This window comes from Arthrobacter sp. Soil764 (genome assembly GCF_001428075.1).
In the GTDB taxonomy this organism is placed as follows: Bacteria; Actinomycetota; Actinomycetes; order Actinomycetales; family Micrococcaceae; genus Arthrobacter.
In genome coordinates, this window is sequence record NZ_LMSI01000020.1 from 505,929 (window position 1) to 621,271 (window position 115,343).

Annotated in this window: 97 protein-coding genes, 4 tRNA genes, 1 pseudogene and 1 riboswitch (2 of these 103 cut by a window edge); of the genes and pseudogenes, 69 read left to right on the top strand and 33 right to left on the bottom strand. The window is 66.9% G+C overall.

All coding sequences use genetic code 11. The features are described 5' to 3' along the window. A protein-coding gene (locus ASG86_RS13705; RefSeq protein ID WP_056335164.1) for a DUF4395 domain-containing protein crosses the window boundary here: on the top strand, positions 1–417 show its 3' portion. Its footprint begins 63 nt before the window's first position; the window shows 417 of its 480 coding nt (coding positions 64–480); the start codon falls outside the window, past its left edge; its stop codon occupies positions 415–417. Here ASG86_RS13705 and ASG86_RS13710 read toward each other — a convergent pair. Further along, positions 398–1,483, bottom strand: coding sequence for an ADP-ribosylglycohydrolase family protein (locus tag ASG86_RS13710; protein WP_056335167.1), 1,086 nt, complete (start codon positions 1,481–1,483; stop codon positions 398–400). The genes ASG86_RS13705 and ASG86_RS13710 overlap by 20 nt on opposite strands. 232 nt (positions 1,484–1,715) lie before the next feature. On the opposite strand from ASG86_RS13710, the gene ASG86_RS13715 reads away from it, so the two are divergent. The 4 genes from ASG86_RS13715 (at position 1,716) to ASG86_RS13730 (ending at position 8,390) form a co-directional block, all read left to right on the top strand. Beyond that, positions 1,716–2,648 carry an aquaporin gene (locus ASG86_RS13715; RefSeq protein ID WP_056335170.1) on the top strand — a complete coding sequence of 311 codons (933 nt, stop codon included), beginning with the start codon at positions 1,716–1,718 and terminating at the stop codon, positions 2,646–2,648. A 57-nt stretch (positions 2,649–2,705) separates the two neighbouring features. Then, entirely contained in the window at positions 2,706–3,884 is a 1,179-nt protein-coding gene (locus ASG86_RS13720) for an exonuclease SbcCD subunit D (RefSeq protein WP_056335173.1), read from the top strand. Next, on the top strand, positions 3,881–6,970 hold the full coding sequence (locus tag ASG86_RS13725) for an AAA family ATPase (RefSeq protein ID WP_056335177.1): 3,090 nt from the start codon (positions 3,881–3,883) through the stop codon (positions 6,968–6,970). The genes ASG86_RS13720 and ASG86_RS13725 overlap by 4 nt, the downstream gene beginning before the upstream one ends. 85 nt (positions 6,971–7,055) lie before the next feature. Beyond that, entirely contained in the window at positions 7,056–8,390 is a 1,335-nt protein-coding gene (locus ASG86_RS13730) for an MFS transporter (RefSeq protein WP_082566788.1), read from the top strand. Positions 8,391–8,426: 36 nt separating this feature from the next. Here ASG86_RS13730 and ASG86_RS13735 read toward each other — a convergent pair whose 3' ends face one another. After that, on the bottom strand, positions 8,427–9,158 hold the full coding sequence (locus ASG86_RS13735) for an IclR family transcriptional regulator (protein WP_056335184.1): 732 nt from the start codon (positions 9,156–9,158) through the stop codon (positions 8,427–8,429). A gap of 255 nt (positions 9,159–9,413) precedes the next feature. Between ASG86_RS13735 and ASG86_RS13740 the strand changes: the two genes are divergently transcribed. Beyond that, on the top strand, positions 9,414–10,748 hold the full coding sequence (locus ASG86_RS13740; RefSeq protein WP_056335186.1) for an MFS transporter: 1,335 nt from the start codon (positions 9,414–9,416) through the stop codon (positions 10,746–10,748). Between the two features lie 126 nt (positions 10,749–10,874). On the opposite strand, the gene ASG86_RS13745 is transcribed toward ASG86_RS13740, so the two are convergent. The 3 genes from ASG86_RS13745 to ASG86_RS13755 form a co-directional block, all read right to left on the bottom strand. Continuing rightward, complete coding sequence (locus ASG86_RS13745) at positions 10,875–11,522, bottom strand: phosphoribosyltransferase (protein WP_056335187.1); 648 nt, start codon at positions 11,520–11,522, stop codon at positions 10,875–10,877. 183 nt (positions 11,523–11,705) lie between these two features. After that, positions 11,706–12,533, bottom strand: coding sequence for an alpha/beta fold hydrolase (locus tag ASG86_RS13750; protein WP_056335191.1), 828 nt, complete (start codon positions 12,531–12,533; stop codon positions 11,706–11,708). Between the two features lie 81 nt (positions 12,534–12,614). Further along, a complete protein-coding gene (locus ASG86_RS13755) occupies positions 12,615–14,012 on the bottom strand; it encodes an amino acid permease (RefSeq protein WP_056335194.1) in 1,398 nt (465 codons plus the stop codon). Positions 14,013–14,315: 303 nt separating this feature from the next. Here ASG86_RS13755 and ASG86_RS13760 point away from each other — a divergent pair, with 303 nt between their 5' ends. The 5 genes from ASG86_RS13760 to ASG86_RS13780 are packed head-to-tail and all read left to right on the top strand — an operon-like array spanning position 14,316 to position 20,171. Continuing rightward, a complete protein-coding gene (locus ASG86_RS13760; RefSeq protein WP_056335555.1) occupies positions 14,316–15,026 on the top strand; it encodes an NUDIX hydrolase in 711 nt (236 codons plus the stop codon). Then, positions 15,023–16,327, top strand: a complete 1,305-nt coding sequence (gene nadA / locus ASG86_RS13765; protein ID WP_056335196.1) for a quinolinate synthase NadA — start codon at positions 15,023–15,025, stop codon at positions 16,325–16,327. Before ASG86_RS13760 ends, nadA begins: the two co-directional genes overlap by 4 nt. After that, on the top strand, positions 16,327–18,087 hold the full coding sequence (nadB, locus tag ASG86_RS13770; protein WP_056335199.1) for an L-aspartate oxidase: 1,761 nt from the start codon (positions 16,327–16,329) through the stop codon (positions 18,085–18,087). The genes nadA and nadB overlap by 1 nt, the downstream gene beginning before the upstream one ends. Then, complete coding sequence (gene nadC, locus ASG86_RS13775) at positions 18,080–18,997, top strand: carboxylating nicotinate-nucleotide diphosphorylase (RefSeq protein WP_056335202.1); 918 nt, start codon at positions 18,080–18,082, stop codon at positions 18,995–18,997. The genes nadB and nadC overlap by 8 nt, the downstream gene beginning before the upstream one ends. Positions 18,998–19,004: 7 nt before the next feature. Continuing rightward, a complete protein-coding gene (locus tag ASG86_RS13780) occupies positions 19,005–20,171 on the top strand; it encodes a cysteine desulfurase family protein (protein WP_056335205.1) in 1,167 nt (388 codons plus the stop codon). Positions 20,172–20,188: 17 nt separating this feature from the next. Here ASG86_RS13780 and ASG86_RS13785 read toward each other — a convergent pair whose 3' ends face one another. Together ASG86_RS13785 and ASG86_RS13790 are read right to left on the bottom strand one after the other, a co-directional pair. Next, positions 20,189–20,677 (bottom strand): GtrA family protein, encoded by a 489-nt coding sequence (locus ASG86_RS13785; RefSeq protein WP_056335207.1) that lies wholly within the window; start codon positions 20,675–20,677, stop codon positions 20,189–20,191. 86 nt (positions 20,678–20,763) lie between these two features. Further along, positions 20,764–21,426, bottom strand: a complete 663-nt coding sequence (locus tag ASG86_RS13790) for a DUF1684 domain-containing protein (RefSeq protein ID WP_056335210.1) — start codon at positions 21,424–21,426, stop codon at positions 20,764–20,766. Positions 21,427–21,620: 194 nt separating this feature from the next. Between ASG86_RS13790 and ASG86_RS13795 the strand changes: the two genes are divergently transcribed. Together ASG86_RS13795 and ASG86_RS13800 are read left to right on the top strand one after the other, a co-directional pair. After that, positions 21,621–22,439: a hypothetical protein gene (locus ASG86_RS13795; protein ID WP_056335213.1), complete on the top strand. Its 819-nt coding sequence runs from the start codon at positions 21,621–21,623 to the stop codon at positions 22,437–22,439. 69 nt (positions 22,440–22,508) lie between these two features. Further along, positions 22,509–23,315 (top strand): transglutaminase-like domain-containing protein, encoded by an 807-nt coding sequence (locus ASG86_RS13800; protein ID WP_056335219.1) that lies wholly within the window; start codon positions 22,509–22,511, stop codon positions 23,313–23,315. Positions 23,316–23,359: 44 nt separating this feature from the next. Here ASG86_RS13800 and ASG86_RS13805 read toward each other — a convergent pair whose 3' ends face one another. From ASG86_RS13805 to bcp, 8 genes are all read right to left on the bottom strand, one after another. Further along, positions 23,360–23,827, bottom strand: a complete 468-nt coding sequence (locus tag ASG86_RS13805) for a MarR family winged helix-turn-helix transcriptional regulator (RefSeq protein ID WP_056335223.1) — start codon at positions 23,825–23,827, stop codon at positions 23,360–23,362. Then, the gene (locus ASG86_RS13810; RefSeq protein ID WP_056335226.1) at positions 23,827–24,936 is read right to left on the bottom strand and encodes an LLM class flavin-dependent oxidoreductase; all 1,110 of its coding nucleotides are present in this window, start codon (positions 24,934–24,936) and stop codon (positions 23,827–23,829) included. Before ASG86_RS13810 ends, ASG86_RS13805 begins: the two co-directional genes overlap by 1 nt. 105 nt (positions 24,937–25,041) lie before the next feature. Next, complete coding sequence (locus tag ASG86_RS13815; RefSeq protein ID WP_056335229.1) at positions 25,042–28,272, bottom strand: efflux RND transporter permease subunit; 3,231 nt, start codon at positions 28,270–28,272, stop codon at positions 25,042–25,044. A 69-nt stretch (positions 28,273–28,341) separates the two neighbouring features. Continuing rightward, positions 28,342–29,844: a malate:quinone oxidoreductase gene (locus ASG86_RS13820; protein WP_056335231.1), complete on the bottom strand. Its 1,503-nt coding sequence runs from the start codon at positions 29,842–29,844 to the stop codon at positions 28,342–28,344. A 79-nt stretch (positions 29,845–29,923) separates the two neighbouring features. Then, a complete protein-coding gene (locus ASG86_RS13825) occupies positions 29,924–31,591 on the bottom strand; it encodes an ABC transporter substrate-binding protein (protein WP_235565179.1) in 1,668 nt (555 codons plus the stop codon). Between the two features lie 161 nt (positions 31,592–31,752). Continuing rightward, a complete protein-coding gene (locus tag ASG86_RS13830) occupies positions 31,753–32,445 on the bottom strand; it encodes a fasciclin domain-containing protein (RefSeq protein ID WP_056335234.1) in 693 nt (230 codons plus the stop codon). A 229-nt stretch (positions 32,446–32,674) separates the two neighbouring features. Further along, positions 32,675–32,756 (bottom strand) — tRNA-Leu (locus ASG86_RS13835). A gap of 119 nt (positions 32,757–32,875) precedes the next feature. Then, on the bottom strand, positions 32,876–33,349 hold the full coding sequence (gene bcp / locus ASG86_RS13840) for a thioredoxin-dependent thiol peroxidase (RefSeq protein WP_056335237.1): 474 nt from the start codon (positions 33,347–33,349) through the stop codon (positions 32,876–32,878). A 96-nt stretch (positions 33,350–33,445) separates the two neighbouring features. On the opposite strand from bcp, the gene ASG86_RS13845 reads away from it, so the two are divergent. Beyond that, the gene (locus tag ASG86_RS13845; RefSeq protein ID WP_056335240.1) at positions 33,446–33,904 is read left to right on the top strand and encodes a MarR family winged helix-turn-helix transcriptional regulator; all 459 of its coding nucleotides are present in this window, start codon (positions 33,446–33,448) and stop codon (positions 33,902–33,904) included. A 241-nt stretch (positions 33,905–34,145) separates the two neighbouring features. On the opposite strand, the gene ASG86_RS13850 is transcribed toward ASG86_RS13845, so the two are convergent. The 3 genes from ASG86_RS13850 to ASG86_RS13860 all read right to left on the bottom strand — a co-directional run bounded on the left by ASG86_RS13850 (position 34,146) and on the right by ASG86_RS13860 (position 36,619). Beyond that, a tRNA-Lys gene (locus tag ASG86_RS13850) sits at positions 34,146–34,221 on the bottom strand. Between the two features lie 114 nt (positions 34,222–34,335). Next, positions 34,336–35,556 carry a PQQ-dependent sugar dehydrogenase gene (locus ASG86_RS13855; protein WP_082566789.1) on the bottom strand — a complete coding sequence of 407 codons (1,221 nt, stop codon included), beginning with the start codon at positions 35,554–35,556 and terminating at the stop codon, positions 34,336–34,338. Continuing rightward, positions 35,510–36,619, bottom strand: a complete 1,110-nt coding sequence (locus ASG86_RS13860) for a sunset domain-containing protein (RefSeq protein ID WP_056335242.1) — start codon at positions 36,617–36,619, stop codon at positions 35,510–35,512. The genes ASG86_RS13855 and ASG86_RS13860 overlap by 47 nt, the downstream gene beginning before the upstream one ends. Before the next feature lie 260 nt (positions 36,620–36,879). On the opposite strand from ASG86_RS13860, the gene ilvD reads away from it, so the two are divergent. The 10 genes from ilvD (at position 36,880) to ASG86_RS13910 (ending at position 51,936) form a co-directional block, all read left to right on the top strand. Further along, on the top strand, positions 36,880–38,601 hold the full coding sequence (gene ilvD / locus ASG86_RS13865; RefSeq protein ID WP_056335245.1) for a dihydroxy-acid dehydratase: 1,722 nt from the start codon (positions 36,880–36,882) through the stop codon (positions 38,599–38,601). A gap of 371 nt (positions 38,602–38,972) precedes the next feature. Next, the gene (locus ASG86_RS13870) at positions 38,973–40,880 is read left to right on the top strand and encodes an acetolactate synthase large subunit (protein ID WP_056335248.1); all 1,908 of its coding nucleotides are present in this window, start codon (positions 38,973–38,975) and stop codon (positions 40,878–40,880) included. 2 nt (positions 40,881–40,882) lie between these two features. Then, positions 40,883–41,395 carry an acetolactate synthase small subunit gene (gene ilvN, locus ASG86_RS13875; protein ID WP_056335251.1) on the top strand — a complete coding sequence of 171 codons (513 nt, stop codon included), beginning with the start codon at positions 40,883–40,885 and terminating at the stop codon, positions 41,393–41,395. 83 nt (positions 41,396–41,478) lie between these two features. Next, positions 41,479–42,504: a ketol-acid reductoisomerase gene (gene ilvC / locus ASG86_RS13880; protein WP_056335254.1), complete on the top strand. Its 1,026-nt coding sequence runs from the start codon at positions 41,479–41,481 to the stop codon at positions 42,502–42,504. A 125-nt stretch (positions 42,505–42,629) separates the two neighbouring features. Beyond that, complete coding sequence (gene serA, locus ASG86_RS13885; protein ID WP_056335256.1) at positions 42,630–44,219, top strand: phosphoglycerate dehydrogenase; 1,590 nt, start codon at positions 42,630–42,632, stop codon at positions 44,217–44,219. A 215-nt stretch (positions 44,220–44,434) separates the two neighbouring features. Then, positions 44,435–47,233, top strand: coding sequence for an ABC transporter permease (locus tag ASG86_RS13890; protein WP_056335259.1), 2,799 nt, complete (start codon positions 44,435–44,437; stop codon positions 47,231–47,233). After that, positions 47,230–47,985, top strand: a complete 756-nt coding sequence (locus ASG86_RS13895; protein WP_056335262.1) for an ABC transporter ATP-binding protein — start codon at positions 47,230–47,232, stop codon at positions 47,983–47,985. The genes ASG86_RS13890 and ASG86_RS13895 overlap by 4 nt, the downstream gene beginning before the upstream one ends. 34 nt (positions 47,986–48,019) lie before the next feature. Next, positions 48,020–49,576: a methionine--tRNA ligase gene (metG, locus tag ASG86_RS13900; protein ID WP_056335265.1), complete on the top strand. Its 1,557-nt coding sequence runs from the start codon at positions 48,020–48,022 to the stop codon at positions 49,574–49,576. Between the two features lie 91 nt (positions 49,577–49,667). Further along, complete coding sequence (locus tag ASG86_RS13905; protein WP_056335268.1) at positions 49,668–50,720, top strand: 3-isopropylmalate dehydrogenase; 1,053 nt, start codon at positions 49,668–49,670, stop codon at positions 50,718–50,720. Between the two features lie 103 nt (positions 50,721–50,823). Then, entirely contained in the window at positions 50,824–51,936 is a 1,113-nt protein-coding gene (locus ASG86_RS13910; protein ID WP_056335271.1) for a branched-chain amino acid aminotransferase, read from the top strand. 84 nt (positions 51,937–52,020) lie between these two features. Here ASG86_RS13910 and ASG86_RS13915 read toward each other — a convergent pair whose 3' ends face one another. Continuing rightward, the gene (locus ASG86_RS13915; protein ID WP_056335275.1) at positions 52,021–52,614 is read right to left on the bottom strand and encodes a hypothetical protein; all 594 of its coding nucleotides are present in this window, start codon (positions 52,612–52,614) and stop codon (positions 52,021–52,023) included. A 141-nt stretch (positions 52,615–52,755) separates the two neighbouring features. Here ASG86_RS13915 and ASG86_RS13920 point away from each other — a divergent pair, with 141 nt between their 5' ends. Genes ASG86_RS13920 through ASG86_RS13935 form a run of 4 tightly spaced genes read left to right on the top strand, consistent with a single transcriptional unit; the run spans position 52,756 to position 56,676 of the window. Then, a complete protein-coding gene (locus tag ASG86_RS13920) occupies positions 52,756–53,583 on the top strand; it encodes an MBL fold metallo-hydrolase (RefSeq protein WP_056335564.1) in 828 nt (275 codons plus the stop codon). A gap of 5 nt (positions 53,584–53,588) precedes the next feature. Further along, complete coding sequence (locus ASG86_RS13925; RefSeq protein ID WP_056335278.1) at positions 53,589–54,365, top strand: fumarylacetoacetate hydrolase family protein; 777 nt, start codon at positions 53,589–53,591, stop codon at positions 54,363–54,365. Positions 54,366–54,421: 56 nt separating this feature from the next. Continuing rightward, a complete protein-coding gene (gene gltX, locus ASG86_RS13930) occupies positions 54,422–55,936 on the top strand; it encodes a glutamate--tRNA ligase (RefSeq protein ID WP_056335282.1) in 1,515 nt (504 codons plus the stop codon). Continuing rightward, positions 55,936–56,676: an HAD family hydrolase gene (locus ASG86_RS13935; RefSeq protein WP_056335285.1), complete on the top strand. Its 741-nt coding sequence runs from the start codon at positions 55,936–55,938 to the stop codon at positions 56,674–56,676. The genes gltX and ASG86_RS13935 overlap by 1 nt, the downstream gene beginning before the upstream one ends. Positions 56,677–56,741: 65 nt before the next feature. On the opposite strand, the gene ASG86_RS13940 is transcribed toward ASG86_RS13935, so the two are convergent. Continuing rightward, complete coding sequence (locus ASG86_RS13940; protein WP_056335288.1) at positions 56,742–58,343, bottom strand: hypothetical protein; 1,602 nt, start codon at positions 58,341–58,343, stop codon at positions 56,742–56,744. A gap of 308 nt (positions 58,344–58,651) precedes the next feature. Here ASG86_RS13940 and ASG86_RS13945 point away from each other — a divergent pair. The 5 genes from ASG86_RS13945 (at position 58,652) to ASG86_RS13960 (ending at position 63,486) form a co-directional block, all read left to right on the top strand. Beyond that, positions 58,652–58,723, top strand: a tRNA-Gln gene (locus ASG86_RS13945). Positions 58,724–58,852: 129 nt separating this feature from the next. Then, positions 58,853–58,928 (top strand) — tRNA-Glu (locus tag ASG86_RS13950). A 106-nt stretch (positions 58,929–59,034) separates the two neighbouring features. Further along, entirely contained in the window at positions 59,035–60,099 is a 1,065-nt protein-coding gene (locus ASG86_RS20240) for an acyltransferase family protein (RefSeq protein ID WP_156386187.1), read from the top strand. 7 nt (positions 60,100–60,106) lie between these two features. Then, a complete protein-coding gene (locus ASG86_RS13955) occupies positions 60,107–61,873 on the top strand; it encodes a dynamin family protein (RefSeq protein ID WP_056335292.1) in 1,767 nt (588 codons plus the stop codon). After that, positions 61,870–63,486 carry a GTPase gene (locus ASG86_RS13960; RefSeq protein ID WP_056335295.1) on the top strand — a complete coding sequence of 539 codons (1,617 nt, stop codon included), beginning with the start codon at positions 61,870–61,872 and terminating at the stop codon, positions 63,484–63,486. The genes ASG86_RS13955 and ASG86_RS13960 overlap by 4 nt, the downstream gene beginning before the upstream one ends. A gap of 25 nt (positions 63,487–63,511) precedes the next feature. Here ASG86_RS13960 and ASG86_RS13965 read toward each other — a convergent pair whose 3' ends face one another. Together ASG86_RS13965 and ASG86_RS13970 are read right to left on the bottom strand one after the other, a co-directional pair. Next, the gene (locus tag ASG86_RS13965) at positions 63,512–64,057 is read right to left on the bottom strand and encodes a DUF1697 domain-containing protein (protein WP_056335298.1); all 546 of its coding nucleotides are present in this window, start codon (positions 64,055–64,057) and stop codon (positions 63,512–63,514) included. Between the two features lie 61 nt (positions 64,058–64,118). Further along, entirely contained in the window at positions 64,119–64,838 is a 720-nt protein-coding gene (locus tag ASG86_RS13970; RefSeq protein WP_009356552.1) for an IclR family transcriptional regulator, read from the bottom strand. A 113-nt stretch (positions 64,839–64,951) separates the two neighbouring features. Here ASG86_RS13970 and leuC point away from each other — a divergent pair, with 113 nt between their 5' ends. The 6 genes from leuC to ASG86_RS14000 all read left to right on the top strand — a co-directional run bounded on the left by leuC (position 64,952) and on the right by ASG86_RS14000 (position 71,463). Next, positions 64,952–66,406, top strand: a complete 1,455-nt coding sequence (leuC, locus tag ASG86_RS13975; RefSeq protein WP_056335566.1) for a 3-isopropylmalate dehydratase large subunit — start codon at positions 64,952–64,954, stop codon at positions 66,404–66,406. Between the two features lie 9 nt (positions 66,407–66,415). Further along, positions 66,416–67,018: a 3-isopropylmalate dehydratase small subunit gene (leuD, locus tag ASG86_RS13980; RefSeq protein ID WP_056335302.1), complete on the top strand. Its 603-nt coding sequence runs from the start codon at positions 66,416–66,418 to the stop codon at positions 67,016–67,018. Between the two features lie 141 nt (positions 67,019–67,159). Then, positions 67,160–68,485, top strand: a complete 1,326-nt coding sequence (gene murA / locus ASG86_RS13985) for a UDP-N-acetylglucosamine 1-carboxyvinyltransferase (protein ID WP_056335305.1) — start codon at positions 67,160–67,162, stop codon at positions 68,483–68,485. Positions 68,486–68,494: 9 nt separating this feature from the next. After that, entirely contained in the window at positions 68,495–69,265 is a 771-nt protein-coding gene (locus tag ASG86_RS13990) for a lysophospholipid acyltransferase family protein (protein ID WP_056335308.1), read from the top strand. After that, positions 69,262–70,311 carry an NAD(P)H-dependent glycerol-3-phosphate dehydrogenase gene (locus ASG86_RS13995; protein WP_056335311.1) on the top strand — a complete coding sequence of 350 codons (1,050 nt, stop codon included), beginning with the start codon at positions 69,262–69,264 and terminating at the stop codon, positions 70,309–70,311. Before ASG86_RS13990 ends, ASG86_RS13995 begins: the two co-directional genes overlap by 4 nt. Before the next feature lie 3 nt (positions 70,312–70,314). After that, a complete protein-coding gene (locus ASG86_RS14000; RefSeq protein WP_056335314.1) occupies positions 70,315–71,463 on the top strand; it encodes a D-alanine--D-alanine ligase family protein in 1,149 nt (382 codons plus the stop codon). 73 nt (positions 71,464–71,536) lie between these two features. Here ASG86_RS14000 and ASG86_RS14005 read toward each other — a convergent pair whose 3' ends face one another. Then, positions 71,537–72,040: a DUF3515 domain-containing protein gene (locus ASG86_RS14005; protein WP_056335317.1), complete on the bottom strand. Its 504-nt coding sequence runs from the start codon at positions 72,038–72,040 to the stop codon at positions 71,537–71,539. 69 nt (positions 72,041–72,109) lie between these two features. On the opposite strand from ASG86_RS14005, the gene thiL reads away from it, so the two are divergent. From thiL to rsmD, 4 genes are read left to right on the top strand one after another with little or no spacing between them, the layout of a single operon-like run. Continuing rightward, on the top strand, positions 72,110–73,156 hold the full coding sequence (gene thiL / locus ASG86_RS14010) for a thiamine-phosphate kinase (protein WP_056335319.1): 1,047 nt from the start codon (positions 72,110–72,112) through the stop codon (positions 73,154–73,156). 22 nt (positions 73,157–73,178) lie between these two features. After that, entirely contained in the window at positions 73,179–74,165 is a 987-nt protein-coding gene (locus ASG86_RS14015) for a DAK2 domain-containing protein (protein WP_056335322.1), read from the top strand. Continuing rightward, positions 74,155–76,425 (top strand): ATP-dependent DNA helicase RecG, encoded by a 2,271-nt coding sequence (locus ASG86_RS14020; RefSeq protein WP_056335325.1) that lies wholly within the window; start codon positions 74,155–74,157, stop codon positions 76,423–76,425. The genes ASG86_RS14015 and ASG86_RS14020 overlap by 11 nt, the downstream gene beginning before the upstream one ends. A 57-nt stretch (positions 76,426–76,482) precedes the next feature. After that, positions 76,483–77,127, top strand: a complete 645-nt coding sequence (rsmD, locus tag ASG86_RS14025) for a 16S rRNA (guanine(966)-N(2))-methyltransferase RsmD (protein ID WP_056335569.1) — start codon at positions 76,483–76,485, stop codon at positions 77,125–77,127. Here the strand turns inward: rsmD and ASG86_RS14030 are convergent. Next, the gene (locus tag ASG86_RS14030) at positions 77,124–77,912 is read right to left on the bottom strand and encodes a spermidine synthase (protein WP_056335329.1); all 789 of its coding nucleotides are present in this window, start codon (positions 77,910–77,912) and stop codon (positions 77,124–77,126) included. The two genes, rsmD and ASG86_RS14030, sit on opposite strands and share 4 nt — an antisense overlap. After that, on the bottom strand, positions 77,912–79,141 hold the full coding sequence (locus ASG86_RS14035; protein WP_200946261.1) for an aminotransferase class I/II-fold pyridoxal phosphate-dependent enzyme: 1,230 nt from the start codon (positions 79,139–79,141) through the stop codon (positions 77,912–77,914). Before ASG86_RS14035 ends, ASG86_RS14030 begins: the two co-directional genes overlap by 1 nt. 43 nt (positions 79,142–79,184) lie before the next feature. Here ASG86_RS14035 and coaD point away from each other — a divergent pair, with 43 nt between their 5' ends. The 5 genes from coaD to mutM all read left to right on the top strand — a co-directional run bounded on the left by coaD (position 79,185) and on the right by mutM (position 82,296). Next, positions 79,185–79,685, top strand: a complete 501-nt coding sequence (coaD, locus tag ASG86_RS14040; protein ID WP_056335335.1) for a pantetheine-phosphate adenylyltransferase — start codon at positions 79,185–79,187, stop codon at positions 79,683–79,685. A 122-nt stretch (positions 79,686–79,807) separates the two neighbouring features. Continuing rightward, positions 79,808–80,332, top strand: a complete 525-nt coding sequence (locus tag ASG86_RS20245; RefSeq protein ID WP_082566791.1) for a YceD family protein — start codon at positions 79,808–79,810, stop codon at positions 80,330–80,332. 36 nt (positions 80,333–80,368) lie between these two features. Continuing rightward, entirely contained in the window at positions 80,369–80,572 is a 204-nt protein-coding gene (gene rpmF, locus ASG86_RS14055) for a 50S ribosomal protein L32 (protein ID WP_009356569.1), read from the top strand. Between the two features lie 20 nt (positions 80,573–80,592). Next, a complete protein-coding gene (rnc, locus tag ASG86_RS14060) occupies positions 80,593–81,321 on the top strand; it encodes a ribonuclease III (RefSeq protein ID WP_056335344.1) in 729 nt (242 codons plus the stop codon). A 6-nt stretch (positions 81,322–81,327) separates the two neighbouring features. Continuing rightward, entirely contained in the window at positions 81,328–82,296 is a 969-nt protein-coding gene (gene mutM, locus ASG86_RS14065) for a bifunctional DNA-formamidopyrimidine glycosylase/DNA-(apurinic or apyrimidinic site) lyase (protein WP_056335347.1), read from the top strand. A gap of 30 nt (positions 82,297–82,326) precedes the next feature. Here mutM and ASG86_RS14070 read toward each other — a convergent pair whose 3' ends face one another. Genes ASG86_RS14070 through ASG86_RS14080 form a run of 3 tightly spaced genes read right to left on the bottom strand, consistent with a single transcriptional unit; the run spans position 82,327 to position 86,989 of the window. Next, positions 82,327–83,298, bottom strand: coding sequence for an NAD-dependent epimerase/dehydratase family protein (locus tag ASG86_RS14070; protein ID WP_056335350.1), 972 nt, complete (start codon positions 83,296–83,298; stop codon positions 82,327–82,329). Continuing rightward, positions 83,295–85,973, bottom strand: a complete 2,679-nt coding sequence (locus ASG86_RS14075) for an alpha/beta fold hydrolase (RefSeq protein WP_056335353.1) — start codon at positions 85,971–85,973, stop codon at positions 83,295–83,297. The genes ASG86_RS14070 and ASG86_RS14075 overlap by 4 nt, the downstream gene beginning before the upstream one ends. Next, positions 85,967–86,989: a 3-oxoacyl-ACP synthase III gene (locus ASG86_RS14080; RefSeq protein ID WP_200946270.1), complete on the bottom strand. Its 1,023-nt coding sequence runs from the start codon at positions 86,987–86,989 to the stop codon at positions 85,967–85,969. Before ASG86_RS14080 ends, ASG86_RS14075 begins: the two co-directional genes overlap by 7 nt. Positions 86,990–87,216: 227 nt before the next feature. On the opposite strand from ASG86_RS14080, the gene smc reads away from it, so the two are divergent. Then, positions 87,217–90,804 (top strand): chromosome segregation protein SMC, encoded by a 3,588-nt coding sequence (gene smc / locus ASG86_RS14085; RefSeq protein WP_056335359.1) that lies wholly within the window; start codon positions 87,217–87,219, stop codon positions 90,802–90,804. Between the two features lie 101 nt (positions 90,805–90,905). Beyond that, entirely contained in the window at positions 90,906–92,111 is a 1,206-nt protein-coding gene (gene ftsY / locus ASG86_RS14090; RefSeq protein ID WP_056335362.1) for a signal recognition particle-docking protein FtsY, read from the top strand. A 38-nt stretch (positions 92,112–92,149) separates the two neighbouring features. Here the strand turns inward: ftsY and ASG86_RS14095 are convergent, their stop codons facing one another. Beyond that, positions 92,150–93,391: an MFS transporter gene (locus ASG86_RS14095; protein ID WP_056335364.1), complete on the bottom strand. Its 1,242-nt coding sequence runs from the start codon at positions 93,389–93,391 to the stop codon at positions 92,150–92,152. A 226-nt stretch (positions 93,392–93,617) separates the two neighbouring features. On the opposite strand from ASG86_RS14095, the gene ASG86_RS14100 reads away from it, so the two are divergent. Continuing rightward, a complete protein-coding gene (locus tag ASG86_RS14100; protein ID WP_056335367.1) occupies positions 93,618–94,979 on the top strand; it encodes an ammonium transporter in 1,362 nt (453 codons plus the stop codon). Beyond that, entirely contained in the window at positions 94,976–95,314 is a 339-nt protein-coding gene (locus ASG86_RS14105; protein WP_056335370.1) for a P-II family nitrogen regulator, read from the top strand. The genes ASG86_RS14100 and ASG86_RS14105 overlap by 4 nt, the downstream gene beginning before the upstream one ends. A gap of 106 nt (positions 95,315–95,420) precedes the next feature. Here the strand turns inward: ASG86_RS14105 and ASG86_RS14110 are convergent, their stop codons facing one another. Beyond that, positions 95,421–96,824, bottom strand: coding sequence for a glucose-6-phosphate dehydrogenase (locus ASG86_RS14110; RefSeq protein WP_056335373.1), 1,404 nt, complete (start codon positions 96,822–96,824; stop codon positions 95,421–95,423). A gap of 84 nt (positions 96,825–96,908) precedes the next feature. On the opposite strand from ASG86_RS14110, the gene ffh reads away from it, so the two are divergent. Both ffh and ASG86_RS14120 read left to right on the top strand, forming a co-directional pair. Further along, positions 96,909–98,492 carry a signal recognition particle protein gene (gene ffh / locus ASG86_RS14115; protein ID WP_056335376.1) on the top strand — a complete coding sequence of 528 codons (1,584 nt, stop codon included), beginning with the start codon at positions 96,909–96,911 and terminating at the stop codon, positions 98,490–98,492. A 105-nt stretch (positions 98,493–98,597) separates the two neighbouring features. Beyond that, on the top strand, positions 98,598–99,332 hold the full coding sequence (locus ASG86_RS14120; RefSeq protein WP_056335378.1) for an alpha/beta fold hydrolase: 735 nt from the start codon (positions 98,598–98,600) through the stop codon (positions 99,330–99,332). On the opposite strand, the gene thiC is transcribed toward ASG86_RS14120, so the two are convergent. Then, the gene (thiC, locus tag ASG86_RS14125; RefSeq protein ID WP_156386188.1) at positions 99,329–101,155 is read right to left on the bottom strand and encodes a phosphomethylpyrimidine synthase ThiC; all 1,827 of its coding nucleotides are present in this window, start codon (positions 101,153–101,155) and stop codon (positions 99,329–99,331) included. The genes ASG86_RS14120 and thiC overlap by 4 nt on opposite strands. Continuing rightward, positions 101,151–101,258: riboswitch (TPP riboswitch) on the bottom strand. Its footprint overlaps the gene before it by 5 nt. Before the next feature lie 79 nt (positions 101,259–101,337). On the opposite strand from thiC, the gene ASG86_RS14130 reads away from it, so the two are divergent. From ASG86_RS14130 to ASG86_RS14200, 15 genes and pseudogenes are all read left to right on the top strand, one after another. Continuing rightward, on the top strand, positions 101,338–102,420 hold the full coding sequence (locus tag ASG86_RS14130) for an amidohydrolase family protein (protein ID WP_056335382.1): 1,083 nt from the start codon (positions 101,338–101,340) through the stop codon (positions 102,418–102,420). 99 nt (positions 102,421–102,519) lie between these two features. Next, entirely contained in the window at positions 102,520–103,395 is an 876-nt protein-coding gene (locus ASG86_RS14135; protein WP_056335385.1) for a VOC family protein, read from the top strand. A 119-nt stretch (positions 103,396–103,514) separates the two neighbouring features. Beyond that, positions 103,515–103,970 carry a hypothetical protein gene (locus tag ASG86_RS14140; RefSeq protein WP_056335388.1) on the top strand — a complete coding sequence of 152 codons (456 nt, stop codon included), beginning with the start codon at positions 103,515–103,517 and terminating at the stop codon, positions 103,968–103,970. Positions 103,971–104,204: 234 nt separating this feature from the next. After that, positions 104,205–104,627, top strand: a complete 423-nt coding sequence (rpsP, locus tag ASG86_RS14145; RefSeq protein ID WP_056335390.1) for a 30S ribosomal protein S16 — start codon at positions 104,205–104,207, stop codon at positions 104,625–104,627. Between the two features lies 1 nt (position 104,628). Beyond that, positions 104,629–104,871, top strand: a complete 243-nt coding sequence (locus ASG86_RS14150; RefSeq protein ID WP_018759999.1) for an RNA-binding protein — start codon at positions 104,629–104,631, stop codon at positions 104,869–104,871. A 120-nt stretch (positions 104,872–104,991) separates the two neighbouring features. Beyond that, complete coding sequence (gene rimM, locus ASG86_RS14155; RefSeq protein ID WP_056335572.1) at positions 104,992–105,540, top strand: ribosome maturation factor RimM; 549 nt, start codon at positions 104,992–104,994, stop codon at positions 105,538–105,540. After that, positions 105,541–106,353, top strand: a complete 813-nt coding sequence (trmD, locus tag ASG86_RS14160; RefSeq protein ID WP_056335393.1) for a tRNA (guanosine(37)-N1)-methyltransferase TrmD — start codon at positions 105,541–105,543, stop codon at positions 106,351–106,353. Positions 106,354–106,589: 236 nt separating this feature from the next. Continuing rightward, positions 106,590–106,949 carry a 50S ribosomal protein L19 gene (gene rplS, locus ASG86_RS14165; protein ID WP_018768283.1) on the top strand — a complete coding sequence of 120 codons (360 nt, stop codon included), beginning with the start codon at positions 106,590–106,592 and terminating at the stop codon, positions 106,947–106,949. An 84-nt stretch (positions 106,950–107,033) separates the two neighbouring features. Continuing rightward, positions 107,034–107,711: a signal peptidase I gene (lepB, locus tag ASG86_RS14170; protein WP_056335396.1), complete on the top strand. Its 678-nt coding sequence runs from the start codon at positions 107,034–107,036 to the stop codon at positions 107,709–107,711. Beyond that, complete coding sequence (gene lepB, locus ASG86_RS14175; RefSeq protein WP_056335399.1) at positions 107,712–108,527, top strand: signal peptidase I; 816 nt, start codon at positions 107,712–107,714, stop codon at positions 108,525–108,527. It begins immediately after the preceding gene. 32 nt (positions 108,528–108,559) lie between these two features. Next, on the top strand, positions 108,560–109,333 hold the full coding sequence (locus tag ASG86_RS14180; RefSeq protein WP_442854304.1) for a ribonuclease HII: 774 nt from the start codon (positions 108,560–108,562) through the stop codon (positions 109,331–109,333). Between the two features lie 49 nt (positions 109,334–109,382). Further along, complete coding sequence (locus ASG86_RS14185; protein WP_056335405.1) at positions 109,383–109,709, top strand: DUF2469 domain-containing protein; 327 nt, start codon at positions 109,383–109,385, stop codon at positions 109,707–109,709. A gap of 111 nt (positions 109,710–109,820) precedes the next feature. Beyond that, positions 109,821–110,177, top strand: a complete 357-nt coding sequence (locus ASG86_RS14190) for a YraN family protein (RefSeq protein WP_056335408.1) — start codon at positions 109,821–109,823, stop codon at positions 110,175–110,177. Then, positions 110,177–111,721 carry a YifB family Mg chelatase-like AAA ATPase gene (locus ASG86_RS14195; RefSeq protein WP_056335411.1) on the top strand — a complete coding sequence of 515 codons (1,545 nt, stop codon included), beginning with the start codon at positions 110,177–110,179 and terminating at the stop codon, positions 111,719–111,721. The genes ASG86_RS14190 and ASG86_RS14195 overlap by 1 nt, the downstream gene beginning before the upstream one ends. Before the next feature lie 92 nt (positions 111,722–111,813). Beyond that, positions 111,814–112,551 (top strand): annotated as a pseudogene (locus tag ASG86_RS14200) (DNA-processing protein DprA); the annotation flags it as partial. Positions 112,552–112,851: 300 nt separating this feature from the next. Here the strand turns inward: ASG86_RS14200 and ASG86_RS14205 are convergent. Both ASG86_RS14205 and ASG86_RS21040 read right to left on the bottom strand, forming a co-directional pair. Further along, on the bottom strand, positions 112,852–115,080 hold the full coding sequence (locus ASG86_RS14205) for a tyrosine-type recombinase/integrase (protein WP_056335413.1): 2,229 nt from the start codon (positions 115,078–115,080) through the stop codon (positions 112,852–112,854). 197 nt (positions 115,081–115,277) lie between these two features. Continuing rightward, positions 115,278–115,343: the end of a tyrosine-type recombinase/integrase gene (locus ASG86_RS21040; protein ID WP_235565181.1), read on the bottom strand. It continues 555 nt past the right edge of the window; only the last 66 of its 621 coding nucleotides appear in the window; its start codon lies beyond the right edge, outside the window — the gene reads right to left on this strand; its stop codon occupies positions 115,278–115,280.

Here is a 115,343-nt window from a genome sequence, read left to right on the forward strand (position 1 = left end):
CTGGTGGTGGTGCTCGCCGTCGTCACCGCCGTGACAGGTTCCTGGCTCGGGCTGCTGGCCATCAGCATCGGGTTCTGGCTGCGGCTGCTCTTTGGCCCCAGGATTTCACCCCTGGCCCTGCTCTCGGTCAAGGTCATCACCCCGGCACTGGGAAAGGTGAAGCTGGTGCCCGGGCCGCCCAAGCGCTTTGCCCAGGGGATCGGCGCTGCCGTATCCACCGCCGCCCTGCTGCTGTCCGCCGCAGGTGCAGCCCCCGCAGCCTGGGCCCTCCTGGGGATCCTGGTGGTCGCGGCGTCGCTGGAGGCGTTCGCCGGATTCTGCCTGGGGTGCACCATTTTCGGCTTCCTGCAGCGCCGCGGACTGATCCCTGAAGACGTCTGCGAGGCCTGCAACAACATCAGCCTTCGCCGGTCGTAACCTTCACCAACTGGTCGGCCATGCCGCGGACCACCTCCGGCGCCTCCAGGGCCCCCAGCCACTGCGCCGGCAGGCAGTCCTCCCCGTACAGGGCTCCCAGGATGTTTCCCGCCAGCGAACCAGTGGTGTCGCTGATGCCGCCGTGGTTCACAGCCAGCACCACAGCCTCCCGGAAATGCCGGGACGGCTGCACCTCTGCGCCGTCAGCCGGCAACGTGGCAAGTACTGCATAAAGCGCGACGGCGAGGGCCTCCCCGGCAGTCCAGCCTTCGCCGAGCACCTGGACAAGTTCCTCGGGGGCAACAATGGCTTTGTCGGCGAGGCGGAGGGCGGCCTCAAGCCGGTCAGGGAGCTCCGGTGCCACCTCCGGGAGGGTGGCTGCATGCGCGGTGACTGCGGCAGCGGCATCCCGGAGCGCCTCACCCGACACCAGCTTATGGATCAGGAGGCTGAAGATTCCGGCACTTTGGCGGGCGGAAGGATGTCCGTGCGTGAGGGAGGCGGCGTCGGCACTCAACTTGTAGACGGCGTCGGGCGCGATGTGCGGAACCAGCCCGAACGGCGCTGAGCGCATCACCGTGCCGGCGCCTTTCGCTTCGGGGTTGACGGGCCGGATGGACGTACCCATCTCCCCGGTGGCCAGGCCCGTGATGCAGTCCTGGTCCGGATGCCGGCGCTGCCGGAGCACCCCGTTGCCGTCGATCCAGCGGGGCTGCGGTGCGGGCGCTGCTGGACCGGCGTCCTCGCCCTGGCTGGCCAGCCAGCGCAGGTACGCCAGCCAGAGGCAGGCGTTAACGTCCGCACCCACCCCGGAGTTGGCCCACTCCAACGCCTCCACGAGTCCGTCCACGGTGTACAGGGTCAACTGCGTGTCGTCGGAAAAGGGCCAGGGACCGGACAGGGCATCAAACCCGGTCAGGCCCTCCGCTCCGAACCGCTGCCGGATTGCTTCGATCGAATCAGCCTCCACGGCGTAGCCCAGCGCGTCGCCGAGCGCCCCGCCCATTAGGGCGCCGTGGATCCGGGACTTGAGGGTGGGCTCGGGAGTGCGGTGGTCTGTGCTCATGCAGTAAATTTACCGTCCGGGTACCGGTTGCGGTTCAGCCCTTCCCTCCAGAGCGTCCCTTGCAGCCCGGCAGGCGCCACGGACAGCGGCCGTCCAGCAAACGCACAGCCTGGGCTGGAATACTGCACGGGTTGCCCCGCGCGCACCTGCTGGCCGGTTGAAGCACCGGAACGGGCAGCATCCGGACACCAGGCAACGCAAGCACCAGGCCCCAGGAAGCGAAGGTCCCATCATGAGCACCCCCGTCCCCGCCCGCGACGCACTGCACCCCGGCACGGCTGCCGGGCGGACGGCCCTGCTGCCCCGCCTCGCGGCCGAGGCCTTCGGCAGCCTGTTCCTGGCCGTGGCCGGGCTGGGCGTGCCGCTGTTCAGCATTCCGCAGTCCAGCCCGGTGCCGGCCGCCCTTGCTGCCGGGCTGGCCATCACCGCGGCAATGCTCGCGTTCGGACACATCTCCGGTGGCCATTTCAATCCGGCCATCACCCTGGGGCACCTGCTGGCGGGACGCATCCGCGCCGGCGCCGCAGCAGCATACGCCGCCGCGCAGGTGGTGGGAGCCTTGGTGGGCGCGCTTGCCCTGTTCGGGATCCTGCGCACCCTGCCCGGCATCGCCGACAGCCGCACTGCCTTCGATACCGTGACCGCCGGCTTCGGCGAACACTCCATCATCCAGGCGCCGCTCGCCGCAGCCGTGCTCCTGGAATTACTGGGGGCCGCCATCATCGTGGCTGTCTTCCTCGGCGCCGGCCGCTCCGGCGGCAGCCGTACCGTGGCGCCCGTTGCGGTCGGCCTGTCCTTCGCGGCGCTGCTGCAGCTGGGCCAGTCGGTGGGGAACCTGCCCTACAACCCCGCCCGGGCGGTGGCGTCCGCAGTCTTCAGTTCCGGCTGGGCCGTGGAGCAGCTGTGGGTCTTCCTGGTCGCGCCGCTGGCCGGTGCAGCCATCGCCGGGCTGGTGTTCCGCATCACTGGCATGGAAGCGTCCGCTGCTCCCGTTCAGGACGGCGGGGACGTCGACGCCGCCGAGGCCGCGGTTGACGACGACGCCGAGGACGAGGGCCTGGAAAGTACGGGCCCGGACGCGGCTGCGCCCGCACCGGCTGCCCGCCATGAGAAGGCAGGAAGCGTCAATGAGGCCCAGGAATTCTTCGAGGGCAAACGGTCCTGACCGGCGCCGGCCGCGGCGGTTTCTTTGAGTGTCAGTGGTTGCCGATAGCTTAGGGATATGCGGTTACTTCACACCTCGGACTGGCACCTGGGCCGTTCCTTCCATGGCGTAGGCATGCTGGACGCCCAGCGCGCTTTCGTTGACCAGCTGGTCGCTGCGGTCCAGCGGGACGGCGTGGACGTTGTCCTGATCGCCGGCGATGTCTATGACCGGGCGCTGCCGGGCGTGGACGTGGTCCACCTGCTCGACGACGCACTGGTCCGCCTGACTGCCGCGGGCGCCAGGGTGGTCCTCACCAGCGGGAACCACGACTCCGCCATCCGCCTGGGTTTCGCCTCGCGCCTGCTGGAACGCGGGGGAGTGCACCTGCGCACCCGGGTGGAGGACCTCGCCACCCCGCTCCTCCTGCCGCTGGGCACGGATGCCGCCGAAAAGGAAGCCGTCCTGGCGCTTTACGGCATCCCATGGCTTGAGCCCCGGCTGGTTGCCGAACAATTGGGCGCTGAAACGGTGAGCCATTTCGAGGTCACCAGGGCGGCCACCGGCCTGATCCGCGAGGACATCGCCCGGCGCGCGGTTTCCGCCACCGTCCATTCGGTGGTCCTGGCCCACACCTTCGCCAGCGGCGGCATCAGCTCGGACAGCGAACGGGACCTCAGCATCGGCGGCGTGGGTGCGGTGCCGCTGGACCTGTTCAACGGTTTCAGCTACACGGCACTGGGCCACCTGCACGGCCGGCAGCAACTGTCCGGTTCCGTCCGGTACTCCGGTTCGCCTCTGGCCTATTCCTTCTCCGAATCCGCCCATCAAAAGGGTGCCTGGCTGGTGGACATCGGTGCGGAGGGAATCAGTGCCGTTACGGAGGTGCTGTGGGAGGCCCCGCGTTCTCTGGCCGTACTGCGCGGAACCCTGGAGGATCTCCTGGCGGACCCCGGCCATGCATGGGCTGAAACCGCCTACTGCCAGGTCACGTTGACCGATCCCCAACGTCCCGCCCGTGCCATGGAACGGCTCCGCGCCAGGTTCCCGGACACCCTGGTGCTGGCATTCGACCCGGAGGGTGCGGCTGCCACGCCCCGGACCAGCTACAGCAGCAGGCTTGCGGGCGCGCCGGACGACCTCGCCCTGTGCTGCGGATTCCTGGAACACGTGCGGGGACGCAGCGCTGACCAGGCAGAGAAGAACGCGCTCGCCGCCGCGCTGGAGAACGTCAGGCTGCTGGAGGCGTCACGGTGAGAATCCACCACCTGCGCATCTGCGGCTTCGGTCCCTTCGCCGGGAGCGAGGACATCGACTTTGACCGCCTTGGCGCCCACGGCCTGTTCCTGCTGAACGGGCCCACCGGTGCCGGTAAGACCAGCGTGCTGGATGCCATCTGCTTTGCCCTGTACGGCTCCGTCCCCGGAGCCCGCCAGGACGGCAAGCGGCTGCGCAGCGACCATGCGGAACCTGCCCAGGAACCGGCCGTGACGTGCGAATTCTCGTCGCAGGGCCGCCGTTTCGAGGTGACCCGCTCTCCGGCGTGGGACAAGCCCAGCGCTCGGGGCAAAAACGGCTTTACCGTCCAGCAGGCCAAGACGCTGCTCCGTGAGCGGGTGGACGGCGCATGGGTGGAAAAGTCCGCCCGCAACGACGAAGCAGGCGCGGAAATCACGGCCCTGCTGGGCATGGACCGCGAGCAGTTCACCCGGGTGGTAATGCTGCCGCAGGGTGATTTCGCCGCCTTCCTCCGCTCCAAGGCTGCCGACCGCCTGGACCTGCTGCAGAAGCTTTTTGGCACCCAGCGTTTCGAAGCGCTGGAACAGGAACTGTCGCGGCAGGCTGCCGCTGCCCGGGAAGACGTGGCTGCACTCTCCGGGCAACTCGCCCTTCTCGCCTCGCGTGCCGCCACCGAGGCCGCTCCGCTCCAGCTTCCGGACGCCGGGGCTCCGCCGGAGGAAGACGTCCCCGCCCGCCTCGACTGGCTCAAGGCTTCCGTTGCCGGCCGGCTGACGGAACTCAGCGGGCATGCCGCCGCTGCCGCGGCCGCCAGCCAGGACCGCCGCAGCGCTGTGGACCGGGAAGCCGCGCGGCATGAACGGCACCGGAAACTGCAGGCGGCCACGGCGCGGCGAAACGCCGTGGAGGAAGGCGCCGCACGTCAGGAAGAGCTCTCTACCCGCCTCGCCCGGCACCGCCAGGCCGAGGTCCTCCAGGGGCAACTGCAGGCCGTGGACGCGGCGGCCGCCAAGGTCCGCAGTGCGGAGGCCGCTGCCGAATCTGCCATGACGTTGCTCCGCATGGCGGCCGGAGACGACGGCGAGCTGGCCCAGCTGCGCCTGGAAACACGTGCATGGGAAACAGGTGGCCTGGATCCGGAAACGGGGGCCACCCGTGGAAGCCTGTCCGGGGCAGCGGACGAACTTAGCCGCCTGCGGTCATTGCTGGCCGTCGTCGAAGCGCGGCTGCCGGACGAGGACAGGCTCCAGGACCTTCAGGCCCGGCACCGCAGCCTGGCGGGCCGGGAGGAAGAGCTCCGGCTGGCCATCGGGACCCTGGGCAGCCGGGCGGCCCAGCTACAGGAGCAGCGGGCAACGCTGGCCGAGGGCATGGACCAGCTGGAATCCCGTTCCATCGAGGCGGCCCTGCGCCGCAAGGAAGCTGCAGCGGCGGCCGAGCTGCTGGACGTCGTCCGGAGTTATGAAAAAGCGGCCCATCACAGGGACCTGGCCAGGATCCGACATGACGATTCGCGGGAGACACTGCTGGAGGCCAAACGCCAGTGGCTGGACCTGCGGGAGATGCGTCTGGCCAATGCGGCATCCGAGTTGGCTGCCAAGCTGGTGGGCGGGGAGCCCTGTCCCGTCTGCGGAAGCGGGAAGCATCCCCATCCTGCAGACGGTGGCAATGCGGGCCCGGGCCTTGCGCAGGCCGAGGAGGAGGCCCATGGCGCCTACGAGGCCGCAGAGGCAGCCCACGCCCTGGTTGCCGCTGATCTTGCCGAGGCGGAGCAGGCAGTGGCTGTCCTCGCCGGCCAGGGTGGGACTACTCCGGCGGAGGAGGCACGTTCCGGTGCCGATGCTGCACTGGCTGCTGCGGCTGATGCAGAGCAGGCCGCGGACGAGCTGCAGGACAGGCGGCAACGGCTGGAAGCGCTGGACGCCAACATCGGGCAGGCGCTTGCCACGCTGTCTGAAACGGAGGCAGAGCTGTCGCAGACCGCCGTGTCCCTTGCCGATGTGGGGGAGCAGGCCGCAGCGCTGGACAAGGCACTCGCCGGCCTGCGGGGCCACCACCGCAGCCTGAACCGCCGGCTGCGGGCACTCGAGGAGGCCGCGGCGGTCCTGGACAAGGCCGTTGAAGCGCAGGCGCGGCTGGATGAGGCGCGCCTTCGGTCCGCCGAAGTGCAGGAACATTTGGAGCTGGCACTGCCGGCTGCGGGCTTTGCCACGGCCGGCGATGTCCGGGACCAGCTCCTCGGAGCGGCTGAAGCGGCAGACCTGGAAGCTGCCATCCGTGCAGCCCAGGACGAAGCGGCGCGCGTGGCCGGGCTGTTCGAGTCCGAGGACATCGTGCTCGCCCTCGCGGAGGCCGCCGACGGCTTCCTGGCGGACGAGGAACAGCTGGCGGCGCTGCGCCTCGAGGCCGCCGCTGCCCAGAACGCCGCGAGGCAAGCCGACCTGGCCGCCGGCCTCGCCACCCACTGCCTGGAATCCCTGGAATCCATCACCGCCGAATACCATGACCTGGTCCTTTCGTCCCGGGAGCCGGCGGAGCGGGCACAGATGCTGGCCGGATTGGCGGACGCCGCGGCCGGCCGGGGCGAAAACACGTACCGGATGAGCCTGAACAGCTATGTCCTGGCCGCCCGGCTGGAACAGGTGGCCCTCGCCGCGTCGGAGCGCCTGGTGGCCATGAGTGACGGCCGCTACCTGCTCCAGCACACCGACGCCAAGGCGGCCCGCGGTGCCAAGTCGGGGCTGGGCCTTGAAGTGGTGGACCAGTGGACGGGATTCCGGCGGGACACCTCCACCCTGTCAGGGGGCGAGTCCTTCATGGCATCGCTGTCGTTGGCCCTGGGGCTCGCGGACGTGGTCCAGCAGGAGGCCGGAGGGGTGGAAATCGAGACCCTGTTCGTGGATGAGGGCTTCGGAAGCCTGGACGAACAGTCCCTGGAGCAGGTCATGGACGCCATTGAAGGGCTCCGTGACGGCGGCAGGGTGGTGGGGCTGGTCAGCCATGTTGCAGAGATGAAACAGCGCATCGGCACCCAGTTGCAGGTGCTCAAGAGCCGGAACGGCTCCACCCTGCGGATCTCCGAAAGCCTGGACGCCCTCCTCTGACCGGGCCGATATAATGGAGCCCGTTACCGGGTTGCGCGCATCGGGAGGAGGGACGATGCGCACCTACTGAACGAGCCCGGAATTGATGCCTCAAACTACTCCTTCAACCACCCGCAACACTCCTTCCCCCGCCGCCGGAGAGCAGGAAGGGCCCGGCCCGGCACTGACGGAACGGGCAGCAAGGGGACGATTCTCCCGGCTGCCACAGCTTGCCGGCAGAAGCTTCATCCCGCTTGGACTTTTCGCGAGGCTTCCCCTGGCCATGCTGGCCATGGGCACCCTTACGCTCGTCACCTCGGTCAGCGGCTCGTTTGCCGCCGGTGGCGCCGCAGCGGGGGCCGTGGGCATTGGCTCTGCTCTGGGCGCTCCCGTGCTGGGATCCTTGGCAGACAGGCGGGGGCAGCGCCCCGTCCTGCTGCTGGCGGCGGTGCTCAACACCGTGGCTGTGCTGGCCCTGGTCCTCGCCGCAAACGCCACTGGGTCCGGGGACTTCCCGCCGGTTGTCCTGGCGGCTGCCTTTGCCGCGGGCGCCACCTGCCCCCAGGTGGGCCCCTTGGCCCGGGTCAGATGGATGGCGTTGACAACGGACGCCACAGGCCCCTCGATGCCGCCCGGGGGTGCTGCCCGTGACCTGGATACCGCCCTTTCCTACGAGAGCACGGCCGACGAAGTGACGTTTGTCCTCGGCCCGGCCCTGGTGGGTATCCTGGCCAGCCTTGTGGCGCCCTGGCTTCCGCTGGCATTGGCGGCGGCCCTGACCATTACGCTTGTCCCAGCCTTCGCCATCCACCCCACGCATCACGCCGTGCCTGCCGCTCCGCGCCGGGGCGGCAGGAAGGGGAAGGGTGCTGCGCCTGCCGCCAAGCTGCCGTGGGCAGTGGCCCTGCCGGTTGTTGCCATGGTCTGCATGGGGACATTCTTTGGTTCCACCCAGGCCGCTCTCAGCGCCTTCTCCGCCCGGCTCGCCGGCGCCGAAATAGCCGGCCTGTTGTACGCCGTCATGGGCCTCAGTTCCGCGGCGGCCGCACTCTCGGTTGCCTACTGGCCGCGGCGTGCCGGCCTGGCACTGCGCTGGGTGCTCTGCGCGGTCCTGATGGCGGGGCTGGCAGTCCTGCTGCTGGTGCCGGCATCACTGCCCTCGATGGCGGCAGTCCTGCTGGTCCTGGGGCTCCCCGTGGGTCCGGTCATGGTCACCGTCTTCGCAGTGGGCGGAAAGCTGGCTCCCGCCGGACGGCTGGGCACGGTCATGACGGGACTGGCCAGCGGCATAGTGGCCGGAACCGCCATCGGTTCCTCTGCCGGCGGACAGCTGGCCCAGCATCACGGGCCATCGGCCGCGTTCCTTGTTCCAGTCTGCGCGGCGGCGGCGCTGGCGCTGCTTGGTGCGGGAGCCGCCGTCGTCATCCGGCGCCGGGGCTGACAGTCCACCTCCCCGGCCTGCGGGCATTCAGTGCGGTCAGGCCAGTTGCCGCTCAATCCTGGCCGCGCTTTCGGCGATGGCCGCCCCCACCGCTTCCGGATCATGGGCGGAACGGATATAGACCACCGCGAGTGCTGCCGGACGCCCACCGGGCACCCGGACGGGGGCTGCCAGTGAGGATACCCCGGCGATGACCTCGTCATGGCTGGCCGAGTAGCCCTTCCGCCGCGCTTCTGCCGCCTCCGGCCGGTAAGGAATGCCCGTTTCCAGCCGGTCCCACTCCACTTCGGAAAGGGCCGACTGGATGGCGATGCCGGGCGCGCCGGCGTTAATGGGGTGCCGCGTCCCTGGGTGCTGGGCCACGGTGGCTCCCGAATGCCGCGGTTCGACGGTGACCAGGGTAATGCAGTCATGGTGGTCCCACACCGCCACAAAGGCCGTCATGTCCAACGAGTTTGCCAGCTGGGTGAGCTCGGGGAGGGCTGCGCTTTGGAGGTTTCGTGACACGCCGCGTGCCAGGACTGCCAGGCCGGGGCCGGGCTGGACGCGTCCGGCGTCATCACGCACCAGGAGGGAATGGTCTTCCAGGGTTCGCAGGATCCGGTAGGCCACGGACCGGTGGACGCCCATTGCGTCGGCCAGTTCGGCGATGGTCAGCGGACCCGGGGCAGCTGCCAGGATCTCCAGGGCGCGGATGCCGCGCGAAAGGGTCTGGGACGGCGAAGCCTGCGGCGTCGCTGTCCGGGCTGCGGCTGCTGGGGGTGTCATGAACTCCATCCTAGGTGGCAATCCCGGGCATGCCGTGACCCTTGTCTCATCAGCGGCCGCAGAGTATTGTCCTCTATACGAACTGCTCGTTCAAATAAAGAACATTGGAGTTCTGGGTGATGTTCCCATAAAAATTTCCCCGCCCCCGTGTCCCGCATCACAAATCCGTAGTACCCTACTAACTAACTGACCGTTCTGTCGGTAATTCTGAAGGCGTCCGGGCGGCACTGCTGCCCAATGAACAATGGAGTTTCAATGACCACACCTTCCAAGGTGGATACCCCCGCCGGTCCCAGCAGCCGGCGGGAGGAACGCAAGGTCCTCGCCGGCACCCTCGTCGGAACCACCATCGAGTGGTACGACTTCTTCATCTTTGCCCAGTTGACCGCAACGCTGCTGTCGCCGCTGTTCCTGGCGCCGCTGAACGCGTCCAACCCGGGCCTGGCGCAGATCCTCTCCTTTGCCCTCATCGGCATCAGCTTCCTGTTCCGCCCCCTCGGCGCCGTCATCGCCGGCCACCTGGGCGACCGCCTGGGACGGAAGGCGATGCTCGTCTTCACCCTGGTCATGATGGGCGCCGCGACGGCCCTGATCGGCATGCTCCCCACGTATGCCCAGATCGGCGCCTGGGCTCCGGTGCTCCTGATCCTGCTGCGCGTCATCCAGGGCTTCTCAGCCGGCGGCGAATGGGGCGGTGCCGCCCTGATGGCCGTGGAGCATGCGCCGATCGGCCGCCGTGGCCTGTTCGGTGCCTACCCGCAGATCGGCGTACCGGTGGGCATGATCCTGGCCACCGGCCTGCTGTTCTTCCTCAACACCAGCATGTCCAAGGAAGACTTCGCCGCCTGGGGCTGGCGCGTGCCGTTCCTGCTGTCCATCGTCCTGATCGTGGTGGGCTACCTGATCCGCCGTGCTGTAGCCGAGAGCCCGGTCTTCCAGGAGATGGCCCTGCGGAAGAAGGAGAGCAAGGCGCCGCTGGGTGAGCTGATCCGGAACCACAAGCTGCCCGTCCTGTACTCCACCATGATCTTCATTGGCAACAATGCTGCAGGGTACCTGCTGATCGCATTCTTCATTTCCTACGCGACCAAGACCCTGAAGATGCCCACCCCGCAGATCCTCCTGGCCACCACGCTGGCGTCCTTTGGCTGGCTGATCTTCACCCTGGTGGGTGGCTGGCTCTCGGACCGAATCGGGCGCGTGAAGACCTTCCTGACCGGCTACGCCATCGTCTTCGCCTGGATGATCCCCATGTTCGCGCTCATCGACACCAAGAACATCCTGCTTTACGGCATTGCACTGTTCGTGCTGACCATTGGCCTGGGCCTGTCCTACGGCCCCATGTCGGCCATGTACGCCGAAATGTTCCCTGCAGAAGTCCGCTACTCGGGCATCTCCATCGGATACGCGTTTGGTGCCATCCTGGGCGGGGCCTTCGCCGCCACCATTGCTGAGACCCTGCTGCAGTCGACCAAGTGGACCGGTTCCATTGGCATCTACATCATGGTCCTCTGCGTCATTTCGGCCGTCGGCGTGGTCCTGGCCAAGGAAACCAAGGGCCGCCCGCTCGGAGTCAGCAGCCACCACTGATCCCCACCGTCCCCCTTGCCTCGCTTCGCGTCGGCAAGGGAACCCTGACGGCGTGGGCCCACCCACCCTGTCAACAACAGCAGGCCCGGACTTCAAGGTCCGGGCCTGCTCTTGTTGACGGCTCCCTTAGCGCGCCAGCAGCCTGACCGCGTCGTCGTCGCGCAACTGCCCAAAGTGCCGGTAGTAGCTCCCCACGGCCCGGAACCTTCCCGGCAGGTGCAGGCACACCACGGCATCGCACACCCGCTCCAGCGAGGCTTCGGCGTCGATCGATCCCACGGGCGCTGCCGCCACCACGGCAGCCGCCCCGCCTTCCCGCACGGCTTCGACGGCGGCGCGCATCGTGGCCCCCGTGGCCAGCCCGTCATCCACCAAAAGAACCGTCCTGCCGGCCACGTCGGTGTTGCTTCCGGGGTACAGCTCCACCCGTCGGAGGAGTTCCCCGCGTTCGCGCTTCTCAACACCGTCCAGCCATTCCTGCTGCACGCCGTGTTCTAGGACGCGCTCCAGCAGGGGCTTGTTGATCAAGCGGACGGTGCGCCCGTGCGCCCAGGCCAGCGCCCCGTAGGCAGTTTCGTCGTGCCCCGGAATCCCCAGCTTCCGCACCAGGACGGTGCCCAGGGGCAGGTGGAGGGTATCCGCTGCCGCCGCGGCGACGGGGATGCCCCCACGTGCCAGGCCCAGGACCACAGTGTCCGGATGATCCCGGAACTGGCCAAGCGCAGCGGCCAGGCGTTGACCGGCGTCGGTGCGGTCTTCGAAACGCGTCCCCATGTACCCCTCCCGGCAACTGTGGCCTGACTGCCCCCAGCGTACTGCCGGCTGCCCCGGGCGTTCACGGCAGCGGCCGCCGTTTTTTCCGGAACACCCGGACGGGCGGGTGCCTGGACGGACCCGCCCGGACGGGCGGGTGCCTGGACGGCCAGGCTGTACAGACGCTGTCTGGCGAGTCAGTGCTTATACGGCCAGGAACGAGATGGCGGCCTGTTTGAAGGCCCTGCTGGTGATGGCGTTGGTGTGGTTCCGGCCCGGGAGGACCAGCTGTTCAGGCATGGAACCGGCGCCCCGGGCCAGTTCAGCGAGCTTGGGCAGGATTCCGGCCCGCTCGTCCTTGTCTCCGGCCACCAGCAGCATGGGAACGTGGGGGACTGCTTCGGCGGGATCGTAGGGCTCGGCCTTGATGGCTTCAACCAGGGACAGCAGCGCGAAAATGTTGTTGCTCGGCAGCAGCAATGCCATCTTCAGGAGCTGGGCGGTCGATTCGTCCTGGATCGGCGTGCCGTCCGCCAGGTAATCCTGGGCAGCCCGGAGGTCGAACGCGGCCAGGGGATCGGAATCGTTGGGCCCGCCAAGCACCAGCCGGTGCACCAGTTCGGGCTGGGTTGTGGCGAACTCCCAGGCGAGCCGCGATCCCAGCGAGTAGCCCACCACGTCCAGCCCGCTGGAAGGATCACCTTCCTGCAGGGGGCGTGTGCCGGCGTCGAACGCTGCCTGGAGCAGGTCCGCCCTGATCCGGCTGGGGGAGTAGGAATCCCGGTCCTCCGGCGCGCCGCTGCGGCCGTGGCCGGGAAGGTCCACGGTGATGACCCGGCGGCCGGCGTCAAGCAGGGCGGACACCCAGCCGGTGTCTTCCCAGTTGAGCTTGGACGAGGAGGAAAAGCCGTGCAGCAGCAGGACGGGCCGCAGGCCGGCATCGGTTGCGGGGTCATGGACTGCCACGAACAGCTGGGGATCGGTCCCTTCAACGGTGTGCGCGTGCTGCTGTCCGGTGTGCCTGCCGCTCATGGTGTCAGTTCCCCAATCAGGTACGGCGCCTGGGCGGGCCCGGCGCGTCGGTGCGTCTTCCTTGGAAAGGTACGCACCACTCTACCTGCTGGCGGCCCGGTTCCTGCTGGTGAGGCAGGCCCCGGCGGCACAGGCCAGGGCGATGCCGGCGATCAGTGCGAAGGTACTAAAGAGCTGCACCCGGCTGCTCTCCGCGCTGAAACCGACGGCGAATATCAGGCCCAGGAGGACCAGGCCCAGGATGGTTAGCGCGGGGAAGCCCTTCATCCTCAGGGGCAGCGGGATTCCCTCCCGGTCGGCCCGCCGGCGCAGGATCAACTGGGAGACCAGCGCGCTGCCCCAGACCACCAGGCACGTGGAGCCCACCAACTGGAACAGGGCAGGCAGGATCCGTTCCGGAAACAGCAGTTCCAGGACCGTGGCGATGAAGCCGAAGGCCACCGATACCGCCACGGCCAGCAGCGGAACGGCCGCGCGGTTGAGGCGGGTCAGGACCCGCGGCGCTTCACCCCGCTGCGCCAGGGAGTAGGCCATCCGGGAGGCGCCATAGAGGTTGGCGTTCAGTGCCGAGAGGAGGGCGACGACGGCCACCAGGGTGATGGCGGTGGAGGCGCCGGGGATCCTGGCGGCGTCCAGTACACCGGCGAAGGGTGAGGCAAGGCTTTTGGACGTGGCGGGGAGGACGGCGGCGATGACGAACACTGAGCCGATGTAGAACACGAGGATGCGCCACACCACGGTGCGGATGGCCTTTCCCACGCTGCGTTCCGGATCCTCGGTTTCGGCGGCAGCCACGGAGACGATTTCCGTCCCGCCGAAGGCGAAGATCACCACAAACAGGGCCGACGCAACCCCGCCCAGGCCCTGGGGAGCGAAGTTCCCGGTGAGGTTGCCGGCACCGGGGGAGGCGACGCCGGGCAGGAGGCCAAGAAGCAAAGCGGCACCGACTGCCAGGAAGAGCACGATGACGGCGACCTTGAGGATGGCAAACCAGAACTCGAACTCGCCGAAATTCCGGACACCGGCCAGGTTGATGCCGGTGAACACCACCATGAACAGCAGCGCCAGCGCCCAGACCGGGACCACCGGCCAGACGGAGAACAGCAGTCCGGCGGCACCGAGTGCCTCGGCGGCGATCACGACTACCAGCTGCAGCCACCACAGCCATCCGATGGTGGCGCCGGCGGTACGGCCAAGGGCCCGCTCCGCGTAAACGGAGAAGGCGCCGCTGGCCGGGTTTGCGGCGGCCATCTCGCCCAGCGCCCACATCACCAGGATGATCAGTGTGCCGGCCACCAGGTAGGAGATGAGGACTGCCGGACCGGCTGCCTGGACCCCGGCACCCGATCCCAGGAACAGGCCCGCACCGATGGCACTGCCGAGCCCCATCATGGTGAGCTGGCGCGGTTTCATGCTGTGGACGCCTGTGGTCTTCGGCGGGAGTGTGGCGGACGCGGTCCGGTCAGACTTCATCGTCATGGGGCAGTGCACCTTCTGGGGCTGGTTGTACGGTCCGGTCCGGATGGTCCGGGGATCCTTTTGGGACCTCTTGAATTTACCGCTTCCGGTGGCGGGCCAAAAACGGAAGGGGAGCCCCGGCGACGGGAGTCGGCGCGGCGACAGGAACGGTTGTGTTGGCCGTGTGGTCCCGCAGCCATGAAAAGGCGGCAGAAACATTTCCTTTCCGGCGTTCCGGGCCGTAGAATTAGTTTTGGTCAAGTTGACCATAACTCTGAAGAACCGCCGGGGCGGGCACGATGAGCGCGACGGAAGGCGGTGGATGTGTACTACAGTTCGGCAAATGTTTCCGAGCGGCAGGCCGCGCCGCCGTCGCTCGCCATCTCCACGGTGATCTTCGCCCTGCGGCCAAGTGAAACCTCCGGCCGTCCCACGCTGTGGCTGCCCTTGGTGCGCCGCATCCGCGAGCCTTTCAAAAGGCTGTGGGCATTGCCCGGCGGCCCCCTCAGCCATGAAGAATCCCTCCAGGACGCCGCAGCCCGGAACCTGCGGGAGACCACTGGCCTCGCGCCCCGCTACCTCGAGCAGCTGTACGCCTTCGGTGGCCTGCACCGCTCACCCACCCAGCGCGTGGTCTCGATTGTCTACTGGGCCCTGGTCCAGCCGACGGAAGCCGCCCTGGCGGACGAGTCCGAGAACGTCAGGTGGTTCCGCGCCGACCGGCTCGGCGAACTGGCCTTCGACCACAATGCCATCGTGGACTACGCCCTCTGGCGCCTGCGCAACAAGCTGGCCTACGGCTCGGTGGCGTACCACCTGCTGGGCGAGTACTTCACCCTGGCTCAGGTCCGCGAAGTCTACGAAGCCGTCCTTGACCGCCAACTGGATCCCGCCAACTTCCGCCGGCAACTCAAATCCACCCCGGAAATCGAAGAAACCGGGGAATACCTCCAGGGCGGCAAACACCGTCCGCCACGCCTTTACCGCTACACCGGCCGGCCAGGCCTTGACCCAGACAACAGGAGCACACCATGAGCAGCGTCAACACGGCAATCCAGCTGATTACGCGCGAACAGGCCGCAAAAGGCGCAGCGGCTGAGCGCAGCACCTGCAGCCCGGCACTGGCCAGGGGCCCGTGGGACTACGACCTGGCCGAGGCGCTCGCCGGTGTTCCCGCCTATGGACCGGGCGCGTCAAGCGCCGACCCTGCCCCCGCCACCACGCCGCGCCAGGGCCAGCTCCCGGAGGAGTACAAGCTCGCCGGCGACGCCGAGCTCGGGGAACGGATCAACGCCGCCAAGGCCACGCTGGGCGAACGCGCCGTCATCCTGGGCCACTTCTACCAGCGCGACGAAGTGATCCAGTACGCGGACTTCGTGGGGGACTCCTTCCAGCTCGCCAACGCGGCGCTCACCAGGCCGGAGGCCGAGGCCATCATCTTCTGCGGTGTCCACTTCATGGCCGAGACCGCGGACATCCTTTCCACCCCGGAGCAGGCGGTCGTCCTGCCCAACCTTGCCGCCGGCTGCTCCATGGCAGACATGGCGGACGCGGACTCCGTGGAGGAATGCTGGGACCAGCTGGCGGAGATCTTCGGCACGGAGCCCGACGCTGAGGGCCGGGTTCCGGTCATCCCCGTCACCTACATGAACTCCTCCGCAGCGCTGAAGGCTTTCTGCGGCGAACACGGCGGCATCGTCTGCACCTCCTCCAATGCCAGGACCGTCCTGGAGTGGGCCTTCCAGCGCGGCCAGCGGGTGCTGTTCTTCCCCGACCAGCACCTTGGCCGCAACACGGCCAAGGCCATGGGCGTGCCCCTGGAGCAGATGCCAATGTGGAACCCGCGCAAGGAACTCGGCGGCAACGACGAACAGGCGCTGCTGGATTCCCGCGTCATCCTCTGGCACGGATTCTGCTCCGTGCACAAGCGCTTCAACGTGGCCCAGATCGAGAAGGCCCGCGCGGACTTCACCGGCGTGCAGGTCATCGTGCACCCTGAGTGCCCCATGGAAGTGGTGGACGCCGCTGATTCCGCCGGCTCCACCGACTTCATCAAGAAAGCCATCGCCGCGGCCACCGAGCCCACCACGTTCGCCATCGGGACGGAAATCAACATGGTGAACCGGCTTGCGGCCGAATATCCGCAGCACACCATCTTCTGCCTGGACCCGGTGATCTGCCCGTGCTCCACGATGTACCGCATCCACCCCGGCTACCTGGCCTGGGTCTTGGAGGAACTGGTGGCCGGCCGCATCGTCAACCGCATCACTGTGGACGACGACGTGCAGGCCAATGCCAGGACGGCGCTCGAGCGCATGCTCGCTGCGAGGCCCTGATGAGCCGCCGGCTCGCCGTGGTGGGAAGCGGCATCGCGGGGCTCTACGCGGCACTGCTTGGCGCGGAGGCCGGCGCCGACGTGGTGCTGCTGACCAAGGGCGCCCTGGAGCACAGCAACACCTGGTACGCGCAGGGCGGCATTTCTGCCGTACTCGCCCAGCCCGCCCCGGGGGACACCGTTGCCGCCCACATCGCCGACACCCTCCGGGCCGGGGCGGGGCACTGCAACGAGGCTGCCGTCCGGCTCATGTGCTCGCAGGCGCGGCAGGACATCGCGGGCCTCCAGCGCTACGGGGTGGCCTTTGACGCAGGCCACCGGGACGGGACGCACAACGGCGGCCCTGCCCTTGGGCTCGAAGCAGCGCACAGTGCCGCCCGCATCCTGCACGCAGGAGGGGACGCCACAGGCGCGCGCGTCGCCGGCGCGCTGATCCAGGCTGTCCTGTCCCGGCGGGACGAAGGAAAGCTCACGCTCCTCACGCATGCCCACGCCACAGCCCTCACCACCTCTGAAGGGCGCGTGGTTGGGGTCCAATACCTCCATGACGGCCGCCACGCCAGCCTGGAAGCCGACGCCGTCCTGCTCGCCACCGGGGGAGCAGGCCAGCTGTTCGCCCAGACCACCAACCCCGCGGTGGCCACCGCCGACGGCCTGGCGCTCGCCGTCCGCGCCGGCGCAGTTACCGCAGACCTCGAATTCTTCCAGTTCCACCCCACCTGCCTGGTGAGTTCCGCCACCGCCCACCCGTCCCGGCTGGACGGCCCGCTGCTGATCTCCGAAGCCGTCCGCGGTGAAGGCGCCGTCCTGCTCGACTCCAACGGCCGCCGCTTCATGAAGGCCTACCACCCCGACGCCGAACTGGCACCCCGGGACGTCGTCTCCCGCAGCATCGCCCTCCACCTCGCCAAACTCGGGGACCCCAACGGCCATGTCTACCTCGACGCCCGCGCCATCGAGCAGGCCAGGGGCCACGGCTTCCTGCAGCAAAGGTTCCCCACCCTCACCCGCAAGACCCTCGACGCCGGCATCGACTGGACCCGCGAACTGGTCCCGGTGGCCCCCGCCGCCCACTACTGGATGGGCGGGGTGCGGACCGACACCCACGGACGCACCACCGTCCCCGGCCTCTACGCCGCCGGCGAAGTCGCGTGCACCGGGGTCCAAGGGGCTAACCGGCTGGCCAGCAACTCCCTCCTCGAGGGACTCGTCTTCGGCCGCCGCGCTGTTGAAGCCTTCCTCTCCGGTGACCCTGCTTGGGGGTCGCCTGAAGGCGCCCCTCCGCGTGCTGTCTCGGCCGCGGGCGGCCTCCCCTTGACGCACGCTCCCGGGGCACCTTCAGACGACCGATCGAACGTCCCCCTCCCTGCTGCTTTAGAAGGCGCGCTGGGCGGAATGGACACGACGCGCGGGACCTGGCCGTCCTCCTTCGGTGGGGGAATCAGTGCCGGGGAGCCGTTTTCGCGGGACGCTCTTCGTCGCCTCATGACCTCGCACGCCGGGGTTTTGCGCTCCGGGGAATTGTTGGCCGGGGCCGCCCTGGTCCTGGCCGACTGGGCCGCCGTCGTCCATCCTGATGCTGACCGTTCCTCCGACCCTCTGGTTCTTGAGGACCGGAACCTCCTTTTGGCTGCGCAACTGCTGGTCGCCGGAGCCCTCCGACGGCCTGAATCCCTCGGGGCGCACTACCGCAGCGACGAACCCGTCCACACCGAAACCCCTTACCCTCCGCGCCCGAAAGCGAGCCTGCTCCATGACTGAACCCGCCGTGATCGACCAGGCAGCCACCCTGCGCCCCGCACTGGACTTCACTCTTCCGGCAGCACCGGTCCGGGAGATCCTGGAACGGGCCTTCGCCGAGGATGCCCCCTCCGGCGACATCACCTCCCAGCTGCTCATTCCCGCCCAGGCGCGCGCCACAGCCGTCCTTAATGCCCGCGTCCCGGGCGTGCTCAGCGGCGCAACCGTGTTCCGCGACGCAATGCAGCTGGTGGACCCCGCCACCCGGGTGGAGCTGCTCGTAGCGGACGGGGAAACGTTCGACGCCGGCACGCACCTTGCGAGGGTCAGCGGCAGCGCCCGCTCCGTGCTGATGGCCGAACGCGTGGCCCTCAACCTGGTCCAGCGGATGTCCGCCATCGCCACCAAGACCGCCGAATTCGTCCGGCTGGCGGAAGGAACCAGGGCCCGCATCACCGACACCCGCAAGACCACGCCGGGCCTGCGCATCCTGGAACGTTTCGCGGTACGGTGCGGGGGCGGCTCGAACCACCGGTACAGCCTCTCCGATGCGGTACTGGCCAAGGACAACCACCTGGCCGTGATGACCGGGGGTGACCCTGCGAAGCTCACCGGCCTCCTGCTGGCCGCCAAAGCCCAGCTGGGACACACCACCCATTTTGAGGTCGAGGTGGACAGCATGGACCAGATCGAACCCGTCCTCGCCGCTGGTGTGGACACCATCATGCTGGACAACTTCACCGTGGCGGAGCTGAAGGCCGGCGTGGCCCTCGTGGCCGGACGCGCCCGCGTGGAAGCCAGCGGCAACGTCAATCCCGGCACTGTCGCGGCCATTGCCGGCACAGGCGTGGACGTCATCTCCGTGGGAGCACTGACCCACACCGTGGCCGCGCTGGACCTGGGCCTCGACGTCGAACTGACCGCCGGGTGAGCGTGCCGTGATCTTCCTTGACGCGGCCGCCACCACCCCGGTCCGCCGTGAAGTGCTGGACGCCATGTGGCCCCACCTCACGGGCGCATTCGGAAACCCTTCCAGCCACCACACCCTCGGTGAGGCGGCAGCCGCGGCGCTCGCGGGGGCGCGGGCAGCCGTTGCCGGTGTCCTCGGGTGCCGGCAGGGCGAGGTGGTGTTCACCTCCGGGGGAACGGAAGCGGACAACCTGGCCGTCAAAGGAATTGCCCTGGCCCGGCAGGCCGCCAACCCGGGCTTGAACCGGGTGGTGATCAGCGCCGTCGAACATCCTGCCGTGGAGGAATCCGCGCGCTACCTCGAGCGCTTCCACGGTTTTGTGGTGGATGTGGTGCCGGTGGACGCCACCGGCACGGTGACACCCGACGCCCTGGCCGGCATGCTGCGCCCGGAGACCGCGCTGGTCAGCATCATGTATGCCAACAACGAGGTAGGCACCATCCAGCCCATCGCCGCGCTCGCGGAACTGGCCCACCGCCACGGAATCCCGTTCCATACCGATGCCGTCCAGGCCGCCGGCTGGCTGCCGCTGGATACCAAGGCCTTGGGCGTTGATGCCATGAGCATCTCCGGGCACAAGCTCGGCGCACCCAAGGGCTGCGGCATGCTTTTCGTCCGGAGCCGCACCCGGCTGGAGCCGGTTATCCACGGCGGCGGGCAGGAACGCGGCCGGCGCTCGGGAACGGAAAACGTGGCCGGCGCGGTGGGCCTGGCCACCGCCCTCACGCTGGCCAGGGACCGGCAGCCGGAGCAGCAGGCAAGGGTGGCAGCCCTCCGGGACGGGTTCATCGGTGCGGTGGCGGCCGCGGTGCCGGACGCTGTCCTGACCGGCCACCCCACGGAACGGCTGCCGTCCGTTGCGTCCTTCTGCTTTCCAGGAACCAGCGGCGAGTCCCTGCTCCTGGAACTGGAACGGCAGGGCGTGGTGTGCTCCAGCGGTTCGGCCTGCGCTGCCGGTTCGGATGCCCCGTCGCCGGTGCTCACCGCGCTGGGAATTTCCGCCGAAGTGGCGCAGACCGCCATCCGGTTCAGTTTCGACACGTCAGTAACCGGGGAAGACCTGGACATGGCCGCGGACGCCGTAAGGTCAGCCGTCGCCAGGGTCAGGAGCCTCGGCGCAGGCCAGGCCCGCTGACGGATGGGGCAGCCGGGTCAGCGGTGGCGGGCCCGGCGGAAAATCCAGTGCCGCAGCATGCTGAAGCGGACCGCCGTGGCCAGGAAGCCGGACAAGGTGGTGGCCAGCAGTTCGTCCCCCACGGTGGCGTCCGGATTGAACCAATGCAGCACGCCGAGGCTGCTGCCGGTAATCACCAGCGCCACGGCGATCACCACCAAGCCGTTGAAGTGGTCGCGGGTACGGCGCTGCTGCCCGGCGATCTTGAAGGTCAGCCGCCGGTTCAGCGCGGTGTTCAACAGGGACGTGAGGACCAGCGCCACCGCGTTGGCCAGCTGGGCGCCCAGCCACGGCCGCAGCAGCGCGTAGAGGCCAAGCGATGCCGCGGTGCAGATGACGCCGACCCCGGAGAAGCGGATCAGCTGCCGGATGACCGGAAAGCGCAGGAGACCCCGGTAGTGCCTGGTGGCCGGAAGGCGCCGGGGCATGGTTTCCTGCACAGCGGCTGCGGACGGTCTCTCCGTCATCCCGCGGCACCGGCTGCCCGCTCAGGGCCGCGGGCAGGCAGGAGGAAGGGGATGCGCCCAGGGCGCCCGGGACGAACCGCCATGCGTCAGTACAGCTCGCCCACGGGGATTTCCACTGCCAGCCGGTTGGAGGGCCCGGGCAGCGGGCAGGCCCACGCCTCGTTGTAGGCACAGGAGGGGTTGTAGGCAAAATTGAAATCCAGGACGAACGTCGCGCCGGGGCCTGTGCCGTTGACGCCGTGGAAGGCACCCTTGATGGTGTCCAGCAGGTAGCGGCCGGCCCCATAGGTTCCGCCCGGCTGTCCGGCTGTGGCATCGCGGAACGGAACGAAGATGCCGCCGCCATACCCGTGCAGTTTCCACACCCCGAGCTGGCCCATTTCCGGCAGGTCGAACGTCCCCAGCCGGACAAAGTGGACCACCCCGTCGGTGGCGGTTTCGACGCTCATCTCCCGGCCGGCACCCTCTTTCGTCAGGGGGACGTGGAACCGGTAGATGGGATCGTAATCGGCAGTCTTCAGCCCCGAGAAGCGCGCCTTGTCCGTGGCGGTGAGCGCGGACGCCGGGTGGGTGCCGAACATCAGGTCACGCTGATGGCGCCAGTACGAGTGCGCCTCCGACGGGCTTTCCACCGCGAACCGGCGGACGTTGTCATAGAGCGCAAAGGTCCTCAGCCGCCAGTCGGCGATGTCCAGGGCGGAGATATCCGCCGGGTTGTCTTCGGCTGCGCCGTGCTGCTCTTCCGCCATAACGTCCAGCCTAGTCCCAGGCCGGGGTGGTAAGTGCCCGACGGCGACACGCCGGGCCGGGCGCCCACCGTCAGGGACGGCTGGAGGGCCGGGAGGGGCCGTCCCGGCAGGGCGCAGGAAACCCCGTTCCGGTGCGCATGAAACACCGTTGCGGCAGCCCGGGCAGGCGCCATGGCGCCACTAGGCTGGCTTCCATGACAGGCAAGGCAGCAGTGACCGCCCTTTCCCGGACATCCCTGGCGGCGGCGGTGTTCCTGCTGGCGGGATGCTCTGGATCCCCGGCGGGCCCGGGATGGACGGCACAGCCCGCACCATCGGCGGCGGCAACCTCCGGATCTGCCGCGCCCGGCCCAACGTCGGGATCAGCACCGGATGCTTCGGGCAGTGTCCAGGCCTCCGCCTCCACACCATCCGGGGAACCCGGGGGTGTTGCCACCGCGGCTTCCTGGAAGACGTTCTCCGACCCCGCCAAAACCGTCAGCTTCGACCTGCCGGCGGACTGGATCGCCCAGTCCGTGGCGCCTGAGGACGGCGTGCTTCCCGGCGGACTGAAGGTGGAAGTGAAGAAGCCCGACGGAACTTTCGTTGCCGCACTCCGCACCGGACTGCCGCCGTCGTCCCCCGATTGTCCGGAAAGCGCCCGGCATTCCTACACCGTGATCAGCAGCGTACCCTTTGAGCTTTCCGCCCAGGGCGGGGAGGGGACCATCCCGCCGCACATGGTCTACCGGGTGATCCAGGGCTACCGGTATTTCGGTTCATACGGGATCACCAACCTTGTGGGAGGGACGGATGGGCAGGCGTGCGTGCTGCGCAATGTGGTGCGGGGTCCGGCCTCCAAGGGCGACTACTCGTTCGGGGACCTGGTGAACCTCAAGGCCTTTGCCCCGGATGAGAAAGTGGCGCCGGCGAAGGCTTTCGACACCCTTGGCCAGGCCGCGCAGTACGTCAATGAGAGTCCTGACTTCGCCAACGTGCAGCGGATGCTAATGTCGCTGAAGGTCAAAAACTAGTCCCGCTGCCGGCACTCACAAGTGCGGGGCGTACGACTTGTTTTCCGCCCCCAACACCCCCGGAGAGACATGGAACGCTCTGTTTCCGCACGCCTGGCCTTCAGGACCATCGCCAACACCAAGGTGGCCATGGCCATTGCCGTAGCACGGAACAGCGGCTACTCATCCTTTGATGAGTCCCTCTCCGTCATGGCCGGCGGGGCAGAGGTTCCATTGACCGAGGTTTCGGACCACCACGGCGGCCGGTTCCACTACATGGAGTTCGCCGAACCCACCGACGTCACCGTGGAATACACGGCCACGGTGGCCGGCCGCGCTGTCCCCGAAGACGCGACCCTGGCCGACCGGATCCGCTACGTCCGTCCCAGCCGGTATGCCGAATCAGACCGGCTCCTGCCTACGGCCTACGCAGAGTTCGAAGGGGTCCAGGGCGCGGACCTGGTGCAGGCCGTCCGCAACTGGGTCAACGGTGAGCTGCGGTACATCAGCGGCTCCTCCCGGGGCACAGACGGTGCGGTGGAAACCCTCCTCAGCAGGCGCGGCGTCTGCCGGGACTTTGCGCACCTGGCCATCGCCCTGCTCCGCTCCAAGGACGTCCCGGCGCGTCTGGCGGCTGTCTACGCACCGGGCCTGAGCCCCATGGATTTCCATGCCGTGGCCGAAGCCTACGTGGAGGGAGCCTGGCACATCATCGACCCCACCGGGCTTGCGCCGCGGGAGTCGATGCTGCGCATCACTGCCGGGCGGGACTCCTCTGACACCGCCTTCCTGTCCACGGTGGGTGGAAGCCTGGTGCTGAACCAGCTGCGCGTCACCGCCGTGGTCAACGGGGAGCTCCCGGTCGAGGATCCCGCCCGGCTGGTGGCGCTGGGCTGACTTCCGGGCCCGCCTGGCTCTCCCATCGGCGGGGCAGCCGCCTGCTATTTGGGAAGGGGACCCAGCGAGCTCCGCAGCTTGTCCGTGAGCCGCATCAGTTCCTTCTGCTCCGCGGCCGTCAGGGCAGGACCCACCAGCGCCGAGATGTCCCGGACGTGCTCGCGGCCGATCTCCTTCTGCAGCTCCCGCCCCTCGTCGGTCAGCTTCAGCAGGATGCCGCGGCCGTCCTCGGGGGCCGGCATCCGGGACACGAGCCCGCGCTTTTCGAGCCGCTCCACCAGCCTGCTCAGGCTGGACTGGCTCAACAGCACATTGTCGTTGAGCTCGTTGAGGCGCAACCAGCCGGACGGGCACCGGGAGAGCGTGAACAGGACGTCGTATTCATTCACCGCCAGCTTCCGGAACGCCCGCCCGGACTGCAGCTTGCGCATCACGGCAACCTGGGCCCGGAACAGGGACTCCCAGGTTTCGGCGGCCAGCCGCACCGGCGATTCCGATCCTCCCGCAGCCATCACGCCTCCGCGGCGGCTTTGTCGGCGTCCTGCGATGCAAGCAGGGCGGCCACGCGGCCGGCGTGGGTGGGTGGCTCGGGAACGTGGGCGGGCTTGAGGGCCGCGTACTCCCTGCGGAGGACAGGCAGGACTTCCTCGCCGAACAGGTCCAGCTGCTCCAGGACGGTCTTCAGCGGCAGCCCGGCGTGGTCGATCAGGAACAGCTGGCGCTGGTAGTCGCCGAAGTGCTCACGGAACGTCAGGGTCTTTTCGATGACTTCCTGCGGACTGCCCACGGTCAGCGGGGTCTGGGAGGTGAAGTCCTCCAGGGACGGTCCATGGCCGTACACAGGGGCATTGTCGAAGTACGGGCGGAACTCGTTCACGGCATCCTGGGAGTTCTTCCGCATGAAGAACTGGCCGCCGAGCCCAACGATCGCCTGGTCCGCCTTGCCGTGGCCGTAGTGTTCGTACCGTTCGCGGTAGAGGCCGATCAGCTGCTGGTAGTGCTCCTTGGGCCAGAAGATGTTGTTGGCGAAGAAGCCGTCACCAAAGTACGCGGCCACTTCCGCGATCTGCGGCGTGCGGATGGAGCCGTGCCACACGAACGGAGCCACCCCGTCCAGGGGCCGCGGGGTGGAGGTGAAGTTCTGCAGCGGGGTGCGGAACTTGCCGGACCAGTTGACGGTGTCCTCATCCCACAGCTTGCGCAGGAGGCTGTAGTTTTCGATCGCCAGTTCCACGCCGTCCTGGATGTTCTTGCCGAACCACGGGTACACCGGGGCGGTGTTGCCGCGGCCCAGGACCAGGTCCACGCGCCCGTCAGACAGGTGCTGGAGCATGGCGAAGTCCTCGGCGATCTTCACCGGGTCATTGGTGGTGATCAGCGTGGTGGCCGTGGAGAGGATGATGCGTTCGGTCTGGGCCGCAATGTACGCGAGGGTGGTGGTGGGGGAGGAGGAGAAGAAGGGCCGGTTGTGGTGCTCGCCCAGGGCGTAGACATCCATGCCGATTTCCTCGACCTTTTTGGCGATGGCCACCGATGCCTTGATGCGTTCGTGCTCGGTGGGGGTGCGGCCCGTGGTGGGGTCCGTGGTGATGTCGCTGACGCTGAAAACACCGATCTGCATGGCGTGCCTTTCCGTTGCTGGGCTTGGCTCCAGTATAGGCCAATGTAGATGCATTTGCATCTATCGCCGGATACAACGCTGTACGGCCGGAAATATTCCGTCGTTTTATTCGGCGCCGGGAGCGGCGCGCCGGCCGCTGACTTTTGGCACCTGGCCCGTAGTCCAGTCGCGGAACTCAGCATCCACGTCGGCGGCAGGACCAAACTCCGGGCGGGCCTTGAGGTCACGCAACAGCGCCTTCTTCTCACGCCGCCCCTCCACCAGCCGGTACAGCACCGGAACCAGGACCAGGGTCAACGCGGTGGAGGACACCAGGCCGCCGATCACCACCACGGCCAGCGGCTGTGAGATGAACCCGCCGCCGCCCGTGAGGCCCAGTGCCATGGGAGTCAGGGCAAAGACCGTAGCAAGTGCCGTCATCAGGATGGGCCGGAGCCGCTGGCGCGCACCGTTCGTGATGGCGTCCGCCACATTCATGCCGGGCCGGCCGTCGCGCGGCTGCCGGTACTGGTTGATCAGGTCGATCAGCACGATGGCGTTGGTGACCACGATGCCCACCAGCATCAGCATGCCGATGAGCGATGGCAGGCCCAGGGGCACGCCGGTGAGCAGCAGCAGCGCCACGGCGCCGGTGGCCGCAAACGGAACCGAGACCAACAGGATCAGCGGCTGGATGAGGGACTTGAAGGTGGCCACCATGATCACGTAGACGATGGCGATCGCTGCCAGCAGGGCCAGCCCCAGCTGCCGGAACGATTCCGCCTGCTGCGTGGTGGCGCCGCCGATCTCCGCGGTGACGCCGGCCGGCAGCTGGACGTCAGCCAGGCGTTTTTGGACTTCCGTGTTCACCGCACCCAGGTTGGAGCCCGACGGCGTGATGGACACCTTGGCGGTGCGCTCACCGTTGCTGGCGGTGATGGAGACGGGGACGTCCACCTGCTCGACGGAAGCGATGCTTCCCAGCGTCACCGGCCGGCCACCCGCCGGCAGCGGGATGTTCCGGACGGCGTCGATGCTGGTGAACTTGGTGCCCTGGCCGATGCGGACGGGGAAATCGTCGGTGTCGATCCGTACCGTGCCGGCAGGGATGGGGCTGATGGTGGATGCCAGCACCCCGGCAACCTGTTCCTCGTTCAGGCCCGCGGCGGCGGCTTTGGCCCTGTCCACCCGGACCTGGACCACGGGGTTGCTGGCGGCCAGGTTGCTGGCCACCTCACTTGTGCCGGGGACGCCTGTCATGGCTGCCACCATCGTGTCGCTGGCAGCCTGGAGGTCGGCGCTGTCAGCAGCCTTCAGCGTGATGTCCACGGTGGATGAGGTGCCAAAGCCGCCCTGCTGGGTGCCCACCGATACCTTGCCTGAGCCGGGCACCCTCGCAAGCTCCGAGCGCACGGTCTCCTGCAGGCGTGCCTGGTTGGCCTTTTCGTCCGTCACCACCGTGAAGGTGGAGTTGGAGGAACCGGTGGATGTGAGTGCGGCAAAACCGGCCTGGGCGTTGCCGGAGGTCACCTGGACGTCCTTGATGCCGTCGATCCCACGGAGCACCTCTTCGAGGCGGACGGCGGCGGCGCTGGTGTCGGCCAGGCTGGTGCCGGCCGGCAGTACCTGGCGCACGGTAAGGCTGTTCTGTCCCGAATTGCCCAGGAGGTTTGTGGCCAGCAGCGGTGTCATGGCGCCGGTGGCACCGAGCACCAGCACTGCAGCCACGAGGGTAATGACTGGATGTTTCTGGGTGGAGCGGAGGATGGGCAGGTAGCCGCGCTGCAGGCGGCTGCGCTGTTCGGCGTCGTGGGCCTTCGCTTTTGCCTCATCGGCGATCCGCCGGGCCTCGGCGGAGCCGGCAGCAGCCGTACCCGCCGCGTCCTTGGGATTCCTGAGGAACCAGTAGGCGAGCACCGGGACGATGGTCAGTGACACCAGCAGCGAGGCCAGCAGCGCCATGGTCACCGTCAAGGCGAAGGGCCGGAACAGTTCACCGGCCAGTTCGCCGACGAAGGCGATCGGCAGGAACACAGCCACCGTGGTCAGGGTGGAGGCGGTGATGGCACCGGCCACCTCCCTGATGGCGGTGAGGATCGCCGTCGACTTATCCTCGCCGTAACTCAGGTGCCGCTTGATGTTTTCGATCACGACAATCGAGTCGTCCACCACGCGCCCGATCGCGATGGTGAGCGCGCCGAGCGTCAGGATGTTCAGCGAGTAGCCGGTGGCCGACAGGCCAATGAACGTGATCAGCAGGGACAGCGGAATGGATACCGCCGTGACCAGCGTTGACCGGGCGGACATCAGGAAGAGCAGGATAATGGCGACGGCGAACCCCAGCCCCAGCAGGCCTTCCGTGGTGAGGTCCTTGATGGATTTCTCGATGAACGGTGCCTGGTCGAAGACAGGGGTGAACCTGGCGTTGGACCCCAGTTCGGCTTCCAGGTCCTTCAGGGAGTCCCGCACCGCGTGCGAGATGCCCACCGTGTCGCCTTCGGGTTTCTTGGTGACGGAGATGGCCAGCGTCTCGGCGCCGTTGGTGCGGGTGATCGAGGTGCGTTCATCGTCCTTGAGCGACACATCCGCGACAGTACCGATGGTTGCCCCGTTTTTGGCACCTCCCAGCGGCAGTGCCTTGATGGCGTCCAGGGAGTCCACCGGGCTGCCGATCTGGAGCGACAAGGTCTTGCCCTGGTCCTGCAGGGTGCCTGCCGGGACCAGCGCGCCGTTGTTGGACAGGGCGTCCCGGATGGAGGTCACACTTGTCCCCGCTGCCGTCATGGCGTCGGGCTTTGGAAGGATCTCGATGTGCTGGGAGGCGCCGCCGGTCACGTCGGCGCTGCGAACGCCGTCGATCTTCTGCAGCCTGGGCACGGTCAGGCGCTGCAGGTCGGCGTTCAGCCCGCTCAGCGGCTTGTCGGAGGAGACGGCGAGGAAAACGATGGGGAAGTCGCTGATGCTTCCGGCAATGGCCTGCGGCTGGACATCGCTGGGCAGGGTCCGCTTGGCGTTGGAGATGGCCCGGTCGATCTGGTTGCGGGCCCGGTCCAGGTTGGATCCGTACGTGAACACCATGGTGATCTGGGAGACGCCGGTGCGCGAAGTGGAAGAGGTGGACTCCAGCCCCTCCACGCCGTTCAGCGCCTTTTCGAGCGGGCCACTGACCTGCTTGTCCACCACTTCCGGCGACGCACCCGGCATGGAGCTGAGCACCGTGATCTGCGGGAACTCAATGGAAGGAATGAGCTCCTGCTTCAGCGATGACATCGTGATCACGCCGAAGACCGAGGCGAAGACGGTGATCAGGGCGATCAGGGCCCGGTTCGCCAGGGAAAGGTGCGCCAGCCGGAACATGGGTGGTCTCCTGGGGGTCTGAGTGACTGGTACATGCCCTGGGGGTGCCAGCCGCTGGCCCCGGCAGGGTCAGTGGCTGGCGGAAACGCTCTCCAGCTGGAGGGATTTGGCCGTGGCCCGTTCCAGCTCCGCGGCAAGGTCCGGATTCTCATCCAGCTTCACTCCGTAGCCGGGCATCATGTCCTTGAGCTTGCCCTGCCAGCCCTTGAAGTTCCGGGGGAACGTCTTCTGCAGGAGCTCGATCATGATGGGGACAGCGGTCGAGGCTCCGGGCGAGGCGCCCAGGAGCGCACCGATGGAGCCGTCGCGGCCGGCGATCACTTCGGTTCCGAACTGAAGGATGCCGCCCTTTTGCGGGTCTTTCTTGATGATCTGTACACGCTGGCCGGCCGTAATGAGTTCCCAGTCCCCGCCCTTTGCCTCGGGGTAGTACTCGCGCAGTCCCTCGACCTTCTGGTCGTGCTTCTTCACCACTTCCTTGACCAGGTAGGCGGTGAGGTCCATGTTGTCCTTGGCAACTGCCAGCATGGGAATGATGTTGGACGGCCGGATGGACAGTGGCAGGTCCAGGTAGGAGCCGTTCTTCAGGAAGTTCGTGGAGAATCCGGCGTACGGGCCGAACAGGAGCGAGCGCTTCCCGTTGACGTAGCGGGTGTCCAGGTGCGGAACGGACATGGGCGGAGCGCCCACGGACGCCTGGCCATAGACCTTGGCGCTGTGCTGGGCCGCGATGGCCTCGTCCGTGCAGCGGAAGAACTGGCCGGAGACGGGGAAGCCGCCGTAGCCCTTGCTTTCCGGGATGCCGGAGGCCTGGAGCAGGTGCAGGGCGCCGCCGCCGGCCCCGACAAAGACGAACTTGGCGTGGATCTTGCCGTGTTCCCCGGACTTGGGGTGCTTCAGCGTCAGGTCCCAGCCGCCGTCGGACGCCCGGGAGATTCCGGTGACGTCGTGGTTGTAGTTGATTTCGACGCCGTTGTGCCCCAGGTAGGTGGTCAGCTCGCGGGTGAGTGCCCCGAAGTCGACGTCGGTTCCCTCGGCGGCGCGGGTGGCGGCGATGCGCTGCTGGGGGTCGCGGCCCTTGACGATCAGCGGCGCCCACTTGGCAATCTGGGCGTGGTCCTCGGAGTACTCCATGCTGCGGAACAGGGTGTGCGGCTTCAGTGCCTCATAGCGGGTCTTCAGGAACCGGGCGTGGTCCTCACCGATCACGAAGCTCATGTGCGGGACGGTGTTGATGAAGCCCTTGGGCGAACCGATCAGGTTGTTGTCCACCAGGTGGGACCAGAACTGGCGCGAGAGCTGGAACTGTTCGTTGATGAGCAGTGCCTTGGCGGGGTTGACCGAGCCGTCTTTGGCTGCGGGGGAGTAGTTGAGCTCGCAGAGGGCGGCATGGCCCGTTCCTGCGTTGTTCCAGGGATCTGAGCTTTCGAGGCCCGGCTGGTCCAGCCGTTCGAACAGGGAGATGGTCCAGTCCGGTTCCAGCTGCTTGAGGAATGCCCCCAGCGTGGCGCTCATGATGCCGCCGCCTATCAGGACAACGTCGGCGTGTGGGGTCTTGGAAATGAAGGTCACGATCAGTCTCCGATTGCAGCGGCTCTGGCTGTCACAGAATATCCCCGTGCAGCCCGCATACTGAAATTGGCCCGGGCCGTCAAGGCTTTAGCTGGACCTTCGTGAAAACTTCGTTTAAGACCGGGGAGGCGGGGTAGCTCAGCACGCGGTCTGACAGGGCAAGCGCGGAGATGGGGAAGGCGATGGGAACAGCCGGCACGGTCGCCGCTATCTGGGTGTTGATCGTGTGATAGAGCTCATCGCGTTCCTTGCCGTCGGGCAGCCCCCGTGCCCGGTTGATCTTTGAGAAGACCTGGGGGTCCTGGTAGCCGAACTCCCCGTTCTTCTCGCCGAAGAGCGGGCCCACGAAGTTGTCCGCATCCGAGTAGGAGCCATTCCAGCCGAGGATGTGGAGCGCGTGGTCGCCGGAGGACTGGACCTTCTGCAGGTATCCGTCGGACCAGTCAACCGGGACGGGCCGGATATTGAAGCCCACTGCGGTCAGCTGGCGGCTGAGTTCCGCGTAGACCTTCTCCGGTGTGGGCAGGTAGGGGCGGGTGACGTTCATGGGGTAGTAGAACTTCAGTTCCTCGCCCGCGTAGCCGCCCTCCTTCAGGTAATCCTTGGCCTTCACTGGATCGTGTCCGAGTGCCGGTGCGTCGTTGTTGAAGCCGCTGATCTTGGGCGGAACAAACTGCGTGGCCTTGGCGGTGTTATCGATGAAGAACTTCCGGATCAGGGTTTCCTTGTCGATCGCCAGCTCCACCGCCTGCCGGACCTTCTGGTTCTGGAGCACCGGGATGTCCTGGTTCATGCCGACGTACATCACCGAGAAGGGGTCGCGCTGCACAATCTGCTTGCCGCGCTTGACCAATTGGTCGAAATTCCCCACGGTGACGGCGTCATAACCGTCAATCTTTCCGTCCAACAGGGCCTGGAGACGGGTCTGGGGATGGTTGTAGGCCAGGAAGTTGATGGTGGCGATCTGGCCGCGGTCGCCCCAGTAGGTCCTGTTGCTGGACAAGGTGACGTTGTCGTTGCCCCATGCGGCCAGGGTGAAGGGTCCGGTGCCCACCGGGTTGGTGGCGAACGCGGACATCGCCTGGCCGCCCCGGTTCTGGTCCAGGACGTCGGCCCTGCCGGCGGCGAGGGCAGCAGGGGACGCAATGGCGAAGGCCGGCAGCGTCAGTGACTGGAGGAACGCCGTGAAACGCTGCGTCAGGTCAATCTGGACGGTGTCGGCGGAGACCGCCGTGCAGCTTTTGAAGATGGACAGCCCAGGCTCGTCCGAGTGCGCCTTGAACACGCTCTTGAACGAGCTGCCGGGCGCCTGTTTCCGCAACTCCACGGGAAAGGTGAACCAACGGTTGAAATTGGCGCAGACGGCGTCGGCGTTGAATGGTGTGCCGTCCTGGAAGGTCACCCCCGTTCGGAGCTTGAAGGTGTAGGTCCGGCCTTCGTTGGACTCGTTCCACTCCGTGGCCAGCAGCGGGGTGGGCTTGCCGGTGGTCTGGTCGACGCCTACCAGCCCTTCGAGGATCTGGCGGGTGATGCGCTGGGACTCCACGTCACCGGACAGGGCCGGGTCCAGTCCCAGGGGCTGGGCGGCGGTGCCGAAATTGAACGTGGCATCCGGCTCGGCGGGAGTGGAATTGGGCGTTCCGGAGGTGGGGGACGGGGACGGCATTCCCGTGCATGAGGTCACGCCCAGCGCCATGAGGACGGCGCCGGCTTTGATGACCGTCCGCCGCGATGTACTGCTGGGCACTCGTTTATCACCTCTGGATGCTGCCGGCTCCGCCGCTTGCGGGCCGGGACCCAGTCTAGAGGACAGGACCTGGGGCGGACCCCAGGTACACGCGTGACGCGCCAAGGCCCGGGTCCGCTGGTTGCCGGCGGACCCGGGCCTTGAGGGGGCGTGCGCGGTGCTTACTTGGGCATGAGGACCGAGTCGACCAGGTAGACCGTCGCGTTCTTGGTCTTGACGCCGCCGCAAACGACGTTGGCGTTGTCCACCTTGAGGTTGTCCCCGCTGCCGGTCACCGTGACGGAACCGCCCTGGACCGTGGCGTGCGTGCCGGCGATCTTGTCCGGGGTGATCTGGCCGGGAACCACGTGGTAGGTCAGGATCTTGCTCAGCAGCGCGTCGTCCGTCTTCAGGGTCTCGATGGTGGCGGCGTCGATCTTCTTGAAGGCGTCGTCAACCGGTGCGAAGACAGTGAATTCGCCGCCGTTGAGGGTGTCAACCAGGTCCACCTTGGGGTTCAGCTTGCCGGAAACGGCGGCCGTGAGGGTGGTCAGGATCGGGTTGTTGGAGGCGGCCACGGCCACCGGATCAAGGGCCATGCCCTCCACCGAGCCGGCACCGCTGGGAACCTGCTGGGCGTAGGCGGCGCAGCCGGGGCCAACCAGGTTGGCGGCCGGGTCCATGCTGGCCGCAGACGGGGACGCCATGGCGGAGCTGGACGGCGATGCCATGCTGGAGCTGGGGGAGGACGCCATCGGCGCAGACGACGCCGAGGAACCGGAAGTGGTGCCGGAACCGCCACATGCGGTGAGGCTCAGCAGTGCGGCCGCTGCAACGCCGGCGACGGTGAAAGTGGTGCGCTTGAAGGTCTGCATTTCAGTTCTCCTTGGATCGTTTTGCCTGCCGCTTGTGGACGCTGTCCGCGGCCTGCACCTTGCCTTGGTGTAAGCACCTGCCCTTGGCTGGTGTCTCAATGGCTATTCGGCCGTTGGGCGGCGGCGGATGGGTGATCTTTGGAGTTTTTCTAATCGGGGCAGAAACCGGCGGCAGCCAGGCGGGTGCTTAAAGCACGGATCCCCCGGCCGAAGCCGGGGGATCCACAGGTGCGCAAGGGGGGACTTGAACCCCCACGCCCGAAGGCACAGGAACCTAAATCCTGCGTGTCTGCCAATTTCACCACTCGCGCGCGGCGTCCCGCTGCCAACCTTTAAGGTCCGACGGCGGATGCCAGTGTCCATTGTAGCGTTGCCCCGCGGGCCTGCCTGGGCGGGTCCTTGGCAGCAGGCCCGGGGTGGGCGCCAGAGATCAGTTGTCCAGGTTGAGGTCCCGCCGCAGTTTGGCCACGTGGCCGGTGGCCCGGACGTTGTACTGGGCAAGGGAAACGGCGCCGGATGGGTCCACCACCACAGTGGACCGGATGAGGCCCTGGTAAGTCTTGCCGTAGTTCTTCTTCTCGCCCCAGGCGCCGTACGCCTCGGCCACCGCGTGGTCCGCGTCGGAGAGCAGCGGGAACGTCAGCGACTCGTTCGCAGCAAACTTGGCCAGTTTCTCAACGGGGTCGGGGGAGATGCCCAGGACGTCGTAGCCGGAGGCCTGCAGGGAGGCGAGGCTGTCCCGGAAGTCGCAGGCCTCCTTGGTGCAGCCGGGCGTGGAGGCGGCCGGGTAGAAATAGACAATGGTGGAGCGGCCGGGCCGGGGAGCCAGGCTGACGTCCTTGCCGGTTGAATCCTGCAGGGTGAAAGCGGGTGCTTTGTCGCCGGTAACGAGTCTTTCAGCCATTGTTTTTCTCCTTGTTGCGGGCGGGACACAACAGCCTAGTAAGCAGGTGGGACGAGTGCTAATCGGCATTTGGCTATACTTGCTGCTATGCCTGATATGGATCACTGGCCCACAGGGCGCCTCCTGTCCACTGCTGCGCGCCTCGTTGAACACTCATGGAACGAAAAACTTGGCGCCATCGGACTTACCCACGCCGGTGTTATCGCCATCGAAGTCCTTGCCGCGCAAGGACCCATGACCCAGGCGCAGCTTGCCCAGTATGTCCGCGTCCAGGCCCAGACCATGGGCAAGACGCTCAGCCGGCTTGAGTCCCACGGCCACATCGTCCGGGTGCGCAGCACCTCGGACCGCAGGAGCCACGTGGTCTCGCTCACCGAGCAGGGCAAGGACGCCGTGGCCCAGGCTGTGGAGATGGAGCGCTCGGTGCTGGGATCGGCGTCGATTGACCCCGAACTGCTGCGGCAGGAACTCAAGGCCGTGGTGCGTGAGCTCGCCAGCCAGTTCTCCACGACGCCCGGCAACGCCGCTGCCCTGGTGGACAACGCCGCCAAGTAGCTGTGGCACCGCAGACCGCTTAACGAAAGCGCGGCTCTGGCTTGGAAAAGCCGGGCCGCGCTTTTTTGTGCCCAGCCGCCGGGCCGCCGTCGTATTTCTCCCCGCCCCACTCCCATCGATTGCTCCGTACCTGCCGTTTTGAGCCCTCAAAGCGGCACTTACGGAGCAATCGATGACCAAGTGGGCAAAACAAAACAGCCCCCGGCTTGTGTTTCCACAAAGCCGGAGGCTGTTTTCCCAGTGGTGCACCCCCCGGGACTTGAACCCGGAACCCATTGATTAAGAGTCAATTGCTCTGCCAATTGAGCTAGAGGTGCATCTTGTTCGCTTCCATCTCCGGGCTTTTTCTTTCCCGTTGATCTCCGCAACGACATGAAACTCTACACGAACTTTTGGTGCAAGTGAAATCGGCGCCGGCGGCGGTGCCTGGATTACTGGAGGGGGCGCAAAACCAGCACGAAATCAGGGTTTTCGTTGTTCGTCAGCAGCCATAACCCGCCCTCCGGAGTCCGGATGACGTCCCGGATCCTGCCGTACTCACCTGTGAAATAGGCCACAGGATTACCTGCCTCCGTCCCTTGGAGCGGGACCGCCCAGAAGCGTTCACCGCGAAGGGCGCCCAGATAGGCAACACCGCCGGCAATTTCCAGTCCGCTGGGTGAGGAGTCGCGGGTGGAAGGCCACACCACCTTGGCGTCCTGGAACTCCGCACGGTGCGGAGCGCCCGTGACCAACGGCCAACCGTAGTTGGCACCCGGCAAAATCAGGTTCAACTCATCGTCCACGTCCGGGCCGAACTCGCTGGCCCACAGCCGGCCTGCTCCATCCCAGGCCAGGCCCTGGACGTTCCGGTGCCCCAGGCTGTAGACGGCGTTGCCAAACGGGTTGCCCGGGGCGGGGCTGCCGTCGGGGGTGAGCCGGAGTATCTTCCCGCCCAGGGCGCGCGGATCCTGGGGCTGTTCGCGGCGCTGGGCATCGCCCGTGCCCACATACAGGAAGCCGTCCGGACCGAAACGGATCCTGCCGCCATTGTGGGTACTGGCCTTTGGTATCCCCGACAACACCACCTGGGGCTGGCCGAGCGCCAGGGAACCGTCGGCATCGCCTTGGACGGTAAGCCGGACCACCCGGTTGTCCTCACGGGCGGTCAGGTAGGCATACAGCAGGTGGTCTTCGTCGAAGTGCGGGGACAGCGCCAGGCCCAGCAGGCCCCCTTCGCCGGCGGGCACCACGTCCGGGACCTTGCCGAGCGTGGCGGCTTTTCCATCCCGTACGGCCTTCAGCAGCGCCGTTTCCCGCTCGGAGATGATGGCAGTCCCGTCCGGAAGGAACACGGCGGCCCACGGGATGTCCAGCTGCAGCTCCAGCCGTTCCTGCACCGTGGGAACAGGGACAGTTTGAGGAGGAGGGGCCGGGGCAGAGGAAGAAGCGGCGGCGGGGACGGTGGGCGGCGGAGGGATAACGACGGCGGTTCCCGGCGCGGTGCCGCTGCTGGCCGTGCCGGAGCCCGGTTGAGGCGGCCCGGACGTTCCCGTGCAGGCGGCCAGTGCCAGGCACACGGCCAGGGAGGGAAGGCCCGCCGCGGCGCGGCGGGCCTTCCCCCTGCTAGAGCCGTTTGCGGCGCGGGGCCCGGAAGCCTGCAGCCTCCGCATGCGCAGCAGATTCAAACCAGACTTCCGCCCGGGTCTGCTCATAGTCGGGATGCCCTTCTTCGTAGTAGACCATTGCGGCGGCATCGCCCTTGACCGTGTAGTCCGCCGGTCCGCTTCCGTCGGGACCCGGCGCAGCCGAACCTGCCCCATATGGCTCATCTGCTGCAAGGTGCCCGGAAGGCAGGACGGAATCCGGGCCCTGTGCCTGCACGGCCGGCCCGGCCGCAGCCACGTCCTGGCCCTGCCTGGATGGCTGGTGGTGGTCCGCGCCGTTCTCCACGAGGGCGGAGGACTGGGTGCGGTCCAGCGTTTCGGCCGCGGCGGCTTCCCCCTGGCTCCCGCCGGCGGCGGCAGGCGCGGCCGGCGCCTGCCGGTTTACAGATTCGGAGGAGTCGGCCCGGTGCTGGGACGCGTATCCGCCCGCCGGCACCTCAGGTGACGTGCCGGCGTCGTCCGTGCTCTCAACGGCGGCCGTTTCAGCGCCGGGAAGCGTGGGGGCGTGGGGGGCCGTGTATTCGTCATGGTGGACCGGGAGGGAGTCCGGCGGGGAAGCCTGACCGGAGGCTGTCCCGGCGGAGGCATCGGTCCGGTCAGCCTGATGCGCAGGAGTACCGGCTGGCCCCACCGCCGAGGAGCCTGACCCGGCTCCTGCCTCGGACCATTGGGTTTCCCATTCGGCCTGGTCCGCAGCCTCGTTTTGTGACTGGCTCTCCGATTGGTCCTGGTGATGGCGCTGCCCAGCCTCGGCGCCGCTGGCTGAAGCGCTGCCGCCTGAAACGCTGCTGCGGGACGTGCCGGAGCCGGAAGCGGACGAATCCGCCGGTTCCTCGGCAGTGGCAGGGGCGGCGGGTTCGGCCGGCCTTCCGAACCCCGCCGCGGTGGGGATACCGGTGGTGCCCGCGGCATCGGCGGATGCTGCGGCACTGCCGCCCTCGAGCGCTCCGTCCGTCCTGGTCCCTGCCGATGGCCTGCCGGACGGGCCGGCTGACTTGTTGCGGTTCAGCAGCCACCAGATGATGACGGCGATGACAACGATGAGAATGATCCAGAAAACAATGTCCATGGCAGGCCTTTCGGTCCAGGTGGCTGGGTGTCCTGTCCCCGACGCTACGTCGGGTCACCACGGCTGTCCAGAGACGCCGCGCGACCCGGAGCCCTGCGCTGGCCGGAAGCCCTTCGGCGGGGCCGCATCGGGGCCTACGGCAGCCCTCGTCTCGAAATATGAGACAGAAGTCCACTATTTGGCGGGTTTTTCAGGCGTTTTTGCCACATCCCTGGTCCGGCGGTCGTTTCGGCCAGGGTCCGAGCCCTAGACTTTCCCCTATGAGTGACGCCCAGACCGCAAGCGAGAACACGCCTGACATCAAGCCCCGCAGCCGTGTTGTGACCGATGGGATCCATGCGGCCCCTGCACGCGGCATGTTCCGGGCCGTGGGCATGGGGGATGACGACTTCGCCAAGCCGCAGGTGGGCGTGGCAAGTTCCTGGAATGAAATCACCCCCTGCAACCTCTCCCTGAACCGGCTCGCGCAGGGTGCCAAGGAAGGCGTCCACGCGGGGGGCGGTTTCCCCATGCAGTTCGGCACCATCTCCGTCTCCGACGGTATTTCCATGGGCCACGAAGGCATGCACTTTTCCCTGGTCTCCCGCGAAGTCATCGCCGACTCCGTCGAGACCGTGATGCAGGCCGAGCGGATCGACGGTTCGGTCCTGCTGGCAGGCTGTGACAAGTCCCTCCCGGGCATGCTCATGGCCGCCGCCCGCCTGGACCTGGCCAGCGTGTTCCTCTACGCGGGCTCCATCATGCCCGGCTGGGTCAAGCTCGAGGACGGATCCGAAAAGGAAGTCACCCTCATCGACGCCTTCGAAGCGGTCGGCGCGTGCGCGGCCGGCAAGATGAGCATGGAGGACCTCACCCGCATCGAAAAGGCCATCTGCCCCGGCGAAGGCGCCTGCGGCGGCATGTACACGGCCAACACCATGGCCTGCATCGGCGAGGCACTCGGCATGTCCCTGCCCGGCTCGGCCGCACCACCTTCGGCAGACCGCCGTCGTGACGAATTCGCCCGCAAGTCGGGCGAAGCAGTGGTCAACCTGCTGCGCCATGGCATCACAGCCCGCGACATCATGACCAGGAAGGCCTTCGAGAACGCCATCGCCGTCACCATGGCCTTCGGCGGCTCCACCAATGCCGTCCTGCACCTGCTGGCCATCGCCCGCGAAGCCGAGGTTGAGCTCACCCTTGACGACTTCAACCGCATCGGCGACAAGATCCCGCACCTGGGCGACCTCAAGCCGTTCGGCCGCTACGTCATGACCGACGTCGACAGGATCGGCGGCGTACCGGTGATCATGAAGGCCCTGCTCGACGCCGGCCTGCTCCACGGGGATTGCCTCACCGTCACGGGCAAGACCGTCGCTGAAAACCTGGCCGCGATCAACCCGCCCGACGTGGACGGAAAGATCCTGCGCGCGCTGGACAACCCGATCCACAAGACCGGCGGCATCACCATCCTGCACGGCACCATGGCCCCGGAGGGCGCGGTGGTGAAGAGCGCCGGGTTCGACGCCGACGTTTTCGAGGGAACGGCCCGCGTGTTCGAGCGTGAGCAGGGTGCCCTGGACGCGCTGGACAACGGTGCCATCAAAGCGGGGGATGTTGTGGTCATCCGCTATGAAGGGCCCAAGGGAGGCCCGGGAATGCGCGAAATGCTCGCGATCACCGGTGCCATCAAGGGGGCAGGGCTGGGCAAGGACGTCCTGCTGCTCACCGACGGCAGGTTCTCCGGCGGCACCACGGGGCTGTGTATTGGCCACGTTGCACCGGAAGCGGTCGACGGCGGCCCCATCGCCTTTGTGAAGGACGGCGACCGGATCCGCGTGGACATCGCCGCCCGCAGCTTCGACCTGCTGGTGGACGAAGCCGAGCTCGAAGCCCGTAAGGCAGGGTGGGAGCCGCTCCCGGCCCGCTACACAAAGGGCGTCCTCGCCAAGTACGCCAAACTGGTGCACAGCGCGAGCCAGGGCGCCTACACCGGCGTCTGACGCCTTCCCTTTACATAAGGCGCTGAGCGCCTTATGTAAAGGGACCCTCGGCGTCACCCTTATTAAGCCCTTCCGGGCTTGGGTGGGTCGCTGAGGGATTGGTCCCTGGGAAGAGGGGATCGAAAGATGGACAATGGAGTCCATATGGTGAGATTGGGTTGTTGCTCGTTGACACTGATCTTGCCAAGAGGGAACACTGAACGCATGACCTTCGTTACCGGCACTGTCGTCGTCCTTACCAAGCGCGTGGCACATTAGCCTCCACTGGTAACGAACCGTCACGCGCGAAACCCCTCACAGAGCCACCCGGCTGAGGGGTTTTTTTATTTCCTCCAGCCACAAACCACAGAAGATCCACAAGGAAGAGTCCGATGAGCAAAGGATCGCCCATCAGCCCCTCGCTGATGGCCACCAAGTCCGCTGGAGCCGCCAAGGCTCCGGAACGCGCCGACCGGACGGCTGACCACGCCGCCGTCGTCGCCGACCTTGCTGCCGTCTCTCCTGTCCTTGGGCCGAACAACGTCGTACCCCCGACGGTGATGACCGGCTCGCAAGCGATCGTCCGCTCGCTCGAAGAACTCGGCGTCGACGATATTTTCGGTTTGCCCGGTGGCGCAATCCTGCCCACCTACGACCCCTTGATGGCCTCCACCATGAACCACGTGCTGGTCCGTCACGAACAGGGAGCCGGCCACGCCGCGCAAGGCTACGCCATGGTCACGGGGAGGGTTGGCGTCTGCATCGCCACCTCCGGCCCCGGAGCCACCAACCTCGTTACCGCCATCATGGATGCCCACATGGACTCCGTGCCCCTGGTGGCCATCACCGGCCAGGTATCCAGCGGCGTCATCGGCACCGACGCCTTCCAGGAAGCCGACATCGTGGGCATCACCATGCCCATCACCAAGCACTCCTTCCTGGTGACGGACCCCAACGACATCCCCCACGTCATGGCCGAAGCCTTCCACCTTGCTTCCACCGGCCGTCCCGGGCCGGTGCTGGTGGACGTTGCCAAGGACGCCCAGGTTGGCCAGATGACGTTCTCCTGGCCGCCGAAGATCGACCTGCCCGGCTACCGGCCGGTCACCCGCGGCCACAACAAGCAGGTGCGCGAGGCCGCCAAGCTCATTGCGGCGTCCACCAAGCCGGTTCTGTACGTGGGCGGCGGTGTGGTCAAGTCGCACGCCTCCGCCGAGCTGCTCGCCCTCGCCGAAGCAACCGGGGCACCTGTGGTCACCACACTGATGGCGAAGGGCGCGTTCCCGGATTCGCACCCCCAGCACGTGGGCATGCCCGGCATGCACGGCAGCGTCTCGGCCGTCACCGCGCTGCAGCAGTCCGATCTGCTGATCACGCTCGGCGCCCGCTTCGATGACCGCGTCACCGGCGTGCTGAAGACCTTCGCGCCCAATGCCAAAGTCATCCATGCGGACATCGATCCGGCTGAAATTTCCAAGAACCGCACCGCTGACGTGCCCATCGTGGGATCCGTCAAGGAGATCATCCCCGAACTCACCGAGGCCGTGCGCAGCCAGTTCGAGGCCTCCGGCACCCCCGACCTCACCACCTGGTGGGCGTTCCTGAACAACCTCAAGGAAACCTACCCGCTGGGCTGGACGGAACCGGATGACGGCCTGATCGCCCCGCAGAAGGTCATCCAGCGGATCGGCGCCCTCACCGGGCCTGAAGGCGTGTACGTGGCCGGCGTGGGCCAGCACCAGATGTGGGCTGCCCAGTTCATCAAGTATGAGCGCCCCCACGCCTGGCTGAACTCCGGCGGCGCCGGCACCATGGGTTACGCCGTCCCGGCGGCCATGGGCGCGAAGGTTGGCGAGCCCGACCGGGTGGTCTGGGCCATCGACGGCGACGGCTGCTTCCAGATGACCAACCAGGAATTGGCTACCTGCGCCATCAACAACATCCCCATCAAGGTGGCTGTCATCAACAACTCTTCGCTGGGAATGGTGCGCCAGTGGCAGACCCTCTTCTACGAGGGCCGCTACTCCAATACCGACCTCAACACCGGCCATGACACTGTCCGTATCCCGGACTTCGTCAAGCTGGGGGAGGCCTACGGCTGCGCCTCGTTCCGCTGTGAACGCGAAGAGGACATCGACGCCACCATCCAAAAGGCCCTCGAGATCAACGACCGCCCCGTGGTGATCGACTTCGTGGTGAGCCCCAACTCCATGGTGTGGCCAATGGTGCCCGCCGGCGTGAGCAACGACCAGATCCAGGTTGCCCGCAACATGACCCCGGAATGGGAAGAGGAAGACTGAGCATGAGCCGCCACACACTCTCCGTCCTGGTTGAGGACAAGCCCGGCGTCCTGACCCGCGTGGCCAGCCTCTTCGCCCGCCGCGCCTTCAACATCAACTCCCTGGCCGTTGGCCCCACCGAAGTGCCGGGCGTATCCCGCATGACGGTGGTGGTCGACGCCGACGGCGACCTCATCGAGCAGGTCACCAAGCAGCTCAACAAACTGATCAACGTGATCAAGATCGTTGAGCTGACTCTCGAATCTTCCGTACAGCGCGACCACATCCTGGTCAAGGTACGTGCGGATGCCGCAACACGTCTGCAGGTAACCCAGGCCGCAGACCTGTTCCGCGCTTCAGTGGTTGACGTCTCTACAGACTCCGTCGTCATTGAGGCCACAGGCCACCCCGAAAAGCTCACAGCCCTGCTCTCAGTGCTGGAGCCCTTCGGCATCCGCGAAATTGTGCAGTCCGGCACCCTGGCCGTTGGACGGGGATCCCGCTCCATGAGTGACCGGGCGCTCCGCTCCGCCTAGGCACCTGCCCAAGGCGGGACTGGCGCCCGTAACCGCAGCACCGCAAGACCACTATCTACAACCACTCAAGAGGAGTTACGCAAGTGACTGAAATGTTCTACGACGACGACGCCGACCTGTCGATCATCCAGGGCCGCAAGGTTGCCATTGTTGGCTACGGTTCCCAGGGCCACGCCCACGCGCTGAACCTGCGCGATTCCGGCGTCGAGGTCGTCATCGCCCTGAAGGACGGCTCCAAGTCGACCGCCAAGGCGCAGGATGCAGGCTTCACGGTCAAGAACGTTGCCGACGCCGCCGAATGGGCCGACGTCATCATGATCCTGGCGCCGGACCAGCACCAGCGCTCGATCTACAACGACTCCATCAAGGACAAGCTGACCCCCGGCAAGGCGCTGGCCTTCGCCCACGGCTTCAACATCCGCTTCGGCTACATCCAGGCACCGGAAGGCGTTGACGTCATCCTGGTGGCCCCGAAGGCTCCGGGCCACACCGTCCGTCGCGAGTTCGAGGCCGGCCGCGGCATCCCGGACATCATCGCCGTCGAGCAGGACGCGTCCGGCAATGCCTGGGAGCTGGCCAAGTCCTATGCCAAGGCCATCGGCGGCACCCGCGCCGGCGTCATCAAGACCACCTTCACCGAAGAGACCGAAACCGACCTCTTCGGCGAGCAGTCCGTCCTCTGCGGCGGTGTCTCGCAACTGATCCAGTACGGCTTCGAAACCCTGACCGAAGCCGGCTACCAGCCGCAGATCGCCTACTTCGAGGTGCTGCACGAGCTCAAGCTCATCGTCGACCTCATGTGGGAAGGCGGCATCGCCAAGCAGCGCTGGAGCGTCTCCGACACCGCAGAGTACGGCGACTACGTCTCCGGCCCGCGCGTCATCACCCCCGAGGTGAAGGAAAACATGAAGGCCGTCCTGGCCGACATCCAGTCCGGTGCATTCGCCAAGCGCTTCATCGAGGACCAGGACAACGGCGGCGTGGAGTTCAAGGAACTGCGCGCCAAGGCCGAGCAGCACCCCATCGAGGCTGTTGGCCGCGAACTGCGCTCCCTGTTCTCCTGGCAGCAGCAGGACGTCGACTACGTGGAAGGCTCTGCAGCCCGCTAAGGCTGCCAGCCCAACCACGCAGACCGCAACGGTGAGGCCGGGTTCACACTTAACAATGTGAGCCCGGCCTTTCCGTCGGCCTAGACTTGTTTCCATCCCCAGGACTGCAACGCAGAGGATCAGCCGTGTCAAAACCCGTAGTACTGCTCGCCGAAGAACTTTCCCCCGCCACCGTCGAGGCCCTTGGCCCGGACTTTGAGATCCGCCAGACCGACGGCGCAGACCGTTCCCAGCTGCTCTCGGCGATCAGTGACGTAGACGCGATCCTGGTCCGCTCCGCCACCCAGGTTGATGCCGAAGCCATCGCGGCGGCCAAGAACCTGAAGGTCATCGCCCGCGCCGGCGTGGGGCTGGACAACGTGGACATCAAAGCCGCCACGCAGGCCGGCGTCATGGTGGTCAACGCGCCCACCTCCAACATCGTCTCCGCCGCCGAACTCACCGTGGGCCACATCCTGAGTCTGGCCCGCCACATCCCGCAGGCCAGCGCCGCCCTCAAGGACGGCGAATGGAAGCGCTCCAAGTACACCGGCATCGAGCTGTTCGAAAAGAAAATCGGCATCATCGGCCTGGGCCGCATCGGCGCCCTGGTGGCAGCCCGCCTGAAGGGCTTCGACACCAAGATCCTGGCCTACGATCCCTACATCACCTCCGCCCGCGCCGCGCAGCTGGGCGTGCAGCTGGTCACCCTGGATGAACTCCTGGCCCAGTCCGATTTCATCACCATCCACATGCCCAAGACGCCCGAGACGGTGGGCATGCTGGGTGCTGACGCGTTCAGGAAGATGAAGAAGACCGCTTACGTGGTCAACGTGGCCCGCGGCGGCCTGGTGGACGAGGAAGCCCTCTTCACCGCCCTCCAGGATGGCGAAATCGCCGGTGCGGGCGTTGACGTCTTCGCCAAGGAGCCCAGCACCGACCTGCCGTTCTTCAAGCTCGACAACGTGGTGGTGACCCCGCACCTGGGCGCATCAACGGATGAAGCGCAGGAAAAGGCCGGCGTCTCCGTGGCCAAGTCCGTCCGCCTGGCCCTCGCCGGCGAGCTGGTGCCGGACGCCGTCAACGTTGCCGGCGGCGTCATCGCCCCCGATGTCCGCCCGGGCATCCCGCTGATCGAGAAGCTGGGCCGCATCTTCACGGCGCTGACCCACGCATCGCTGACCCAGTTCGACGTCGAGGTGGCCGGCGAGATCTCGTCCCTGGACGTCAAGGTGCTGGAACTGGCGGCGCTGAAGGGCATCTTCGCCGACGTCGTGACCGAGCAGGTGTCCTACGTCAACGCCCCCGTCATCGCCGAGCAGCGCGGCATCAACGTCCGCCTGATCACCACCCCGGAGACCGAGTCCTACCGCAACGTCCTGACGCTGCGCGGCGCCCTCAGCGACGGCAGCCAGATCTCCGTGGCCGGCACCCTGACCGGCCCCAAGCAGATCGAGAAGCTGGTGGGCATTAACGGCTTCGAGGTGGAAATCCCCATCAGCGAGCACCTTGTGGTGGTTGCCTACACCGACCGCCCCGGCGTGATCGGCACCATCGGCCACATCCTGGGCATGAACAACATCAACATCGCCGGCATGCAGGTGGCCCGCTCCAACGAGGGCGGCCAGGTCCTGGCCCTGCTGACCATCGACAGCTCCGTTCCCCAGCAGGTGCTCGACGCCATCAAGGCCGGCATCGGCGCCGAAATGGTCCGGGAAGTGGACCTGGAAGACTAAGGGGACACACCGGCCGAAACGCCGTAGCCGCTCCTCCTCGAGGCCCCGTCCAGGCGGAGCCACGTATGATTGGCCGGTCTGCTTACAATGGCTTGGTCCTGATTCAGGACCGTAGCCGGCAGACCGGCCAATACCTTTTGCACATCCGTCCGTCATAGTCCACGCCCTCGGGCGGATGGAAGTGTGCGCACGCAATCCAGGTTTCAGGGAGTTCCATGAACGCCGTCCAGAGGTTCATCAGAAGCAGGGTGCTGCTGTTGACCGCGGCCATCTTGATCGCAGCCATGTGCTTGTCGGTCCTCGTCCAAAGCCAGTCGCAGGCTGCGCTCAACCGGACGGTTGATGAAAATTCGAGGGGGCTCTACGACATCCTGGTGCAGGCGAAGGCGCCCTCCGGTGCCCTCCTGCAGCCCGAGATCGCCAACGGCGCCGGCGGCATCGGCTTCGACCAGCTGGACTCCATCCGGAAGCTGACCGGCACTTCCGTGGCAGCCCCCATCAGCCTGGTGTCGCGTGTCACGCAGAACCTGGAGACGCCCCGCCTGGACGCCATGGACTACCTCGGCTACAACGCCGGGCTGGCCGGCACCGCCACCGCGGACCAGGCAGCGGGTGCCACCGCGCCGGACAAGTGGCCGGCCGCTGAATCCGTCCTGACCGACGCCGCAAAGAAGTACCGGCTGACTGCCAGCGCCGTAAGCTCCGACGGCAGCTCAGAGCAGACCCTCTTCAAGACCACCGCCGAAGGCACGCTGGGCAAGGCACGGCTCGTGGAGGAAAAGGCGCAGGGCGGCAGCAGCATCCGCATCGCCCCGGCAGCGGGGGAGACCGGCATTAAGTTCCCCGCCCCCGCCGGCGGCTCCGAGCACAACCTCTTCAACCTTTCCGTGTCACTGCCGCTGGCCCCCGAAGTCACCGAATCCGTGGTGGCGGTGGACCCCGCTGCCGAACGGGCCCTGCTCGGCACGGCCGGCGACTTCCTGGCCCCGCTGGAGAAGGCCCCGCCCGCCGATGCCCGTGACGCAGGCGCCGTGGGCCGCTACCTGGAAGGGCTCTTCACCAACGGCATCAGCATGGACCAGCTGAAGGAAGGGCCTGACTTCCTGGGCGTCAAGCTCAAGTACTGGGCCCCGCTGATGACCCAGTACCAGCAGGCCAAGCGCACCGGCCAGCTGACCAGCGGCTCGCAGGCAGTCCCCCTGATCGTGCGCTCCGGCACCTCCCTGGACCTGAGGTACAACGTCAAGATCGAGGAAATTGACGACGCCGGCAAGGTGGTCAAGGACGTCGGTACAGTTTCGAAGTCCCTGGGCAAGGACTACCTGCCTTTCGTGTCAAAGGACCCCTTCGTTTTGTCCTGGCCGGGCTCCACGGACCACTCCTCCCTGCTGGGCAGCAACGGCAACTTCAACCCCGGCCTGTACACCCCGGCCAAGTGGAGCACCGCTTTCGCCGGCGCCCCCAAATACACGGACGGCAGCACCGCGGCCAACGGCGCCGTGGACAAGACCGCCGTGCCCGGCGAATGGGTCACCGTCAACCGCCTGCCTGACAAGGCCGCCAACGGTGCGCCCGTTGACCAGACCCAGCGGAACCCGGTGGACGAGCGGTCCTACCGGGAAAACCTCTCCACCGGCCAGCAGCAGGCCGCAACGCCGCTGCCCATGGTGTACGGCACGTTCGACCCCGCCGCCGTCGAGGCAGCCTCCGGCGACGTCAACAAGCTCCCGCTGGGCGGATACGACCCCACGCCCTTCACCCTGGTCAAGGATGCGGCCGGCAAGGATGTTCCCGCCGCGGACCTGAAGCCTTCGTTGAGCGCCACCGGGCTGGCCAGCCAGTCCGCCGGCGCCATCACCGACTACTACGGACTCGCAGCAGCGCGCGGCTACAAGCAGAACGCGGCCGTCATCGACGCCGTTCGCGTCCGCGCCAAGGCGCCGGGCAGCTGGAAGGACGCGCAGCCCGAGGTGGAGAAGCTTGCCGCCCAGATCCGGGACATGGGCCTGGATGCCACCGTGGTGGCCGGTTCGGCCCGCGAGGACACCAGCATTTTCGTCCCCGGCTACTCCAAGGACGGAGCCGGCAAGGAGTCCGCGCTGGGCACCGTCCAGCAGTCCTGGGTCCGGCAGAACGCCGCTGAAGCGGTGGCGGGAGCACTGTCGGGCACCAACATCACGCTGCTGTTCCTGACACTGTGCGGCGCGGCCCTGCTGACCGGTGCCTCCACCGTGAGCTACATCCGGAAACGCCGCAGCGAAGCAGGCACCCTGCGGGCCATGGGCTGGACCCAGCGGCGGATCCGCAGCTGGGTGCTTGAGGAATTCGGCGTAGGGGCAGTGCTGCTCGCCGCCGCAGGCATCGTGCTGAGCCTGCTGAGCTGGAGCCTTGCCACCGCACTGGTGTGTATCGCCGTCCTGGTCCTCTACTGCGGCGCGGCCCTCTTTGCCGCGCAGCAGCTGCGCCACCGCGACGAAATCGACCAGGAGCCGCAGCACGATGAACGGCTCATCCCGGTGGATTCGCCACTGACCTTCGCAAACCGGCAGCTCAGCACCAACAAGTTCAACACGCTGTCCCTGGCGGTTGCGGTGGGCGTCTTCGGTGCCGCCGTCGGCGGGCTGATCGCCCTGCTGATCGACATCCCCCGGGCCGCCGGTGCCAGCGCGCTCAGCGGGCTGGCCGCGGCCAGCGTGACCCTGCCGAGCATCCTGCTGGCGCTTGCGGGCGTGGCCGTGGGGCTCGTGCTGACCTTGGTGACGGGCCGCTTCGAACTCAATGCCAAGCGGCAGTACCTTGGCATCCTCCAGGCGATGGGCTGGAACCCGGACATGCTCCGCCAGGTGCGGTTGTTTGAAAACGCACTGGTGGGAACCGTGGCCTTGCCGCTGGGCGTGCTGGGCGCCCTGGGCATCGGCCTGCTGCTGGCACCCTACGCGGCCATCTGGGCCGCCGTGGCCGGCCTGGCGGCTGTTATTTGCTGGATACCGATTGCAACGAAAGTGGTCCAATGACAAACCCGACGAACCTCCAGCGCAGCCGCAGGAGCGGCTCCAATGAGGTCCCCCTGCAGACCCGGGCCAACACCATTGTCAAGTCGGCAGACCACGCCACCCCGCTGGAGATGCGCGACATCACCATCCGCTATGGCGGTGGAAAGGGCGGCGCCGAAGCCGTGAGCGTGGTGGAAGGCTTCGACCTGACCCTGCACGCCGGCGAGATGCACTGCGTGGCCGGCCGAAGCGGCTCCGGCAAGACCAGCATCCTGACCGTCGGCGCCGGACTCACCCTGCCGACGTCGGGCCGTGTCTTCTGGGAAGGTGATTCCCTCGAAAGCATGGGCGACGACGAAATCGCCGACCGTCGTCGTGCATTGATCGGCTATGTGGACCAGGGCGGCGCCCTGATCGACGGCATGAGCGCGCTCGAGAACGTCCTCCTGCCCGCCGTTCCCGACGGCGAGGTGGACCAGCGGCGCGACATGGCCAAGGACCTCCTGGACCTGGTGGGCCTGGGCCGGCGCATGCGGCACCGTCCCGCGCAGCTGTCCGGCGGTGAACGCCAGCGCGTGGCGATCGCCCGCGCCCTGATCCTGGGCACCAGGGTCCTGGTGGTGGATGAGCCCACCGCCAGCCTGGACCGCGCCTCCGCCAACCGCATCATCAGCATCCTGAAGGACACCACCAATGACGGCATCGCCGTGCTGGTGGCCTCGCACGACCACGAACTGGTCCGGCTCAGCGATACCCTGACAGAACTGATCTAGCCCACTCCTCCGTACCGAAGGTAACCGTCCGACCGTGACAGCTTCAGAGAAAACGCCGTTCTACATCACCACGGCCATCACCTACCCCAACGGCGTGCCGCACATCGGGCACGCCTACGAGTACATTGCCACCGACGCCATGGCGCGCTTCAAGCGCCTGGACGGCTATGACGTGATGTTCCTGACCGGCACGGATGAACACGGCATGAAGATAGCCCAGACCGCCGAAAAGGAAGGCATCACCCCCAAGGAACTGGTGAACCGGAATGCCGAGGTCTACAAGGCCGCGCATGCCGCCCTGGGCATCAGCTACGACCGCTTCATCCGCACCACGGACGAGGACCACTACGCTGCGTCCCAGGCGATCTGGAAGAAGATGGAAGCCAACGGCGACATCTACCTCGACAAGTACGAGGGCTGGTATTCCGTCCGGGACGAGGCTTTCTATGCCGAGGATGAAACGGTGGTGAAGGACGACGGCGTGCGCTACTCGAAAGAGACGGACACCGAGGTGACGTGGACGGCGGAGGAGAGCTACTTCTTCCGGCTGTCCGCCTACCAGGACAAGCTGCTGGCCCTCTACGAGTCCCACCCGGAGTTCGGCGCGCCGCAGTACCGGTTCAATGAGGTCATCAGCTTCGTCAAGCGCGGCCTGGAGGACCTGTCCATCAGCCGGACCACGTTCGACTGGGGTGTTCCCGTTCCGGGGAACGACAAGCACGTCATGTACGTGTGGGTGGATGCGCTCACCAACTACCTCACCGGCGTCGGCTACCCGGACACCGAATCGGAGCAGTTCCGGAAGTACTGGCCTGCGGACGTCCACATCATCGGCAAGGACATCTCCCGGTTCCACGCCATCTACTGGCCGGCCTTCCTGATGAGCGCCGGCCTTGAACTGCCCAAGCGGGTCATGATCCACGGGTTCCTGCACAACAACGGGGTCAAAATGTCCAAGTCCCTGGGCAACGTGGTGGCCCCGGCGGACTTCGTGGCACAGTACGGCCTGGACCAGGTGCGGTTCTTCTTCCTGCGCGAGGTGCCGTTCGGGGCGGACGGCAGCTACAACCATGAGGCCATCGTGGGCCGCATGAACTCGGACCTGGCCAACAACTTCGGCAACCTGGCCCAGCGCTCCCTGTCCATGGTGGCCAAGAACTGCGGCGCGGCCGTGCCGGCTCCAGGGGAGTTCACTGCGGCGGACGCCGCCATCCTGGCACAGGCAAACGGGTTGCTCGAGGCTGCCCGCGCCGCCTTCGACAAGCAGGAATTCAGCCGGGCCCTGGAAGCCATTTGGGGCGTACTGCACCACACCAACGCCTACTTCGCCGAGCAGGCGCCCTGGGTCCTGCGGAAGACCGACGTCGAACGCATGAACACCGTGCTGTACGTGACCCTGGAAGTGCTGCGGATCGTGGCCATCCTGGCCCAGCCGGTGATGCCGAACGCCACGGCCAAACTCCTCGATGCGCTGGGCCAGGCCGAAGGTGACGCCCGCGTATTCGCTGCCATCGACACGCCGATCGTCCCCGGCACGGCCCTGCCGGCACCCACTCCGGTGTTCCCCAAGTTCGAGGAACCTGCGGAGTAGGTCGGGCCCAGGAAACCAGCGGAGGGTGCGCTCCTGTCCAGGAGCTGAGACGGTTTGACCAGCATATGGATGTTTTGGCTACCCTGAAAGCATGAGCGCATCCTCCATTGATCTTGCAGTTATTCCCGGCGACGGCATCGGCCCTGAGGTCATCGCCGAAGCCCTCAAAGTCCTGGAAAAGGCTGTCGCCGCGGAGGGTGTGGAGCTCAAGCCCACCCATTATGAGCTCGGTGCCGATCACTGGCTCCGCACCGGCGAGACCCTGCCGGATGAGGTCCTGGCGGACCTGAAGACCCGTGACGCCATCCTCTTCGGTGCCGTGGGTGCGGCACCCGGGGACACCCGCATCCCCTCCGGAATCATCGAGCGTGAGCTGCTCCTCAAGCTCCGGTTCAGCCTGGACCACTACGTCAACCTGAGGCCTTCCCGGCTCTACGGCACGGTCGGCAGCCCCCTTGCCAACCCCGGCACCATCGACTTCATCGTGGTGCGCGAAGGAACCGAAGGCCCCTACGTCGGCAACGGCGGCACCTTGCGCGCGGGCACTCCGCACGAAGTAGCCACCGAGGTCTCCCTGAACACCGCCCACGGCGTGGAGCGCGTGGTCCGCGACGCTTTCCGCCGCGCCAGCGTACGGGAGCGCAAGCACCTCACCCTGGTGCACAAGCACAACGTCCTGGTCTACGCCGGACACCTGTGGAAGCGCACCGTGGAAGCCGTTGCGAAGGAATTCCCCGAGGTCACCCACGACTACCTGCACATTGATGCCGCCACCATCTTCATGGTCACGGACCCGTCCCGCTTCGACGTCATCGTGACCGATAACCTCTTTGGCGACATCATTACGGACCTCGCCGCAGCCATCACCGGCGGCATCGGCCTGGCCGCCTCCGGCAACATCAACATGGACCGCAGCGCGCCCTCCATGTTCGAGCCGGTCCACGGTTCCGCGCCGGACATCGCCGGCCAGGGCAAGGCGGACCCCACCGCCGCCATCCTCTCCGCCGCGCTCCTGCTGGACCACCTGGGCTACACGGACGCTGCCCGCAGGATCGAAGCCGCCGTGGTTGCCGACGTCGAAAAGCGCGACGGCACCGCACGCAGCACCAGCGCCGTCGGCGACGCCATCGCCGCCGGCCTCTAGCCCGCGCCGGGGCCGCCGGCTTCGGGCGTAAGCTTGTCTCGAATCACCAAATGCCGCCTCGTTGTTCAGCGCTGAACCGCAGGCGGCCGATCGTGGAGGAACCATGACTCAGACCGCCCATGGCGTCGAATTCAGCCGGCAGCCCTCGGAGAACCCGAAGTCCGCCGAAGAGCGTGCAGCCATCCTGGCGAACCCGGGATTTGGCAACTACTTCACCGACCACACCGCCATCGTCGACTACACCGTGGACGCGGACGGCAACGGCGGCTGGCACGATGCAAGGATTGAACCCTACGGTCCGATCGTGCTGGACCCCTCCGCTGCCGTCTTCCACTACGGCCAGGAGATTTTCGAGGGGCTCAAGGCCTACCGGCACGCGGACGGCTCGGTCTGGACCTTCCGGCCGGAGGCCAACGCAGCCCGCCTGAACAAGTCTGCCCGCCGCCTGGCCCTTCCGGAACTGCCGGCTGAATACTTCCTTGGCGCCATCCGTGAGCTCGTGGCCGCGGATAAGGAATGGGTCCCCTCCGGCGACGGCGAAGCCCTCTACCTGCGGCCCTTCATGATCGCAACGGAGGCATTCCTTGGCGTCCGCGCCGCCCGCGAGGTGTCCTTCCGCGTGATCGCCTCGCCAGCCGGCAACTACTTCGGCGGCGAGCTGAAGCCCGTCTCCATCTGGATCTCCCGTCAGTACGCCCGCGCCGGGCGCGGCGGCACCGGAGACGCCAAGTGCGGCGGAAACTACGCGGCCTCGCTGATCGCACAGCAGGAGGCCGAGGCCAACGGGTGCAAGCAGGTCCTGTTCCTGGACCAGGCCAACGACAACGCCGTGGAAGAACTCGGCGGCATGAACGTGTTCTTCGTCATGAAGGACGGCTCGCTGGTGACGCCCGCGCTCACCGGCACCATCCTGGAAGGCGTCACCAGGATGTCCGTGATACAGGTGGCCAAGGACATGGGCCGCGAGGTCTCCGAGCGCAAGATCACCCTTGACGAGTGGCGTGACGGGGTTGCCTCCGGCGACATTGCCGAGGTCTTCGCCTGCGGCACCGCGGCCGTCATCACCCCCATCGGCGTGCTCAAGGACGCCACCGAGTTCATTGGCTCCGAGGACGCCAAGGCGGGGGAGACCACCATGGCCATCCGCGAAAGGCTCCTGGGCATCCAGACCGGCGCTGAGCCGGACACCCACGGCTGGCTGACCCGCCTGGCATAGCCCGGCTTTTTTCCAACGTACGACGGCGCCTGCCGGACTTGGGTCCGGCAGGCGCCTTCTGCGTTCCAGCCGACGGCGAACTGGTCAGCGGCGGGCGGCTTTCCGGGCGGCGTTCTTCATGGCTTTGCGCGATACCGGCTTGAGCGCCTTGCGGGCGGCTTCCTCAGCCAAAGCCCGGGTGCGGCGGGCGTCGATGATGTCGTTCCAGAGTGTGGTGGCGAAGACGCCGCCGTCCTGGGCGTAGACGTCATAGGGGTAGCCGGCGAAGACGGAAGGCGTGGCACCGCTGGTGTGCAGGTCCTTGCCGTTTGCCTTCGCCACGGCGTCGCCCAGAGCCCAGGTGCGGGTCAGGTGGCCGGTGAGGTTTTCCTGTACGAACGCGTTGGCATCACTGGAGCGGGCGGCCTGATCCAGCAGCGTTTCCAGTTCGGCGGCCGCCAGGGCAGCGCCGGTCTGTTCCGCCGGCGCGGAAGCAGCAGCCAGTTCTGCGCCGGCGCCGTTCACTGACTCCTGCCAGTCCGCCGTTTCGCGGAACTTCTTCCACGTGGGAAACCAGACGATGGCGCCCGTCGCGTGGTTGTGGATGTGCAGGAGGCCGGTGGCTTTTTCGGTTGCCGAGTGGTCGTGGCCGTCCGCGTCCGCCTGGGCGAGAAGGTCTGCGAGGGTTGGGGTGCTCATATGGTGGTATCCGGATTCCTGGGGCGATGGGTTGTCACAGGTGCCAACCGGCGGCCGCCGGTGTTCTATTCCGCGGTTCCATTCCTGCAGCCCATCCTGCAGGGGTGGGGCGGGAAGGGGCCCGGATGCAAGGATGGGGAAGTGACCTTCGATTCCGGCCCCCGCCCGCAGCGCAGCTCCGGGCTCACAGAGTTCATCCTGGCTCCCAACCCCGGCCCCATGAGCCTGGACGGCACCAACTCCTATCTCCTGCAAACCCCCGGCCATTCATCCCTGGTGGTTGTGGACCCGGGCCCCCTGGACGAAACACACCTGAATGCCCTGGCCGGTGCCGGCGTCGTCGAACTGATCCTGGTGACCCACCGGCACGCCGACCATACGGCGGGTGCTGCCCGGCTGCACGAACTGACCGGTGCGCCGGTCCGTGCCGCGGATCCCAGCCATTGCCACGGCGGGGGAGAGCCACTGGTTCATGGCGAGGCGATCCGGGCTGCGGGACTGGAGATCGCTGTCCTGGCCACCCCGGGCCACACCTCCGACTCCGTCTGTTTCCACCTGGCGGCGGATGGGGACCACGGATCGGTGCTGACCGGTGACACTGTCCTCGGCCGCGGCACCACCGTCCTGGACTATCCGGACGGCACGCTGGGCGACTACCTCGCGTCCCTGGACCGCCTCAAGGCTCTTGGACCGGCCACCGTCCTCCCGGCCCACGGCCCGGTCCTGCCTTCCCTTGAAGCCATCGCCCGGGACTACCGGATGCACCGGGAGGAACGGCTGGCCCAGATCCGCGCCGCACTGGACCGGCTGGGCCAGGATGCCTTCGTAGGGGAGGTGGCTGACGCCGTCTATTCCGACGTCGGCCCTTCCGTCCGACGCGCCGCCGAGCTGTCCGTGGCCGCCCAGCTGGAATACCTGCGCGGCGGCGGCAACCCGGACAGGTCCGGCCGCGGCGAAACGGTAGGGTAGGAGCCATGCGTATTGCCAGGTTTGTCGTTGATTCTGATCCCCTGTACGGCGTTGTGGAAGGTGAACCGGGCAGTGAGGAAATCACTGTCATCCATGGCGACCCCTTCTTCAACGGGGTGGAGCGCACCTCCGTGCGCCACAAGCTGGAGGACGTCCGGCTGCTGGCCCCCATCATCCCGCGGAGCAAGGTGATCGGCGTGGGCCGGAACTTCGTGGAGCACGCCCATGAACTCGGCAACGAAGTACCCGCCCAGCCGCTGCTGTTCCTGAAGCCCAACACCGCCGTCGTCGGCCCGAATGATCCCGTCGTGCTGCCGGAATTCTCGGAAGAGGTCTCCTTCGAAGCTGAACTCTGCGTGGTGATCGGGCGGATCTGCAAGGACGTGCCGGAAGACCGCGTGGACGACGTCATTTTCGGGTACACCTGCGGCAACGACCTCACGGCCCGCGATGTCCAGAAGACGGACCTGCAGTGGACCCGCGCCAAGGGCTTCGACACCTCCGCTCCGCTGGGTCCCTGGATCGAGACCGACCTTGACACGGAAGACCTGCAGATCCAGGGCAGGCTCAACGGTGAGGTGCGCCAGGACGGCAGCACCAGCCAGATGATCCGCGGCGTGCGCGAACTGGTCTCCGTAGTGTCGCAGGCGTTTACCCTGCTGCCGGGCGATGTGATCATGACCGGCACGCCTGCCGGCGTGGGCCTGGTCAAGGAGGGCGACCGCTTCGAGGTGGAAATCGAGGGGATCGGCCGGCTGTCCAACCCCATCGTCCGCCGTTAGGCCTGTCCGTCCGGCGGAGGGCGGAGCCCGGCCAGGCGGGTAAAGTTGAAGCCACTATGACTATCGCTTCTTCGTCACCTGCCGCAGCCGTCCCGCCCGTTACCGCCGAGACGCCCGTCCGGGTCCGTTTCTGCCCCTCGCCCACGGGCACCCCGCACGTTGGACTGATCCGGACCGCCCTGTTCAACTGGGCCTACGCGCGCCACACGAAGGGCACGCTGGTCTTCCGCATCGAGGACACGGACGCGGCGCGGGACAGCGAGGAAAGCTACCACCAGCTGCTGGATGCGCTGAAGTGGCTGGGCATCGACTGGGACGAGGGCGTGGAAGTGGGCGGCCCGCACGAGCCGTACCGGCAGTCCCAGCGCGGTGACATCTACCAGGACGTCATCAAGCGGCTCCATGACGGCGGGTTCATCTACGAGTCCTTCTCCACCCCGGAGGAGATCGAGGCGCGGCACCGTGCGGCCGGCCGGGATCCCAAACTTGGCTACGACGGCTTTGACCGGCACCTGACGGAGGAGCAGCTGGCACAGTACCGGGCCGAGGGCCGGCAGGCTGTCCTCCGCCTCCGGATGCCGGACGAGGACATCACGTTCACGGACCTGGTCCGCGGCGACATCACGTTCAAAGCCGGTTCCGTCCCTGACTTCGCTGTGGTGCGGGCCAACGGCGCTCCCCTGTACACGCTGGTCAACCCGGTTGACGATGCGCTGATGGGCATCACCCACGTGCTGCGCGGCGAGGACCTGCTCAGCTCCACGCCGCGCCAGATCGCCCTGTACCGGGCGCTGTACGCCATCGGCGTCGCCGAGTACATGCCCGAGTTCGGCCACCTGCCCTACGTCATGGGCCAGGGCAACAAGAAGCTTTCCAAACGCGACCCCGAGTCCAGCCTGTTCCTGCACCGCGAGCGGGGCTTCATCCCGGAAGGGCTGCTGAATTACCTGTCCCTGCTGGGCTGGTCCCTCAGCGCGGACGAGGACATCTTCACCGTGGAGCAGCTCGTGGAGCACTTCGACATCCACGACGTCCTGGGCAACCCCGCCCGCTTCGACCTGAAAAAGGCTGAAGCCATCAACGGCACGCACGTGCGGATGCTTGAGCCCAAGGTGTTCCGCGACCGCGTGGCGCACTATCTGCGCGAAGCGGGTCTGGTGGGGGAGATCCTGACCGACCGGGAGGAGGAGATCCTCACCGAGGCCGCGCCCCTGATCCAGGAGCGCATCACGCTCCTGGGCGAAGCCCCGGACATGCTGGCGTTCCTGTTCAAGGCCGATGACGCCATCGACGTTGCCGACGACGCACGCAAGGGCCTTCCGGCCAACCTTCCCGAGGTCCTTGATGCCGCCATCGCCGCCCTGGAACCCGTGGCCGAATGGACGCCGGAAAACATCCAGGCTGCACTCAAGCAGGCCCTGGTGGAGGACATGGGCATCAAACCTCGGCTGGCCTTCGGCCCCGTGCGCACGGCTGTTTCCGGCCGCCGCGTTTCGCCGCCGCTGTTTGAATCCATGGTGATCCTGGGCAAGGAGTCGTCCCTGCGCCGGCTCCGCGCCTTCCGCGGCTGATGACAGCGCCCAGCGAAGCGGCGCGCGCCGGCATCCTCAAGACACCCTTTGGGAGTGTCCGCGGCGTCCTGTTCGACATTGACGACACCCTGGTGGATCTCGAGTATTCAATGACCACCGCGCTGCGCGAGGTCAGCGAACACCTCCTGCCCCGCCTGGACCAGGCCGGATGGGAGCGGTTCGGGCGCATCTTCACCCACGAAACCACTCATTTCTACGACCGCTACCTGGCCGGCGAGCTGACGTTCAACGAACAACGCCTGCTCCGTGGCCGGGCGGCGTTGGGGCACTTCGGGGTTGAACTGGACGAGGGCGAGGAATCGCACCGGTGGCTGACGGCCTACTCGGAGAAGCAGCCCGCATACGTGAAGCCGTTCCCCGATGTGCTGCCGCTCCTGGACGTCCTGGACAATGCCGGTGTCCCGTACGGGGCCGTCAGCAACAACGTCCACGACTACCAGCGCGCCAAGCTCGACGGTGCGGGGCTGGAGCGCGTCACGCACCTGGTGGGCACCGACACCCTTGGCGTGGCCAAGCCCCATCCGGCCATGTACCTCGAGGGCGTCCGGCTCCTTGGCACGTCCCCCGGTGAAACACTCTACGTGGGTGATAACCGGCTGCTGGATGCGGAGGGCTCGACGGCGGCAGGGCTGGTGGGCGTTTGGCTCAACCGCATGGGTGAGGTAGTGGAGGGCTTCGAGGGCAGCATGGTGGCGTCCTTGGAGGAACTGCTGCAGTAACCCCCGTCCGCCGGGACCGCCGCCCTTCTGAGAGGGCCGTGGTCCCGGCGTGTTTGCAGTCGCCGTCAGGCGGCGTGCAGCCGCACGGCACGCCGGCGCAGCAGCAGGTAGGCCGCGACCGCGGCGGCCACCAGGAGCGCGATCAGCAGCAGCGCGATTAACGGGTTGTCCAGCCACGACGACGGCGACACAGCAGCCACCTTGGTGTGCAGCTCCTGGGTGCCGGCCGCGATTCTTGCGTTGCCATCCGCCAGTTTTCCGGCACCATCGGCAAGTTTGCCGGAGCCGTCGTCCAGCTTGGTGTTGCCGTCAGCCAGCTGGCCGGTTCCGTCGGCGAGCCGGGCGGAGCCCGATTCCAGCTGCCCCGTTCCACTGCTGAGCTTGACGGTGCCGTCGGAGAGGGCTTCCGTGCCCGCCAGCAGGCCAGGGTTTTCCGGATCTCCGTTGCCGTTGATTCCCGCGCTGAGCCTGGTGGTGCCGTCTTGGAGGTTGTTGGCGGCGTAGATCAGGCCGGGACGTTCGGGGTCGCCCGGCACGCCGTCCATTCCCACCCGGATCTTCGCGGTGCCCTCGGCCAGCATGGAAGTACCCAGCACCACGCCGGGGTTCTGCGGGTCCGTCGCGTTGAGTTTTTCCGCCAAAGTGGCGAATCCGGCCGTCAACCGTCCGGCGCCGCTTTTCAATTCGCCGGCTCCCGCGCTCAGCTTGGCGGTCCCGGCCTTCAGCTGCCCGGCGCCGTCGTTCAAGGCCACAGCTCCGTCATTCACTTTTGCCGCGCCGGCATCAAGCTGGACGGCGCCGGCATAGGCCCTCCGGCCTCCGTCGGCCAGTTTGGCAATCTGGTCCCTGATCACCGCAAGCGGCACCAGGCCCTGGGGTCCGTTCGCGGCCGCTTCGAGCTGGTCCAGTCCCTGGCTGAGCGCGGCGAGCCCGTCACCTCGTGCGGGATCGTTCCCCGCACCCGGGTAACCCTTCAGCTGGCCTGCTCCGGCTGCGAGCTGGCCGGTGCCATTCTTCAATGCTGCAGTCCCGTTGGTGAGGGTTGCGGCGCCGGCATCCAGTTGCCCGGCACCCGCAGCGAGTTGACCCGTGCCTGCAGCCAGCTGGCCCGCGCCGTCAGCAAGGTTGTTCGGCGCGTTTCCGGAAGCCGTTGGGGTCAGGGCCGCGGAAAGGGCCACCGCGCCGGTCTGAAGCTTCCGCGCGCCGTCGTCCACTTGATAGACGCCGGGCACGAGTTTGTTCAGGACGTCATTCTGCAGCTTGGTGGTACCGGCATGCAGCTTGTCCACGCCCGGCGCCAACTGGTCACGGACTCCCGAGAAGATCCTGCCGGCTCCCGACTGCAGCGCAGCGGCTCCGGCATTCAATTCGCTGCTGCCGTCCTTGACCTTGATCGAACCCTCCTTCACCTGCGATGCGCCTTGGTTCGCGGCGCCGGCTCCTGCAGCCAACTGGCCCGAGCCGACCTTGAGCTGGTTGGCCCCCGCGGCGGCTTGCTCCGCGCCGTCCATCAGCTGGGCGGCGCCATGGGAGATCTGGCCCGTGAGGTAGGTGTAAAAGGCCAGGAACAGTATCAGCAGCAGGGACAGAGCCACGATGGCAGTGGACTGGGACCGGGACCGGGGTTTGGGCTTGGCTGTTGCGATGGTTTCTGTGTGGGTCGTCAACGCTGACACTTCCTAACTGTCCGCCGGGCGACGCTGCCCGGCGGCATAAACCGTGGTTGTTTGGCCTTCGGCAAATCCTCGTGGGTGTCCGGAGGAACGGAAGGGGAGGTTGTTACTGATGGGTAACTTACTCGAGAGTAACCACACGAGGGGAGGGTGGGCAAGGGTTTTGTGGAGGAAGCCCACGGTGCCCATAGCGCCAGCGTTGACCCGATTTGTGCGAGCCGAAAGTCTCGGGTAAAGTAACTTCTCGTGCTGAGGCGCACGGAGCAGGGAAAAGCCCCTGAAAACCGGCCCGAAAGTGCCATTGGGATATGGTGTAATTGGCAACACTACGGTTTCTGGTACCGTCATTCTAGGTTCGAGTCCTGGTATCCCAGCTCTGTTTTGAAGGCTGTTTATCAGCTGAAAATCAGGAGGTTTCCGCTCGGTTCGCCGATTTGAAACCAACGCAAAGTGTGTGAAATACTCACTGAGCTTGAGCGGCGGAAACGCTGCTAAAAGTACCTGGCCCCATCGTATAGCGGCCTAGTACGCCGCCCTCTCACGGCGGTAACGCGGGTTCGAATCCCGCTGGGGTCACCATCGAAATGGTCCCGGGCAACAGCCCGGGACCATTTTTTCGTTAAAACTGCGCAGACCTCGCGGATGCGTTGAGGGGCTCGGCCTACCTTGGACCGTAGGTTCGGGCGTGGGGGAAAATATGCTGGGAAAACGTTTTGCCGAGAGCAAGAATTCGTTGAATGCGATCCGATTGGGTCTCGCAGCCCTTGTGATCGTTTCTCATTCATGGTGGCTCGGAGGATACGGTCCGGAGCCTGCACCAGGGGGAGTCAAACTAGGCAGTTGGGCAGTTCTTGGCTTCTTCGGGATTTCCGGGTACCTAATCACCCGGAGCAGGATGCGGGTTGCGGCAAGCGACTACTGGCTCGCGCGCTTCCTGAGAATCTTTCCCGGCCTTGTAAGCTGCGTCGCAGCAGTAGCGTTTGTCATTGCCCCACTCACGGCAGTGTTGACTGGGCGACGCTATTGGTTTCCCGATGCAATACTCTACTTTGCCAGCAACTTGTCCGCCGGGCTCCCAGGGGTGGCCGTAGGAGGCATTCCAGGATCATTGGAGGGATTACCCGATCCGCGCCTGTGGAATGGGCCACTATGGACCTTGTTCTGGGAGATCGCCTGCTACATACTGATCGGCGTTTTGTTTCTCGCGTTTAGATCAGAGTTGGCGCGGGTGGCCGTGCTCTGTCTCTTCTTCGCGGGAACGGTTGCCTTATTTGCCGTTGATGCGGGATGGGCCTCCCCGCCAACCCCTTATGATTGGCCACTTGTGCCCGTGACCACCTTTCTCGCTGGATCGCTGGTGTTTTTGTTTCAAGACTGGATCCCAGTGGGACGCAAAACGGTGTGCCTGTCCACTGCCCTCGTTGTGTTGGTTGCTTCGCTGGGTTACGCGCAGTCGCTCGTCCATATACCTCTGTCGGTCTTCCTGTTGTCTGGCTCATTGCATCTGCCGCTATCAACTGTCGGTTCACGTTTCGATATCTCGTTTGGCGTGTATATCTATGGGTGGCCGATGCAACAGGTACTTGCGTCTGGCGGTCTTCATACTGCGGTTCCGCCCGAACTGTTCGCCATAGCTGCACTTTTACTGGTTGCTCCCATAGCCTGGCTCTCGTGCCGCTACGTGGAGTTACCAGCACGAGTGTGGCTGCGACGCCGGAAAGATCGAGCCTCCGCTCCTCAACTGGCATGATATTGCTGTGACCTCCCATGACGAGCATGGCCGCCCCGCCCAGCCGGTGCCGCACGCGATGGCGGCGGTAACCCTGCTGGAAGAAGTCCGCAGCGGACTGGACGACGTTGCGCTGCCGCTGGCCTTGCCGGGGGCAGACCAGGCACGCCGCGAAACGTCAGCCGCAAGGGCACAATTGGACGACTACATCCTCCCGCGGTACCGCAGCCTGGACGCCCCGCTGCTGGCCGTCGTGGGCGGTTCCACGGGCGCCGGCAAATCCACCCTGGTGAACGGACTCGTGGGGCATCCTGTCACACGGGCGGGCGCCATTAGGCCCACCACCCGCCAGCCCATCCTGCTGCACAACCCCGTAGAGGGAACCTGGTTCGAGGGCCAGCGGGTCCTGCCCGGACTGAGCCGGATCCGCGGCACCCTGGCCGGCAGCCCCGTGGCGGGAGGCGCCATGCCGGAGCAACGGGAAGCCTCCTCGCTGGTGTTGCTGGCCGATCCGGCGGTACCGGCCGGCATCGCCCTCCTCGACGCTCCTGACGTCGACTCCATTTCAGACCAGAACCGCCTGCTCGCCGGACAGCTGCTGGCCGCCGCGGACCTATGGGTGTTCGTCACCACGGCCAACCGGTATGCGGATGCCGTTCCCTGGAAGCTCCTCCTGGACGCCGCCGCGCGTGACATCACGGTGGCGGTAGTGCTGGACCGGGTTCCCCGTGGCGCCGAGGAAGAGGTGAGCCAAGACCTCCGGGGCCTGCTCGACCGGGAGGGCCTCGCCGGAAGCCGGCTGTTCATCATCGCCGAGACAGCCCTGGATCCGCACGGCATGCTCCCGCCCCGGGCTGTCACCGAGCTCAGGGACTGGCTCGGTTCCCTTGCCGCCGATGCTGCCGGCCGGGCCGAGGTGGCCCGCCGCACTTTGAACGGGACGGTCCGCGCCCTGGCCCTCCGTATTCCGGACATCGCCGGCGCCGTCCGTGAGCAGGAGCTGGCCGCCGTGCGCCTCGAGGCCGATGCCGTGGCAGCGTATGAAGATGCGGCCACCCGCATCCTTGACGCCACCCGCGACGGAGCACTCCTGCGGGGCGAAGTGCTGGCCCGGTGGCAGGACTTTGTGGGTACCGGTGAATTCTTTCGCACAGTTGAGCAGAACGTGGGCCGGTTCCGGGACCGGCTGGGAGCCTTCTTCCGCGGTGAACCGGCCCCGGCCGTCCGGGTGGAGGCCGCCATCGAAACCGGCCTCCAGGCAGTCATCGTGGACGAGGCCGCCAATGCGGCGGAGGACACCGACCAGCGGTGGCGGTCAGACCCTGCCGGCCGGCAGCTGCTGGGTCCGGACGATCTGTCCGGGACCACGCCCGGGTTCGCCGACCGGGCCGCAGCGGAAATTCGGGCATGGCAGGAAGCCCTCATGGAGCTCATCCAAACCGAAGGCCAGGGAAAGCGGACCCAGGCGCGGTGGCTGTCGTTTGGCATCAACGGCCTCGGCGCTGCGCTGATGATCGTGGTGTTCTCTACCACTGCCGGCCTGACTGGACTGGAGATTGGTGTTGCGGGCGGTACCGCCGTCGTGGGCCAGCGCCTGCTGGAGGCGGTCTTCGGCGAGGACGCCGTGCGCCGCATGGCCGACAAAGCCCGTGAGGACCTGGCCGTGCGCTGCCGGAACCTGCTGGCGGACGAGCAGCAGAAGTTCCTGCAGCGGCTGCCGGAAGGTAATCCCGCCCTTGCGCAACGTCTTGCTGCCCAGGCCGGGGAGCTGGCACGGCTGGCGGAGGCCGCGTGAGCCGCCACAGCGGGGCGAAGGATTCCTCGCGGCTTGATGCCAGGCTCCAAGCGCTCCAGGACGCCCGGGAGCTGGGGGAGGGGGTCCTGCCGGACCAGTCACTGCAGGAAGCATTCGACGTCCTGGAGCGCGCAAGTTCCCGCCGTTCATTGTCCGGTGACCACACTGTGGTGGGGTTCTTCGGGGCGACCGGCAGCGGCAAGTCCTCGCTCTTCAACGCCGTCAGCGGCGCCGAGATTGCGACGGCGGCGGCCCGCCGTCCGACCACATCGGAACCTCTGGCGGGCGTTTGGGGAGCGGCAGGAAGCGAAGCGCTCCTCGACTGGCTGGAAGTGGGAAACCGCCATCACGCCGCGCCTGTGGACGGTTTCGCCGATGAACAGACCGGGCTGATCCTGCTGGATCTCCCGGACTTCGACTCCACCCGCGCTGCCAACCGCGAGATCGTGCAGCGGATGGTGGGCATGGTGGACGTCCTGGTGTGGGTGCTGGACCCGCAGAAATATGCCGATGCCGCCGTCCACAACGGGTTCCTGGCGCCGCATGCCTCGCACGGGGCGGTCACGCTTGTGGTGCTGAACCAGGTGGACCGGCTGCCCGAACGCGATGTGCGGCCGGTGCTCGACTCGCTGCATGCAATCCTTTCAAGTGAAGGGCTGGGGCAGGTGCGCGTCCTCGCGTCATCGGCAGTGACGGGAGCAGGGATTGGGGAAGTGCGTGCGGCGATCCGCAAGGTGGCTGTCCAGCGGCAGGCCCAGTCCCGGCGGCTGGAGGCAGACATCACCAAGGCTGCGGAGGACCTGCGGGGCGCGGCCGGCGACGGTGAGGCGGCGGGCGTCCGGAACGCAGCCAGGACCCGGCTCGCCGAGGAGCTGGCCGTGGCAGCGAACGTGCCTGCTGTGGTGCGGGCCGTGGGGCAGTCCTACCGGCTGGAGTCCGTCCGGCGCACCGGCTGGCCGGTGACCCGCTGGCTCTCCAGGTTCCGCGCAGACCCACTGCGCCGGCTCAATCTCCGCAGGGATTCCCCTGCAGGCGTGAACAGGACCTCGCTGCCGCCCGCGGGCGCGCCGGAGCGGGCGCGGACGGATGCAGCCGTCAGGGATTTTGCGGATACAGCCAGCGAGGGAGCACCGGGCCCCTGGCGGGCAGCGATCCGGGGGGCTGCCAGGGCCGGCCGGGAACGGCTGCCCGATGCGCTGGACCAGGCCATCGCCGGAACAGACCTCGGGGCCAACCGCAAGGCGTGGTGGTGGGGCGCATTCAACATCGTGCAGTGGCTGGCGCTGCTGACGGTGCTCGGTGGCCTGGGCTGGCTTGCTGTCCTGGCCGGCCTGGCCTACCTTCAGCTGCCGGTGCCGGAAGTGCCACGCGTGGAAGGCTGGCCAATTCCCACCCTGATGATCGTCTTCGGCCTGGTGCTGGGGATCTTCCTGGCCGTCACCGGCCGTTTCATCGCGGCCGGAGCTGCCCGGGCGCGGTCAGCAAGGGCACGACGGCGGCTGAACAGCGCCGTCGCAGCCGCGGCGGAGGAGCTGGTGGTGGCGCCTGTGGAGAAGGAAATTGCCAGGCTGGCAGCCTTCAACAAGGCGCTGCAGAAAGCAGCGCGGTCCTAGGTCTGCCAGCTGCTCTCGTGGCGACCTAGCCGGCGGCGAGGGCGGCCGCGGCATCACGGACCTTAATCAGGGTGCGCAGATTGCGCGTGGTGGTTGCGGTCTTGAATTTGGTTTTCGCGCTGATCTTGCTGAAAGGGCTGTCCAGGGTTCCGCCCGCGGGGGCCAGCCAGGCCAGCGCCTCCGGCCCCAGCCGCCGCTGCTCCTGGCCCTCAAGGGCAGACCCCGCGGCCTCCAGTTCATCGAGGACCGGGATGTCCGAGGACAAGGTGATGTAGGTGTGGGTGGACCTGTCGTCTTCCGGATAGGGGCAGTCATCCACCAGCTGGGCCACCCGCGCAGCCTCAAGGACCACAACCCACGCTTCGTAGCCGAAGGCGGCCCGGAGGCACTTTTCGCACTCCTGCTTAACGGCTGCGGCATCCAGGGTGCTGCTGAGTACCACATTTCCGCTGGCCAGGAGGGTCTTTGCGTCCGTGAAGCCGCAGGTCTTCAGGGCGTCCCGCAGGTCCGCCATTCTGATATTGATTCCGCCGACGTTGATGCCGCGGAGGAACACCGCATAGCTTCCCATGGGCACAGCCTAACGGCCGAAAGTCCGGTGGGACCGGAATGGCCTGGCCGGTGTTCCTGCCCTAGTCGTTGTTCTTGCGCAGGGCCTCGGTGAGGATGCGCCCGGCGTTGCAGACCACTTCCGCATGCAGGCGCCCGGGCTGGCGGGTCAGCCGCTCAATGGGGCCGGAAATGGAGACCGCGGCAATCACCCTGCCGGACGGACCCCGAACCGGCGCCGAGACGGAGGCGACCCCCGGCTCGCGCTCGCCCAGGCTCTGTCCCCAGCCCCGGCGTCGTACTCCTGCCAGGACGGTGGGCGTGAAACGGGCTGACTGCAGGCCCTCAAGGAGCCGGTCGTGGTCCTCCCAGGCGAGCAGGACCTGCGCGGCGGAGCCGGCTTTCATGGACAATTGGGTGCCGACGGGAATGGTGTCGCGCAGTCCGATGGGGCGCTCGGCGGATGCGACACAAACGCGCCAGTCACCCTGCCGGCGGAAGATCTGGGCACTTTCGCCGGTGGCATCACGCAACTGCATCAGCACGGGGCCCGCGGAAGCGATCAGGCGGTCCTCGCCGGCGGCGGAGGCGAGCTCAACGAGCCTGCTGCCCAGCACGAACCGGCCCTGGATGTCGCGGCTTACCAGCCGGTGGTGGACCAGTGCCAAAGCGAGGCGGTGGACAGTGGGCCGGGCCAGGCCGGTTGCGGCCACCAGCTGCGCCAGCGTGGTGGGGCCGGCCTCGAGGGCATCAAGCACCTGGGCCGCTTTATCAATGACACCGACTCCACTAGAATTGTCCATGTAATGATATTGCCGTCTCAATATCTGAGATGCAAATCTTTCGGCTGGCGCAGTACGGAGTCGTCCTGATTCAGTTGGACTAATCAGCCAAACAGCAGTGAAGGGAGATGGCCATGGCAAAGACATTGGCCGAGAAAGTCTGGGACGCACACGTGGTGCGCAAAGGTGACGGCGATGGTGCCAACGCCCAGCCAGACCTTCTGTACATCGACCTTCACCTGGTCCACGAGGTCACGTCACCGCAGGCCTTTGAAGGACTGCGGCTGGCCGGCCGCAAGCTGCGCCGGCCGGACCTCACCATTGCCACCGAGGACCACAACACCCCCACGCTGGACATCGATAAGCCGATTGCCGACCTGACCAGCCGCACCCAGATCCAGACCCTGCGCAACAACTGTGCGGAGTTCGGCGTCCGGCTGCACAGCCTGGGCGATGCCGAACAGGGCATCGTCCACGTGGTGGGCCCGCAGCTGGGCCTCACCCAGCCCGGCATGACGGTGGTCTGCGGCGACTCCCACACCTCCACCCACGGCGCCTTCGGTGCCCTGGCCATGGGCATCGGAACCTCTGAGGTGGAGCACGTCATGGCCACCCAGACCCTGTCGCTGAAGCCGTTCAAGACCATGGCCATCAACGTCGAGGGCACACTGCGCCCCGGCGTGACTGCCAAGGACATTATCCTCGCCGTGATTGCCAAGATTGGCACGGGCGGCGGCCAGGGCTACGTCCTGGAATACCGCGGCTCGGCCATCCGTGCCCTGTCCATGGACGCCCGGATGACCATCTGCAACATGTCCATCGAGGCCGGCGCCCGCGCCGGAATGGTGGCCCCGGACCAGACCACCTATGAATTCATGAAGGGCCGCCCGCACGCCCCCCAGGGTGCTGAGTGGGATGCCGCCGTCGAATACTGGAATACCCTGCGCACCGACGACGACGCCGCCTTCGACGTCGAGGTGGACCTGGACGCCGACACGTTGGAGCCGTTCGTCACCTGGGGCACCAACCCCGGCCAGGGCGTGTCCCTGTCCCAGGCCGTTCCCTCGCCCGAGGACTTCGGCGACGAGAACGCCAAGGCTGCCGCGGAACGCGCCCTCCAGTACATGGGGCTCGAGGCCGGCACGCCCATGAAGGACATCCGGGTGGACACGGTGTTCCTGGGTTCCTGCACCAACTCCCGGATGGAGGACCTGCGGGCCGCTGCGGACATCATCCGCGGACGCCAAAAGGACCCGAACATCCGGATGCTGGTAGTGCCGGGCTCCGCACGCGTCCGCCTGGAAGCCGAGGCCGAGGGCCTGGACAAGGTCTTTAAGGATTTCGGGGCCGAATGGCGTTTCGCGGGCTGCTCGATGTGCCTGGGCATGAACCCGGACCAGCTGGAGGTGGGGGAGCGTTGCGCTTCCACCTCCAACCGCAACTTCGAAGGACGCCAGGGCAAGGGCGGGCGCACGCACCTGGTGTCCCCGGTGGTGGCAGCGGCCACGGCAGTGCGCGGCACGCTCAGCTCGCCGTCAGACCTTGAACCCGCTCCCGAACCCGCCGCCATCCGCATCGACGCAGCCTAGGACAGCACTATGGAAAAGTTCACCAAGCACACCGGCATCGGCGTCCCGCTGCGCCAGAGCAACGTCGACACCGACCAGATCATCCCCGCGGTTTACCTGAAGCGCATTACCCGGACCGGCTTCGAGGATGCGCTGTTCTCCGCCTGGCGCAAGGATCCTTCCTTCATCCTGAACCAGGAGCCCTTCAACGCCGGGTCGGTCCTGGTTGCCGGCCCCGATTTCGGTACCGGCTCGTCCCGGGAACACGCCGTGTGGGCGCTGAAGGACTATGGCTTCAAGGCTGTGCTGTCCTCCCGCTTCGCCGACATTTTCCGCGGCAACTCAGGCAAGCAGGGGCTCCTGGCCGCCCAGGTGGCCCAGGATGACATCGAGCTCATCTGGAAGGAACTCGAGAACGCGCCGGGGACCCAGGTGACGGTGGACCTCGAGTCCAAGACCGTGGTCTGCGGCAACATCGTGGCGCCGTTCGACATCGACGACTACACCCGGTGGCGGCTCCTGGAAGGCCTGGACGACATCGGGCTGACCCTCCAGCAGGAAGCGGACATCACCGCCTACGAGGCGACCCGGCCGGCCTTCAAGCCGAAGACCCTGCCGGCGAAGCTTTCCTGACCCTGCGCCAGCGCCCCGGCGGCGTGGCGGGCCGGCGCAGTGGCTGGGGGCCCTGGAGGCGCCGGAGGTGGTCCGCGGCATGGCCGACCAGTTGGTGAAGGTTACGACCGGCGAAGGCTGTGATCGTGAGGAAACCGGTATATGAGTAGTGTTCTGACAATCCGCGGCGGTGTCCCGCTTACAGGCCGCGTCAGCGTCCGTGGGGCAAAGAATCTTGTTCCCAAGGCCATGGTGGCGGCGTTGCTGGGCAACGAACCCTCGGTGTTGCGGAACGTGCCGGAAATCAAGGACGTGGAGGTTGTCACCTCCCTGCTGCAGCTGCATGGCGTGACCGTGGAGAAAGACCCGGTCAACGGCGATCTCACCCTGGATCCCAAGGCCGCAAAAACGGCGCCGAGCACCGCGATTGATGCCCATGCCGGTGACTCCCGGATTCCCATCCTGCTGTGCGGGCCGTTGATCCACGCGATCGGTGAAGCCTTCATTCCCGACCTGGGCGGCTGCAAGATCGGCGACCGTCCCATCGACTACCACCTGGATGTCCTGCGCCAGTTCGGCGCGGTCGTGGAAAAGCGCCCCGGCGGCATCCACATCTCGGCACCCAAGGGCCTGCACGGGGCCAAGATCTCGCTGCCGTACCCGTCCGTGGGTGCCACCGAGCAGGTCTTGCTGAGCGCCACCCGCGCCGAAGGCATCACCGAGCTTTCGGGCGCCGCCACCGAACCGGAGATCGTCGACCTCATCGCCGTGCTGCAGAAGATGGGCGCCATCATCAGCGTGCAGACGGACCGCACCATCCGCATCGAGGGCGTCCGCGACCTGGGCGGATACAATCACCGTGCACTCTCGGACCGCAACGAATCGGCCTCCTGGGCTTCGGCCGCACTGGTGACCCGCGGTGACATCTTCGTTGAAGGCGCCTCCCAGCGCGACATGATGACGTTCCTGAACACCTACCGCAAGGTGGGCGGCGGAATGGACATCGGCGAGGACGGCATCCGGTTCTACCACAAGGGCGGAAAGCTGAACCCGCTGGTCCTGGAGACGGATGTCCACCCCGGCTTCATGACTGACTGGCAGCAGCCACTCGTTGTGGCGCTGACCCAGGCCGAGGGCGTATCCATCGTCCACGAGACGGTCTATGAAAACCGCTTCGGCTTCACCGACGCGCTCATCCGCATGGGCGCCAGCATCCAGGTGCACCGCGAGTGCCTGGGAAGTGTGCCGTGCCGCTTCGGCCAGCGCAACTTCCTGCACTCAGCGGTGATTTCCGGTCCCACGCAGCTCAAGGGAACCGACATTGACGTTCCGGACCTCCGCGGCGGCTTCAGCCACCTGATTGCTGCCCTGGCCGCCACCGGAACCTCGCGCGTCACCGGTATCGATATCATCAACCGGGGGTACGAGCGGTTCACGGAAAAGCTCGCCGGCCTCGGTGCCGACTTCGACATCACCACCACGAAGTAGCGCGGGACCGTGAAGGAATCGGCCAAGAGCAGGGCCACGTTTGTGTTCATCGCCGCCGTCGCCCGGCCGTTGCTGAACCTCATGATGGCCAAGACGTGGGAAGGCACCGAAAAACTTCCCGCCGGCGGCTTCATCGCCGCCCCCAACCACTGCACGGAGATCGACCCCCTGGTGGTGGGGCACATGCTCTACAACCAGAAGCGGGCCCCGCACTTCCTGGCCAAGGCCGGGCTGTTCAAGGTGCCGGCCCTGGGCTGGCTGCTGCGCGCCACCAAGCAGGTGCCGGTGGAGCGTTCGACGGCGGGAGCGAACCGGTCGCTGCAAGTGGCCCAGGAGATTGTCGCCGAAGGGGGCGCCATCATCATCTATCCCGAAGGCACGCTGACGCGGGACCCGGACCTGTGGCCGATGAAAGGCCACACCGGCGCTGCCCGGCTGGCCCTCGAAGGCGGCATTCCGGTGGTTCCCATCGCACACTGGGGAGCGCATGAAGTGTTTCCGCGATACGGCAAGTCGTTCCATATCTTCCCGCGCAAACGCTCGCGTGTTGTGGTGGGCGATCCGGTGGACCTGAGCGCCTTCAGTGGCCGTCCCCTGGACAAGGCCACCCTGGCCGAGGCCACCGAGGTGATCATGGATGCGATCACGGCATTGTTGGCAGGTTTGCGTGGTGAACAGCCACCCGCGGAACGCTGGGACCCGGCCAAACAGCAGCAGGCCAAGCATGGACGGTTCGTTGAACGCGGACAGCAGCCGGGATCCGGAACGGAAGCTCCGTGACCGCTGACGCGAGGCCGGGGGCGGCCCGTACCGTTGCCGTCCTGGGCGCGGGATCGTGGGGCACGACCTTTGCCAAGGTCCTGGCCGACGCCGCGATTGCCACCGGCACGCCACGTTCCATCAGGCTGTGGGGCAGGCGCGCCGAAGTGGTGGAGGAGATTAACAGCAGCCACCGCAACAGTGACTACCTCAAGGACGTTGTCCTGCCGGAAAGCATCACTGCGTCCACTGACGTCCGCGCGGTCCTGGCAGGCGCCGAGCTCGTGGTCTTGGCTGTTCCGGCCCAGTCCCTCCGCCCGCAGTTGCGGGAATGGAAGGACATGATCGCCCCCGGAGCTGTTGTGGTTTCCCTGATGAAGGGCCTGGAGCTGGGCACGGATGCCAGGATGAGCGAGGTCATCGGGCAGGAGCTGGACCTGCCCCTGGAACGCATTGCGGTTGTCTCCGGACCCAACCTCGCCATGGAGATTGCGCGGCAGGAACCCACTGCATCGGTGGTGGCGTGTACCGATTCCGCCACTGCCGGCTGGCTGGCCAGGAGCTGCACCGCCCCCTACTTCCGTCCTTACACCACGTCCGATGTGGTCGGCGTCGAAATTGGCGGCATCGTCAAGAACGTGATCGCGCTGGCAGTGGGCATCTGTGAGGGCAAGCAGATGGGGGACAACACCAAGGCATCGGTGATTACCCGGGGACTCGCCGAAACGTCGCGCCTCGCACTGGCACTGGGCGGCGAAGCCAAGACCATGGCCGGTCTGGCCGGGCTGGGCGACCTCGTGGCAACCTGCTCGTCCGCGCTGTCCCGGAACCACACCGCGGGGAGACTGCTGGGCCAGGGCCTGACCCTTGAAGAAGTGGGCCGAAAGATGACCCAGACCGCCGAAGGCATCAAATCCGGCCAGGCCGTCCATGAACTCGCCGGCAAGCTCGGCGTCGAAATGCCCATCACTGCCGCCGTCGTCGCGGTACTGGCAGGCAAGCTGTCCGTTGACCAACTGGGGCCTGTTCTGCTGTCCCGGGAATTGAAACCTGAAGGCGATTACTGACCCATGTCCCACGACACCTCCACCACAGCTGAAACGGCCATCACGAGGAAACCGCGGGTCGCAGTGCTTTTCGGCGGCCGCTCCAGCGAGCATGCCGTCAGCTGCGTAACGGCAGCCGGCGTGCTGGGCGCGATCAACAAGGACAAGTACGAGGTGATCCCCATCGGGATCGCCAAGACCGGCCAGTGGGTTCTCGCCCCGGCAGACACCGCACAGTGGTCGCTCGCGGCATCGTCGCTTCCTGAAGTCGTGCCCTCGCCGCAGACCGTCACCCTGGCCGAGATCGGCGGTGAGCACCAGCTGATCGTGGCGGCACCCAATGAAGTTCCGCAGGAACTGGGCACCGTCGACGTCGTCTTTCCGCTGCTGCACGGACCTTTCGGTGAGGACGGCACCATCCAGGGCCTCCTTGAGCTTTCCGACACCCGCTACGTTGGCGCCGGGGTGCTGGCATCCGCCGTCGGCATGGACAAGCACTACATGAAGGTGGTCTTCGAAGCCGCAGGGCTGCGCGTGGGCCCTTATGTGGCCGTGACCGACAGGCAGTGGCGCAGGGACCCCGAATCCGTCCGGAAGCAGGTGGACCGCCTCGGGTTCCCTGTCTTCGTCAAGCCGGCCCGTGCAGGCTCGTCGATGGGTATCTCCAAGGTTGACTCCCTGGAGGACCTGGACGCCGCCATCGAAGAGGCCCGCCGCCATGACCTCAAGCTGGTGATCGAAGCCGGAATTGTGGGCCGCGAAATCGAATGCGCAGTCCTCGAAGGCAGGGGCACCGATGCGCCGCGGACCTCAATGCCGGGCGAGATCTCCGTGGCCGCAGGAACCCACGAGTTCTACGACTTCAACGCCAAGTACGTCGAGGATGATGCCGCGTCCCTGAGCTGCCCGGCAGACATCCCGGCGGAAGCCATTGCACGGGTCCGTGAACTCGCTGCCGCCGCCTTTGACGCTGTGGGTGCCGAGGGCCTGAGCCGCGTGGACTTCTTCTATACGCCCGAGGGCGAACTGATCATCAACGAGATCAACACGATGCCTGGCTTCACACCCAAGAGCATGTACCCGCAAATGTGGGCAGCGTCCGGACTGGGCTACGCGGACCTGATCGATGAACTTATCCACCTGGCACTGAACCGCAGGACCGGGCTCCGGTAAGCCGCCATGGCGGCTCCCGCTGGCGCTTTCCCGCCGCCGGTGTGGGCCTACCACTTGCAGGACCTGCCGGAGCTTACTGGCTCTTGGGCAGGTTCTGCAGCTCTTCCTGGCCCACGCAGTTCCGTGCGGACGGTACCTTTTCCGCCGCAGCCGACAGGTCCGCCAGTACTGTGGCGGAGCTGATCTTGTCCGGGTCCATCAGGATTTCCGTGGCAGGTTCCCGCCCATAGGTGGTCAGCGTCCACACGGGGTCGCCTTCCTTGATGACCCAGTCGACGCCGTTGACGGTGACGCAGCGGTCCGTCGTGGGCCCCGGCACGTTGACACCGCACCGGAGGATGACCAGCGATGGGTCGCCCCAGGCGGCCGTGCCCTGGCTGTTGGTCTTCCGCAGTTTCGAATCCCCGATGACGTCCGGCAGTGCCACCATCATCGGCGCGCACAATGGATTGGCGGCGTCCTTGGCGGCGGTGACATCCACGGCCGGAGAGCAGGCGGTCAGGGACAAGGCGGCGATTCCCCCAGCCAGCGCCATCCTGGCGGCACGGGCGGACAGGGGCGGCTGGGGATGGTGCATGATCCCAGCCTATCGCCGCCTTCGTCCCCGTCCGGACACGATGTCGGCCGGGCGCGGTAGCGTAGTGGCGTGCCTGAAGACCTCCGTAACCGTGTTGACCGCCAGCCCACAGTCGCCGCCCTTTCCGAAGCCGAGCTGCTGGACCGGATCTTTCCGCGCCTTCAGATGACGGACGGCCACACCACCAGCGCGCTGCTGGGGCCTGGCGATGACGCTGCCGTCATCGCAGCCCCGGACGGCAGGACCGTCATCAGCATCGACACCCAGGTCCAGGACCAGGATTTCCGCCTCCTGTGGCCCAACGGCTACCACACCACCGGATTCGATGTCGGGTGGAAGGCAGCTGCACAGAACCTCAGCGACATCAACGCCATGGGCGCACACGCAACCTCCATGGTGGTCAGCCTTACCCTTCCCGTTGACACGCCGGTGAGCTGGGTGGAGGACCTGGCGGATGGACTGACAGCTGGAATCCGCGAACTTGGGGCCACCCGATGTTCCGTGGCCGGCGGAGACCTGGGCCGGGGCGGGGAGATTTCGGTGACCGTTGCGGTGCTGGGAACGCTCGACGGCGGGCGGCCCGTCCTCCGGTCCGGCGCCCGCCCGGGGGATACTTTGGCGCTGGCGGGAACAGTGGGGCACGCCGCGGCTGGCCTGGCCCTGCTCGAATCGGACATCCCTGTGGACACGCTCACCCCGGCGGAGCGCGCCTTCGTGGACCTGCAGTGCCGGCCGCGTCCGCCGCTGGAGGCCGGGCCGGCTGCGCGTGCGGCAGGTGCCACGGCAATGCTGGACATTTCGGACGGACTTCAGCGGGACGGCAGGCGGCTGGCCACCGCCAGCAATGTGGTGGTGGCTCTCGACCAGGCAAGGATGGCCCAACTGGCGGATCTCCTGGCCCCGGCCGCAGCCCGGCTGGGGGTGGATGGCGCCGCCTGGGTGCTGGGCGGGGGAGAGGACCACGGGCTGCTGGCCACATTCCCGGCCGGTGTTCAGCTGCCACCCGGATTCACTGCGATAGGCTCGATACATGCACTCGGTACCGACGAAGGCCCGGGCGTCCTGACAGCGGGCCGGACCGCGGACAACGGGGGATGGGATCACTTTGCACACTAAGGTTGCCGCCAACGCGCTGGCGATGAAGAGGTGGCTGGGCAAGGCTGAAACTGCCCTGGGAAACCACAGTGACCGGCTCAACGCCATCAACATCTTCCCGGTGGCCGATGGCGATACCGGCACCAACCTCTATCTCACTGTCCGCGCTGCCGCCCGTTCCCTGGTCCTTGCAGAGAGCCAGCCGGCGCCGGTCGACGTCGGGGAAGTCCTTGCCACCGCCGGGCAGGCCGCCATGGAGGAAGCACGGGGAAACTCGGGAACTCTCTTTTCCGTGTTTCTTTGCGCCGCGGCTGAGCCTTTGGCCGGGCATACCCGGTTGACGTCCACGCTCCTGTCGGCAGCACTGAACCGCGCCCAGATCCGCGCCTGGTCCGCACTGAGTGACCCGGTTCCGGGCACCATGCTGTCGGTCATGGAAGCGGCAGCCCGTGCGGCAGCCGCCGTCGACGCCGCCCAGGACGGCGATGACAGCAACCACGCGCTGGGCCTGGCGCTGGACGCTGCGGTGGAGGGCGCGCTGGCCGCCGTGATCCACACCGAGGAACAGCTCGATGCGCTGCAGTCCGCCCACGTGGTGGATGCAGGCGGCGTGGGGATGCTGCTGATCCTCGACTGCCTCCGCTCCGCTGTTCTGGGCGAAGAACTGCAGAGCGAGCTCCTCGATGGCCTGCACGGCTATGACGTCTCCGACCCCCACATCCACACCTCCATGCCGGACGACGACGGCGTGGAAGTCATGTGCACCATCAGCCTTTCGCCCCTGAACGCCGCCACGCTCCGGCAGCGGCTGGACGAGATCGGCGAGTCCGTCATCATGAGCCAGGTGGGCAGCGGTCCGGATCCGGAAGGCAACTACCGGTGGCGGGTGCACGTGCACGTTCCGGAGCCGGACCCGGCCGTGGAGATTATCCGGTCACTGGGTGAGCCGTCCCAGATCAGCATCAGCGAGCTGGCGCTTCCGCGGGAACCGGATGTGGAAAAGGTGAACACCGGCGGGCATGAACGCTGAGCTGGACCTGGCCCTGGAGCGCCGGATTGGAAAGCGTTCCGCCGCCGTCATCGAGAAACACCTCGGCATCACCACCGTCGAGGGCCTGCTGAACTACTTCCCCCGGCGTTACCTTATGCGCGGTGAGCTGACGCCCATTGGCGGGCTCCCACTCAATGAGGAGGTCACCCTCATTGCCCGGGTGCTGTCCAGCAGCACCCGGCACATGCAGGCACGGCGGGGGACCATCACCGACGTCATCGTTTCCGACGACGACGGGCAGCAGGGGCTCCGGCTGGTGGGAGGCACGGACTACCGCGGCAAAGTGCCCGGGACCCTCAAGATCAGCTTCTTCAACGGCTACAAGGCAAAAACTGAACTCCTGCAGGGACGGCGGGCCCTGTTCTCTGGAAAAGTCACCAGCTTCAAAGGCCAGCTGGGCCTCACCAATCCGGACTTCCAGCTCCTGGACGATGACCCCTTCGTCCAGGGCAGCGGTGATCCGGAGAAGCTCGCCGCGATGCCCATCCCGGTCTATCCGGCCACCGCAAAGCTTCCCAGCTGGCGGATCCAGAAGGTGATCACCACACTGCTCGAAACCGCTGACCTGGGCTCGCTGCCGGACCCGGTTCCGTCCGCAGTCGCCGCCAGGGAAGCCTTCCTGCCCGTGGCGGAGGCCTACAGGCTCATCCATGCGCCCGAAACAGCCGCCGATTGGAAACGCGCACGGGACCGGTTCCGGTACCAGGAAGCACTGGTGCTGCAATCCGCGCTGGCCAGGCGGCGGGCCCAGCTCGCCGCCGAGGAAGCCACCGCCCGGCGCCCCGTCGACGACGGTATCCTGGCTGCCTTCGACCAAAACCTGCCCTTCACGCTCACGGCCGGCCAGGCCGCCGTCGGCAGCACCCTCGCGGCGGAACTGGCGCAGGCTGCCCCCATGAACCGGCTGCTGCAGGGCGAAGTGGGCTCCGGGAAGACCGTGGTGGCGCTGCGGGCCATGCTGCAGGTCATCGACGCCGGCGGCCAGGCTGCGCTCCTGGCGCCCACCGAAGTGCTCGCCGCGCAGCACTACGACTCCATCCGCCGCACCCTGGGCGTGCTCTCCAGCGACGGACTCCTGGGAGGGCTGGCCGGGGGCGATGGCCCTTCCGTGCAGGTCACGCTCCTGACCGGGTCCATGCCCACGGCGGCGCGGAAACAGGCCATGCTGGACGCGGCCTCGGGGACGGCCGGAATCATCATTGGCACCCATGCCCTGCTCAGCGACAACGTTTCCTTCTACGACCTCGGCCTGATCGTGGTGGACGAACAGCACCGCTTCGGCGTGGAACAGCGGGACGCCCTGCGGGCCAAGGCACGGAAGCCGCCGCACCTGCTGGTCATGACCGCCACGCCCATTCCCCGCACCGTGGCGATGACCGTGTTCGGCGACCTCGAGACCTCCACGCTCGACGAACTGCCGAAGGGGCGCGCCCCGATCACCACGCATCTCGTGGGCCTTGCCGAGAATCCCGCGTGGGCGGCCCGGATCTGGGCACGTGCAAGGGAAGAGATCGACGCCGGCCACCAGGTGTACGTGGTCTGTCCCAAGATCGGAACGGACGACGACGGCGACTTCAGCCCGGGGGAGGCAGCACCTTCCGGCGTGGAAGGGGAGGAGGCGCGGGAGCTCGCGTCGGTCACCGCCGTCGTGGACCATCTGCTCTCCGAGCCCTCGCTGGCCGGGGTTCCACTGGCTCCCCTGCACGGGCGCCAGGACCCGGAGCTGAAGACGGAGACCATGGCCGGCTTCACCGCCAACCGCATCAAGCTGCTCGTCTCCACCACCGTGATCGAGGTGGGGGTGGACGTCCACAACGCCACCTTGATGGTGATCCTTGACGCCGACAGATTTGGTATTTCCCAGCTGCACCAGCTCCGCGGCCGCGTGGGCCGCGGCGGCCTGCCGGGAACCTGCCTGCTGGTCACCGCCTTGGAACCCGGTCACCCAAGCCGGCGGCGGCTGGACGCGGTCGCGGCCACCACCGACGGTTTTGTCCTCTCCCAGGAGGACCTCAAGCTGCGGCGCGAGGGCGATATCCTGGGCGCTTCCCAGTCCGGTGGACGGTCCACGTTGAAACTGCTGCGGGTCCTCGAACACGAAGACGTGATTGCCCGGGCCAGGGAAGACGCCCAGGCAATCGTTGCCGGCGACCCCCTGCTGTCCGGCTGCCCGGAACTGGCCGATGCCATCGAGAAGTACCTCAACCCTGAGAAGGAGGCGTTCCTTGAACGCGGTTAGCAACAGAAGCGCAGCGCGCATAGGCGCACCGGGCGCCGGCGGATCGCGGTGGGCGCGGTGACCAGGATTATTGCCGGGGCTGCCGGCGGCACGCCACTGGCGGCCGTTCCAGGGTCCTTGACCAGGCCGACAACCGACCGGGTGAAGGAAGCGCTGTTTTCCCGCCTCGACGCCTTTGAAGTCATTGCCGGCGCGCGGGTGCTGGATCTTTATGCGGGTTCGGGCTCGCTGGGAGTGGAAAGCGCCAGCAGGGGAGCCCGGACCGTGGACCTGGTTGAGTCCGATGCCAAGGCCAGTGCCGTGTGCCAGCGCAACGCAGACCTCATCAACGGGGTGCTGGGCCGCAAAACCGTGACCGTGCACCGCTCCAAGGTGGAGCCTTTCCTGGACCGCGTCCCGGAATCCGCTGCCTGGGACCTGGTGTTCCTGGATCCGCCATATCCGTTGGAGGATGCCGCATTGGCTGCGGTGCTGCAGAAGCTTGCCGCGCATCTGGTCCCCGGTGCCGTTGTCGTGGTGGAACGCTCGTCGCGCTCCCCGGAGCCGCAATGGCCGGACGGGATGACCCGGTTCGCCGAGAAGAAATACGGGGAAACCCGGTTGTGGTACGCCGAACCGTTCGTCCCCGACGCCATCGCAGCTGATGACCTGGCGGACGCTGCCGGGCCTGAAACTGCCGGGCCTGGCACCCCGGGGGCTTAGCCCGAGAACGGATCCAGGTCGACTCCCGCCAGGACACGTGCAGGGTGGGGGCCACGCGCGGTCAATTCAGCTGTCCAGGCTTCCGGCCACGGGCCCTGCGTCCCTGCCAGGATGATGTTGCCCGGGTACCGGCCGTCGAACATGCCGGCTTCCGCAACGGCGCCCACATCCGCCATCGCATCACGCATCGCCGCCACCTGGCTCCTGACGAGTGTCAGGGCCGCCTCGTCGCCCACATTGACGATCAGCAGGCCGTCCGGGCGCAAGCGTTCCCTGGCCTCGCGGTAAAAGCCGCTGGTGGCGATGTGGGCCGGGGCTTCCGGGCCGGAAAAAATGTCCAGGATGACGACGTCGAACCTGAGGCCGGGATCGAGGGCACCAAGCGCTTCACGGGCATCGCCGATGATGGTGGTCAGGTCCGTCCCCTGGGGCAGGGGAAGGTGCCGAAGGACAAAGTCCAGCAGCTCGCGTTCCAGCTCAACCGCGTACTGCATCGAGCCGGGGCGGGTGGCCTGGACGTAACGCGCCAGCGTCAGCGCCCCTGCTCCCAGGTGCAGGGCACTGATCGGCCCGCCGGGAGGGGCCGCCAGATCCACCAGGTGTCCAATCCTGCGGAGGTACTCGTAGAAGATGTCCTCCGGCCGGTCAAGGTTGACGTGGGATTGTTCGGCTCCGCCGATGCTGAGGACATAGCCGCCATCAGTAAATGCATCGGTTTCGATGGTGGCGTGCTGGCCAGTGGTCCGCAGGAAGCGGCTGGCAGTCACGCCGCTGCCGCCGGACATCAGAGCCTGCCGCCCAGGGTGGCCAGCCGCGCCGCGGCCTCCTCCAGGACCTCGGTCTTCTTGCAAAAGGCAAACCGGAGCAGGCTGCGCATCCGCTCCGCACCTTCCGGATGGCAGAAGACCGGAACCGGAATGGCCGCGACACCCACCAGTGCCGGCAGGCGGCGGGCCAGGTCCAGGGCGTCCGTGATGCCCAGCGGAGCCGTGTCCACGTTGACGAAGTACGTTCCCCGCGGTGTGAAGACATCAAAGCCCGCCGCCCGGAGTCCGGCGCTGAGGATGTCCCGTTTCTTCTCAAGGGCGGCGGCGATGCCCGTGTAGAAATCGTCCGGCAGGGCCAGGCCGGCGGCGATCGCTCCTTGGAAGGGGGTGCCCGAGCTGTAGGTCAGGAACTGCTTGACCGTGCGGACTGCTGAGACCAGCTCCGCCGGCCCGCTCAGCCAGCCGATCTTCCAGCCGGTCAGGGAGAACGTCTTTCCGGCAGAGGAAATGGTGATGGTGCGGGCAGCGGCGCCCGGAAGGGTGGCGAGGGGTGTATGGGCCACGCCGAAGGTGAGGTGCTCGTACACCTCATCCGTGATGATGATGCTGCCGTGCTTTTCGGCAAGCTCCACCACGCGCTGCAGGACGGCCGGTGGAAAGACGGCGCCGGTGGGGTTGTGCGGATTGTTCAGCAGTACCACGCGGGTCCGCTCATTGAAGGCCGCCTCCAATGCTGCCAGGTCCGGCATGAAGTCCGGGGCAGCCAGCGGAACGGTCACGTGGGAGGCGCCGGACAGGCCAATGATTGCGCCGTAGGAGTCGTAGAAGGGCTCGAACGTCAGAACCTCGTCGCCCGGTCCGGCGAAGGCCAGGAGGGAGGCTGCGATGCCTTCCGTGGCCCCGGTGGTGATGATGACCTCAGTGTCCGGGTCCGGCCTGAGCCCGTAGAAGCGTTCCTGGTGCGCGGCCACCGCCGCACGGAGTTCGGGCAGGCCCTTGCCGGGCGCGTACTGGTTGGCCCCCGCCGCGATGGCTGCCCGGGCCGCTTCCCGGATCTCGGCCGGCCCGTCCTCATCAGGGAAGCCCTGCCCCAGGTTAATCGCCCCGGTTTGGACGGCCAGGGTGGTCATCTCTTCGAAGATGGTGACACCCAGTCCGCCGTCGGGGGCCAGGAGGTTGGCTCCGAGCGCTGTGCGCTGCCAGGGCGCAGGTGCCAGGGGGGTGGAAAGTTCCCGTGGTGGATGCATCCAGTCATGGTATCCCGGGCTTTCCATGGGGTAGGTTCGGAGCATGAGACGCGCTGTGTGCCCCGGATCCTTCGACCCCATCCACAACGGCCATCTCGAAGTCATCGCACGTGCTGCCGGCCTCTTTGACGAGGTCATCGTGGCCATCTCCACCAACTACGCCAAGAAGTACATGTTCAGCCTGGAGGAGCGGCTGGAAATGGCGCGCGAGACCCTGGCGCTGCTCAAGGGAATCGTGGTGGAACCGGTGGGCGAGGGGCTCCTGGCGGAGTACTGCCGCCAGCGCGGCGTGTCGGCCATCGTCAAGGGACTCAGGTCGTCGTCGGACTTTGACTACGAGCTTCCCATGGCCACCATGAACCGGCAGTTGAGCGGGGTGGAGACTGTCTTCCTCCCGGCCGAGGCCAGCTACGTCCATCTGTCCTCCACCCTGATCAAAGAGGTGTCGGTCCTGGGCGGCAGCGTGTCCGACTATGTGCCCCGGTCAGTGCACCGCCGGCTGGTCTCCGGCGAGCCTTCGCCTGATCAGCAGCCAAAGCGGTAGGCTGGATCGGTACTTCGGCGCTTCCTCCTGCCGGTTTGAGTCGCTGCGGCTCTTCAGGCTAAGATGATACGTCGGTCATATGTTCAACAGGAGTTCTCATTAACAGAGATGCTGGTTCGCCCCTGGCGTTCGACGTCAAGGACCTCGGACGCAGTCCGGGAAGCATGCGGACACTGAAGGAACATGTACCCGCACCGGGTGATCTTGGTGTGGCGCTCATTGGTGTTCAGGAAGGCTCGGATGTTGAGCTGGATCTGAGGCTTGAGGCCGTACACGAAGGAATTCTGGTATCAGGAACCGTGCTTGCCGAAGTTACCGGTGAATGCGGCCGATGCCTGGATCCCCTTGCGTATGACCTTGAGGTCAATGTGCAAGAACTTTTCTTCTACGAGGGCGTCCAGCTTTCGGACGGAGAAGAAGATGAAGAGCAACGTCGAGTCGAGCACGATGTAATCGATCTTGAACCGGTGTTGCGGGACGCGGTTGTCACCAATCTGCCGTTCCAGCCGGTGTGCCGGGAAGACTGCCAGGGCCTTTGCTCCGAATGCGGAGTTCGCCTGGAAGACGAGCCGGGGCACCACCACGAGGTCCTGGATCCTCGCTGGGCTGCCCTAGCTGATATGGCTAAGCCTGACCGGCAAAATTGATTTGTACGTGTTTGTCTAGAGAGAAATGAGTTAGCCGTGGCTGTTCCCAAGCGGAAAATGTCTCGCTCGAATACCCGCGCCCGCCGCTCGCAGTGGAAGGCGACCGCCCCCCACCTGGTGAAGACCGTTGAGAACGGCCAGGTCACCTACAGCCTGCCGCACCAGGCAAAGGTCGTTACCGACTCTGCTGGCACTGCGCTGTTCCTTGAGTACAAGGGCCGCAAGGTCGCTGACGTCTAATCGGCCCAAAAGGCTGACTGATGTCTTCAACTGAAGAGCTTCTGAAGCGTCTCGGTGTCACTATTGACGCCGGGACGCTTCGTCTTGCGCTCACACACCGTTCGTACGCCTACGAGAACGGCGGCATACCCACCAACGAGCGGCTCGAGTTCCTGGGCGACTCCATCCTGGGATTCTCTGTTACCGATGCCCTCTACCGGGACAACCCGGACCTGCCCGAAGGCGAACTCGCAAAGCGCCGGTCCGCCGTCGTCAGTACGCGTGCATTGGCCGGCATCGGCCGCAGCCTTGGCATTGGGGAGTACATCTACCTGGGGCAGGGCGAAAAGCTCACCCACGGCAAGAACAAGGCCTCCATCCTCGCGGACACCATGGAGGCCCTGATCGGGGCCACCTACGTCTCCAACGACATCGAGACGGCGCGCCAGCTGGTCATGCGGCTGGTCGGTCCGCTGCTGAAGGACGCCGCCGTCCTGGGTGCCGGCACCGACTGGAAGACCAGCATCCAGGAACTTGCGGCCAGCCGGCAGCTGGGCAGCATCCACTATGCAGTGGACGGGTCCGGCCCGGACCACGCCCGCACCTTCACGGCGGTCCTGAACATCGGCGGCACAGCCTATGGCAAGGGTTCCGGCCACTCGAAAAAGGAAGCGGAGCAGGAAGCGGCAGCGGATGCCTGGCGGGTGCTCTCCGGGGCCGCGGCGCAGGACGCCGGCAGCACCAGTACAAGCTCCGTGGCGGCCCAGTAGGGTCCCATGCCTGAACTGCCCGAGGTGGAGGTTGTCCGCCGCGGCCTGGTGAACTGGGTCCGCGGCAGGACCATCCACGCCGTTGAAGTCCTCGACCCACGTTCCATCCGGCGCCATGCCCTTGGCGTCGAGGACTTCATGGGCAACCTCGAAGGCGCTACGGTGTCCGACGTCGTGCGCCGCGGCAAGTTCCTCTGGATGCCGCTGCTGGACGCCACCGCCCCGCTTCCGGACAACCCTGAAGAACCCCGCGTGCCGGGCGTGGCCCTTATGGCCCACCTGGGCATGAGCGGGCAGTTACTGATGCAGGACGCCGGCGTCCCCGATGAGAAACACCTTAAAGTCCGGTTCCGGCTCAGCCCGCGGGAAGGGATGCCGGACCAGCTACGGTTCGTGGACCAGCGGATCTTTGGCGGCCTCTTCGTCACCACGCTGATATCGACGGACGACGGCGGTCCAGGCGGCCTCGCTGAATCCCCGCTTCCGCTGATCGCCGAGGAAGCAGCGCACATTGCCCGCGACCCGCTGGATCCTTCCTTCTCCTTCGACCTGTTCTACCAGCGGCTCCGGAAGCGCAGGACCGGCCTGAAGCGGGCGCTGCTGGACCAGGGCCTGGTCTCTGGAATTGGAAACATCTACGCCGATGAAGCCCTGTGGCGCGCCAAGCTGCATTATGCGCGGCCCACGGACACTCTTCGCCGGGGCGAGGCCCAACGGGTCCTCGACAGCGCCCGGGAGGTAATGCTCGATGCCCTGGCAGCAGGAGGAACCAGCTTCGATTCCCTGTACGTCAATGTCAACGGTGCCTCAGGCTACTTTGACCGGTCCCTCAACGCCTACGGCCGGCAGGGTGAGCCGTGCAGGAGATGCGCGGCAGCAGGAATCCACGCGATCATCCGCCGGGAGCAGTTCATGAACCGCTCGTCCCACACCTGCCCGGTGTGCCAGCCGCGGCCCCGCAACGGCCGCTGGTAAAGCAGGTTTGGCCGGCCCCGACGCTCCTTGTCACCGGGAGCCGTAATACGCGGCCAGCCGTGCCAGGCCTTCGTCGATCGATACAGCCGGAGTCCACTCCAGGAGCTTCCCGGTTTCGCGCTGGTCGAACCAGTGGGCGGTGGACAGCTGTTCGGCAAGGAACCTGGTCATGGGCGGTTCGTCCTGCTTTCCAAGCCTCAGCCAGACCTTTTCAACAGCGGATCCTGCCATCCGGGCAACCCGCCCCGGCACGGACCACGACGGGGCGGGGACGCCGCCGGCGGCGCAGATGCCGGCAAGGAGTTCGCCCACCGGCCGTGGCTCCCCGTTTGTGACAACCAGCGCCCTGCCATGGATATGCTCCATGCGCGCCAGGGCGGCAACGATCGCTGCCGCCGCGTTCTCCACATAGGTGGTGTCGATCAGGGCGGCGCCCGCATCCAGCAGCGGCAGCCGGTGCCGTGCCGCCCGCGCCAGCACCCGTTCCACCAGCTGGGTGTCGCCGGGCCCCCAGACCACGTGCGGCCGCACCGCGGCAACGCGGGAGTCCGGTGCATCCGCGGCAAGGGCCAGCAGTTCTGCCTGGGCCTTGGTGCGGGAGTAGTCACCGTGGGCATGTTCCGGGTCCGCCGGTTCAGCACCGAGGCCTGCGATGGCGGCGCCCGAGTTGGCCACTGACGGCGAGGACACGAAGACCAGGTCCCGCACCCCGGCCTCCCTGGCGGCCAGGAGCAGGCGCCGGGTGCCCTGGACGTTCACTTCGTCAAATTCTGCGGGACGGCCGGTGAAGGAGACCTTGGCCGCCAGGTGGATGACTGCTTCGGCACCCTGGACGGCGCCCCTGACGGCCGAATCCTCGGTGAGGGACCCGCAGCGGTCCGTGACGCCGGCGACCCCTGAAGGGCGCCGCTGGAAGGTGGTGACGTCATAGCCTCTGCGCACCAGCTGCCCCGCGACTTCCCGGCCCAGCAGCCCGCTCGCACCGGTGACGAGTACCTTCATGGGGTCCCCGGGCTACCGCCGGCCAGGACAGCGGTAGCCCAGCGTGAAAGGCGGGTACGGTCAATCTTCGCGTTGTGGCGGATGTCGGTGGGCTGGGCGGGGACAACCAGGACGGCGGCCACGGAAACGCCTGCCGCGCGGGCGGCTTCGCGGACTTTTCCGGCCAGTTCCATGCCGGCAGGGCCCGCTTTGCGGGCGGGTGGGACGGTTTCGACGACGGCCGTGACGGCCTGCGTCCCCGCCGGTCCCACGCCAACAATTGCGGCCATGCGGATACCCGCCAGGCGTTCGATGGCCTGTTCGGCGCCTACCGGGGTTACCACCCCGGCAGGCGCGGTGACAATGTGCGCAAGGCGGCCTTCCACCCACAGCCGGCCGTCGGCGTCGAAATGGCCCACGTCCCCGGTGCGGTGCCAGCCGGAGCCAGCGGCACTGGCTTTTTCCGTCAGCCAGAGCCGGTCATACGCGTCCTTGACGTGCGGGGCACTGACCAGGATTTCTCCCGTGACCCCGGCCTCCGTCACAGGCGTGGAACCGGGTGCGGTGCCGTCCGCTGCCAGCGGGATGACAGCTACCCGGGCGCCGTGGACGGGCCAGCCTACGCAGACGCCGTTGCCGGCCCCGGGTTTTGTTCCGGAGTCAGCGTCGGCGGCGGCGGCCCGGATTTGTTCGAGGCTGATGTCGGTGACGGGCAGCGCCTCGGTCATTCCGTAGGGGGTGTGCAGGGAGGCGCCCGGCAGCAGCCGCTGCACCTCGGCAAGGAGCGGTTCCGGGACGGGAGCGCCGGCGGAGAGCAGCAGTTCAACGCGTTTCAGTGCTGCGGTGCCTTCAGCGGTCAGTCCGCCGCTGGTGGCGGCGACGTTGCGCAGGGCAGCCGGGGAGGCGAACACCACCGTGGCATCGATGGCCGCCGCGGCGTCCGCCAGGGCACATGCCGTCAGGGTGCGCGGAGCAGTGACGTCCATTGCGGGCGTCACGGACACGGTTCCCAATGCCGGTCCCAGCAGGGCGAAGGGCGCGAAGCCTGCCACGAGCCGCTGGCCCGGATGGATCCCGAAGGTTTCGGCCACGGTGTTGCGCATCGCCGCGAGCTGCCGGTGCGTGTAGAGCACGCCCTTGGCAGGGCCAGTGGAACCGGAAGTAAAGAGCACGGCGGCGGGGGAGTCCGGATCCGGCTGGGATGCACCGCCTTCAGGCGACGCGGTGGGCGTGGACCCCTCCCTTGCCAGGGCGGCCAAGGAGGTCTCCACCCCCAGGATCCGGCGGCGGGCGGCCGGCAGGTCGCGGACGCTGATGCGCCTGGCCGGCCATCCCAGCACCCGGGCAGCGGCCAGCGCCTTGTCGATACCGATCAGGAAGTCGGGGGTGGCCCCCTTGACTGCCCGGCTCAACCCCCTCGTGCCCAGGCCGGCATCGGCCACGACCACCACAGCTCCCAGCCGCAGGCACGCATACAGGGCTACGGTCAGGTCGACGCCGGGCGGGACCATGAGGCTCACCCGGCTGCCGGGCCCGACGCCTGCCCGGTGCAGGCCGGCGGSGAGCCGCTCCACGCCATGGTCCAGCTGCCGCCACGTCAGGGAGCGGGCAACGCCGCCGCCGGCGTCCATTTCGACGACGGCGGGTTCGTCCCCGGAGGGTCCTGCTGCCAGTTCCGTAAGGAGCGACCATAGAGGCCGGAAACCCCCGAGGGCCGGTGGCTGCGACGCGCTGCGCCGGCCCGCTGACGCGGCATCCCCGGTGCCCACAACCCGCCCGGCAAGCCAGTCGAAGACGGCCGGTGCGATGTCCCGGTCTTCCGCGAGCAGGTGTCCCGCGCCCTCATAACGGTGCACGTCCGCGTGCGGGAGGCGGCTGATGAGGTCCTTCAGGTAGCGGTCGGAAAAGATCGGGTCCCGCGGGCCCCACAGCATCAGGGCGGGCACATCAAGGGTGCGGAGGCCTTCGGCGACGCCGCGGAGGGCCGGGAAGCTGGGGTGCGAAGCGTCAACGGGAATGTCGGCAACAAAATTTCCCACCCCCGCACGCTGTTCGGCTCCACGGTAGGGGGCCATGTATGCATTCCGGACATCCGCCGGCAACGGCGGGTGCGCCAATGAATGCGTCACCCGCAGGAAAGCGTCGGAGGTGGTGGTTCCCCAGGTGTGCACGGCCGGGTGCAGGGCCAGGCGCAACGCCGGGGGAATGGGCGAGCCTGCCGGCTGGTGCACGGCCGTGTTGGTCAGCACCACGCCGGCCAGTTGGTCTTGATGGGCCAGGGCCCAGCCCAGGCTGACCACCCCGCCCCAGTCGTGGCCCACCGTTATCACCGGGCCGTCCAGGGCCAGCGCGTCCGTCAGGTCGCCCAGGTCCTGGATCCTGTCCGCCAGCCGGCGGAAGGTGCCCGTACGCTCGGAGTAACCCATGTCCAGCTGGTCCACCGCAACCACCCGCCACGGATGTGCTGGGTCGGACCCGGCCGCCAGCAGGCTCCGCCACAGGTAGGACCAGGTGGGGTTGCCGTGCACGCACAGGAGGGTTCCGGCGGGAGCCAGGCCGCGGCGGGTGAGTTCTTCGCCGTTATCCAGCAGGTGCCAGCGGCGCACCGTGCCTGGCGCGTCCACTCCGGCTGTGGAGGGGACATCGATTTCACGCGACCATCCGGCGTCCACGCCCGGCCAGTCCCGCATCACCAAACGATTTCCAGCATCGCGGTGTTCAGGCCGGAGCCCACCCCCATGCACAGGACACGGTCCCCGGTCCCCAGCGACTGGGCCTCGGCCGCCAGCGTCATGGGCAGCGACGCAGGCCCAACATTGCCCCAGTGCGGGAACGTGATGGGGACCTTGTCGGGGTCGAGGTCGATTGCGTCAATGATGGCCTGGGTATAGGCGTTGCTGACCTGGTGGGTGACGTAGCGGTCCATGGCAGCCCAGTCCCACTCAGGCTGCGCCTCATGCCACGCATCGACCACCAGCTGAAGGCCGCCGTCGAGCAGGCCTTTCGTGTCCGTGTGCATGCCGTCGATGCCGCCGACGCACAATTCGTGGTGCTCGGTGCCGGCGCGCATCACGCCGCCCACCACCCGGTGCGCACCGGGGTGCTCATCGGCCGGTCCCAGGACCGCCGCGGCAGCCCCGGACCCCAGCGTCAGGGTGGCGAACTCACGGTTGAAGTCGTCGCGGGTGGTCTCCGGCCGCTGCAGCCGGGCAAGGGTGGCTTCCTGCGTCAGCTGGGCGTCCTCGCCATTGACGATGACCGCGTACCGGATCTGTCCCGAGTCGATCATGTTCGCTGCCAGGGTCAGGGCATTCACAAACCCGAGGCAGGCGTTGGCAAGGTCGAAGTTCATGGCCGACGACGGCAGGCCGAGGCCGTGGTGGATCTTTACTGCCACGGACGGTTCGAGGTTGCGCCGGGTGACGGAGGTGTTGATCAGCAGTCCGACGTCGGAGGCCTCGATTCCTGCCTCGGCCAGGGCCTTGGCGCCGGCTTCCACGGCCGCATCGTCGAACGATGTTCCGGGGGCCCACCAGCGGCGGTGCGTGATGCCTGCGACGCGTTCAAGCAGCCGTGGCGGAAACTTCAGCCGCTTCAGGGTGGACGCCAGGTGGCGGTCGAAGTCCGTGGAACTGACAATTCTCGGAGCCTCGACGCTGCTCACCGAGAGCAGCGCGGTGTTGCTGTGGCGGAAGGTTGCATTACCTGCCAATTCAAGCCCCTCTTCGTTTCCGTGGCGCATTCATGCGGTGACTGTACCCACATATACGCAGGCTCAAGAGCTTAACTATGCCTTTGCCCGGCCGGAACTGGCATATCCTGCCCTGTGCCCGCCCAGGCTTCCAGGTGCTGCTGCCGGGAAATGTCGGTCCTGCGCAGTAGATTGTAGTGAGCCGGATCCAGCAAAGTGCCCCACCGCTCCAGGAGACCAGAACAGCCTTGCACCTCAAAAGCCTCACCGTCCGGGGGTTCAAGTCCTTTGCCTCTGCCACCACCTTCGACTTCGAACCCGGCGTCACCGCCGTGGTGGGTCCCAACGGATCCGGCAAGTCCAACGTGGTGGACGCTTTGGCCTGGGTGATGGGCGAGCAGGGGGCCAAGACCCTCCGTGGCGGCAAGATGGAGGACGTCATTTTTGCCGGGACGTCAGGGCGGCCGCCCCTGGGACGCGCCCATGTTTCGCTGACCATCGACAACACCGACGGCGCGCTCCCCATCGAATACAGCGAAGTGACCATTTCGCGGACGCTGTTCCGGACAGGCGGCTCCGAATATGCCATCAACGGGGCCGGCTGCCGGCTGCTTGATATCCAGGAACTCCTGTCCGACTCCGGGCTGGGCCGGGAAATGCATGTCATCGTGGGCCAGGGCCAGCTGGACCGTGTACTGCATGCCACCCCGGAGGACCGGCGCGGATTCATTGAAGAGGCCGCGGGGATCCTCAAGCACCGCCGCCGCAAGGAACGGACGGTCCGGAAGCTGGAGGCCATGCAGGCCAACCTCCAGCGCCTTACCGACCTCACCGGGGAAATCCGGCGCCAGCTGACACCCTTGGGAAAACAGGCGGAAGTGGCCCGCCGTGCCCAGCGCGTCCAGTTCGACGTCAGGGATGCCCGGGCCCGGCTGCTCGCCGATGACCTCGTCCAGCTGCAGCAGGCGCTGGAGCAGGACGTGGCGGACGAGGCCGCGCTCAAAGCCCGGCGGACCGCCGTCGGGCAGGAACTCGAAGCCGGGCGCAGGCAGCAGGCAGCGCTGGAGCAGCTGGCGGCCGAAGCCACGCCCCGTCTCAACGCCGCCCGGGACACCTGGTACCGGCTCTCCACCGCACGCGAACGTCTTCGGGCGCTCGGTTCGCTGGCCACCGAACGCAGCCGCCTGCTGGGTTCCGAAGACACCGTGCCGCCTTCCGGCCGGGATCCCGAACAGCTCGAGCGCCAGGCAGCCAGTGTGCGGCAGGAGCTGGCTGAGCTTGAACAGGATATCCAGGCCAGGCGCGCCGCACTGGACACCGCAAGCGCCGCCAAGGCGGCAGCAGAGCAGGCTGCCCAGGCCGAGGACCGGCGGCTTACGGCGCAGCTCCGGGCAGCAGCGGACCGGCGGGAGGGCCTGGCCCGCCTGGCCGGACAGGTAGCCGCCGCGAGGTCCCGGGTGGAGTCCGCGCAGGCGGAACTGGGCCGGTTGCGGGAATCACTTGCCGCCGGCACGGAACGGCGTGCCCGCGCCCAGGCTGAGTTCACGGCCCTGGAAAACCAGGTGGCCGGCGTGGAGGAAGGGGAGGAATCCCTGGACGCCGACTATGAGGCCGCCGGCGAAGCACTGGACACGGTCCTTGAGGAGATCGCCGGCTTCAAGGCTGCCGTTAACGAGGGAGTCCGCAAGCGGGACGCCCTGGCCGCCCGGCTCGAGGCTCTTAAGCTCGGACTGGACCGCAAGGATGGCGCCCGGCACGTGCTGGAGTCGGGGCTGCCGGGAGTGCTGGGCACCCTGGCGGCCGGGATCATAGTGCAGGGCGGTTATGAGCCGGCAATCGCCGCCGCGCTGGGGGAGGCATCCGAGGCAGTCCTCGTCCAGGACCAGGACACGGCGGCCGCAGTCCTGCAGATGCTCAAGGATGACGACGCGGGGCGGGCGTCGCTGCTCCTGGCATCGGCCGTGGCGGTCCACCCGGAGGACGGGCAGGACGTGCCGTTGCCGGACGGAGCGCAATGGGCTGCTGACCTGGTGGACGGGCCTGACGGGCACATCCCCCTGGTCCGGCACCTGCTGTCCGGGACCGCCGTCGTCACAGGCGTCGATGCCGCGGCAGCGCTCGTGGCATCGCAGCCCGGGCTCACCGCCGTCACCCCCGAGGGGGACGTGTTCACCGCCGTATCCACTGCCGGCGGTTCGGCCAAGGCACCGTCCCTCCTTGAGGTGCAGGCGGCAGTGGACGACGCCGGCCGGGGCCTTTCGGCGGTCACGGCGGACCTGGAGCGGAACAGGTTCGCCCTGGCCGCCGCCGAGGCCCGGCGCGCCGGGGCGCAGGAGGCGGCAGACGCTGCCCTGGACAGGCTGCACGATTCCGATGCCCGCCTGGCCGCCGTCGCCGAACGCCTGGGACACCTCAACTCGGTCCTGCGCAGCGCCGTCGGCGAGAGTGAGCGCCTGGCAGCCTCCCTGGCACGTGCGGAGGAGAACGTTGCCGCGGAGGAGGAAGCGCTCGCTGCCATCACCGCCCGGCTGGCCGCTGCCCAGGAAGCTCCCGTTGAAGAGGAGCCCTCCACCGAACAGCGGGACGCGCTGGCCCATGCCGCAGCCGCCGCCCGCGCAGCGGAAGTGGAGGCGCGGTTGTCCCTGCGCAGTGCCGAAGAACAACTGGCGGCCACCCGCAACAGGGTGGCATCCCTTGAGCGGGCCGCCGCCACCGAACGCCGCGCCCGGGAGGAAGCGGCCCAGCGCGCCCGGCGCCGCCGCATCCAGGCCAGGCGTGCCGCCGCGGTATCCGCAGCCGTGGACATGGCACTGCGGTACGTGGACGTCTCCGTGGACCTCGCCCGGCACGAACGGGACCTGGCCGAGGAAAACCGCGAACAGCGTGACCGTGGGCTGCGGGACATCCGGGAAGCGAACGACGCGCTGGCCCGCGAGTTGGCAGACCTCACCGACAACGTGCACCGGGACGAGCTGGCCCGGGCCCGGCAGCGTGCCAGGATCGAGGCGGTGGAAACCCGGTCCGTGGACGAACTGGGCATCACCCCCGAAGCCCTGGTGGCGGAGTTCGGGCCGCAGGTCCCGGTACCCGTGCCCGCGGCGGAGTCCGGCGACAAGTGGGCGGCACTGCGCGCTCCCGTTGACGCCGGCGGGGAAGAGATCCTGGAAGGGAAGCCCTACGTCCGGCAGGAGCAGGAGAAGCGTCTGCGCAAGGCCGAACGGGACCTCGCGAGCCTGGGCAAGGTGAACCCCTTGGCGCTGGAGGAATTCGCGGCGCTGGAGGAACGACACCAGTTCCTCAGCACCCAGCTTGAGGACCTGAAGGCCAGCCGCCGGGACCTGCTGGACATCATCAAGGAAGTGGATGACCGGGTCCAGCGCGTCTTCGCCGAAGCGTTCGAGGACACCCAGGCCCAGTTCGTGCGCGTTTTCGAGCGGCTCTTTCCCGGCGGCGAAGGCCGTCTGGTCCTCACCGATCCGGAGGACATGCTCACCACAGGCATCGAGGTGGAGGCCCGTCCTGCCGGGAAGAAGATCAAACGGCTGTCACTGCTGTCCGGCGGGGAGCGGTCCCTGACCGCGGTGGCCCTGCTGGTGGCCATCTTCAAGGCGCGGCCCTCCCCGTTCTACGTTATGGACGAGGTGGAGGCGGCGCTGGACGACACCAACCTCGGCCGGCTGATCACCATCTTCGAGGAACTCCGGGAGTCCAGCCAGCTCATCGTGATCACCCACCAGAAACGGACCATGGAGGTGGCGGACGCGCTGTACGGCGTGACCATGAGGGGGGACGGCGTCTCCACGGTCATCAGCCAGCGCCTGGGCGCCGAGGTGTAGCAGCGGCGGAAGATCAGCCAGCCGGCGGCCGCCCCATAGGGGCAGGTCAGGGGCGCACTGGGCGCCGGAACCGGCAGGGCCGTTTGTGAGAAGCTAGGGGAGTGAATGACATCCTTCCCATTGTCCTGTCCATTCTTGCTGCGCTGGTGGTCATCGGCGGGCTGATTCCGGTCCTGCTCAAGACGCGGAGGAACATCACCCGGTACCCCGGCACCCGGGACGCCAACGACCCCGAGATCCGATCCGGCGGCAGCACCGCGGTGGCGGACCGCACCGGCACCATTGAACGCGGAACCCCGGCGGGTGTGGACGTCGAGGGGCTGGACACCACCACGGTTCCGGATGACGCTGCCGGGCTGGAAACCATCCCTGTCGAAACCCCGCTGCCGGTCGCGGGACGCCTCACCCGGCTCCGCGAGCGGCTGGTCCGCTCCAACAACATCATGGGGAAGGGCCTGCTGGCGCTGCTGTCCAGCGACCGGATCGACGAGAGCGTCTGGGACGAGGTGGAGGAAACACTCCTGCTCGCGGATCTGGGCACCGAACCCACCATGCAACTGGTGGATGCCCTGCGGGAACGGGTCAAGGTGCTGGGCACCCGGACCCCCGAACACGTTAAGGCCATGCTCCGCGAGGAACTGATCAAGCTCGTGGACCCCTCCATGGACCGCGGCCTGAATGTCCAGCGGCATGCGGACAAGCCCGCCGTGATGATGGTGGTGGGCGTGAACGGCGTGGGCAAGACCACCACCGTGGGGAAGCTGGCCCGCGTGCTGGTGGCCGAGGACAAGGACGTCCTGCTGGGCGCCGCTGACACCTTCCGCGCCGCCGCGGCCGAACAGCTGGCCACATGGGGGCAGCGCGTCGGCGTTCCCACCGTGAAGTCGGACATCGACGGCGCCGACCCCGCCTCCGTTGCCTATGAGGCCGTGAAGGCCGGCATTGAGCAGGAAGTGGACGTCGTCATGATTGACACCGCCGGGCGCCTGCAGAACAAGGTAGGCCTGATGGACGAGCTGGGCAAGGTCAAGCGTGTCGTGGAGAAGCTGGCCGACGTCGACGAAGTCCTGCTGGTGCTGGATGCCACCACCGGCCAGAACGGCCTGAACCAGGCACGGGTCTTCTCAGAGGTGGTCAACATCACGGGCATCGTGCTGACCAAGCTGGACGGAACCGCCAAAGGCGGCATCGTCGTCGCCATCCAGAAGACCCTTGGCGTGCCGGTCAAACTCATCGGACTGGGCGAAGGCGCGGACGACCTGGCCCCGTTCGACACCGAAGGCTTTGTCGACGCCCTGCTGAATTAGCAGGGCAAGGCCCGGGGCCGGAAGCCCATGGGGGAAGGCTAGGAAGCGGCCGTCCGCAGGGATTCGCGGGTGGGCAGCCAGCCGGCGGCGGCCAGGAGCATGATGCCGCCGGTCACGCCGAAAGCCCAGCCGAACCCCAGTCGGTCCGCGAGCAGCCCGGCCGCCACCGGGCCAACGATCGCTCCGACGTCGGACGTCATCTGGTAGACGGCCAGCACCTTGCCGCCGGAACGCGTGTTGCCAACGACATCCGCCACGGCGGCCTGCTGGGCCGGGCCGAAAAGGCCGGACCCGACGCCGGCCAGCGTCGATGCCGCAAGGAACCAGGGCAGGTCGGAAGTAATGCCGATCGCCGCCGTTGACAAGGCTGCCACCAGCAGGCCGGAGACCATCATGGGCTTGCGTCCCAGCGAGTCCGCCAGCCGCCCCGAAAAGGTGAGCGCGGCGGCATTCCCGGCAGCAAACACGGCCAGTGCCAGTCCGGCCGCCTGCGGGCCTGCCCCGAAGGCCGCGGCGGCGAACAGCGGCACCGTTGCCATCCGGACGCCAAACGTGGCCCAGCCGTTGGCAAAGCTGGACAGGAGGGCCGACCGGTACGTTCCGGCAGCCAGGGCTTCGCCAAAGCGCATGTCCGGCGGACGGTGCCGGGCCTCGCCCCCGTCCCGGCGCTGATGGCTGAGCTGGGTCTGCACCACGAACGCGGCAACCAGCAGGGCCGCCGCGTAGGCAAGGAACGGGACCCGCAGGCCCAGCCCCGCCAGCAGGCCGCCCACAATCGGCCCGCACACATTCCCGATCAGGAAAGCGGACGCGTAGGCGCCTGACACCCTTCCCCTGCTCTTGGGCGGCGCCAGCCGGACCACCAGGGCCATCGACGCCACTGTGAACATCACGGACCCGGCCCCGCCAAGTCCCCGGAACAGCAGCAGCTGCCAGTAGTCCTGCGCGAACGCGCATGCCGCCGTCGACAATGCCACGATCAAGAGCCCTGCCACATAGACCGGACGCTCTCCGCGCTTGCCGATCAAGGCACCGCCGGCGGGCGCAAACGCCAGGCGCATGAAGGCAAAAATTGCCACGATGACCGCAGCCTCAGTGTTTCCCACCCCGAAGGTTGTTGCGAACTGGGGCAATACAGGCGCAACGAGCCCGAATCCAAGTGCAATGAGGAACGCGGCGGCCAGCATCACCTTGATGTCGCGGGGAAGCTTTTCCCGCTGCGGCCTCAGCCGGGCCAGAAACCTCGAGGTGGCACCACTTTCGCGGGGTGTTGCCGTCATGGTGCAGGAGTCCTTGCAGGAAAGGGAGCCGGGTGGCTGCGCGGGTGCGGAAACATAACCGTAACAAGGCGGATATGCACCATTTACTTCCTTGAGGTTGTTGTAACAGGCCGGCAATCTAAATCCTCCGCAGGCGAAACACGCCGCCCACAAACTCTTTACAGGACGCAAAAAGGCGTTGGCAGGCGGAGTAGTCCGCAAGATTCGATGAGAGAGGACGTGCACCATGGAACTTACCGCAGGTCACGTTTGGGTCATGGTGGCGGCAGCCCTTGTGCTGTTCATGACACCCGGTCTGGCATTTTTCTACGGCGGCATGACCCGCGCCAAGGCAGCCCTGAACATGATGATGATGAGCTTCATCTCCATCGGCATGGTGGGCGTTGTCTGGGTGCTGTGGGGCGCCTCCATGAGCTCCGGTGAAGGATTCCTGGAAATCGTGGGCAACCCGTTCGCCACGTTCGGCCTGGAGGGCATCACCACCCCTGACGGCCTGATCAAGGTGGGCTACGCCGCCACCTTCGCCATCATTACGGTTGCGTTGATCAGCGGCGCCATCGCCGACCGCGCCAAGTTCGGCGCCTGGTCCGTCTTCGTCCCCGTGTGGGTCACCCTGGTGTACTGCCCGCTGGCCTACATGGTGTGGGGCGGCGGTCTCTTCGGCCCAGAAGGAGCCATCGGCAAGGCCCTCGGCCCCGCCATCGACTTCGCCGGCGGTACCGTGGTCCACATCAACGCAGGTGTGGCAGCGCTCGTCCTCGTCCTGATCATCGGCAACCGCAAGGGCTTCGGCAAGGACCCGAACCACCGCCCGCACAACATCCCGTTCGTCATGCTCGGCGCGGCCATCCTCTGGTTCGGCTGGTTCGGCTTCAACGGCGGCGCGGCCACCACCGCCGAACAGGGCGGCCTGATCTGGATCAACACCCTCGCAGCCCCGGCGGCGGCCATGCTCGGCTGGCTGGTCACCGAACGCATCCGCGACGGCCACCCCACCTCCCTGGGCGCAGCCTCCGGTGTTGTTGCGGGCCTCGTCGCCATCACCCCCGCCTGCGCCAACGTCAGCCCGGTCGGAGCCCTCGGCCTCGGCGTGGTGGCCGGTGTAGCCTCCGCCCTGGCAGTCGGCCTCAAGTTCCGCTGGGGCTTTGATGACTCGCTGGACGTGGTCGGCGTCCACCTGGTTTCGGGCATTATCGGCACCGTGGCCCTGGGCTTCATCGCACTGCCCACGGACGGTGTCGGCGGCGGACTCTTCTACGGCGGCGGACTGACCCAGCTCTGGGCGCAGCTCGCGGCAGCCGGCATCGCCATCGCATACTCCGCGGTCCTGACGGCCATCATTGCGCTGGCCATCCACAAGACCATGGGCTTCCGGGTTTCGCAGGAACAGGAAACGGTGGGTGTGGACCTCAGCCTGCACGCCGAGACTGCCTACGAGTTCGGCCTGAGCGGCCACGGCGGAAGCTTCCAGCCGCTGCACGACATGATCACGGGCAAGGGCCAGGGCGAGCCGCACGAGCCGGTCCAGGCAGCGCCGGGTGCACAGAAGTCACAGTCAGCAACAGGTAAGGAAAGCGTGGGGGCATGAGACTGATTACTGCAATCATCAGGCCGGAAAAGCTCGAAACCGTCAGGGAAGGACTGGAAGCCTACGGCGTCCAGGGCCTCACCGTCAGCGCCGCCAGCGGATACGGGCGGCAGCGCGGCTACACCGAGGTCTACCGCGGAGCCGAATACAACGTGGACCTCCTGCCCAAGATCCGGGTGGAAGTCCTTGCCACGGACGAGCAGGCCGACGACATCCTGGACGTGATCATTGCCAGCTCCAATACCGGCAGGGCCGGGGACGGCAAGGTCTGGACCATGGATGTCCATGAAGCAGTAAGGGTCCGGACCGGGGAGCGCGGAGTGGCCGCCATCTAGCCAGGACCCACATGCGGAACGGCAGACGGGACGGGCGGGAACCGAAAGGTTCCTGCCCGTCCCGTCTGTCGTTAAAGGTGCCCTTGCCGCCCGGGCCGGGGGCTGCTCAGCCCTTGCGCCGGTTGGTGGGCCATGATGCCGGGCCGGCCGAACCGGCGTCGTACTCTTCAAGCGGGACATCCCCTTGCTCCCACGCCTTGAGCACCGGCTCGACGATCCGCCAGCAGTCCTCCGCGGTGTCACTGCGGACGGACAGCAACGGGTCGCCGGTCAGCACGCCCTCCAGCACTTCGCCGTACGGCAGGAGGTCGGATGCACTCAGTTCCGCTTCCAGGGACACACGGCCCAGGCTGAAGATGTTCCCGGGGCCGTTGACGTCGACGTCGAACTCCAGCGTGTCCGGGCCGAATCCGATCCGGAGCTGGTTGGGGGAGTCCACGCCGGTGAAGCCCTGGGGCAGGTGAGGCACCGGCAGAAAGGTGACCACCGCTTCCTTGCGTTTGTCCCCCAGGGCCTTGCCCGAGCGGAGGATGAAGGGCACGCCCTGCCAGCGCCAGTTGTCGATGCCCACCTGGATTTCGGCGAGTGTTTCCGTTTCCCGTCCGGGGTCCACGCCTTCCTCCCTGGCATAGTCGGGGACGTCCTTGCCTGCCACTGAACCGGCCGTGTAGCGCGCCCTGCGCGTTGATTCGGTGAAGGGGGCTTTGACGCTGCTGGCCCGCAGGACGGTGGAGACGGCGTCGCGGAGGTCGCGCTCGCCGATGGTGGCCGGGGGTTCGATGGCCATGATCGCCATGACCTGCAGGAGGTGGCTCTGGATCATGTCGCGGAGGGCCCCGGCGCCGTCGTAGTAGCGCGCGCGGCCCTCCAGGGCCAGGTCCTCGTCAAAGAAGATCTCCACCTTCTCCACGTGCTGCCGGTTCCACACCGGCTCCAGGAAGTTGTTGGCGAACCGCAGGCCCAGGATGTTCAGGACTGTGGCCTTGCCCAGGAAGTGGTCCACCCGGTGGATGTGGTCCTCGGGGACAAGCCGGGCCAAAGTCCGGTTGAGGGACCGTGCGGATTCCTCGCTGGAGCCGAAGGGCTTTTCCATCACCAGGCGCGTGCCTTCCGGAACCTCCTCCGGCTGGAGCGTTTCGCAGGCCGCCTGGCTGATCCTGGGCGGCAACGCAAAGTAGACCGCCACCGGGCCTTCCAGTCCCTTGAGCAGGGCTGCGAGGGCACCCTTGGCCGTGACGTCCACCTGGTGGTACACGGTCTCCTTTTGCAGCAGCTCGAGGGAGTCCTTCCCCGGCCTGTCCGCTGCGCCCGCTGCAGCCCCGAACGATGACTGGACCCGCTCCCGCCATTGTTCCGGCGTCCACGGATCCGAACCGGCACCCACCAGGGTGAGGCCCTCCGCACGGCCTGCCGCGACCAGCCGCGCCAGGCCCGGCAGCAGGAGCCGGCCGGTGAGGTCGCCCGAGGCACCGAGGATGAGCAGGGTCTTCACTGTTGTTTGGCTCGTCATTTTGCCAGCATGCCACCTACCGTGCCTGACTTGATACCCTAGATAGTCGAGTCCCGATCATCCACTGAAAGAAGTGCACGTCGCGTGTTCAATTCACTCTCTGACCGGTTGACAGCAACCTTCAAGAATCTCCGCGGTAAAGGCAGGCTCACCGAGGCCGACGTCGATGCCACCGTTCGGGAGATCCGCCGCGCCCTTCTGGACGCCGATGTTGCCGTTCCCGTGGTGCGTGAGTTCACTGGCCGGGTCCGTGAACGCGCGCTGGGTGCCGAGGTCTCGGCTGCACTGAACCCCAGCCAGCAGATCGTCAAGATCGTCAACGAGGAACTCCAGGAGATCCTCGGCGGCGAAACCCGGCGGATCCGGCTGGCCAAGAACGGGCCCACCGTCATCATGCTCGCCGGCCTCCAGGGTGCCGGCAAGACCACCCTGGCCGGCAAGCTGTCCAAGTGGCTGAAGGCCCAGGGCCACAGCCCCATGCTGGTGGCCTGTGACCTGCAGCGCCCCAACGCCGTCACCCAGCTCCAGGTGGTGGGCCAGCGCGCCAACGTGCCTGTCTTCGCCCCGCACCCCGGAGCCACCTCCACCGAGCTGGACCAGCCCGCAGGCGACCCCGTCGCCGTCGCCCGTGCCGGCGTCGAGGAAGCACGCCAGAAGCTGCACGATGTCGTCATCGTCGACACGGCCGGCCGCCTGGGCGTGGACGCCGACATGATGGAACAGGCGCGCCAGATCCGCCGGGCCATCGTGCCCAACGAAGTGCTGTTCGTCATCGATTCGATGATCGGCCAGGACGCCGTGAACACGGCGCTTGCCTTCGATGAAGGCGTGAACTTCACCGGCATCGTGCTGTCCAAGCTCGACGGCGACGCCCGCGGCGGTGCCGCGCTTTCGGTCGCGTCGGTCACCGGCAAGCCGGTCATGTTCGCCTCCACCGGCGAAGGTTTGGATGATTTCGAACTCTTCCACCCGGACCGGATGGCTTCCCGCATCCTGGACATGGGCGACATCCTCACGCTCATCGAACAGGCCGAAAAGGCCTGGGACAAGGATGAAGCCGCCCGGATGGCGAAGAAGTTCGCCGACCAGGAAGACTTCACCCTCGAGGACTTCCTGGCCCAGATGCAGCAGATCCGCAACATGGGCTCCATGAAGAAGATGCTCATGATGATGCCGGGTGCACAGAACATCCGGCAGCAGCTGGAGCAGTTCGACGAGCGCGAGATCGACCGCGTCGAGGCAATCGTCCGCTCCATGACACCGCACGAGCGGCTTGCACCGAAGATCATCAACGGCTCACGGCGGGCCCGCATCGCCCGCGGCTCCGGCGTCCACGTCTCCGAGGTCAACGGCCTCCTGGAGCGCTTCGCCCAAGCCCAGAAGATGATGAAGAAGATGGCCCAGGGCGGCATGCCGGGAATGCCCGGGATGCCCGGGCTGCCCGGTGCCGGCGGCGGTGCACGGAAGAACGCCAAGAACGCGCCCAAGAAGAAGGCCAAGTCCGGCAACCCGGCCAAGGCTGCCCAAGAGCGCAAGGAAGCCGAAGCCCGCCGTGCCAACGCTGCGAAGGCACTGCCCACCGGCGCCGCCTTCGGCCAGCAGGGCGGCGACTTCGATCCGTCCCAGCTGAACCTTCCCAAGGGCTTCGACAAGTTCCTCGGCAAATAAGCACACCCGGCCCAACTAAGTAGCAGCAGATGTCGTTATGAAGGCTCAAAACGACATCTGCTGCTACTTACATGGGATGTCAGCGCCGTGGAATAGGGTTGGGACATGTTCAAGCAGAGGGTAGTGTTCGTGCACGGCGCCGGGACTTTTGGCGCCGCTGCGTGGCCGCGCCAGCACGGCATGGCACTGTCCTATGACGCATTGTTCCTCCGCCGGCACGGCTTTGATGCCGTCGCGGAGCCACTGGAATCTTCCTTCGTCGAGGACACCGCCATCATCCTGCGGTCCCTGGCCGACGATGGCCGCGGTGCTGCCGGCGGCCATGTGGTGGCGCACGCCCAGGGCGCCATCGCGGCCATGATGGCCGCCGTTGAACGTCCGGACCTGGTCTTTTCTCTGACGCTCGTGGAGCCGGCCTGCCTCTCCCTGACGGCAGAGCTTCCGGCTACGGCGGCCCACATCAGCCTGATGCAGCCCCTCTTCGACGTCCGCCACCAACTCGGCGACGAAGACTTCCAGCGCGAATTCGTCCGGCGGGTCTTCGCCACGGACCTGCAGCAGCCCGCCACCGTGGAGGAAAAGAGGTCCGCCCGCAGGCTCCGGCTCCAGGCCCCCTCGTGGGAGGCGCCGCTGCACATTGTTCCCGGTGTGCCCACGCTGGTCCTGACCGGCGGGTGGGAGCCGCTCTACGAGGAGATTGCCGGCTACCTGCGGGAGACCGGCGCCCTGCACCGCGTCGCCGCGGGAGGACACCGGCCCCATGACTCACGGGACGGGGACCGGGCCATCCGGCAGTTCATCAGCCAGGTCAGCCGGAGCCAGCCCGCCCGGGCCTCCTAGCTGTCAGCAGGAATCCCGAGTTCCGGCAGGTAGACCTTGCCGCCGGCCGCCAGGAACTCTTCGCTTTTCTCCCGCATCCCTGATGCGACGTTGGCCCGGGCAGCCTGCGCCTCTGCGGAGCCGAATTCGTCCCGGATGTCCTGGCTGATCCGCATGGAGCAGAACTTGGGCCCGCACATGGAACAGAAGTGCGCTGTCTTGGCAGGTTCGGCCGGCAGGGTCTCGTCGTGGAACGCTTCCGCCGTCACCGGGTCCAGGGACAGCGCGAACTGGTCGCGCCAGCGGAATTCAAACCGCGCCTTGGACAAGGCGTCATCGCGTTCGCGCGCACCGGGGTGGCCCTTCGCCAGGTCCGCGGCGTGGGCTGCGATCTTGTAGGTGATGACGCCGGTTTTGACGTCGTCCTTGTTGGGCAGGCCCAGATGCTCCTTGGGCGTGACGTAGCACAGCATGGCCGTGCCGTACCGGGCAATTTCCGTGGCACCGATTGCCGAGGTGATGTGGTCATAGCCGGGAGCAATGTCCGTAACCAGCGGCCCCAGGGTGTAAAAGGGCGCCCCCTTGCACAGTTCCTGCTGCCGCTCGACGTTTTCGCGGACCAGGTGGAAAGGAACGTGTCCGGGTCCCTCCACCATCACCTGCACGTCGTACTCCCACGCGCGCTGGGTGAGTTCGGCGAGCGTGTCCAGTTCCGCGAACTGGGCGGCGTCGTTGGCGTCCGCGGTGGAGCCGGGGCGCAGGCCGTCGCCCAGGGAGAATGAAACGTCGTACTTCGCGAAAATTTCGCACAGCTCGTCAAAGTGCGTGTAGAGGAAGTTCTCCTGGTGGTGGGCCAGGCACCAGCCGGCCATGATGGAGCCGCCGCGCGAGACAATGCCCGTCACCCTGTCGGCCGTCAGCGGCACATAGCGAAGCAGAACCCCGGCGTGGATGGTCATGTAGTCCACGCCCTGTTCGCACTGTTCAATCACCGTGTCCCGGAAGATTTCCCAGGTCAGCGCGTTGGCCTCGCCGTTGACTTTTTCCAGGGCCTGGTAGATGGGAACGGTGCCGATCGGCACGGGGGAGTTGCGGATGATCCATTCCCGCGTGGTGTGGATATCGTCGCCGGTGGACAGGTCCATCACCGTATCCGCGCCCCACTGGGTGGCCCACTGCAGCTTGTCCACCTCCTCGGCGATGGAGCTCGTCACGGCCGAGTTTCCGATGTTGGCGTTGATCTTCACCAGGAAAGCCTTGCCGATGATCATCGGCTCGGACTCCGGATGGTTGATGTTGCTCGGGATGATGGCGCGGCCGGCAGCAAGTTCGCTCCGAACCAACTCCACGTCGCAGTTCTCGCGCAGCGCCACGAAACGCATCTCCTGCGTGATGATTCCCTGCCGGGCATAGTGCATCTGGGTCACGGTCCGGCCGTCGACGGCGCGGCGGGGCACCGGCTGCGCGCCCTTCCACTCCGCCGAGGCAGCACCCCGGCGGACGGCCGAGCGGCCGTCGTCGAGCAGGTTGCGTTCCCTGCCGCTGTAGGCCTCGGTGTCCCCGCGCGCCACGATCCATTCGGCGCGGAAGGGCTGCAGGCCGCGGACGGGGTCGCTTCCGGGCCCGGCAGTGCGGTAGGTCCGGAAAGGTGCGTTCTGCTGCCCGTTGGGTGACGGCTCCAGGGCAATCTCCGTCACCGGCACGCGGATTCCGGACGCGGCGTCGTCGATGAACGCCAATGAATGCGACGCCAGGGACTGCGTCACCTGTGGCAGGGAGTCGGCGCCGGACCTCCCGGCTGACGGCAGGTGGGCAGGGTTCAACTGGGTGTTTTGTGTACTCAAGGGAATACTCACTTCCTTCGCCGGCATTACCCGGACAGGTTCAACGGTCGCAGGCTGCGTCAGCCCGATCTCAGCCCCTGCAAGGGCACCCGTGTGGTCAGGAAAGAAGCTACCACAGGGGCGCGGAAGAGCCTTGTCACATTTGCGGGTGCTAGCCTGTCCGGGCATCGAAAGGAAGCCCGATGGCAGAGATCATTCACTTTCGCGGACCTGTCCTGACCGCACCGGACCGGGTCCGTCATGGACTTTGGTCGGTGGACGGCAAGCTCACGTTCAACCGGCCTGGTGCCGCTCCTGGGCGGGTGCTCGACGGCTGGGTGCTGCCGGGGTTCGCTGACGCCCACTGCCACATCGGACTGGGTCCCGCCGGTCCGGTGGAACCCGCAGTGGCCCGGGACCAGGCGCTGGCCGACCTCAACGCCGGAACCCTGCTGGCCCGCGACGCCGGTTCACCTGCCGATACCCGCTGGATGCAGGGCGGCCGGGACTTCCCGGTGTTGATCCGGGCTGGAAGGCACGTGGCCCGCACGCGCCGCTACCTGCGCGGCTTCGCGGAGGAGGTCGAGCCCGAGGGGCTTGTGGAGGCCGTGCGGAAGCAGGCGCGCGACGGCGACGGCTGGGTCAAGCTGGTGGGGGACTGGATCGACCGGAGCGCCGGTGACCTCGCGCCGTCCTTTCCTGCCGGCGTCGTGCGTGATGCCGTCCAGGCCGCCCATGACGAAGGTGCCCGGGTCACGGCGCATTGCTTCGCCGAGGACACGCTGGACCAGATGCTGGACGCCGGCATCGACTGCATCGAGCACGCCACCGGGCTGCTGCCCCGGCACCTGCCCCGGTTCGCGGAGCAGGATGTGCCGATCGTGCCCACCCTCATCAACATCGCCACCTTCCCCGGGATCGCTGCCCAGGCAGAGGCCAAGTTCCCGCGCTACGCGGCCCACATGCGCTCCCTCTGGGAGCGCCGGCTGGAACGGGTGGCCGAAGCCCACGCCGCCGGGGTGCGCATCTTTGCCGGCACGGATGCCGGCAGCGTGATCCGCCACGGCAGGATCGCCGACGAGATCCTCGCCCTGCACGGCGCGGGCCTGCCCATGGAGGCGGCCCTGGATGCTGCCTGCTGGGCAGCCCGCACCTGGCTGGGAGCGGACAACCTGGCCGAAGGTGCGCGGGCCGACGTCGTGGTGTGCCGGGAAGACCCGCGGGCCGTCCCGGAAACCATCACGGCCCTGGAACATGTGGTGCTGGGCGGCCGCATCATCCGGTGAGCAGAATGAGCCCGGCACTTGGAATAAATTGAAGCTTCAAGTAATTTTAATGTGTGACAGGCCGCCAACGGGACGGCCTCCAATACAAGGAGCCTTCACATGACCGAAGCAGCCAGCAGCCAGGACCTTCTTCCTGCCGACCTCGCCATGGGCACAGTAATGCTCAAGGTCGGTGACATGAAGGTCATGACCGACTACTACCAGCGCGCCCTGGGCCTCGAGGTGGTGGCTGAGCAGGACGGCGGCCTCTACCTTGGCAGGCTCGGCAGGCCGCTGGTCCACCTGGCGCCGGCTCCCGGACTGCACCTTCCCGGCAGGGGGGAAGCGGGCCTGTTCCACACCGCCCTGTTGTTCGAGGACCAGGCTTCCCTCGCCGCCACCATCGCCACCGCCGCCCAGTACGAGCCCCGCTCCTTCACCGGCAGTGCCGACCACCTGGTCAGTGAAGCCTTCTATTTCACCGATCCCGAGGGCAACGGCATTGAACTGTACTGGGACCGGCCCCGCAGCAACTGGTCCTGGAACGGGACGGACGTGGTGATGGACAGCCTCGCGCTTCCGCCGCAGCGCTACCTGGAGCAGCACCTCACCGAGGAGTCCCTCGAGGGCCAGCGGCAGACGTCTGCCGGTGTGGGGCACGTCCACCTGCAGGTGGGAGACGTCCAGACAGCCAGGGATTTCTATGTGGGCACCCTCGGCTTCGAGAAGACGGCAGGCTGGCATGGGCAGGCACTGTTCGTTTCCGCGGGCCGTTACCACCACCACATGGCCATGAACGTCTGGAACAGCCGCGGCGCCGGCCCCCGAAAAGACTCGCTCGGGTTGGGCGAGGTGCTCATCGAGGTTCCCTCCGGTGACGACGTCGGGGCGCTGGCTGACCGTCTCAAAGTCGCCGGGGTTGCCGCCCACCACACCGGTGCGGAGCTCCGGTTCGTGGACCCGTGGCGCAACCGGCTCCGGGTGGCCGTCCGCTGACCGGCTCCGCCGGCTCCGGCGTGCGCGGGCGGGTCCGCAACTACTAGGCTGATTCCGTACGGCCGGGCTGCAGGCAGCGCCCGGCACGCAGCTCCGTCAACGGAAGAAGGGCACCCGCCATGGGCTTCACCGAGATCTTTGTCGCCACCCATGACGCCGCGCTGAAACGCGCCGGCATCCTCGATGAAGGAAGCGGCTCTGCGGCGGACAGCGGGCCCGCGGGCCAGGCGGTGCGGATTCAGGGCATCAGCGATTTCGAAGTCGAACAGTTGGGTGATCTTGCCGGGACTGCGGTACACGCCGGCGGTGCCGACTATGAACTCACCATGGTGGACGTCGCCAGTGATTCCCTCCTTGCCGTTCCGCCGGCCATGGTCCGCGCCCTGGCTGACCTGCTCTCCTATGAGACCGAAGGCGAAGGCAATGTCCTTGACGACGTCGCTGAACAGTGGGCCGGCCAGGAGGATATGCCGTTCGGCGCCGCGCAGGCCCGGACCTATGTGCAGCAGGTGGCCGAACTGGCGGCTTCACTCGACGATTCCGAGCGGACGGGACTGTACGTCTGGTCCGCGTGACCGGGTGATGCCGGTTTGGGTACCCTGCAGTGCGCCAGGGGCGGGCTGCGGCAGCCGGCGTGGCGCGCCAAGTCGAAATAACAGCGCTCATCTGGCACAATAAACAGGTACTCGATCTGCGTGGCCCCTCTCTCCGCGTCCGGATCCTGTCCTTCGAACCCGCAAGTATGGCCCGCCCCACGGGTGCAGAAAGCCGGGTTCACCCCTTTTTCTGAAACAGGAGTGACCACAAAAGTGGCCGTAAAGATTCGCCTTAAGCGCTTCGGCAAGATGCGCGCCCCGTACTACCGCATCGTCGTCGCGGACTCACGCACCAAGCGTGACGGCCGTGCCATCGAGGAAATCGGCAAGTACCACCCCACCGAAGAGCCCTCGTACATCGAGGTCAACTCCGAGCGTGCGCAGTACTGGCTCTCCGTCGGCGCCCAGCCGTCCGAGCAGGTTGCCGCGATCCTGAAGATCACCGGTGACTGGCAGAAGTTCAAGGGCCTGCCGGGCCAGGAAGGCACCCTCAAGACCAAGGTCGAGAAGGAAGCCTTCGTTGCCCCGGAGAAGGGCTCGGTCATCATCCCGGAAGCCATCACCAAGAAGGCCTCCAAGTCTGACGCTGCCGAGGCCCCGGCCGACGCCGAAGCTGAGACCACCGAGGCTGAGTAAATTGCTGGCAGAAGCGCTGGAACACCTGGTCCGCGGAATCGTCGATTCCCCGGATGACGTCAAGGTCAGCTCCAAGAACAACCGCCGCGGGGATACCCTCGAGGTGCGAGTGCATCAGGACGACCTGGGACGGGTGATCGGCCGCCAGGGCCGCACGGCCCGCGCATTGCGCACCGTGGTGGCAGCACTGGCCGGCGGCGAACCGGTGAGGGTCGACGTCGTCGATACCGACCGCCGCCGCTGAGCGCTCGGCAGCATTCAGCTTTTCTCCGGCCCCTTCACCATCAGGTGGAGGGGCCGGAGTGCTTTGACCAACACAGTGCTTTTTCACGAAAACCACCACAACCGGGAAACAGAGGAACAGATGCAGCTTCAGGTGGCACGGATTGGCAAGCCGCACGGCATTCGCGGGGAAGTCACCGTCCAGGTGCTGACCGACGCTCCGGAGGACCGGTTTGTCCCGGGAACGGAATTCGTGGTTGAACCTGCCGCTTCCGGTCCCTTGACCGTGTCCAGTGCGCGGTGGAACAAGGACATCCTGCTGCTCGGCTTCGAGGAGGTGGCGGACCGCAACCAGGCCGAAACCCTCCGCGGCGCCAAGCTGTTCATCGACACCGAAGAACTGGACGCGGACGATGACGATGAAGGGTGGTACGAGCACGAACTCGTCGGCCTCGAGGCCCGTGTAGGGGCGCGGGTGGTGGGCAAGGTGACGGCACTGAACACCATGCCCGTGCAGGACCTGCTCATGGTCACCACCCCGGACGGCAAGGAAATCCTCATCCCATTTGTGGAGCAGATTGTGCCTGAGGTGAATATCGAGGAAGGTTTCATCCTCCTCACCCCGCCGGACGGCCTCTTCGAACTCAACTCCGACGAAGCCGCCGCCCCTGAACCGGAAGGCACGGATTAGATGCGGATCGACGTCGTCAGCATCTTTCCTGACTACCTCGCCCCGCTCGAGCTCTCGCTGATTGGCAAGGCCCGCCAGGACGGGATCCTGGACCTGCACGTCCATGACCTGCGCAGCTTCACCACGGACAAGCACCGGTCCGTCGATGACACCCCGTACGGCGGCGGCGCCGGCATGGTCATGAAGCCCGAGCCCTGGGCGCAGGCTCTCGCCGCAGTGGCGGAGGGGCGTCCGGATCCGGAACGCAAGCCGGTCCTGATCGTTCCATCGCCGGCGGGCGAACGGTTCACGCAGGCCCTCGCCTACGAACTGGCTGAGGAAGAGCATCTGGCGTTTGCATGCGGACGGTATGAGGGCATTGATGAACGGGTCATCGAATGGGCTCAAGGGCACTTCACGGTCCGGCCGGTCAGTCTGGGCGACTATGTGCTGAACGGCGGCGAAGTGGCCGTCCTGGCCATGGTGGAAGCCATTGGCCGCCTGTTGCCCGGCGTCGTGGGCAACCCGGAGTCCCTGGTAGAGGAGTCCCACTCCGACGGGCTCCTGGAGTACCCGGTCTACACCAAGCCCTCCGTGTGGCGCGACCGGGAGGTGCCGCCGGTGCTCCTCAGCGGCAACCACGGCAGGATCGCCCAATGGCGGCGCCACGAGCAGTACCGCCGGACAGCAGAGCGGCGGCCGGACCTCCTGGAAGGGTTCGACGCCGGCACCCTCCCGCGTGCCGACCGCACGGAACTGCACAACCTGGGGTACGACATTGTGGACGGCAGACTGGCCCGCCGGCCGGAGCCGGCGGCCGGGCAACAAAATTAGCGCCCGACGAATTGGCGTAACCCTGCCACTGTGGCAAAATTAACCCTTGTGTCTGCTGGGTCCGCACCTGCCACAGGGGGTAGCGCGGCCAACAGCTGGACAACCGGCCCCATCAACCCTTGAAGCGGCCGGACCATTTTACTTTCGGCGGGGAGACCCGGCATGCCTTGCGGCAGCCGGACTTGCCTGCCGTGACCCAAAGTGAATGACCTGTGGCGTTCACCAGGAGTGCAATCATGCATATTCTCGACTCCGTCGATGCAGCCTCGCTGCGCAACGATGTTCCCGAATTCCGCGCCGGCGACACGCTCAAGGTGCACGTGAACATCATCGAAGGCAAGAACACCCGTGTCCAGGTCTTCCAGGGCTTCGTCCTGGGCCGCCAGGGCGACGGCGTGCGCGAAACCTTCACCGTCCGCAAGGTCTCCTTCGGTGTCGGCGTGGAGCGTACCTTCCCGGTGCACTCGCCGATCATCGAAAAGATCGAGGTTGTCACCAAGGGTGACGTCCGCCGCGCCAAGCTGTACTACATGCGTGCACTGCGTGGCAAGGCTGCCAAGATCAAGGAAAAGCGCGACTTCAGCTCCGCCAAGTAAGTCCTGCCCGGACTTACCGCCAGGCCGGAGCACGGCCGTAGCCGGCACGCGCCGGAGCAATGCCCCAGCGCCAGGATACGGACCATGCACCAGACAGAACGCCAGCCCCGCAAAACGGGCTGGCGTTTTGTTTTACTGGCGGTGGTCCTCGCCGTGGCCATCAGCGGGGTGGTCCGGTCCCTGTGGCTTGACGTCTACTTCATCCCTTCCGAGTCCATGGAGCCGCTGCTCCAGGGCGGGGACCGGATCCTGGTGTCACGCACGGACTTCCAGTCCGAACCCATCCGGCACGGGGACATTGTTGTCTTTGATGGGCGGGGCAGCTTTGCGCCGTTGAACAGCGGCAAGGGTCCGGTGGTGGATGGGGCAGCCGCAGCCATGCAGTGGTTTGGCCTCACCGGCAGTGACACCACCTACGTCAAACGGGTCATCGGCCTCCCCGGCGATACCGTGCTCTGCTGCGACGCCGGTGGCAAGGTTACCGTCAACGGCGAACCCTTGGATGAGCCCTACATCTTCCCCGGGGATGCACCCAGCACGCAGAAGTTCAGCACGCTGGTTCCGGAGGGGAGGCTGTGGCTGATGGGGGACCACCGCTCCGTGTCCGCGGATTCCCGCAGCCTGCTGGGCGCCCCCGGGGGCGGACTGGTTCCGCTGGACCGGGTGATTGGCCGGCCGGTCCAGATCCTTTGGCCGCTTGATAGATTTGCTCCAGTAGCACGGCCGCCCGCATCGGGGCCGACAACACAGAACGGACGGTAAATGCCCGAGAACCACGCGCGGAAACCTGAACCGCGCCACGACGGCGCATCAGAGACGCCCGCCGTTCCAGCTTCCTCGGTGCCCGGCGAATCCCCGGAATCCGTCCAGCGGCGGGACAGAGCATCGAAGGCGGCCGGCAAGTCCAGCGGCAATCCCTTGCTCGGGTGGCTGAGGGAAATCGCCACAGTGGTGGTCATTGCCGTGGTGCTGTCCTTCCTCATCAAGACTTTCCTGTTCCGGGCTTTCTTCATCCCCTCGGAGTCCATGGTGAACACCCTGGACGTCGATGACCGGATCTTCGTCAACCTCCTGGTTCCGGAGCCGTTTGCCCTCAGCCGCGGGGACGTTGTGGTGTTCCGGGACACCAAGGGCTGGCTGCCGCCGGCCCCCGCCAAGGAGCAGGGCCCGTTCACCTGGGTCCAGGACGGCCTGACCTTTGTTGGCCTCCTGCCGGACAATTCGGAGCAGCACCTGGTCAAGCGTGTCATCGGCCTCCCTGGCGACCATGTGGTCTGCTGCGACGCCGGCGGTAAACTGACCATTAACGGGACCGCCATCGACGAGAAATACATCAATCCCGCCGAAGTCCCTCAGATCCGCAACTTTGACGTCACCGTACCGGAAGGCAAGGTGTGGGTGATGGGTGACAACCGGAACCATTCTGCCGATTCCCGTGCCCACATGGAGACTGACGGGGGATTCATCGACCTCAAGGACCTGGAAGGCAAGGCCGCGGTCATCGCCTGGCCGCTGAACCGGATCAAGACCCTGGACAACTACCCGGATGTGTTCCGCAGCGTCCCGGGGGCCCGCTGACCGTGCCTTCCGCAGTACAGGCGCCGGCAGCAGTGAAAGCTTCCCCCGCAGTGAAGGTGCGCTCCGGCTCAAAACCGGCAGCACGTGGCAGCAAGGCTCCCACCCTTCGGCACGAACGGACCTTCAAGACCCAGGGGATACGGCTGCTGGCAGGGGTGGACGAGGTTGGACGTGGTGCCCTCGCCGGTCCTGTCAGCGTGGGTATCGCCGTCGTCGACCTGGAACGCCAAAAGCCGCTTGCGGGCGTGCGGGACAGCAAACTCCTCAGCCCGGCGGAACGGGAACGGCTGGATCCCCTGGTGCGGCGATGGAGTGTCGCTTCAGCCGTGGGGCACGCCTCCGCCGGCGAGATTGATTCGCTCGGCATTATCGCTGCCCTGCGGCTCGCGGGAACCCGGGCCTGGGGCAGTATCCTCGCTGCCGGCGTCGTTCCGGACGCTGTGCTGCTGGATGGAAGCCACAACTGGCTTTCCCCTGCGGAGCAGCTGTCCCTGTTCGACCAGCCCGTTCTCGAGGCCTCCTGTGACGCGCCCGTCCACACCAAGGTCAAGGCGGACATGCAGTGCCTCAGCGTCGCGGCGGCGAGCGTCATTGCCAAGGTGGAACGGGACCGGATGATGCGGGAGCTGCACGGCGAATTTCCCGATTACGGCTGGGACATCAACAAGGGGTACGCCACGGCAGCGCACCGGAACGTCCTCCGTGCCGCGGGCCCCACGCCCTACCATCGGGTCAGCTGGCGGTTGCTCGGCGGGGAACTGCAGGGCGTCGAGGTGCCCGACGCGGAAGAGCCCTGCGAAGACTGACTCCCGCCGCCCGGCGTCAGCCGTGCCGGACATGGTGCAAGATGGAAGCATGAGTGCTGAGGATCTTGAGAACTATGAAACCGACATGGAGCTTCAGCTCTACCGTGAATACCGCGACGTCGTCGGCCTCTTCAGCTATGTCGTCGAGACCGAGCGGCGCTTTTACCTGGCCAACCATGTGGACCTCCAGGCCCGCAGCGCCGATGGCGAGGTCTATTTCGACCTGACCCTCCAGGACGCCTGGGTATGGGATGTGTACCGCTCGGCACGGTTCGTCAAAAGCGTCAGGGTTCTGACCTTCAAGGACGTGAACGTGGAGGAACTGCCCCGCAACGAGGAACTGGCCCTGCCCAAGGACGTCGACCTGGGTAACTAGGATCCTCCGGGGACCTCCTGACTTCCCCTCCACACCGGCCCCTGTCCACATACGGCAGGGGCCTCCTGCCGTCCGCAGCCATCCGCCGCCACGCTGGTTGCGGAGGTAGAAATGAAATCCAAAGACCTGTTGGGCCGGCGGGGCGAAGACCTTGCCGTGGGCTATCTTGAAGCACTGGGCATGCTGGTGGTGGAACGCAACTGGAGGTGTGCGGAGGGCGAGATCGACATCGTCGCCCTCGACGGTGACGCCCTGGTCATCGCCGAAGTTAAAACCCGCCGATCCCTGGACTACGGCCACCCCTTTGAAGCCGTGGGCCCGGAAAAACTGGCCCGGCTGCACCGCCTGGGTGCTGCCTGGTGCCGCGACCGCGAGCTGCGGATGCCCCTGCGCCGCGTTGACGTTGTCGCCGTCGTGGACGACGGCGGCGGGGAACCCGTGGTTGAACACCTCAAGGGGGTGGGGTAATGGCACTCGGGCGGACCTACTCCATCGCCCTCGTTGGGCTTAATGGCTACATGGTGGAAGTCGAGGCGGACATCGGCCAGACTCTTCCGGCCTTCGTCATTCTCGGGCTGCCGGATGCATCCCTGAATGAGGCCAGGGAGCGCATCCGGTCAGCCGCGAAGAACTCCGGGATTCCGCTTAGCCGCAGGAAGATTACCGCGAACCTCATTCCTGCCTCACTGCCCAAGCGCGGCTCGGGCTTCGATCTCGCCGTTACCATGGCCGTGCTCAGGGCAGCGAACGACATCAAGCCCACCGGGCGCACAGTTTTTATCGCTGAATTGGGGCTCGACGGGAGGCTGCGGCCGGTACGGGGCATCCTGCCGGCGGTCATGGCGGCGGTCCAGGCCGGCTATCCGGAAATTGTCGTGGCGCAGGCCAACCTTGCCGAGGCCTCCCTCGTCCCGGGCGCCGAGGTGCGCGGGTACAGTACGCTGGCCCGGCTCGCCCTGGACTTTGGGGCTGACCCGCAGGAGCTCGCACTGGACTTCGAACCCGAGGAGGCCGATGATGCCGGTGACGGCCAGGCCCTGCCCGGCCCATGTCCGGACATGGCAGATGTCTCCGGGCAGGGCGAAGCGCGGAGGGCGTTGGAAGTGGCTGCAGCCGGCGCCCATCACCTGCTCCTCACCGGTCCGCCGGGTGCCGGCAAGACCATGCTCGCGGAGCGGCTCCCCGGCCTCCTGCCGGACCTTGGCGACCACGATTCCATGGAAGTCACAGCCATCCACTCGCTGTGCGGCCTGCCCGGGTCCTCAATGCAACTCCTGCGCCGGCCACCGTTCGAGAACCCCCACCACTCAGCCACCGCGGCGGCCATTATCGGCGGCGGAACGGGGCTGCCCCGGCCTGGCGCTGCATCACGTGCCCACCGGGGCGTGCTGTTCCTTGACGAGGCGCCCGAATACGAACGCCGTGTCCTGGACGCGCTCCGGCAGCCGCTGGAGAGCGGGGAGCTGGTCATCCACCGGTCAGCCGGGACGGCGGCCTATCCGGCCCGCTTCCAACTGGTGCTCGCGGCCAACCCCTGCCCTTGCGGCAAGGCATCGGGCAAGGGTTTGGACTGCACGTGCACCCCGATGATGCGACGCCGGTACCTCGCCAGGATGTCCGGACCCCTGCTGGACCGGGTGGACATTCAGCTACAGGTGGAGCGGGTGTCCCTGGCCGAGTTCGGTCAGGCGGGCGCGGAAGAGGACACCGCGTCAGTGGCGCGGCGTGTCCGGGATGCGCGTGCGCGGCAGACGGAACGGTTGCAGCGCTTCGGCCTGGAGACCAATGCGCAAGTACCCGGGCGCATCCTGCGCGGCGAATTGCGGCTTCCACCGGCCGCAACCCGGATCCTCGACCAGTCCCTGGAACGGGGCGTGCTGACCGCGAGAGGGTATGACCGCGTCCTTCGGCTCGCCTGGACCCTGGCGGATCTCGGTCACCGCGACATACCGGACCCCAATGACATCGGACAGGCTCTGGGCCTGCGCCAGGCTGCGGCGGCCGCGGCATGAGAGAGCAGGATGCGCGGAGCGACGTGAAGGAAACGGGCGTGGATACGGAACAGTTTGTGGCGAAGGAACAGGTTGCGGTGACGGAACAAGGCATGACGAAGGCAACGGGCACCGATGCGGAGCGGCTGGCCCGCGCGGCCCTTTCACGGCTGATGGAGCCCCAGGACACCGCGGGACTGGCCCTCGTCCAGTTGGCAGGGGCAACCGAAGCCCTGCGCATTGCTACGGGGCAGGTGGCGGCAGGGCCTGACCTGGAGCGCGGGATGACGTCGCTGGTGGCTGACAGCGGCGCGGCCACCAGCTGGGCCGGACTTGCTGCCGCCTTAAAGCGCTGGCAGCCGCGCCTGCCCGACCTGGCGCCCGAACGCGACCTTGCCACCATGGCCCGGCTTGGTGGACGCCTCATCATTCCGGGCGACGAGCTGTGGCCCGCCCAACTGGCGGACCTGGGAATCCAGGAGCCCATCTGCCTCTGGTGGCGCGGCCAGGAACAACCGCTGCCGGGAGCGGAAAAATGCATCGCCCTGGTCGGATCCCGGGACAGCACCAGCTACGGGGCGGCAGTGACCGGGGACATGGCTTACTCGCTGGCGCAGAGGGGCTTCACAGTGGTCTCGGGCGGAGCCTACGGGATCGATGCGCATGCGCACAGGGCAGCGCTTGCCGGCGGGTCCTCAGCCGTCCCCACCATCGCCGTCATGGCCGGGGGAGTGGACCGGTTCTATCCATCCGGTAATGATGACCTGCTGCGCGCCGTGGCAAACCAGGGCGCGGTGCTGGCCGAGGTGCCGCCGGGTTCGGCTCCCACCCGCTACCGCTTCCTTATCCGGACTACTGAGGGTGGGCTTGATCCAGTACTTCTTCGACTGCCCAACCGAGAATTCGTAAGTCGAAGTCGTCCTGCTGGTTCAGGTCCTGGACGAAGGCGTCGAACTCGAGAAACGGGGCGTTACCGCCGTTGCCCCAGTACTTCAACCACAGATCGTGAAGGTAGCCCTCGTCCAGTTCAATGAGATGTCGTGCCGTGAGTCGTGGATCTTCCATGATGGGATCCCTCAATGCGGCCGGGCTCTTGGCGCGCGTTCGTTGTTTCGCGGTTGCCGCCACTGCCGGAGCTACTCCTCATGCTGTCACGTTCGATAGTCGAGGTCGAGGTCTGGGACTCCATTCTGGTCAGGGGTTCTTGTATTCCGGACTCTGGGAGTTCCGAGTTCGACGGTTCCTCCTTGGTGTTGGCTGCGCAGCTTATACATTTGCGCGAGTTTCATCTCGGCGCTGTTGAGGGTTACGCGCAGGCCTTCGACGTCTCCGAGCCAGCCGTGTTGCTTGGCCTCTCCGATGCGCTCCCGGAGGTTGTCGATGATGTCCTGGAGCCGGTCGATTTGGGTGGGGTCGGGGCGCAGGAGTGCGCAGCGCAGGCAGGCGTGTTCGTGTTGGCAGCCGGTGCCGTAGGCGCGCCCGCAGCTGCCGAGGCTGAGTTTGCGCTGGACGAAGTGGGCTTCGAATTCGTCCCATTCTACGGCAGTAGGTTCGCGGTATTCCTCGGTCGGCCGGGTGACGCGCCGCTTCTCTATGAAGGTGCGGTGGTGCCGGATGATGTCCTGGGGATAGATCGCCGCGTATCCCTGGGTTGTCGCCAGGCTGGCGTGCCCCATCAGGACTTGAACGATGTGGGGCGGCAGTCCGCTGGCCAAGGCTTCGGTCGCGAAGATGCGGCGGAAGTCGTGCGGGGTGAATCTGACCTGGGTTCCGCCGACCTTGATGTTTGCGCGCTCTGCCAGGTCATTGAGCAGGGCTGCGATGGTGGCCGTGGACATGACCCGGAGGGGCCCGGCCCCGTAGCGGCGGACAAACAGGTGAGGCATGGGTGAGCTGAGCACTTTCTCGCCCGGGTCCCAGCGCTGCGTCAAAGGCACGCTGCCCGTTTGCTGCTGGGTGACGCGGGAGAGCACCCGGTAGAGGATGTGCACCAGCTCGGGGCTGGCCACCATCAGACGCTCGGTGTCGGTCTTGCTTGGGGCGAAGTGCAGCAACGGAATGGTCTCACCGGTCGCCGGGAGCTTATAGGGCTGGATGCTCATGTGCACGAGTTCGAGGACTTCCTCGATCCGGGCACCGGTATGGCGAAGGGTCTCGACAAGGGCCCAGGTCCAGAAGGCGTTGTCCTCTTCGAAGGACAAGTCGCGGTCTTCGCCGTTGCGGCGTATCCGCACCGGCGCATCTTCACTGCGGCGAAAGACTTCCCACTCCCGGCCGTCCACGTCGATGCTGTTCCCGGCGCCCGCGGCGAGGGCGGCAGTCAGGGCTGCCTCCGCGACGCGCAGCGCCTGCTCGGCTGCCTCAACCATACGGGGCAACACCGGAGCCAGTTCGCGGGTGCGTTGCTGCATCGTCGCGGTGGTGGCGCGCCGCTGTTTGAGATAACCCCGGGTCTCTGCGTAAGTAATCGGGCTCGGGGCAGCCCACCGGGCCCAGTATGCGTCTTCGAGGGCCCACTGACTGATGTCGAGGTAGAACGCGCGGACCGCGTAGTAGATGCCGTGGTGGTTGCGGCGGGTGCTCCCGTCTGGATTCACTCGGCTCCTGGTCTTCCAGGCCTCGGCCTGCTGCTGGGTCAGCGCGAAGGAGCTTTGGTCTGGGTGGTGTTTCAGGATGTCCGCGAAGAAGACACCGGTCAGGTTCCTGGCCAGGCCAGAGAGCGAGGAGTAGTCCAGCGCGGCGGACCGGATCTGCAGGTAGTGGATGAGGGGTTCGCGGCAGGGCCCGGTAATTCCGGAGTAGTCGACCATTTCCTCAACGGTTCGTTGTCCGACCCGCCGCCGAGATGGCATGTCCTGGGATTCGTGGCTGATCCATCCCAGGCCGTGCAGGACGGGCCATATGGCGTTCAAACCGCTCCGGCTGAGATTGATCAGTCGTCCCGGCAGTTGCGTGCTGTGCTCCAGGATGTCTTCGGCTGTGAGTTGCCGGATCGACTTGCCGGTGTGAGCCTGGACGCGGCCAAGGGTGAGCAGCCCGTTGTTTGCCTGCACCGGGGAGACCTTCGCGTCTATCAGGGCTTGTTCGATTTTGGCGGTGTTGGCGGGATCCCGGAAACGGCTCAGTGCCTTCAAGAAGGCAAACCGCTGGCCGGCAAGCCAGCGGTGGGACGGACGGAAGACGTCCATCGCCAGTATCGGGCCCATCGCGGCGTTGAGCGCTTCGATCTCATTCTTGTTCTCCGCGTTCTTAGTAGCGGCCCCGTTGATCGTGGTCCGCCACGTGAGGGTGTCAGGCCCGGTTTGGCTTTCAAACAGCGTCCAGCGGTCCTGCCAGGTTTCACCCGGCAACTGATCCAGATGCCGCAGGATCCGCCGCATCCGTGCCCGGTGGCGCTCTGCTCTGGGCCAGTACCGACCACACTGCTCGAGCTGGTCAATGATGTCCTGAATGCTTGCCCGCGCCAGCGGACCATGGGGGATGTCCGACGGTGACGGCGGCTCTTGCTCCAGCGGCGGCAAAGGGGTGAGGTCGTTCCAGCTCCGCCGTCCGGTCTGGATGCTACGACCGGCCGCGGTCACTGGTTCCCCCAAAGCACGCTCAGCTCATCAGGGTTATAGCGTTGGCCTGCCGGTGCCGTGTT

Coding starts and splice junctions, on each gene's coding strand:
- ASG86_RS13870 (WP_056335248.1), top strand. CDS start 38,973: ATGAGCAAAGGATCGCCCATCAGCCCCTCGCTGATGGCCACCAAGTCC.
- ASG86_RS14185 (WP_056335405.1), top strand. CDS start 109,383: ATGAGTGCTGAGGATCTTGAGAACTATGAAACCGACATGGAGCTTCAG.
- ASG86_RS13855 (WP_082566789.1), bottom strand. CDS start 35,556: ATGCGGAGGCTGCAGGCTTCCGGGCCCCGCGCCGCAAACGGCTCTAGC.
- ASG86_RS13830 (WP_056335234.1), bottom strand. CDS start 32,445: ATGCAGACCTTCAAGCGCACCACTTTCACCGTCGCCGGCGTTGCAGCG.
- nadA (WP_056335196.1), top strand. CDS start 15,023: ATGAGCAGCGTCAACACGGCAATCCAGCTGATTACGCGCGAACAGGCC.
- ASG86_RS13750 (WP_056335191.1), bottom strand. CDS start 12,533: ATGAGCGGCAGGCACACCGGACAGCAGCACGCGCACACCGTTGAAGGG.
- ASG86_RS13785 (WP_056335207.1), bottom strand. CDS start 20,677: ATGACGGAGAGACCGTCCGCAGCCGCTGTGCAGGAAACCATGCCCCGG.
- ASG86_RS14030 (WP_056335329.1), bottom strand. CDS start 77,912: ATGTCCGGCGGCAGCGGCGTGACTGCCAGCCGCTTCCTGCGGACCACT.
- ASG86_RS14000 (WP_056335314.1), top strand. CDS start 70,315: ATGTCCCACGACACCTCCACCACAGCTGAAACGGCCATCACGAGGAAA.
- leuD (WP_056335302.1), top strand. CDS start 66,416: ATGGAAAAGTTCACCAAGCACACCGGCATCGGCGTCCCGCTGCGCCAG.
- ASG86_RS14100 (WP_056335367.1), top strand. CDS start 93,618: ATGGAACTTACCGCAGGTCACGTTTGGGTCATGGTGGCGGCAGCCCTT.
- ASG86_RS13935 (WP_056335285.1), top strand. CDS start 55,936: ATGACAGCGCCCAGCGAAGCGGCGCGCGCCGGCATCCTCAAGACACCC.
- ASG86_RS13860 (WP_056335242.1), bottom strand. CDS start 36,619: ATGGACATTGTTTTCTGGATCATTCTCATCGTTGTCATCGCCGTCATC.
- ASG86_RS14095 (WP_056335364.1), bottom strand. CDS start 93,391: ATGACGGCAACACCCCGCGAAAGTGGTGCCACCTCGAGGTTTCTGGCC.
- ASG86_RS14035 (WP_200946261.1), bottom strand. CDS start 79,141: ATGCATCCACCACGGGAACTTTCCACCCCCCTGGCACCTGCGCCCTGG.
- ASG86_RS13735 (WP_056335184.1), bottom strand. CDS start 9,158: ATGACACCCCCAGCAGCCGCAGCCCGGACAGCGACGCCGCAGGCTTCG.
- ASG86_RS13720 (WP_056335173.1), top strand. CDS start 2,706: ATGCGGTTACTTCACACCTCGGACTGGCACCTGGGCCGTTCCTTCCAT.
- leuC (WP_056335566.1), top strand. CDS start 64,952: ATGGCAAAGACATTGGCCGAGAAAGTCTGGGACGCACACGTGGTGCGC.
- rnc (WP_056335344.1), top strand. CDS start 80,593: ATGTCTTCAACTGAAGAGCTTCTGAAGCGTCTCGGTGTCACTATTGAC.
- ASG86_RS14015 (WP_056335322.1), top strand. CDS start 73,179: ATGAAGAGGTGGCTGGGCAAGGCTGAAACTGCCCTGGGAAACCACAGT.
- ASG86_RS14020 (WP_056335325.1), top strand. CDS start 74,155: ATGAACGCTGAGCTGGACCTGGCCCTGGAGCGCCGGATTGGAAAGCGT.
- gltX (WP_056335282.1), top strand. CDS start 54,422: ATGACTATCGCTTCTTCGTCACCTGCCGCAGCCGTCCCGCCCGTTACC.
- ASG86_RS13815 (WP_056335229.1), bottom strand. CDS start 28,272: ATGTTCCGGCTGGCGCACCTTTCCCTGGCGAACCGGGCCCTGATCGCC.
- ASG86_RS13795 (WP_056335213.1), top strand. CDS start 21,621: ATGACAGGCAAGGCAGCAGTGACCGCCCTTTCCCGGACATCCCTGGCG.
- ASG86_RS13810 (WP_056335226.1), bottom strand. CDS start 24,936: ATGCAGATCGGTGTTTTCAGCGTCAGCGACATCACCACGGACCCCACC.
- nadC (WP_056335202.1), top strand. CDS start 18,080: ATGACTGAACCCGCCGTGATCGACCAGGCAGCCACCCTGCGCCCCGCA.
- lepB (WP_056335396.1), top strand. CDS start 107,034: ATGCACCAGACAGAACGCCAGCCCCGCAAAACGGGCTGGCGTTTTGTT.
- coaD (WP_056335335.1), top strand. CDS start 79,185: ATGAGACGCGCTGTGTGCCCCGGATCCTTCGACCCCATCCACAACGGC.
- ASG86_RS13910 (WP_056335271.1), top strand. CDS start 50,824: ATGACTCAGACCGCCCATGGCGTCGAATTCAGCCGGCAGCCCTCGGAG.
- trmD (WP_056335393.1), top strand. CDS start 105,541: ATGCGGATCGACGTCGTCAGCATCTTTCCTGACTACCTCGCCCCGCTC.
- mutM (WP_056335347.1), top strand. CDS start 81,328: ATGCCTGAACTGCCCGAGGTGGAGGTTGTCCGCCGCGGCCTGGTGAAC.
- ASG86_RS14070 (WP_056335350.1), bottom strand. CDS start 83,298: ATGAAGGTACTCGTCACCGGTGCGAGCGGGCTGCTGGGCCGGGAAGTC.
- ASG86_RS14110 (WP_056335373.1), bottom strand. CDS start 96,824: ATGACGAGCCAAACAACAGTGAAGACCCTGCTCATCCTCGGTGCCTCG.
- ASG86_RS13715 (WP_056335170.1), top strand. CDS start 1,716: ATGAGCACCCCCGTCCCCGCCCGCGACGCACTGCACCCCGGCACGGCT.
- ASG86_RS14140 (WP_056335388.1), top strand. CDS start 103,515: ATGGGCTTCACCGAGATCTTTGTCGCCACCCATGACGCCGCGCTGAAA.
- ASG86_RS13925 (WP_056335278.1), top strand. CDS start 53,589: ATGCGTATTGCCAGGTTTGTCGTTGATTCTGATCCCCTGTACGGCGTT.
- ASG86_RS14005 (WP_056335317.1), bottom strand. CDS start 72,040: ATGCACCATCCCCAGCCGCCCCTGTCCGCCCGTGCCGCCAGGATGGCG.
- lepB (WP_056335399.1), top strand. CDS start 107,712: ATGCCCGAGAACCACGCGCGGAAACCTGAACCGCGCCACGACGGCGCA.
- ASG86_RS13965 (WP_056335298.1), bottom strand. CDS start 64,057: ATGGGAAGCTATGCGGTGTTCCTCCGCGGCATCAACGTCGGCGGAATC.
- ASG86_RS14195 (WP_056335411.1), top strand. CDS start 110,177: ATGGCACTCGGGCGGACCTACTCCATCGCCCTCGTTGGGCTTAATGGC.
- ASG86_RS14135 (WP_056335385.1), top strand. CDS start 102,520: ATGACCGAAGCAGCCAGCAGCCAGGACCTTCTTCCTGCCGACCTCGCC.
- ASG86_RS13805 (WP_056335223.1), bottom strand. CDS start 23,827: ATGGCTGCGGGAGGATCGGAATCGCCGGTGCGGCTGGCCGCCGAAACC.
- ASG86_RS13730 (WP_082566788.1), top strand. CDS start 7,056: ATGCCTCAAACTACTCCTTCAACCACCCGCAACACTCCTTCCCCCGCC.
- ASG86_RS14190 (WP_056335408.1), top strand. CDS start 109,821: ATGAAATCCAAAGACCTGTTGGGCCGGCGGGGCGAAGACCTTGCCGTG.
- ASG86_RS13710 (WP_056335167.1), bottom strand. CDS start 1,483: ATGAGCACAGACCACCGCACTCCCGAGCCCACCCTCAAGTCCCGGATC.
- ASG86_RS14120 (WP_056335378.1), top strand. CDS start 98,598: ATGTTCAAGCAGAGGGTAGTGTTCGTGCACGGCGCCGGGACTTTTGGC.
- ASG86_RS14105 (WP_056335370.1), top strand. CDS start 94,976: ATGAGACTGATTACTGCAATCATCAGGCCGGAAAAGCTCGAAACCGTC.
- nadB (WP_056335199.1), top strand. CDS start 16,327: ATGAGCCGCCGGCTCGCCGTGGTGGGAAGCGGCATCGCGGGGCTCTAC.
- ASG86_RS13845 (WP_056335240.1), top strand. CDS start 33,446: ATGGATCACTGGCCCACAGGGCGCCTCCTGTCCACTGCTGCGCGCCTC.
- ASG86_RS14130 (WP_056335382.1), top strand. CDS start 101,338: ATGGCAGAGATCATTCACTTTCGCGGACCTGTCCTGACCGCACCGGAC.
- ASG86_RS13755 (WP_056335194.1), bottom strand. CDS start 14,012: ATGACGATGAAGTCTGACCGGACCGCGTCCGCCACACTCCCGCCGAAG.
- ASG86_RS13745 (WP_056335187.1), bottom strand. CDS start 11,522: ATGGGGACGCGTTTCGAAGACCGCACCGACGCCGGTCAACGCCTGGCC.
- ASG86_RS13740 (WP_056335186.1), top strand. CDS start 9,414: ATGACCACACCTTCCAAGGTGGATACCCCCGCCGGTCCCAGCAGCCGG.
- ASG86_RS13890 (WP_056335259.1), top strand. CDS start 44,435: ATGAACGCCGTCCAGAGGTTCATCAGAAGCAGGGTGCTGCTGTTGACC.
- ASG86_RS13915 (WP_056335275.1), bottom strand. CDS start 52,614: ATGAGCACCCCAACCCTCGCAGACCTTCTCGCCCAGGCGGACGCGGAC.
- ASG86_RS13970 (WP_009356552.1), bottom strand. CDS start 64,838: ATGGACAATTCTAGTGGAGTCGGTGTCATTGATAAAGCGGCCCAGGTG.
- ilvN (WP_056335251.1), top strand. CDS start 40,883: ATGAGCCGCCACACACTCTCCGTCCTGGTTGAGGACAAGCCCGGCGTC.
- rplS (WP_018768283.1), top strand. CDS start 106,590: ATGCATATTCTCGACTCCGTCGATGCAGCCTCGCTGCGCAACGATGTT.
- ASG86_RS13895 (WP_056335262.1), top strand. CDS start 47,230: ATGACAAACCCGACGAACCTCCAGCGCAGCCGCAGGAGCGGCTCCAAT.
- ASG86_RS13800 (WP_056335219.1), top strand. CDS start 22,509: ATGGAACGCTCTGTTTCCGCACGCCTGGCCTTCAGGACCATCGCCAAC.
- ASG86_RS13905 (WP_056335268.1), top strand. CDS start 49,668: ATGAGCGCATCCTCCATTGATCTTGCAGTTATTCCCGGCGACGGCATC.
- ASG86_RS13790 (WP_056335210.1), bottom strand. CDS start 21,426: ATGGCGGAAGAGCAGCACGGCGCAGCCGAAGACAACCCGGCGGATATC.
- bcp (WP_056335237.1), bottom strand. CDS start 33,349: ATGGCTGAAAGACTCGTTACCGGCGACAAAGCACCCGCTTTCACCCTG.
- ASG86_RS14205 (WP_056335413.1), bottom strand. CDS start 115,080: ATGCGGCGGATCCTGCGGCATCTGGATCAGTTGCCGGGTGAAACCTGG.
- murA (WP_056335305.1), top strand. CDS start 67,160: ATGAGTAGTGTTCTGACAATCCGCGGCGGTGTCCCGCTTACAGGCCGC.
- ilvD (WP_056335245.1), top strand. CDS start 36,880: ATGAGTGACGCCCAGACCGCAAGCGAGAACACGCCTGACATCAAGCCC.
- rimM (WP_056335572.1), top strand. CDS start 104,992: ATGCAGCTTCAGGTGGCACGGATTGGCAAGCCGCACGGCATTCGCGGG.